A 115,343-nucleotide genomic window follows, 5' to 3' on the forward strand; every position below is an offset into this window, starting at 1 on the left:
TCGGGTAGTTGTGTCTTGTTGAACAACGCGGCGTTCGAGAAGGTGCGGGAGCCGGGCAAGAATCTGATCCGTCGGGCCCGCATCGAACGCGTGGGCTGACCCACCGGAGCCCGATCGGAGTATCGGAGTAGCTGAAGCCATGGCCGGGGCGCGGGCACAGCGTCCCGGCCATGGCACGCCGGGTACGGGGTGATCGCGCCGGGGTTGGCCGAGTGCCCGGCCGGCCGGTCCGAACACCGTGTCCCCGGCGATCCGGGGCCACTGTTCGCCGATGCTCTGGCTTCGGGACTCCCCGCGAACGATCGACTCCTGCTGTCGCCCCAAGGTGCAACCGCTCACCAGAGTGGCCACTGAGCGGTGTTGTTCGTCTGCGGCCGTGCTGGGCGATATACCTGCCGACCTTCCGGTACTACGGTGTGCTGATGAGTCTACGGACGTGGATCCGGTCGCAGTGGGGGACGCCGTGGCACTGGGCGATGGGGACGGTCGGGGTCGGTCTGGGTCTGCTCGCCGGCTGGGTGGTCAAGCTGATCACGGGCGATGCCTCACGGATGAGCCTCTACCTGGTAGGGCTGTCCACCCTGGTCTGCGTCTACTGGTGGGCCGACCGACGCTGGAGAGCCCGCCATTCCCCCTACGGCGAGGCCGCGCGCTCCCGGTCGAGTGAGGCCCCCTCGCACCGGGAACCGTTCGGCGACTGATGGGCGATCCGGCGGCACCGACGTCGTCGCGCTGGCTGGTGATCGCGCACGCCGATGGAGGCGAGGGGCGGGTTCCTCGGAGATGCGTGGAAGTCGCACACGAGAGTCCGCCAGTGCCAGTGCCAGTGCCCGGGTCGGAGATCGGGTGCCTTGACAGGGGAAGTGATTAGCCGCCATATTATCTGCATGACGGGGAATGACATCGACGGCGAGGCGCCCACCCTCGACCAGGCCAGGCGTCAGGTCGAGCACTACGGCCTGGAGGTCGATCCACAGGCGGTACTGGTCGCGGTACGGCTGATCTCGGCCGGCGCGAGGGTCGGCCGGATGGCCGAGGCGCACTTCGCCAAGTTCGGCCTGTCGACGGGGCGCTACCGTCTGCTCGCCGACCTGGAGGACCACGGAGGGGAGAAGTCCCCCTCGCGCCTCGCGGTCGACCTCGATGTCTCCCGGGCCACGGTCACCGGCCTGCTGGACGGTCTTGAGCGCGAGGGCCTGATCGCCCGCCGCCCGTCCGTGGAGGATGGTCGGGGCACGGTGGCCGTCCTGACCGCACGCGGCGCGCAGCGCCTGCGCGAGATGGCGCCCGATCACTTCGGGCGGCTCGAGGCGATGGTGGGCGGGCTTTCCGTCGAGGAGCGTGCGGTGTTCCTCGATCTGCTCGCCCGTGTCGTGCGCGGCAGTGCGGCCTTGGTCGCTGACTGACCGGCTTTCGGTCGGTTTGGCCCCGCCTTCGGGCAGGGCTCTTTTTTCGACGTAATAGTTAGCTGCCTAATTATATTGCGGAGGAGGCCTGGCGGAGGAGGCCTGGCGCCCCGACGCCCCTGGCTTCCCGTGCACGAACAGAAACCCGTACGCGAACAGGAAGAGGCCGGCATGCCCGTAACGAAGGACAGGACCAGCCGCAGCCGAGCGCCATCCCGGCCATCCCGGCCGTTCACCTTGTGGCGTGAGGTGCTGACCGCCTACGTCGCTCCCGCGCTGACGGCAGGTGCCGCCGGAGTCGTCACCGGGCAGCGGGACCTGGTCGTGGCCGCCTGCACCTCCATCGCGGGAACCTCCGCCGTGGTGGCGTTCCTGGTCGGCGCCTGGTTGCACCACGGTGGCCGGCCCCGGCGGTGGACCACCACCCTGCCGCGCACCGCCCTGACCATGGCACTCGTGATCATCGCCGTGGGTGCGGCGGGCGCGCTGGGATGGTTCACCGCCCAATGGCTACCCGCCCACACCCCGATCCCCTCCACCCAGTGGCTGGAGCGCCTGCGCATCGACCTGCCCGTCTCCGCAGCCCTCGCCACCACCATCGTCACCCTTCGCTGGCGCACCACCACGCCCCCGGCACAGCCCACCCCGGCACCAGGCCCACCCGCGCCGAGGCCCGGGGCGTGACCGAGCCCAAGCCCGACCGAGCCCAAGCCCGACCGAGCCCGCCCCGGCGGCCCTGGGCCGTCTCTTCCGGGTCTTGCCTGACCCGCGCCGCCCGGCACCGCACCTCGCCGCGTTGTCGAGGCATCCGAGGACGTCCCGTACTCGGGAGCCTCTGCGCCTTGCGATGCACGGCACCGGACGACGCGGGCCTGACCGGCACGATCCGAATGAGACGGCCTGACCGCCGGGAAGTCACCAAGAGATGAGCACACGATGATCGTTGTCATGGGAGCGACCGGAGCAACCGGGAACGCACTGCTCCGCAGCCTCCTCGCACTGGGCGCGCCCGTCCGCGCACTGACCCGCGCTCCGCACAGCCCGATCCCCGGCACGGCCGGCACGCATCAACCCGTCGACGTGCGGTACGCCGACGCCAACGACCCCCACTCCCTGCGCGCCGCGTTCAAGGGCGCCGACCAGCTCTTCCTCGCCATGGCCAACAGCCCCGCACAGGTCACACTCGAAACCCGCGTCATCGACATCGCCGCGCACGCCGGCATCGGACACATCGTCAAGATCTCCGCACCCGCCGCCGAATCCGACTCCCCGGTCGCCATCTCCCGCGGACACCACGCCGTCGAGGACCACCTGCGCGGCAGCGGACTCACCCACACCATCCTGCGCCCCTACGCGTTCATGCAGAACCTCCTGCGCCTGGCCCCCGCGGTCGCCCAGGGCGTCATCCTCGGCACGACGGGCGACGCGCCCTGCAACCACATCGACTGCCGCGACATCGGCGACGTCGCCGCCGCCGCCCTCACCAGGCCCCACATGGCCGGCGGCACCTACTCCCTGACCGGATCCGAAGCGGTCTCCTATCCCGAAATCGCCTCTCGGATAAGCACTCTGACCGGCGATCAAGTCCGCTACGTCAACCTCACCCCGGACGAACTGCGCGAGAACCTCGTCCACCACGCCCACATGCCCACCTGGCTCGCCGACCACGTGACGGAGATCCAGCAACTCGCCATCACCCGGCCCGAGACCCCCAACAGCACCGTCACCGAGATCCTCGGCCGCCCGCCCCGCACCCTCGACGCCTTCCTGCGCGAACACCGCGCGCACTTCAGGCGATAGGGCCCTGAACCACACGCCTTCACGAAGCCGCGAACCGTTCCGCCGTACAAGGCAGAGTTCGGCGCCGCTGCTGCGGCACCCCGACATGCGCGCGAGGCGGTCCGGATCGGGCTGCGGGCGGTGAGCCGGCCCGCAGCGGCGGGGATCGCGGGACGAGCCTGTCGGGTGGGCAGGGAACCGTCGGCCTGGTGTGCTTCGTGGAGGAGAGGAGAAGGCACGGCTGGTGGAGGGAGAGGCGATGCCAGGGACACCACGTCGCGAGGCGGGGCTGAGATGCGAGGACGCGCGGCTGATCGCCCGGGACGTCTTGTCCGCGCACCATGTGGGGACGGCTCTCGTGGACGACGTGCTGTTGGTGGTTTCGGAACTGGTCTCCAACGCGGTCCGTCACGCCGGCGGCGTGACGGACTTCCGCGTGCGGTGTCTCCCGGGTTCGGTTGCGGTCGAGGTGTCGGACGGGTCCACGGCCCACCCGTCCCCGCCTGGTACGCCGGTCGACGTACCAGGAGGGTTCGGTTGGCTCCTGGTCAACCGGATCGCCGACCGTACGGAGATTCGGCCCGAACACGGCGGAAAGACGATCACGGCGTTTCTCCCACTCACCCCCGTCGGCTGAACCGCCGGATTCGGTCCCTCCCGGCAGCCCGCCGGGGGTGGCCGCGCGCGATCGGTGACCCATCGGGGACGACCCACGTACGGGAGGGAGCCGTCGACCTCGCGGCAGACGCGCGCCCTGCCCCGAATCCACGCGGTGGGCCGTATGGAGGCTCGGGAGCGGCACAGGGTTTCGAACCGCCCGATCAAGGCTAGGCGGTGCGTATGGTGCGAATCGGATACACGATGATGACCGAGCAGGCCGGACCGCGCGAGCTGGTGTCCCATGTGGTCGGAGCGGAGCGGGCGGGGTTCGACTTCTCCGTCATCTCGGACCACTCGTTCCCGTGGCTGGAGTCCCAGGGGCACGCCCCCTACGCGTGGAGCGTCCTGGGAGCGGCCGCGCAAGCGACTTCCCGCATCCCGCTCATGACCTACGTGACCTGCCCGACCTTCCGCTATCACCCCGCCGTCATCGCACAGAAGGCGGTCACTCTTCAGATCCTCTCGGAAGGCCGGTTCCGCCTCGGGCTGGGCTCCGGCGAGAACCTCAACGAACACATCGTGGGTGCCGGCTGGCCCGCCGCCCACGTACGCCTGGAGATGCTGGAAGAGGCCGTCGACATCATCCGCCGCTTGTTCACCGGCGAATACGTGAGCCACCACGGCGCCCACTTCGACGTGGAGAACGCGAAGCTGTGGGACCTGCCCGATCAAGCGCCTCCCCTCGGCATCGCCGTCTCGGGTCCCCGCTCCTGCGCGCTCGCCGGCCGGTACGCGGACCTCGTCATCGCCACCGAACCGAAGCGCGACCTGCTGGAGGCCTTCGACACGCACGGCGGCGCCGGTAAACCGAAGGTCGGCCAGCTTCCCGTCTGCTACGACACCGACCGGGACGCGGCCGTCGCCCGGGCCCACGACCAGTTCCGCTGGGCGCTCGGCGGCTGGAAGGTGAACGCCGAACTCCCCGGACCGGCCGGTTTCGACCAGGCCGCCCAGCACACCCGGCCCGAGGACGTCGCCGAGGCCATCCCGTGCGGCAGTGACGTGGAGGCCTTCGTGGAGGCGGTACGCCCGTACGTCGAGGCGGGCTTCACCGAGGTCGCCCTCGTCCAGATCGGTGGCGAGCACCAGGAACCGTTCCTGGAGTGGGCGGAGGCGAAGCTGCTGCCCGCCCTGCGGAACCTGTGACGGGCGGCCGGACCATGAGCACGGACCGCGCCGCCCTCTTCGACGTCGACGGCACCCTCACGGACACCAACCACCTCCATGTCGTCTCCTGGTGGGAAGCGTTGCGCCAGGCCGGGCACCGGATGCCCGCACACGCCGTCCACCGGGCCCTCGGCCTGCCGGGAGAGGACCTGCTCGACCACCTCCTGGGCGATGGCCGCGACCGCTCCGGCGACGAAGGGCTCAGTGCCGCGCACGACACCCTCTACGCCACGTACTTCGAACGGATCCCGTCCTTCGACGCGGCCGCCGATCTGTTGCGCGCCCTGGCGGCGGACGGATGGAAGGTCCTGCTGGTCACCTCGGCCAAGGACAGGGAACTCGATGCCCTGCGCAAAGCCATCGACGCGGACGACGCCATCACCGACACCGCGACCTCCGAGGACGTCGACCGGGGCAAGCCCGCACCCGACCAGGTCCGGCACGCCCTCGGCCTGGCGGGAGTACCACCCGAGCGGGCGGTGTTCGTCGGCGATTCCGTCTGGGACATGCGGGCCGCCACCCGGGCCGGCGTGGCCGCCGTCGGCCTCCTGTGCGGAGGCATCGCGCGGGAGGACCTGGAGGCGGCCGGGGCGATCGCCGTCTACCGAGACCCGGCCGACCTTCTGGCCGGCCTCGAGGGGAGCCCGTTCCCGCGGGTACCCGCGACGCCCGGGCATGGTGACACGGCGCGGTAGCGGCACCGGAGCCCCGCCGAGGCCCCGCGTGCGGCGGGCGGGGGATTCCGGACGGTCCGACGCGCCGTGCGGCGTGCCGGCCGGGCGTCGCGCGGTGCGAGGCGTACACATGGGAAGCGGCGTCAGCCGTACAGCCTCTGTTGGATCCAGAGTTGATGGGGTGCGCGATGGTGACGTCGATCGAACCGGTCACGCCGGTCCCGGTTGCGGGTCGGACTCCAGGCCAGGTGATCGTGTCGTGGTTGACGACGACGGACCACAAGAAGATCGGACACCTCTATCTGATCGCGTCGTTCGGATTCTTCCTGGTCGGCGGCGTACTGGCGTTGCTGCTGCGCGCCGAACTGGCCCGACCGGGCATGCAGATCCTGTCGAACGAGCAGTACAACCAGATCTTCACCCTGCACGGCACCATCATGCTGCTGCTCTTCGCGACCCCGACCTTCGCCGGATTCGCCAACGCGATCATGCCGTTGCAGATCGGGGCTCCCGACGTGGCGTTCCCGCGTCTGAACATGCTGTCGTTCTGGCTGTTCCTCTTCGGCGGCCTGATCGTGCTGGGCAGCCTGCTCACTCCTCAGGGCGCCGCGGACTTCGGCTGGACCGCCTACACACCGCTGAGCAGTGTGGACCGCACCCCGTACATCGGCGGCGACATGTGGATCATGGGCCTGGCGCTGGCCGGCTTCGGCACGATCCTCGGGTCGGTCAACTTCGTCACCACGATCATCTGCATGCGCGGCCCGGGCATGACGATGTTCCGGATGCCGATCTTCACCTGGAACATCCTGCTGACCTCGGTTCTGGTGCTGTTCGCCTTCCCCGTCCTCGCGGCGGCCCTGCTCGTGTTGGAGGCGGACCGCAAGTTCGGTGCTCAGGTCTTCGACGCGTCCAACGGCGGCGCCCTGCTGTGGCAGCACCTGTTCTGGTTCTTCGGGCACCCCGAGGTCTACATCATCGCCCTGCCGTTCTTCGGGATCGTGACCGAGATCTTCCCCGTCTTCTCCCGCAAGCCCGTCTTCGGCTACCTCGGCCTGGTCGGCGCCACGATCGCGATCGCGGGACTCTCGCTCACGGTGTGGGCGCACCACATGTTCGCCACCGGCGCGGTCCTCCTGCCGTTCTTCTCGTTCATGACGTTCCTGATCGCGGTGCCCACGGGGGTGAAGTTCTTCAACTGGATCGGCACGATGTGGAAGGGCTCGATCTCCTTCGAGACACCGATGCTGTGGTCCATCGGCTTCCTGGTCACCTTCCTCTTCGGCGGGCTGACCGGCATCATCCTGGCCTCCCCGCCGATGGACTTCCAGGTCACCGACTCCTACTTCGTCGTCGCCCACTTCCACTACGTGGTCTTCGGAACCGTGGTCTTCGCCACGTTCGCCGGTTTCTACTACTGGTGGCCGAAGATGACCGGCACCATGCTCGACGAACGCCTCGGCAAGATCCACTTCTGGACCCTGTTCATCGGCTTCCACACCACGTTCCTCGTCCAACACTGGCTCGGCGCCGAAGGCATGCCCCGCCGCTACGCCGACTACCTGAACTCGGACGGCTTCACCGCCCTCAACACGTTCTCGACCATCGGCGCGTTCCTCCTGGGCCTGTCCACCCTGCCGTTCCTCTACAACGTGTGGAAGACGGCGACGACCGCTCCCAGGGTCACCGTCGACGACCCGTGGGGCTTCGGTCGCTCGTTGGAGTGGGCCACGTCCTGCCCACCGCCCCGGCACAACTTCGTCACCCTGCCGCGCATCCGCTCCGAATCCCCGGCCTTCGACCTGCACTACCCCGAGGTGGCCGCGCTGGACGCCGCGGGCGGTCAAGGCAAGCGCGACGCGCTGGACGATCCCGGCAACCGTGAGGCACCCGGATCCGACCGCGACATCGCGGCTCAGTAGGGGGTTCGGGCGTGATGAATCAGAACGAGGCGGCAGCGGGCCTGGCCGAACTGGAGGGCTACCTGATGAGCCGCGCCGCGCACCACACCGCGGCAGCGGAAGCGCACGCCTTCGCCGATGAACTTCCCTGGCTGGGAAGGGCGGAGCGCGAGGACGTCGTCCACCTCTACACGGCCCGCCACCTGGCGCGGACCCGCGACGCCCTGCACGAGATCGCCGGCCGCAGCCACGAGCTGAGGCAGGAGTACGCTCACCGCTACCAGCTCCTGCGCCGCCGTTTCGTGGCCCTCGCCCTCCTCGGTGGCACGACCGTCCTCGCCACCGCCCTGTCCATCCTGACGATCGGCCTGAAGCCGCGTTAGAGGGATGGGACGGCCCGAAGGCTGATCCGGGTGCCGCGGGGTCAGCCCACGAGATCCGGCGCCCGGAGCATGGCGGACGGGATGCCCCACGCGTCCACGAGGTCGACCGCGAGGGGGCGCACCTTGCGGCAGAGGTCGTTCACCTCGCGGCTGATGGCCTTGGACCGCTGAACGGTCAGCCGCCCGTGCTCCATGAACCAGGCACGGTCCGCCTCGATCGTCGACAGGGCGAACAGGTCGCACAGGAGGGCGAGCGCCGCCTTCTCGCCCCCTTCGGGCATCGCGCGCACCTTGTCGACGAAGGACTCCGTCACCAGCCGCTCGACGTGTGCGCGCGCGAGCGCGATGACGTGGTCCTGCACCCGCGAGAAAACGGTGCCGGGGTCGCGCTTCTCGTCGATCCCGCGCTTGATCCGCCGGGCCAGTCCGGCGAGCATGTGCTCCTCACGGAACCGGACCATGGCGAGCTGGTACTCGGAGTCGAGCAGGCCGGCTTCGCGGTCCCACTCGTCGCCGCCGGGCAGCAGGTCGCGCACCCGTTCGAGCAGCTTGTGGGCCGAGGTCCGTTCGATGACGGTCTCGACGGCGAGGTTGGTGACGTAGCGGACCATGCCGAGTTGGTCGAGGTCCTCGAACTCGCTCGCGTGATCGGTGAGCAGCCCCTTCGCCACGAGCTGCAGCAGGACGTGATTGTCGCCCTCGAAGGTGGTGAAGACGTCGCTGTCGCTCTTGAGGGCGGCGAACCGGTTGACGGCGAGATAGCCGGCGCCGCCGCACGCCTCGCGGCACTCCTGGACGACCCGGGTGGCGTGCCAGGTGCCGAGAGCCTTGATGCCCGCAGCCTGTGATTCGAGTCGGCGCCGCGCCTGCGCGTCGTCCTCGATGCCGGAGAAGACCTCGTGCAACTGTGTGCGCACGCCGTCCTGCGCGAGGTGCAAGGCGTACGTCCGGGCGATGAGCGGCAGCAGGCGGCGCTGATGCAGGCCGTAGTCGAGGAGTACCTGCTCCCCGGTGTCCGAGGCCGCCTGGAACTGCCGGCGCCGCACGGCGTACTTCGTGGCGATCGTCAGGGCGACCTTGGCGACGCTGATCCCGGCGCCGGCGACGCTGACCCGGCCCTGCACCAGGGTGCCGAGCATGGTGAAGAAGCGTCGGTTGGGGTTGTCGATCGCACTCTCGTAGACGCCCTCGGGGGTGACGTCGGCGAACCTGTTGAGGAGTGCCTCGCGCGGCACCCGCACGCCGTCGAACCAGAGGCGCCCGTTGTCCACACCGTTGAGGCCCATCTTGCGGCCGTCGTCCTCGATCCGGACGCCGGGCGCCGGCCGACCGCCGACCCGGAGGGGGACCACGAAGGCGTGTACGCCGCGGGACCGGCCGTCCACCTCCAACTGGGCGAAGACCACGCCCAGTTCGGCATGGCGAGCCGCATTGCCGATGTAGTCCTTGCGTGCCTGGTCGTCGGGGGTGGTGATGACGAACTCCCCGCTCGCCGCGTCGTACCTCGCGACGGTGCCGAGCGCCTGGACGTTGGAGCCGTGCCCGGTCTCGGTCATCGCGAAGCAGCCCATGAGCTCCCCGGTGATGAGGTCCGGGAGGTAGGCGTCGTGGTGGCGCTCGGTGCCCAGATGCAGGATCGCGCCGCCGAAGAGCCCGAACTGCACGCCGACCTTCACCAGGACCGACAGGTCGCCGAAGGCCAGCGTCTCGAACGCGGCGATCGAGGCCCCGACATCGCCGCCCCCGCCGTACTCGGCGGGAAAGCCCATGCCGGTCTGGCCCGTCGCGGCCATCTTGACGACGATCTCACGCACCCGCTCGCGGAACGCGTCGACGCCGAGCTCGTCGGCCTCTTCGAGGACGGAGGCGTATGTCGCGAGGTTGGTACGGACAAGGTCGCGGATGGCGGCGTACTCGCCGTCGAGCACCTCGGTCAGCGCGCAGACGTCGATCTCGGGCTGCACGTAACCGGTCGCGGAGGTGGAAGCGTTCTCGGTGGCCATGCCGCTCCGCTACCCCGCCGCGAGACGATCAACCGGGGGTCTCACGACGTCGTCCAGTGGAGGGCCCCCGGTCGTGCCGGGGGTGGGGGCGGCCTGGTACGGCCGCATCGTCACCTCGGCCGGTGACCTCGGGCTGGTCGGCGCCGCGCGCCGGATCGGGCCGCGCGGCGGGCAAGGGCGCGGGCGTGCGATTCGCCTGTCCGGGTGGTGGCCGTGTCGGCCGGAATGGCCGCAGCGCGTCCGAGGAGTCCGAGCGGGGCGCCGTTTCCCGCGAAGCTCGTCACTTCCGGCGTACGGCACATGGCAAAGGCAAGGAGATGTCTCTCCTTGCCTCTCCCAAGGTATAGCGCACCGGGGGGCTTGCGGCAAGACCCCGGTCACGGCGCAGAATCATCCGCCGAGGCCGCAACCTGCGGAAATGAGGGCAAGACGTGGGGGTGTTGTGGTCGACGTACGGCGGACGAGGCGACGTCGAGACAGTGGGGGACCGGCGGCGCACGTGTGGGCGCTCGGCGCGGGAGCGCGAGGGCGCCCGCCGCGCGGCCGGGCAGAGAAGCCGGGCAGAGAAGCCGGGCAGAGAAGCCGGGCGGAGAAGCCGGGCGGATCGGCGGAGGGAACGCAGCCAGGGATGCGGATGATCAGGATGATCGGGACGTGCCCGACGAGAAGTTCAACGGGGCCGGTGTCGCCGGTGACTCGGCGGGCCACCCGAGTGCGGCCGGCCATCCCCATGCAACAGGACACGACCGCCTCGGAGGCATCGCAGTGATCGAGCAGTACGTGTGTGATCTCCAGGAGATCGACGAGACGCAGGTAGCGGTTGTCGGAGGCAAGGGCGCGCACCTGGGCGGGCTGTCGCGGATCGAGGGCATCCGCGTGCCGGGTGGCTTCTGCGTGACGACGAACGCCTTCCGGCGGATCTTGGCGCAAGCGCCGTCGATCGACGATCGGCTGGATGAACTGTCGCGCGTGAACCCGGACGACCGGGAGGCGGTCCGCACGCTCAGTGCGCGGATTCGCCGAACCATCGAAGGGATCACCATCCCGGACGAGATCGCGAAGGCGATCACCCGCGAGCTCGGCCGGTTCGGCGAGCGAGCCGCCTACGCCGTCCGTTCCAGCGCGACGGCCGAGGACCTGCCGACGGCTTCCTTCGCCGGCCAGCAGGACACGTACCTGAACGTCGTGGGGCCCGCGGCGATCCTCCGGGACATCAGCCGGTGCTGGGCCTCGCTGTTCACCGAGCGGGCCGTGACCTATCGCCGGCGCCACGGCATCGACGACCGTGCGGTCCACATGGCCGTGGTCGTGCAGCGGATGGTCTTCCCGCATGCCTCCGGCATCCTGTTCACGGCCGACCCCGTCACGGGCAACCGGAAGGTCGCCACCGTGGACGCCGGCTTCGGCCTCGGCGAGGCCCTGGTCTCCGGCCTGGTGAACCCGGACGTCTTCACGGTTCGAGACGACGAAGTCGTCGCCAGGACGATCGCCGCCAAACGGCGTGCCGTTCACGCCCTCCCGACCGGCGGTACGCGGGAAGAGACGATCGACCCGCGGCAGCAGGAGCAGCCGGCGCTGACGGACGCACAGGTCGTGCGGCTGGTGCGGCTCGGGCGGCGGATCGAATCGCACTTCGGCCGCCCGCAGGACATCGAATGGTGCCTGGTCGACGACGGCTTCCGGATCGTTCAGAGCCGGCCGATCACGACGCTGTTCCCCATCCCCGAGACGGGTGACCAGGAGAATCACGTCTACGTCTCCGTCGGCCATCAGCAGATGATGACCGATCCCATGAAGGCCTTGGGGTTCTCCATGTGGCAGTTGACGGCCATGGTGCCGATGCACGAGGCGGGCGGGAGGCTGTTCGTCGACGTCACCGGGCGCCTGGCCTCGCCCGCGACTCGCGCGGGCCTCCTGGACGTCCTGGGGAAGGGCGATCCCCTGGTCAGGGATGCTCTGGAGACCGTCCTCGACCGCGACGATTTCGTCCCGTCGCTCCCGGACACGGTCCCCGGAGCGCCGCCGACCGGCCGTGCGTCCGCCCCGATCGAGAACCCTATCGAGACCGATCCGGCCATCGTCACCGCGTTGATCGAGCGCAGTCGGGTGTCCATCGCCGGCCTGGAACGCGACATCCGGACGAAGACCGGACCGGAGTTGTTCGACTTCCTGCTGGAGGCCTTCGAGGAGCACAAGCGGGTCCTCGGTGACCCGTTGAGCATGCAGGTGATCATGGCGGGCATGGAGGCCACGTGGTGGCTCAACGACATGTTGCAGGAGTGGCTGGGGGAGAAGAACGCGGCCGACACGCTGACCCTGTCCGCGCCCGACAACGTCACGTCTGAGATGGGACTGGCGCTGCTCGACGTCGCGGACGTGATCCGCCCGTATCCGGAGGTCGTGACCTTCCTGCAGGGCGTCGGGGACGAGGGCTTCCTGGACGGGATGGCGAAGCTCGCGGGCGGGAACGAGGCGCGCGAGGCCATCGAGCGCTACCTCGACCGGTACGGCATGCGCTGTGTCGCGGAGATCGACATCACGAGGCCGCGTTGGCACGAGCGCCCCTCGACGCTCGTGCCGGTGATCCTCGACAACGTCAGGAACTTCGAGTCGGGCGCCGCAGGGCTCCGCTTCGAGCAGGGCCGGCAGAAGGCGCTGAAGAAGGAACAGGACGTGCTGTCACGCTTGCGGGCCCTGCCGGACGGGGACCGGAAAGCCGACGAGACCAAGCGGATGATCGACCGGGTCAGAACCTTCATCGGGTACCGGGAGTACCCGAAGTACGGCATCATCAGCCGCTACTTCGTCTACAAGCAGGCCCTGATGGAGGAGGCCCGGCGCCTCGTGCGGGCGAACGTGCTTTCCGAGCAGGAGGACATCTTCCACCTCACGTTCCGGGAACTTCACGAGGTCGTGCGCTCGAACCGGGTGGACCGCCGGCTCATCCGGCAGCGCAAAGACGCGTTCCGCTCGTACCACGCGCTCACACCGCCCCGGGTCCTCACATCGGACGGAGAGGCCGTCACCGGGGCGTACCGGCGCGACGACGCGCCGGCCGGCGCCCTGATCGGTCTACCGGTCTCCGTCGGGACCATCGAGGGACGGGCCCGCGTCATCCTCGACATGGGGAAGGCCGATCTCGAAGCGGGTGACATCCTGGTCACGACCTTCACGGACCCCAGCTGGTCGCCGCTGTTCGTCGGCATCGCGGGCCTGGTCACCGAAGTGGGCGGCTTGATGACCCATGGCGCGGTGATCGCCCGGGAGTACGGTCTGCCGGCCGTCGTGGGTGTGGAGCAGGCCACCAGGAAGATCCGGGACGGTCAGCGGATCCGCGTACACGGAACCGACGGGTACATCGAGATCCTGCCGTGACCGACTCCGCCGGGACGCCCCGTCGGTGGCATCCGAGCGATCGACCCGGCCCGAGGTGAGGCGCGGGCTCCGCCGTGCCGCACGGCGGAGCCGGCCCGGTGACGATCAGTGTCCGGCCGGAGGGGTCTCGGCGGTCAGACTCTCGATCAGGCCCTCGACCAGGACTTTGATCTCGTCGCGGATCGGGCGGACCGCCTCGATGCCCTGACCTGCGGGGTCGTCGAGTTTCCAGTCGAGGTAGCGCTTGCCGGGGAAGACGGGGCAGGTGTCGCCGCAGCCCATGGTGATGACGACGTCGCAGGCTCGTACGGCGTCGACGGTCAGTACCTTCGGAGCCTGGGAGGAGATGTCGATGCCGGCCTCCGCCATCGCGGCGACGGCGGCCGGGTTCACGCCGGCGGCGGGTGCGGAGCCGGCGGAGCCGACCTCGATCCGGTCTCCCGCGAGGTGGGTGAGCCAGGCCGCGGCCATCTGCGAGCGGCCTGCGTTGTGGACGCACACGAACAGCACCGACGGCTTCGGGGCGGGGGTGTCAGACACGGGAGGGTCCTTTCCGGAGGGTGGCGGTCCGCTCGGCCGCCGGGGCGTCGGTGGGGAAGAAGCGGCGGGCGGCGAGCGCGACGTGGACCAGCCCGATGAGGACGGGTACCTCGATCAGCGGGCCGACGACGCCGGCGAGGGCCTGGCCGGAGGTGGCGCCGAAGGTGGCGATGGCGACCGCGATGGCGAGTTCGAAGTTGTTGCCGGCGGCGGTGAACGCCAGTGTCGTCGCTCGCGCGTGGTTCAGACCGACGGCGCGGCCCAGGGCCATCGACCCCACCCACATCAGTGCGAAGTACACCAGCAGCGGCAGCGCGATCCGGGCAGCGTCCAGCGGCTTCGAGGTGATGGCCTCGCCCTGCAGGGCGAAGAGCACCACGATGGTGAAGAGCAGGCCGTACAGGGCGAACGGCCCGATCCTGGGGATCAGCTCGTTCTCGTACCACGTACGGCCCTTGGCCTTCTCGCCCAGGCGGCGGGTGAGGAATCCCGCCAGCAGCGGGATGCCGAGGAAGATCAGTACGGAGCGGGCGATCTCCCACACGGACACGTCCAGGGCCGTCTGCTCCAGGTTGAGCAGGCCGGGCAGGACGGACAGGTGGAACCAGCCGAGCAGGCCGAACGCGAGCACCTGGAAGACGGTGTTGAGGGCAACGAGGACGGCGGCGGCCTCGCGGTCGCCGCAGGCAAGGTCGTTCCAGATGACGACCATGGCGATGCAGCGGGCGAGGCCGACGATGATCAGGCCGGTGCGGTACTCGGGCAGATCCGGCAGGAAGATCCACGCGAGGGCGAACATCAGCGTCGGGCCGACGACCCAGTTCAGCAGAAGCGAGGGCATCAGCAGGCGCCGGTCGCGGGTGACGGTGGAGAGACGGTCGTAACGGACCTTGGCCAGGACCGGGTACATCATCACCAGCAGGCCGAGGGCGATCGGCAGCGATACCCCGGTGACCGTCACCGCCGCGAGCGCGTCACCCAGGCCGGGTACGGCACGTCCCAGACCGAGGCCGGCGGCCATCGCGATCAGGATCCACCCCGCGAGGTGACGGTCCAGGAAGGACAGCCGGGCCGCGACCGGGCCGGCGGCGGGCCCGGTGTTCACGAAGTGGCCTCCGCCGTGTCGGATGTGGCGTCGATCGGCTCGGTGGAGCGGGTCAGAACGGCAGCGAGGCGGTCGGTGGTCTCGGGGATCAGCCGGTAGTAGACCCAGGTGCCGCGCCGCTCGGAGTCGATCAGCCCGGCCTGCTTCAGCAGCTTCAGGTGGTGGGAGATCGTCGGCTGGGACAGCTCGAAGGCAGGGGTCAGGTCACATACGCAGACCTCGCCGCCGGCCCGCGAGGCGATCATCGACAGGAGTCGGATGCGGACCGGATCGCCGAGGGCCTTGAACACCTTCGCCAGCTCGACGGCCTGGTCCTCGCCCATCGGGGCGGCCAGCAGGGTGGGGCGGCAACCGCCCCCGTCCCGGCCCAGTACGGCCAGCTCTTGTTTCGACATGCCTCTATGTTGACGAACTTCGATCCAAGGCGCAAGCTTGTATCGATGAATGTCAATGCAACCTGTTGAGGAGAGAGTCATGACGGATCAGACCGCAGACCTTCGCGAGATCGTCCGCCGGCGGTACGCCGCATCCGCCCTCAAGGTCACCGAGGGCGGTAGCGCGACCTGCAGCGGGGCCGAGCCGGTTGAGGTGAACGACGACTTCGGCGTCGCCCTCTACACGGCCGACGACCGAGATGCCCTCCCGGCCGAGGCCGCCGCCGCCTCCCTGGGTTGCGGCAACCCGACCGCCGTAGCCGATCTCCACGAAGGCGAGCGCGTCCTCGACCTCGGCTCCGGCGGCGGCATCGACGTCCTGCTGTCCGCCCGCCGCGTCGGCCCGACCGGGAAGGCGTACGGCCTGGACATGACCGAGGAGATGCTCGCCCTCGCCCTGGCCAACCAGAAGAGAGCCGGCGCCAAGAACGTCGAGTTCCTCAAGGGCGCCATCGAGGCCATCCCGCTGCCCGCAGGCACGATCGACGTCGTCATCTCCAACTGCGTGATCAACCTGTCCACCGACAAGCCGGCCGTCTTCGCCGAGATGTACCGCGTCCTGACGCCCGGCGGACGGATCGGCATCTCCGACATCGTCGCCGACGACGAACTCGCTCCGGCCCAGCGGGCGGAGCGGGGTGACCACGTCGGCTGCATCGCCGGCGCGCTCTCCTTCGCCGAGTACCACGACGGGCTGTCGGCGGCCGGCTTCACCGACATCGAGCTCACCGCGACCCACACCGTCGCCGACGGCATGCACTCCGCCATCGTGCGCGCCGTGAAGCAGGGGGCGAGCCGTCAAGCGGGGCCAGGCCTTCGCGGGTCGGGCGTGGACAGGTCTTCGGACATGTAGGCACTACGTCGTCCTGCATGGGCTTCGGACATGCGCGTACTGATCGGGAGGACGAGCCCTACCTGGCCGAAGCGGTCCGTGACGGCGGTCTCCTCGTCACGCTCCGGCTTCCCGCCACCTCGCAGGGATCCTCGCCTCGTTGACCGGACCGGGGGAGTGCCGCTCCGATCTCGATGGCCACGGTCATCGTCACCGGCCGCCGCATCTCGGAGCACCTCGCGGAACCTCGCCGCATCTCGCCGCATCTCGCCGCACGATCCGGTCGCGGGGCGCATGGAACGGCCGACGCCGGACACACGTATGCCAACCGCCAACCGGCCTGAGTACAAGAGAAGTCGGGCCGCCCGAACCTACGCGCACCGAGGAAGCGAGACGTCATGCCGCTGACATTCCGCAAGAGTTTCAGGATCCTGCCCGGCGTCCGACTCAACATCAACCGCAAGTCGTGGTCGATCACCACCGGCGGCGGCAAGCACGGCCCCCGCCACACCCACAGCAGCACCGGACGTCGTACCACCTCGGTGGACCTGCCCGGCCCCTTCGGCTGGCGCAAGACCACCCGCGGCTGATCCACGGGGTGCGCGCCGCGTCCAAGGAACCCCCGGCCGGGCAGGCCGGGGGTTCCTTCCGCTGGTCGAAGGCGCGCCGATGGGCTCGAAGCCCCCGCCGGGGCATCCGGTCCGTCAGTGGCGGTGCATGGTCCGCAGGGCCTCGACCAGCACCTTCGGGTCATGTCGACCCGTGTGGACGGGCGGGGGCTGCCTGTCGAGCTCGAGGAGGGTGGTCACGGCGGCCGGCGCCGCCCCCGTCCTGGGCACCTCCGATTCCAGTGGCGCCCGGCGCCTGTGGGAAAAGCTCGCGACCAAGCGGCAGGCCGGGGCCGACATGGCGGGCGGGGGCCTCGATCGCATGAAAGGTGTCCGATCCCACGCATGGCCGCAGAATTGGTGGTGTGCGCTCTACGCGGGATCGGAGACTTGCATGAACGACATCAAGTTTGAGCAGAAGCGCTCGCTGACACGGCTTGAGGCGGCGGACCAGCTCACGGCACTCGCGGCCGTGTTGAGGGAAGGCGGGGACGCCGAGCTCGAATTCGGCACCGGGACGGTGAGCCTGCGGGTTCCCGACGAACTCCGCGGCGAGCTGGAGATCGAGATGGACGAGGGATGGGTCGAACTGGAGATCGAGTTCCGGTGGCCGGTCGCATCGAGCCGAACGGCGCCCTCGCCGGCGGTGGCCACAGGCACGGAGAAGCCCGCGAGGCGGAAAGCCGCGCCCTCCAAGCCCGATCGGGGCGGGACGGGCGCCAGTGGCAGCAGAAGCGTGAAACGGTCCGCCGCGAAGAAAGCCTGAGTGGAACGGGCGCCCCGACCGCCACGCCTGCTCGGCGCGCGGCACGCCTTCGTATCGAGCTCGGGGAAGGGGGGGCTTGTCCGCGCGTCTTGTCGTGTGGATGCCGACCGGGGGCGCCGTGAAGTTCGGCGCCCCGAGCCGAAGCCCTGTTCCGGGTGGAGTTCTTCAGCGGCGGGGGCGCGGTGAACGGGTGTCGGGTGAGCGGGTGTCGGCGCGGGGGGTCTGCCGGGCGAGTGCGGCCGTGGCACGTTCGAGGAGTGCGCACAGGGTGGTGTGTTCGTCGGGGGTGAACGCGTCGGTGAGTGCGCGTTCGAGCACGCTCACCTCCTGGTATGCGCCGTCGAGCACGGCCTGACCCTGGGGCGTCAGGTGGGTGAGGAGGACCTTGGCGTGCGCGGGTGCCGGATGGCGCGTGACGAGCTGCTTCTTCTGCACGCCGCTCAGGACCGTGGCCATGGTCTGCTGGGTGACACCGCAGGCGCGGGCGAGCTGGGCGCCGGACATGCCGTCGTCCCGGGACAGGGTGAGCAGCACGGTGTACTGCGTCAGCGTGAGGTTGTAACCGCGCAGGACGGCCTCGTGGTGCGCCATCAGAGCCTGTTCGGCCCGCCGGATGCGGGTGCACAGGTACTCATCGGCCGTCATCTCGGTCGCGCGACCCTCCATCTTTCCCAGACCCCTTGGTTGACTCAGGTAGCTGATACTCGCAACTCTCGATATCAGCATACTGATACACCTTAGGGGGCAGTGACCATGAAGGCCGTCGTCCTCGACACCGATGACCGGTTTCGCCTCACCGACGACCGGTTCCGCCTCGCCGACATCGACCAGCCGGCCCCCGGCCCCGGCGAGGTCGCGATCGCGGTGCGGTACGCCGGCGTCGAGGCGGGGCGACGTACTCGTGCGCGGCGGACACTTCCCCGTGCCCCGGCCTTTCGTACCCGGCTTCCAAGCGGCAGGGCGCGCCATCGCGGTCGGCGACGGAGTCGACGCCACGGGCGTGGACCCGCGAACCGCCGCCGGACCGGGTTGGGCCGTCCCCACGACACGACTGTTGACGTGAGGGGGACGGGGCCGGCGCGTTGTGTGATGGATTGGTAACAGTGACGGGCGGCGGGCAACGAGGGGGGCGGCGGGCCGGTCTGGTTGGTCGGCGAGGCACCGGGTGAGTTCACGAAGGGGTTCTCGCCGCGCGGCTCAGGGGGGCCGGCAAGGCCACGAGGGCAACAAGCCGTGGCTGATGTCGCCTGCCTGCCTGTGCCTGCGAGAAAACGTTCCGGCTTGATGAACAGGACCTGAAGGAATGACCCTCTTGACCACTCGCTTACGACGAGGCGCCCACCGCCCGCGGACGATACTGGCGCTGATGGCGGCGCTGTTCGGGATCATCAGCGTCACCGCGCTCACCACGACCCCGGCGGCAGCGGCCGATCAACGCCAGGCGATCTATGCCATCGCGCATCGGGTCGACACCCTGGACGGCGTGGACATCGCGCTCAAGCACGGCGCCAACAGCATCGAGATCGATGTCTGTGCCTGGTGGAACCCGAACGAATGGCGCGCCTACCACGACTGTTCCTCGGCCGGCGACAACCGCCGGGGGCCCAGCGTGGACAGCATGATCGACCGCATCCTCTCCAACGCCAATTCCGGGCGCCGGCTGGCACTGGTCTGGCTGGACATCAAGGACCCGAACTACTGCGGAGAAGAGCCGAACCGCGGATGCAGCGTCGCCGGCCTCCGCGACAAGGCGCAGAGGCTGACGGCCGCCGGCATCCAGGTGCTCTACGGCTTCTACGAGTACCACGGTGGCAGCACCCCGGACGTCGGCGGCAGGGGCTGGAAGAGCCTGGAAGGCAGGCTCGGCAGCCTTGAGGGCATCACGACCACCGGGACCCGCGACCAGGTCGTGGGCGCCTTCAACCGTTCCGGTTCCGGATTCCCGAACGGTCGCCGGGTCATGGACTACGGCGACTCCGACATCACCAAGGGGTTCGGCAACTGCACCGAAGCCACCTGGAACACCTGCGCGGAGCTGAAGAAGGGCGCCGGGGACCGTGCCGCCGGGCGGCTGGCCGCCACACTGTCCTGGACGACCACCTACAACGACCCTTGGTATGTCGACAAACTGCTGGGTGACGCACGCGTGGACGGCATCATCGCCGGCTACGGGGCCTTCACGGGAGTTCGCGAGTACGACGACAGCTGGCAGTGCGCGAACTCCATCAACCTCATCCGTGACTGGGTGAACCGCCACGGTTCCACCCACCGCATGGCCACCAGCGCGGATCGCCTCTTCAGGTAGCGGCCGATCGGGGCCGGGGCCGTCATCGCCCCGAACCCCATCGATTTCATGGGCCCTTGAGACGGTCGGCCGGGAGCCCGGCCGACCGTCACCTGCACCGGCCTGACGCGGCGTCGCCCAGAGCCCATAGCCCATCGCCCGCAACGGGCCGACGCCCGGCTCGGCTGTCTCGCCGCCGCCAACGCGGCCTCACGTGCGCGCGCTCGCGAAATCCATGGGCGCCGATCCCGTCGAACTGGCACCGTGACCATTCCACCCGTGCGAGAGGCGAGGAAGATGATCGAGAACGTGATGCCGAACGAGACGACCATCCCGTTGATGCCGTGCGTGTCGGTGTCGGAGACCCTGGACTTCTACCGATGCCTCGGGTTCGAGGTCGTCCACGAGCAGACCCGGCCGTATGTCTACCTGGCCCTCTCCCACCGGGGCTTCCACCTTCATTTCGGCAAGGCCCCCGCTCACCTGGATCCGGTGAGGGAAGACGGTGGCGGCTGCCTGGTGATGGTCGACGAAGTCGCCCCCTACCACGCCGCTTTCACCGCCGCGATGCGTGCGACGCACGGCAAGGTCCTGACTTCCGGACTCCCGAGGATCACCCGCTACCGGGCGGGAGCGAGCCGGTTCACGCTGATCGACCCCTCGGGCAACTCCATCATCTTCATCCAGCGCGACGAGCCCGCCACTTTCGATTACGGCGGATCGAAATCCCTCCGAGGCCTGGCCCGGGCCGTGGACAACGCTCGCATCCTCATCGAGTTCAAGAACGACGACCACCTCGCCCACCGCGTCCTGAACACGGGCATGGACCGCCACGGCGAGAACGCCGACCCCCTCGACAAGGCCAAGGCCCTCGCGATGCTGATCGAAACGGCCACCGTCCTCGATCGCCCCGAGGAGACCGCCCCTTGGCGTGACCTGCTCGCCCGGATTCCCCTCGACGCCGAGCAGCGTGGCCAGGTAGAAGCGGTGTTGCGCAACGTCGCGCATGTCCCGCTGTCCGCCGGCCCGGAAGCCGAAGGGGAGGAGTCCGTCTCCTGAGGGTGCGGCCTTCCACCCGGCCATGCCGACGAGGAGGGGAGCGCCACGATGCCGGTACCGGGACGGCTGGTCCGACCGGTACGACATGGACCTGAGTGAGGGGAGCCGACTCCGGACCGGCAGCGGACGTTCCGGGGTGGGGGCGCACCTCACCCTTCGGGTCCGCGTCGCGGTCAGTCGCGGGTGACGGTGTAGCCGGTGTCGTTCAAGGCGGCGGTCCACACATCGCGGTCGAACCATTTGGCGATGTCGGGCTTCAGCGCCGTGATCCCGTCCATCCTCGCCTGCCAGTCGGTACCCGCCCGACCGCGCTTGTCCTGGCAGCCGGTACAGCCGTCCTCGCCGTGGATGTGTCCGGCCATCCACGCGTTGACCGCGACGCTGAGGACGACCAGGTAGAGGTCCCCGCCGTTCTCCTCCAGGGCGGTGGGGACACCCGCGAGGATGAGGGCCAGTTCCGGGTTGTCGACCGGCGGCGTCGGCGGCTGTCCGATCTCCGGCTCGGCGGTCCCGCCCTCCTCTGTCCTTCTCCGCTGTTCGGCGGTGCGGTCCGGGCGGCCGTCGACATCGAAGTGCTTCCGGGCGGAACGAGCATGGATGCCGAGCCGTTCGGCAACGAGACGCATGCCGTCCCCGACGGTGTCGGCGATCGTGCCACGGTGGAACGCAAAGCCCCGGCGGGCCAGTTCGGAGAGCGTCACGGCGACCGCGTCCTTGAACGCCTTCGTGTTCCTCATGGACGACATACTCCCGGATTCCCCAAGGACTCTGACCCGTTTCGCACCTGTTCGCTCAACCTTGTGTGTGCGCCGCGAGGGTGCGTCCGCGGCCTGGTGTCGGGTCCCACCGCGTGTGTGCCGTGCCGGACGAGGTCGAGGTGGGGTCATACGGCCTTCGGCACCGCCATCCGCGCGAGGTTGCGCTTGATGTTCCGCGCCGGTGCGGCCGATGCCGCCCCCCGCGCTTCGGTTTGGCATGACGAGCGAGGCACCGGAGGCCACTACCGTATCGGCAACCTCAGGGGTCCTTGCAACCATGGCCGAACAGAGATATTTCCCCTTCGTCATTTCGAGTCACTTTCGAGCGATCACTCACAACTGGTTCACCGTTGAACGTCTTTAGTGAGTACAGATCAGGGCGCTGATCGCGGCCTTGTCGTGATGTCGGATCATGCCGCTTCGCTGGTTGGGGTTTTGGCGGAATCAAACTCCTCATGGCGGCCCGATCCGAGAGGAGCTGTACGGGGGCAGTCCCGCGTTATAGCGTTCGCGTGGTCACGCAGCCACTCGCACTCAACCCGTCACTCGATCGAAATGAGGTGCCGGCCGATGATGAAGGTGAGGACGGCACTCATGGGCATCGAGCGCAAAGGGCCTGCTGGGGGACCCGCGGTCAGGATGTCGCCGCGGTCTTCCCGAATCCACGCCGCCAGACTCTCCGTGAAATTCGGAACGAACAACTCGGGTCGTCTTTCCCCCGAGCGCAGTCGGCCGTTTCATCGAACAGGCAGTGTATTTAAGACCCGTTAACGTCTGTGCGCCTCCATTCGCGCCGGACCACGCCATTCATCGTCGCAATACTCCTGTGCGCTCGCCGAACCAAGTGACGTTCATCGGGCGGACGTTGTACGTTTCTTACCGAAGGCATATTCCAACCAGCGGTTATCGCCGTTGAGAGGGACACGGATGACGAGCCACGCAACCGAAGTCGACCTCGAAAGCCTGCTCCGCCAGGCACTGCAGACCACAGGTACGGGCAAGCGTTGGACGACCGACGCGGACGAGATGTGGTGCCGCCTCACACACCACCGCGGCGTACGACGCCAACAGGGCTGGAAACTCCACGTGTCGGCGACGGCCGCCTCCGCACCGGAAGTCCTCGTGAAGGCCCTGGACGTGTTGCTGAGCGAGGAGGCGGCATTCAAATTCGTCCGGTCACTCGACCAGGTGAGCGCGCTCAACTCCCGTGCCACACCGCGGGGGAGCTCGGGCAAGTTCATCACCATCTACCCGCCGTCCGACGACGCCGCGGCCCGAATAGCGCTTGAGTTGCACAAGGCCACGGCGGGACTGGCCGGCCCCCGGATCCTGTCCGACCAGCCGTACGCCCCACACAGTCTCGTGCACTACCGCTACGGCGCCTTCGTCGGCCGGCGGCGGCTGTCGGAGCAGGGTCTGCTGGTGTGGTTCATCGAGGACCCCGACGGCAATCCCGTGGAGGACAAGCGCACCGGCCAGTACTCCCCGCCCTCTTGGGCGGTCAGCCCCTTCCCCGCCTCGGTACCACTGCCACCGCAGCAGGAGAAGGCGGCGAGCAACCCGGTGGTGCTCGGCGGCCGATTCTCGGTACGAGAGGCGATCCGGCACACCAACAAGGGCGGCGTCTACCGGGGAACGGACGTCACCACGGGCGCACCCGTGGTGATCAAGGAGGCCCGGCCGCACGTCGAGGGCGACTCGTCCGGCTCCGACGTACGCGACTGGCTGCGGGCCGAGGCCAGGACGCTGGAGAAGCTCAAGGGCACGGGACTGGCACCGGAACCGCTCGCGATGTTCGAAACCGGCGGGCACCTGTTCCTCGCCCAGGAGGAAGTGCCGGGTGTGCCCCTGCGCACCTGGGTCGCCGAGCGCTTCCGCGACGTGGGCGGCGAACGCTACCGAGCGGACGCACTCGCGCAGGTTCGACGTCTGGTGGACCTGGTCGCGGCTGCCCACGCCCACGGCTGTGTACTGAGGGACTTCACGCCCGGCAACGTCATGGTCCGCCCCGACGGCGAACTGCGCCTCATCGACCTGGAACTCGCCGTCCTGGAGGACGACGTCACACTCCCCACCCAAGTCGGAACTCCCGGCTTCAGCGCCCCCGAGCGCCTGATCGACGCTCCCGTCTCTCCGACCGCCGACTACTACAGCCTCGGCGCCACCGTCTGCTTCGTGCTCGGCGGGAAGGTACCGAACCTGCTGCCCGAGGAGCCGGCCACGAGACCCGCGGAGCAGCGGTTCGCCGAATGGCTCACCGCCTGCGCCGGAACACTGCGCATGCCGGACGGCCTGCCGGAGATGATCCTCGGGCTGATGAAGGACGATCCCGGCGAGCGATGGGACCCTGCCAGGGCGCGGGAGGCACTCCGCGAGACGAACCCGGAGCGCCGGCCCGCTCACCCCGCCACCGGACCGGTACGGACGGACGAACCACACGCCGTGACGCGGGTCGCGGTCAGCGGGATGGTGAACCACCTCATCGATTCGATGACCCCGGGCGACGACCGGCGGCTGTGGCCCGTGTCCACCCTGGCGGGGGAGACCGACCCCTGCACCGTGCAGCAAGGCGCGGCGGGTGCGCTGGCCGTACTGACGCGGTACTTCGAACTCACCGGCGACCCGCGCCTGCCCGACCTGATCGCCACCGCCGGCAACTGGATCGCCGCTCGAACCGACACCCGCTCCATCCGCCCGGGCCTGCACTTCGGCGGCCGCGGCATCGCCTGGGCGCTGTACGACGCCGGACGCGCCATCGAGGACCGCGCACTCACGGACCACGCGCTGGCCCTGGCATTGGCGCCGCTGGAGTCGACGCCCAGTCACGACATCACCCACGGCTCCGCGGGCAGCGGACTCGCGGCCGCCCACCTGTGGAACCGGACCGGTGACCCACGCCTGGCCGAGCAGGTCGCCGACGCGGCCGACCGGCTGGCCGCCGCCGCCCGACCCGAACCGTCCGGCGTGAGCTGGCCGATTCCCGCGGAGGCGGTTTCCACGGAGGCCGGCAAACGCTACCTCGGCTTCGCCCACGGAACGTCCGGCATCGGCTGCTTCCTCCTCACCGCCGCGGCCATCACCGACCGCTCCGAGCACCTGGAACTGGCCGTGGCGGCGGGAGAACACCTGGTGGCCAACGCCGTGATGGTCGGCGAGGCGGCCCAGTGGCCGGCCCAGGCCACGGACGTGCCCACGGCGCCGTACTGGTGCCACGGTTCGGCGGGCATCGGTTCCTTCCTGGTCCGACTCTGGCAGCGGACGGGGGACAAACGGTTCGGCGATCTCGCCCGCGGCGCCACACACGCCGTCATGGAGCGCGCCTCCCGCGCCGCTCTGGCCCAGTGCCACGGGCTGGCGGGGAACGGCGACTTCCTCCTCGACATGGCCGAGGCCACGGGGGATCCCGCCTACCGCGCGATGGCCGACGACCTGGCCCGTCTCCTCGTCTGCGAACGGGCCCACCGCGAAAGCCACGTCGTCTTCCCCAACGAGTACGGGGACGTCTCGACGAGTTGGAGTGACGGTTCCGCGGGAATTCTGGCCTTCCTCCTGCGAACCCACCACACAGACCCCCGGCACTGGATGATCCGGCAGCCGGGCTGAGCGACAGGGACCCCTGTCGCCACCGCACAGAGAAGGAGAATGTCATGGAGAACCAGGACCTCAACCTGCTCGCCCACCTGCACGCCCTTCCGGAGACCGACCCGGTCGGCGTCGACGGCGCGCCGTTCGCCGCGACCTGCGAGTGCGTCGGCCTGCTGACGCTTCTGAACACCATCTGTATCGGCATCAGCTGCGCCTAGCCGAGAACCTCCTTCCGGTGGCCGCCCCCTGGCGGCCACCGGACGGAGCCAAGGCCGCTGTGGCCGGCAGGCCCGCCGCAGACATCCCCGTGGACGAGGACCCGACCATGCAGCCACACGCCGCGGACGACGCTCGCATCCGAGCCGACCTCCCGCCCACCGCCCACACGCACCCGGACACTGCCCGGCCCACCGCCCCGCCGGCGTACGCCATCAGCACGCGCGGTCTGTTCAAGAGCTACGCGGGTCCGGACGGGACCACCACCCACGCCGTTCGCGGCCTGGACCTGGACGTGCTCCAAGGCGAGACCTACGCCTTCCTCGGTCCCAACGGCGCCGGCAAGTCCACCACCCTCGCCCTGCTGTGCGCCCTGGCCCGCCCCACCGCCGGACAGGCCACGGTGGCGGGCGTCGACGTACTGCGCCGACCGGAGCAGGTACGAAGACTCGTCGGGATGCTCTTCCAACACAGCGCCCTGGATCCGGACCTGACAGCCGAGCAGAACCTGCACATCCACGCACGCCTCTACGGACTGCGCCGCCGCCACGCCCGCCTGCGCGCCGCCGAGACGCTGGAGATGGTCGGATTGACCGACCGGCGACGTTCCCTGGTCCGCACCCTGTCCGGAGGAATGCGCCGCCGCCTGGAACTCGCCCGCGGGCTGCTCCACTCACCCCGGGTCCTGTTCCTCGACGAGCCGACCACCGGACTCGACCCGCACGCCCGCGTCCAGGTGTGGGAACACCTGCGCGCACTGCGCGACCAGCACGGCAGCACGCTCTTCGTCACCACCCACTACCTGGAAGAGGCGGAGAACTGCGACCGACTCGGCATCATCGACCACGGCCGACTCGTGACACAAGGCACGCCCCTCGCGCTGAAGACCGCGATCGGAGACGACCGGGTGGCGCTGCGCACCAGCGACGACGCGGCGGCACGACAGGTCGTGGGCCGCACCGCGCCGTCGGGCCTCGCCGTCACCCTGGACGCCGAAGGGGTGACCCTGAGGGTTCCCGACGGCAGCGCCTGGATTCCCCGCCTGTGCGCGGCACTCGAAGCCCACGGCATCGCGGTGCACGCCGCGTCCGCGACCCCGCCGACACTCGACGACGTCTTCTTCCACCACACCGGCCGCAGCATCCACGCCCCCCGGCCGACACCGGCCACCCCGAGCGCAACCACGCCGGCAACCGAGGATGCCCCATGACCGCACCCGCTCTCCCGGCCCCAGACGCCTCCCGCACCCCTGATGCCCCGGGCGCCTCCACCGACACCGGCCGGGAGTCGGGGGCTCCTCTGCGCCACGAACTGCGAGCGGTACACGCCCTGATCTACCGCGATCTGCTCCGCCTGTCCGCCCAACCCACCCACACCGCCCTGATGCTGCTCCAGCCGGTGCTCTACCTCTTCATCCTGGGAGGCGGTCTCGCCGCCCTGATCCCCAACTCCTCGCTGGGCGTGGGCTACCAGACCTACCTCTTCCCGGGCATGCTGATGATGACGGTACAGACGCCGGCCATCATGGTCGGCATCCGCCTGATCACCGACCGGCAGAGCGGCTACCTGCGCGAACTCCTGATGGCCCCGGTCCGCCGGTCCACCCTGCTCCTCGGGTGCTGCGCGGGCGGCACCATCGTCTCCACGGTCCAGGGCGCCGTCCTGCTCGCCCTGGCCGGAACCGTCGGCCTGCCCTACGACCCGCTCCTCATGGCGCTGCTCCTCGCCGGCATGATCCTCACCTCCTTCACCATCACGGCCCTGTCCCTGGCCCTGGCCGTGACCCTCAACCGGCCCGAGATCTTCCACATGCTGCTCGGCCTGGTGATGATGCCGTTGCTCTTCCTCTCCGGCGGCTTCTTCCCGATCGAGAACCTGCCGGGCTGGGCCCACACGCTGGCCGCCGTCAACCCGCTCGCCTACGGGGTGGACCTGCTCCGCCGCTGCATCGCGCTGCGGGTACCGGACCAGGCCGCCGCCGCGGGCATCGAATGGTCCGACTGGCAACCTCCCCTGCTCCTGGAAGGTTCGCTCCTGCTGGCCGGCGGAGTCCTGGCCCTGGTCTGGGCCGCCCACCGCTTCAGCCGCCCCGAATGACCCGCGGACGGGGGATTGGAACGAGCCCGGCTCCACGTCGCGCCCGAGCGCCGGCGGCGCACCCGGAGCGAGAACGTCCGCGAGGGCGGTCCGCTCGGGCGAAGCCCGGGCGCGCGGGGGCGCCTGGCCGGGACCGTCCCCGTCCTCAGCCCGAGAGCGCCTTGTCCCAGCCGCGGTTGACGGTCCGTCTCGCGTTCTCCGTCTGTGCCTCCGTCGGAAACGTAGGCGTGCCCTCGACCGTCGGCAGTTTCTCCGCGGCGGCCTTGTCGAGGGTGCCGTCCTTCCTCATCGCGTCCATGAGGACGGGGCGCGCATAGGCGCCGAGCCGGAGGTTCTGCCCTTCCGGGCTGAAGAGGTACTCCTGCCACAGACGTGCCGCCGCGGGGTGCGGGGCGTCCTTGTTGACCCCGTTCGCGTAGTACTGGGCGAAGCTTCCGTCGAAGGGGATGGCGGTCCTCCAGTCGACGTCCGCGCCCTTCCTCCGGAACTCGTCGGCATATCCGAGATTGAGGAAGTCCCAGTCGATGCTGATCGGGGTCAGGCCCTTCGCGATCGTGGCCACCGAGGACTCGACCGGGATGAAGTTCCCGTTCTTGCGGAGGTCGGCGAAGAAGTCGATGCCGGGCTGGATGTTGTCGAAGGAACCCCCGTTCGCCAGGGCCGCCGCGTACACCCCGGCGAAGGCGGAGCCGGACTTGGTGGGGTCGCCGTTGAGCGCGACCTTCCCCTTGTACTCGGGCTTGCGCAGATCGGCGAACGTCGAAGGGCAGGTCTTGACGCGCTTGGCGTCACAGCCGATCGAGACGTAGCCGCCGTAGTTGTTGTACCAGCGGGCTCGCGGGTCCTTCTGTTCCTCGGGGATCTGGTCGTACTCGGCGACCTCGTACGGGGCGAGCAGGCCCTGCCGGGCCGCGGACTGCGCGAACGAACCCCCCACGTCGATCACGTCGGGGGCGAGGCCCGCGCCCCTGTGCTCCTTCAGGGCGTCGATCTCGTCCTGGCTGGTCCCTTCCGGGTTCTCCACCGTGACCTTGATCCCGTACTTCTTCCGGAAGCCTTCGATCAGCGCACCGTAGTTGGCCCAGTCGCTCGGGAGCGCGATCGTGTTGAGCACCCCCTCCTTCTTCGCCGCCGCCGTCAGTGCCGCCATGCCGCCGGTGTCCGCGGCGGAGGTGGCCACCGCGGGGGCTCTCGGTGTGGCGGGCGGCTTGTCTCCACAGGCACCGAGGGGCGCCGCCGCGAGGGCCAGGCAGGCGGCGACGGAGGCTGTCCGGAGACGAGGTGCGGGCACTAAGGCTCCATAACGGGCGATCGTCCACTGATCGAGGCCAGCGTACGTTCGGAGGCCTCGACGCGCAGTCCCAGACGGTCCCGGTCGGTGGTGTCCGTCGCCTCCCCGAGCCTGCCGTACCGGCGGGTACTCAGAACCCTTCCTCGCCCCATCCGGCCAAGAGGGCTTCCGCGAGATCCATCGCGGGCGGCGCGGTCTCGTCCTGGAGGGTCTGCTCGCTCCAGATGATCTTGCCGCGCGCGGTGTAGCGGGTGCCCCAGCGCTCGGCGAACTGCGCCACGAGGAACAGACCGCGACCGCCCTCGTCGGTGTCCTCGGCCCGACGCAGGTGCGGGGACGTGCTGGACCCGTCGGAGACCTCGCAGACCAGGCTCCGGTCGTACAGCAGCCTCACCCGGATGGGCTCGGTGCCGTAGCGGATGGCGTTGGTCAACAGTTCGCTGAGGATGAGTTCCGTGGTGAAGGCGATGTCCTCCAGTCCCCAGTCCGCCAGTCTGCGGGCGCAGGCGTTGCGCACCGGGGACACCGCCGCGGGGTCGGGGGACACGTCCCACTCGGCGATCCGCGCGGGGTCCAGCCGGCGGGTGCGGGCCACCAGCAACGCGACGTCGTCGACGGGCCGGGTGGGCAGCATCGCGTCGATCACCGCCGTGCAGGTTTCCTCGGGATTGCGGGCAGGCCCTGCCAGGGCGGCGCGCAGCGCCGCGTGGCCGGCGTCCGGATCGCGGCCCCGGCTCTCGACCAGCCCGTTGGTGAACAGAGCCAGCCGGGAGCCCTCGGGCAGGGTGATCGTCATGGTCTCCATGGGGAGACCCGCGCCCAGGCCCAGCGGCGGGGAGACCGGAACATCCGGAAAGGAAACGGTTCCGTCAGGGTCGACCAGGGCGGGACCGGGATGACCGGCGGTGGCGGCCGTCACCTGCCCCGAGACGGGGTCGTAAATGGCACACAGACAGGTGGCCCCGGTGATTCCCTGCCACTCCTGCTCATCGGTGTCGATGTGGGCGACCAACTCGTCCAGGTGGCTCAGGAGCTCGTCCGGAGGCAGGTCGAGGGTGGAGAAGTTGTACACGGCGGTGCGCAGGCGACCCATGGTGGCGGCGGCGTGGAGACCGTGGCCGACCACGTCCCCGACCACCAGGGCCACTCGGGCGCCGGGCAGCGGGATGACATCGAACCAGTCCCCGCCCACCCCGGCGTGTGCGGCCAGATAGCGGTGAGCGACCTCGACGGCGGACTGCTCCGGCACGCGCCGGGGCAGCAGGCTGCGCTGCAGGGTGACGGCCATGGTGTGCTCGCGCGTATAGCGGCGGGCATTGTCGATGGACAGCGCCGCCCGGGCGGTCAGCTCCTCGGCGAAGGACACGTCCTCCTCGTCGAACGGCGGTGAGTCCTCGCTCCGCCAGTAGCCGGCCATGCCCAACACCATTCCCCGGGCCCGCAGGGGCACGGAGATCAGGGAGTGGATGCCGCGGTCCAGGATCTGCTGGGCATTCGCCTGGTGCTGGGCCCGCCAGCGCTGGGGGGCGGCGCGCAGGTCCGCCTCCAGGACCGCACGGCCGCCTGCCGACCCGGGGGCCAGGGGACCCGTGGGAGCGAACCGGATCAGCTCGCCGACGGGGGAGAGCGGGTGGTCGCCCTGGAGACCCACCACGGCGGTGCGGCGCATCTCGGTGCTCGCCTCGGGCGGCTCCTCGCCGCGCAGTACCGGGTCCAGCAGATCGACGGTGACGACGTCGGCGAACCGGGGGACCGCCGCTTCCGCCAGTTCCTCCGCGGTGCGCTCCAGGCTCAGTGTCGTTCCGACCTGCACCCCCGCGTCGTACAGCAGGTTCAGCCGCTCGCGGGCCATCTCCGCCCTGCCGGAGAGCGCCCGCAGTTCGGTGGTGTCCCGCAGCGTGACGACCGTCCCGGCCTTCCCGTAGGGCGCGGTGCGCCGGATGTTCACCGCCAGCAGTCGATCGGCCGCCACGTGCAGCTCGTCGGTCGCGGAACGACCCGAGGCGATCTGCTCGGCGATTCCCTCCTCCAGACCCAGATCCGTGACGGGGAGCCCTTCCGCGTGTGCCGGCAGGTCCAGGAGCCTGCGCGCCTCGTCATTGGCCAGCAGGAGCCGACCGTCACCGCCGACGATCAGCACGCCCTCTCGTACCGCGTGGAGCACCGCGTCGTGGTGCTCGTACATTCTCGTCATCTCGGCCGGTCCCAGGCCGTGTGTTCGCCGCAGCAGCCGGCGGCTCACCAGAGCCGTCCCACCCGCGGAAAGGATCAGCACCACGGCCGCACTGCCGAGGACGACCGGCAACTGCCGGTTGACCATGCTCTGTACGTTCTGGACCGTGACCGGGGAGGTGACGACGGCGATGACGCGACCGTCGGGGTCCTTGACGGGGACCACCGACACCACGGACCGGCCGAGGGACCCTTCGAACGTCTCGGTGAAGGACTTTCCGGCCGCCGCCTTGGAGAAGGGGCCGACGACGTGTTTGCCGATCTGCCGCGGATCGCTGTGGGTGAGCGTGACGCCGTCGAGCGAATACACGTTGATGCCGTCGACCTCGGCGATCTTCCGGGCCGCCTCCGCGCTCGGCTGCAGCACCGCGCTGGGATGGGCGCTGCGCAGAGCCGGGACGATTCCCGGAGATTCCGCGAACGTTCCGGCGGCGGCGAGCGTCCGGTGTCGGGCGTCCATCATGGCGGAGCTTCGAGCCTGCACCACGAGCGCCCCCACCGCGGCGGCGACGAGCAGCATCACGACGGCCAGCTGGAGGAGGAACACCTCACCGGCCACGCTGCGCACGCTCAGCAGCGAGGACAGGCGCTGCGGCCTGCGCACCCTGCCCTTGGGGGGCTGGGCGCGTTCCTGACGCATCGGGCGTGGTTCCGACCGGGGACGGCGCGGGGAAGCGGAAAAGCTCGCGGCCAAGCCGGACAGCCGGCGCCGGAGATCTCCCACGAAATCGCCCATACTCCAGTTTCTTACCTCTTCGGGCCGACGGCAGCGGGGAGCGACGGACGCCGAGCCGCGGCGGTCCTGGCGCCGCTCAGGGCGACGGTGTGGCGCACCGCGCGGGGCGCGGGTGGGATCCGGACCGCCGTCACGGCGGCGACCGGGCCCCACGGGGCCGGTGAACCGGAGTGGCGGCCAGGCGTCCGGGCAAGGCACGCTGTACTCATGAGAGCGCCCTTGCGCTCGCCCCCGGGACCGGGAGCCGGCGGCCACCACCAGGTCCTTTTCGCCCTCGCGCAGTGCCTGCCCTTCGCGCTCGCCCTGCTGGTGCTCCTCGTCGAGCTCACTCCCGCGCATGTCCTGTACACCGGACCCCTGCTGGTTGCGACCCCCGCCCTGGCGGCGGTGACGATGGGTCCCAAGGGCACGCTCGCGGCGACGGGAGTGGCCGTCGCGGTCAGCGTGGCCACCGCCACGCACAACCACGCCTGGGGTGGCCAACAGGTCTACACGAACTTCCTCGCCCTCTTCCTGGTCTCGGTGGCGAGCCTCATGACGAGCCGCACCGCGCGCACGCGCCGCGAGAACGAGCTCAACCAGGTCCGACGGATCGCCACGGCCGCCCAAGAGGTCCTGCTGCGGCCGGTGCCGGCCCGGCTGGGCACCGTGCGGGCGGCCAGCCTGTACCTGGCGGCCGAGAAGGGCGCGCAGATCGGCGGTGATCTGTACGAAGTGGTCCAGACCCGGTACGGGATCCGGATGATCGTCGGGGATGTCCGGGGCAAGGGACTGCCCGCCGTACGGGCCGCCGCGATCGTGCTGGGCGCGTTCCGGGAGTCCGTGCACTACGAGGAGGACCTGGTGGAGGTCGTCAACCACTGCGAAGCGGCCCTGCGGCGCGATGCCGCCGTCGCGGGCGCGGCCGGGGCCGAGGGTGACGACGTCCTTCTCGAGGGGTTCGTCACCGCTCTCGTGGCCCAGATCCCGGACGGCTTCCACGTCGAGGTGATCAACCGCGGACATCCGCCGCCGCTGGTGCTGCGCGACGGTACGGTCCGGTCCTTGATGCCCACCGCGCCCTTGCCGCCGTTGGGCCTCGCGGAGTTCATCGGCGGACCCCCCGGGCGAGTGGACAGCCATCCGTTCGCACCGGGGGACAGGCTGCTGTTGTACACCGACGGCGTGATCGAGGCCCGGGACCGGGACGGCACGTTCTTCGACCTCCCCGAGGCCATGGTGAGCATGCGCGACCGCCCCCGGCAGAAGTTCCTGGAGGGGCTGCGTCAGGCATTGCTCCGCCACACCCGGGACCGCCTCGCGGACGACGTGGCGGTCATCCTCGTCGACCGGCGAGAAGCAGAGGGACACGGGTAGGGGGCCGCGGTCTGCCGTACGTGCGTGTGACCGTGGCGGTGAGGTGTCCCGCCGCGGATCGGTGCCGGTGGTGCCGTGATCGGCCATCGGCGACATTCCCGGCCCGGGTCGACCCAACGGACCGGGAACCAGGCCCCGTTCGTGGACCGGCGGCAATCGCTCGCCGCGGCGATCACCAGGGGCCATGGTGATCGTCGCGCGCGTGCGACGAGCGCCTTCAAGCCGTTCGTCGCGCTCGACCGGCTCGCCGGACCTTCGACGTGCGGCAACGGTTCTCCAAGGCCACCCAGGCCGGCAGGCGCGGCCGATCGGGCTATCGTGCGCGTTCCCCGGCGGCCCGTGCCATCGGGGTGTCGTCGCCGGGGCGCGAGACGGCGACGCGCACGACCAGCACGGCGGCCGTGTCGTCGTCCAGTCCTTGAGCGCTGAACCGGTGCAGGTCGGCTGCGAGTCGAGGCAGCACCTCGCGGTCCGCCACCTCCCGCCAGGCCGATACCCGCTCGACGAGCGGGTAGAAGGACCCGGAGGCGTCGCGGGCCTCGCTGACGCCGTCGGTGTACATGAGGATGCGGTCGCCCACGTCGAAGGGCACTTCCTCGACGGTGTGGTCGTCCTCGACGCTGACCGGAAGGTGGACGGGCAGGGACGGCTGCGGGAAGTCGACGTACTGGGCCGCGTGGGTGCGACCCTGGCGGACGGGCGGCGGGTGACCGCAGCTGAGCAGCCTCATCACGGGACGGTCGGCGGGGATTTCGGCAAGGATCACCGTGGCGAAGCGGTCGGCGTCGTCGATGCCGACGCGTGACGCGTAGTTGCGCATGCTGGTTTCCAGCTTGCGCGCGATCGCGGCCAGGTCGGGTTCCGTGTACGCGGACTCCCTGAAGGAGCCGAGGAGCACAGCCGCGATCTCGACCGCCCCAAGCCCCTTGCCCTGCACGTCTCCGATCATCACCCGCACCGCGCCTTCCACCTGCAGCGCCTTGTAGAAGTCGCCGCCCAGGTGGGCGCCTGCCACCGACGTCTCGTACAAGAGGTGGAGGTCGACGCAGCCCAGGTGCTCGGGCAGCGGGTGTTGGACGGCGCGCTGTGCCACGTCCGCGACCTTCCGGACGTGCAGCAGTTCCTTCTCGCGCCGCTGCCGGACGCTGCTGGACCAGGCTGCCACCACACTGATCATCCCGACCAGGACGGTGAACGACAGGCCGGCCCGAACGACGGGCTCTCCGCGGTCCGCCTCCAGGACGGTCAGCACCACGATCGCGGCCGCCCCGAAGGCCATGGTCCCCCAGACCCCCCACCCCACGGCGGCCAGTCCGGGCACCACGTAGAGGAAGGCGCCGTAGTGATCCCTGCCGGGGCGTCGCGAAGTCGGTGACCGCCGCTGCCACGATCATGGCTCCAGGAAGCAGGCGGACCGCGCGATGCCGGGTTCTCGTGTTGCGAAGAGGCTCCACGATCTGATCTTGATCGACGCCGCGGGAGTGCGCCGCCCGCCACGCCGCCGAGCCGGAGGCGGGCTCGGCCGCGGGAAGCGGCCGGCGTGGCGTCGCCGCAGGCCGCCCACGAGGGCCCGCGTCCCGGGCTCGACCACCTGAACCCCTCACCGCTCCGGCGCACGACCAGGCCCCGCACCCCCCGCCGGCAGCGGGCCGTCCCAGACGAGACGCGGCGTACCGCGCTCGATCGCGAGTTCGATTCGGGCGGGAGTGGCGGACCGCCAGTGGCGGACCGCCCCACTTCCGCAAGCCGTATTCGTCAGAGCGCTATGCCCTCATTACGCGGATATTGTGGGAAACGTGACCGAATCTGGGCGGCCGTGGGTCCGCCGGCGCGACGGCCGGGGGTGGTTCGTGCGGCTGTCGCCGGTCATCATGACCGTGGTGATCGCCAGTCTGGCCTACGCCACTCCGCCGGAAATGGCCTTCAGTCGCCTCCTGCCCGCGGCGCCCGCCCTGGCTGCCGCCATGTGGCCGGTCCTGCCCACCGTCCTGCTCGGGACGGTCTGCCTCCTCCTGATGATCGGCCTCGGCCTCGTCTTCCCCGACCTGGGAACGTGGTGGACAGCCGCCGGGATCATCGCGGTCACCGTGGCCGCCGCGTACGGAAGCCACATGCGGCTCCAGCGCGAGCGCACCCTCTTCCAGGTGCGACTCGTCGCCGACGCGGCGCAACAAGTGGTGCTGAGCCCCATGCCACGCCGCATCGGGAACATGGAGATCGAGTCGCTGTACCTCGCGGCCGCGGCGGAGGCCCGCATCGGCGGGGACTTCTACGAGGTGGTCGACACGCCGTACGGGGTCAGGCTGCTCATCGGTGACGTGCGGGGCAAGGGCCTGCCGGCGGTGGGAGCGGCCGCGGCGATCGTCAACGCCTTCCGGGAGGCGGCCTTCGACGAGACCGACATGATCAACGTCGCACGCAGGCTGGACGCGAGCAGCACCCGTTACAACGCCGCCTTTCCACCCGAAGGGCCGATGGAGCGCTTCGCGACGGCCCTTCTCGTGGAGATCCCGCACGCGGGCAGACACATCGACATCCTCAACTGCGGACACCCCCCGCCACTGCTCCTGAGCCGGGGGAGTATCCGTGCCCTCGAATCCCCCACCCCCTCGCCACTGCTCAGCCTCGCGGAACTCATCGGCGAGCACTACAACGTCGACACCTTCGACTTCGCTCCCGGCGACCTGCTGCTCCTCTATACCGACGGGATCGCCGAGGCCCGCGCACGCGACGGCGAGTTCTTCCCGCTGGCAGCGTGGATGCGTCGACAACGCCCGACACCGCCCCGCGAACTGCTGACGGCTCTCCACCGCGACCTCCTGCGCTACAGCAGAGGCCGTTTGGACGACGACATCGCCGCACTCGCCGTACGCCTGCGCGAGTGAGGCGGGGGAGCGGGGCGTTCCGCGCGCCGGGGGCGATACGACCGGGGCGGTCGGCGACTCCGCCGCCCTTGCCCGCTCTCGCCACAGGGCAGGGCAGCGTTTCGCTGTCCGTCGGGGCACCCGCCCGGGGCTAGGCTCGGGACGATGGGACAGCCTGAGCAGCGCGCCGAAGGCGCGGGACCCTTCACCACCCGGCGCACCTGGCACCGCTCCGACGGGGGAACCGTCGTGTGGGAGTCGCGGGCCGCTCGCAGGCGTGGGGTGCTGTCGGTGCGGGGCCCGGGAGACACGGTCTCCGTGTCCGCGAGTGCCGATGCCGCGGCCCTCGGGCGCCTTCGGAGGCTGAACGCCCTTGCCTCGGGCGCATTCGTCATCGGAGGGGCGCTCTTCGCCCTCGGGGCCGCCGTGGCCCAGTTCGGATCGGGCGACGCGCTCGAGAGCGCCTCCATCTACTTCGCGGGCGGTCTGTTCTTCAATCTCGGGGGCTACACGTCTCTCCTGCAGACGCTGAACGCGCCTCGCCACTCCCAGGAGGGCGGTCGACTGGTCACCTCCGCCTGGAGGTGGTGGGGGTACGAGCCGATGCGCTTGGACTGGCTGAGCACGTTCGTGCTGTTCGTGGGGACGCTCGTGTTCGGCGTCAACCTTCTCGACTCCTTCCTCCAAGGACTCACCGCCCAGCAGACCAATCGGCTCATCTGGGCCCCTGACGTGGTCGGATGCGTACTCTTCCTGGTCTCGGGCCACCTCGCGTTCGTCGAGATCTGCCACAGGTCCCGGCCCTGTCTGCGTTCGCGCGGTCTGGGCTGGTGGATCGTCGCCGTGAACCAGTTGGGGTCGGTGCTCTTCATGCTCTCGGCACTGGCCGCGTTCACCCGGCCGGCCACAGGAAGCCTCGTCAACGCCGACATCGCGAACTGGGGGACGTTGTCCGGAGCCGCGTGCTTCTCGTTCGGCGGGATGCTCCAGACCTTCGAACGACCGTAGGAGACAGGTGCACGGCCGAGCCCCGTGTCCTCGGTGCACGGCGCGGATGCGCCGGAGACCTGCGCCGATCGCGCGAGGCGGGGCGCGAGGCCGCGGCCGCACTCGCGCACCGCGCGTGACCCGAGTGGACCCGGCCCGGTCGCGGCCGACGCCCGGGCCACTCACGCTGCCTGTACGCGCACGCCTCGGATCGGGTCGGTTTGCGGCCGTGTGCGTGCCGTGAGAGCGCCCGAGGGCGGTGCGGAGGATGAACGACACCGCGGTCCTCCACGCCCCGGCGGACCGGATCGTGACCTGGATGCGGTGTGATCCGCCCTCGCCCGGGCAGACGCGGTGCGCCTCCGGTGGATCCGCCACCGGAGCGGTACGTGACGAGTCGAGGAGTGGCCATGCCCCGCGGATCCAGCCCGAAGCGTGAACGTCAGTACGAGCACATCAAGGAGAGCGCCGAGCAGCGCGGCGAGAGCACCGGGCGCGCCAAGGAGATCGCCGCGCGCACGGTCAACAAGGAACGAGCCCGCTCCGGCGAATCGAAGACCGCGAGTCGCTCCTCCACACACGACATGTCCTCCTCGAAGCGCGGCGGGCAGCGCTCCCACAGCGGCTCGCAGGGCCCGACGAAGGAGCAGTTGTACAACGAGGCGAGGCGGCGGAACATCGAGGGCCGCTCCACGATGGACAAGGCCGAACTCAAGCGGGCCCTCGGCAAGTGAGCACGCGCGGGGGCCCAGGACCGTGGCGGGGGCTCCGCGTGCCCCGTACGGGTGCGCTGCGGCTGGTGAGCGTCGGGGGCCGGGTGTAGCGGATGGTGCCCGGCCGGTCGTGGCGCGGAAGCCGGCGAACACGGCCACGCCCGGCAGCACCGCCGGCGCCCTGGCACGGCCGCCGCTCCGCCGGACGCACGCCATCGCCGCCGCAGGCGTCCAGCGTCCCCGCAACCCGGACGTCCCGCCCTCCGGGACCCGACGCATCACCGACTCAGGTCACCGGCAGTACCCCGCCTGCAGGAAGCCGCGTTGGCCCGGAGTCCCCAGGTCCAGCGGGATGTCGACATGGCTCGGCAGGGCGGTGAATCGCGCGTTCGGCAGGATGAACTCACGGCCGGTGTACCTCTCCCGCACGCTCTGCCGGTCGGCGGGCCGACACACGAACGGATTGGCGTACGTGTTGTACCCCAGCCCCACACCCGTGTTGAGGAACCCGGCGTCCTGGCACTGGTACAGCGCGCCCCGCAGTGCCGAGGCGTCCCGGTCACCCCGGTAGCGCGTCTGGAAGTTCGCGAAGCACGTCCGGGAGTCGGCGCCGTCGTACGGGGACGGGCCGGCGGCCGCCAGTGCTCCGAGGAAGGAGCGGTCGCAACCGATCTCCGCCGAGGGGGCCTCACCCGCGAGCAGCGCGTCACGACGGCAGCCGGTGACGTCCTGGAACGCCCCGACCACGTCCTTGTCCCGTGTCAGTCGGGAGTACGCGACGACCAGGTCGCGCTGGGCGGCAAGCGGGTAGGCCCTCGTCGCACCGAACTCCTCGTCGAGCAGCCGGAACCAGGTCTCGAAGGCCGGCACCTGCGCACGGACGCCGGCCGGCAGGGTGTAGACCTCCAGATCGGTCGGCGTCGACCAGTCCTCCAGTCCCGGGTAGCCGACGTAGGACAGGACCCCGATTCCGACCTTGGCGGGCTCGTCGCCGTAGCGCGCACGCAGCTTCAGGTACTGCTCGAGGTTGGTGCTGGAGCCGGCCCAGGCATAGCGGAAACCGCTCGGGTACAGGGAGGTCTGGTCCCGGGCGTGCGTGGTCCCGAAGAGGGAGGGTGCCACGCACCGGACCTCGCGCGCCTCCCAAGCGGCCCGGTACTCGGCCGGGGTGGAGACGCAGGGGACGGAGGGGTCGCTCGCGCCGTCGCGGGGGAGCGAGAACGCGTTCGGCGCGCCCAGGAGGAGCAGCCCCGCCACGAGGGCGGCCAGCGACCGGGCGCGCGATCCGAGGGATCGTTGTCTCTTCATGGGACCCAGTCTCGAAACCGGCGGGCGGCTCCGCCGGCCAACTGCTCCACCCAGCCCACAGGGGGCCGTCAGGCGAACACGTTGACGGCGCGGGCCACGACGAGGCCGAGGATGAGCAGCGAGACCAGGGACTGGATGCCCATGGCGATCTTTGCCCAGGCGGCCAGCGGCATGACATCGGTGGGGCTGAAGGCAGTGGCGTTGGTGAGCCCGAGGTAGAGGTAGTCGACGTAGCGCGGTCGCCAGTGCGCGGCGTTCAGCTCGGGGCTGAGTTGCTGGGGGAAGGCGAGCTGGGGGGTGACCGGCATGCGGTGTGCGCGGGCAGCGGCACCGCCGCTGTCGAGCTCGAAATACAGCAGCGAGAACGCGAGAATCGTGCAGGCCCAGACCGTACCGCCCGCCTGCAGCAGGCTGGCCGCGGAACCGGTCTCCTTTCCACCGTGGATGAGGTCGTCGACCAGTCGGATCGTCGACCACACGGCACTGCACGCCAGCACGCCGACCAACGCGATCGAGGCAGCGCGCAGAGCGGTCGAGCGCCGGCTGATCCGACCGGGATCACCCGCGATCAGTGCCACCAGAAGCAACCCCTCGACCACGGGAAGCACCCAGCCCGGCGCGAGACGCAGGTCGTCGGGCAGCAACAACGTCAGCACGATCGCCGCCACGACGGCGCCGGCCATGGGCCAGCGGGACTCACCGACCACCACGTTGGTCTGCCGCTCCGCGTATGAACCACGAGCACCCTCTCGACTCACCTGGGGCGCTCCTGACGGCTACCTCGGTCCGGCGCGCGGAGCGCGACCGCGCCGCGCCCTCCCCGCGGGACCGGAAGCGGGACGGCTGGACGACGGACCGGTAGCGGACCGGAACGTCGGAGGTTTCGAGCGGCGAGCCACGGCATGGACAGATGGTCGCGCAGATCGCGCATCCGGCGGTGACGGCGCGCCCCTGCCCGCCCCCAGTCGAGGCAACTTCGCCACCTGCGGTCGGCCCCGGCGAGTGGCGCGACGTCACCCGTACGGCCCGGTTCGGGGCGTGAGGGCCGGGTAGGGGACGGCCCGTCCTTCCCCAGCGTCACAGACGGAGGCATCCGTGCCCGACATGAACGGCCCCTACAAGCCCGGCACCCCGTGCTGGATCGACCTGATGGTTCCCGACCAGCAGGCGGCCATCGACTTCTACCGCGATCTCTTCGGCTGGCAGGGCGAGGTCGGGCCCGCCGAGCAGGGCGGGTATGCCGTCTGCACCCTCAAGGGCAAGCCGGTCGCCGGGATCATGAAGGCCATGAACCCGGACGGCAGCGTCCCCGATCCGCTGCCGCCGACGGTGTGGACCACCTACCTGTCCACCGACGACATCGACGGCGCTCTGAAGTCCGTCAGCGACGCGGGCGGCACGGTCATGATGGGCCCGATGGGCGTCATGGACCTCGGCCGGATGGCCGTGATCGCCGACCCGACGGGCGCGGTCGTCGGCCTGTGGCAGCCGGGCAGCTTCGACGGCGCGGGCATCGTCAACGAGCACGGCGCGCTCATCTGGAACGAGCTGACCACCGCCGATCTCCCGGCCGCCTCCGCGTTCTACTCCTCCGTCCTGCCCGTCACCACGGCCCGCTCCGAGATGCCCGGCGCCGAGGGGTACATCGAGTTCAAGGTCGACGACCGCGCGGTCGGGGGAATGATGGACCTGACCAAGCTCCCGCCGGGCGTTCCCCCGCACTGGCAGCCGTACTTCCACGTGGACAGCGTCGACGAGGTCCAGGCCGCGGCCGTCCGCGCCGGCGGCAACGTCCTCGCCCCCGCCTTCGACATGGCGGCCGGTCGGATGGCCGTCCTCGCCGACCCGCAGGGCGGAGCCTTCTCGGTGATCACCGCGTCCACCCCCGACCAGCCCTGATCCTCGAAGGCATGCCGCCCCGTCGTGTCCCGGACCGTCGTCACGGCCCGGGACCGACGAGGCGGTGGCGGGCGAACGGATCTTCCGCCGCCGGCGCCGCGACCACGTGAGCGTGTCGTTGGGCCGACGCCGACGCCGACGCCGACGCCGACGCCGGCGGTGACGGTGACGGACGTGCCGGCCTTGCTACTCGCGATCGGCGGACCGTCCGGCCCCCGCTGCCGGTACCGCCTGCGCTGTCGGTACCACCGGCTTTGCCGGTACCGCCTTGCGCCTGCGCCGAAGGACCGCCACTCCGGTGGCGGACAGGAGCGCCAGGCATCCCGTGAAGAACCACGGCACTTCCAGGAAGCCGTCGGATCCGGAGCCGCGGGAGCCGTCCGCGGTCGCTGTCACGGTGACATCGCCCCAGCCCGCGAGGGGTGTGCCGGACCAGGACGCGGAGAGCCGCACCTTCTGTCCCGGGAGCAGTTCGGCGGGCACGTTCGTCAATCGACGTTCGGCGGGTCCTCCCAGGTAGACCCCGCCCACGTGGACGGAGACCCGGGGATCGAGGCTCACATTGCCCGTGTTGCGCAGGGTGTAGGAGACGGTGGACTCGGCGGTGCCGGTCCACGGTATCGAGGGGCTCCGCGCGGTGAACCGCACGTCCTCGACGGTGACGCCGGGTCGTTCCGGTCCGTCCACGCGCAGATGGATCCTGGCCCCGACGCCGCGCTGGACGCCGAGATGGGAGCCGGCTCCGGGCCGCACGCGGTCGTCCACGGCCACCAGGGCTCCCACGTGGTCGCCGGGCGAGGCGTCCTGGGGGACGCGCAACGTGATGCCGACCGTCACCGCCGAACGCGGCGGAACCGTGATGACCTCGCGTTCGGGCTTTCCCCAGGCGCCGACGTCCCGCTGGGGCTCCTCGATGCCGCGCACGGCCAGTCCGCCGTCGCGCTCCGTGTTGTGGGCGTCGGCGACGTACAGGCGGAACGTCAGGGGCCCGTCCGTGGTGTTGCTGACGACGGCACGGTCGGAGAGTGTCGTGCCGGGGCGTGCCGGGAGGCGGAACGCCGCTCGCGGCGTGATCGCGGAGTCGGCGGGCCTGACCGACCATTCGCCGTTGTCCGCAGCGCCGGCCGGTGCGGGGGAGAGGGCGTTCAGGGCAAGGAGGAGGAGAGCGACGGAGGCTGCGCGCATGGCTCTTCGGCTTTCTGGGCGTCGCGTGCCGGACGCGTGGCGTCCGGCACGCGGGCGCGGTCAGAGGAGGGTGAGGGTGAGAATGCCGGCGTACTCGCCGACGGGCGTGTACTTCGGGACGTTCAGGGACACGGCGGCGTCGGCGGTGAACTCTCCGCCGGTCACGTCACCGTCGGGCGAGGAAGCCAAGGTCGCACCGTCCTTTCCGACCGTTCCCGGACTTCCCGCCGTGCAGGTGCCGGGGCTGTCGGCTTTGGCGATGCACGTGGGCGTCCAGGTGAGCCGGTTGGCGTCGATCTTTCCGCGGGACCCGGTGAAGTCGGTGACCTTGCCGGTGAGTGACCAGCCGGCCTTGCCGCCGCGGAAGTCCTTGACGGCCACTGTGTTGAGGTGTCCGGTCGAGGTGCCTCCGGCGCCGAAGTCGACCGGGGGCAACCGGACGGGGTCCGCCGTGGTGGACATGGTGAGCATGCCGGCCTTGACCGAGGCGGTGAGTTGCTGGTCGGCCGTGTCGGGAGTCGAGGGTCGGGTCGGGTCCGTGGGGTCGGTCGGATTCGTGGCGGCGTTGACCTTCCACGCCTGATCCGCTGATCCGTCGCACTCCGACTGGACGACCTTCGCCCCGGTCGCTGTGGACCCGCCCCGGACGTCCAGGCACTTGCCGCTGTGCCGGGCGACGATGCGGACGTAGCCGTCGGGGAGGGTCTCGAAGCGCCAGCGCTGGTTGTCGTCCCACCCGCAGTCGTACTGCTTGACCTCGGCGCCGTCAGCGGTCGACTTGTCCGCGACGTCGAGGCACTTGCCGCTGTGCTGGGCGAGGACGCGGACGTGTCCGTTCTTGCTGTCCGTGAACCGCCACTGGCTGTTCAGGCCGCCGGCGCACTTCTCCCGGGTCACCGGCACCTGGTTGTCGGAAACGCTGCCGGGCACGGTCACACAGGCGCCGCTCTGCCTGCCGGTGATCGTGTACAGGGGGTCGCCCCCCGCGCCGGAGACGCGGCCCGTCTCCGTGTCGATCGCGACCTTGGGATACCAGGGAAGGGTCATGCTCGTGGCCGTCGGGAATTCCAACGGGAGCCACACGTAGGTCGAGTCGTTGACGCGCCTGGGGTCGGAGCCCACACCCGCCCACCGGTCTCCCATGTAGAGGAAGGAGGTGGTTTCGCTGCCTTCCACCGGCAGGACGAACGCCGTCTGCGAGTGGTGGCCGTCGTGGCTCCCGACGTCCCTCATCGGCGACCACGGTCCGGTGACGCTGGTCGCGGTGGCGTACCTCTGCTGGTTCGGATTCCAGTAGCTGGTTCCGGAGGTGAGCATGAAGTACACGTCCCCACGCTTGAACAGGGCGGGCGATTCCCGGTGTTGGCCGGGCCAGGGGTTCGCCACCAGCTCCTTCACCCGCGTGTAGTCGTCGGTGAGCTCGTAGATGTGCAGATCGGCGTTGTGGTTGGCGGCGGAGATCATGTAGGCCTTGCCGGCGGCCTTGTCCTCGTACACCGTGATGTCGCGGGACATGTGCTCGGCACCGGAGGCGTCCTTCGGGCGGAAGGAGCCCTTCCATTCGTACGGGCCTTCCACCGTGGAGGACACCGCCACCGCGGCCCGTGCCTCGGCGTAGGAGTCATCCGCCTCCTTGTGCACCCACATCACGTACTGCTTGGTCTTCTCGTTGTAGAGGACCTTGGGGCGCTCGATCACCGCCGAACGGACCTCGGGGTCGGCCTCCTGGGTCAGGGCGTGGCCGCGGGGTTCCCATGTCTTGAGGTCTTTGGAACGGTACGTCGACACGAAGCGGAACTTGTTGTCCTCGCCCCGGTCCTCGCCGAACCAGTAGTAGTGGTCGCCGACTTTGAGCACTCCACCGCCGTGTGCCTGCACCCCTGCCCCCGTGGTGTCCGGGAACTGGGCGCCGGATTCGTTGGTGACGGGTGCGGCCAACGCCGTGGGCGCTCCGCCCAGTACGGGGAGGAGCAGGCTCAGGCCCACGAGGAGGGATCTCACTCTTCGCATGCAGATCCTTGATGTCGCCGCGCGGTCATGGCACCTGTGTGAGTGGAAGGTCCCGCCCTCCACTCGCACAGGAACCAACATTTCTGCGCGTGAACCAACATTTATGCCCAGAGGGTGACCTGCTCATCGCCTGAATGTCAACAGCTCGTAAACACTGATGACGTCTCGTGCATGGCGTCGGAGCGGAGAGTCACCCTTCCCGGGCGTGCCGGCGTCCGCGCGCGCCGCTCGCCCAAGTCGCCCTGACTGTGGAGGGGTTCGCCGCCCGAGTGGTGCCGGTGGTCAGGTCTGCGGTGCTCGGGGAGGGAGATGCGCATGCGCGCCCGAAGGTTGCCCGCGGCCTGTGGACACCTCGTCAGATCCTGGTGGCCAGAGGGACGGAGATCTGCTTCATCCAGCACCCCGCCGCGAAGTCGCGGGCCCTGACGGCGACGCGGTCCCGGTGCACCTCGACCTGGAGACCCTGGTTGAAGACGCCGGGAACCGTGGTCTCACCGCCCTGCCCGTTGTCGGTGAAACCGGTCTGCACCGCCCCGGTGTTGAACACGGAGAACCCGTCCAGGTTCGCGGTGCCGGGCACCACCCGCCGTACGTGCCAGTCCGACAGGGCCAGGTTCCAGTGCGTGTGCCCGCTGAAGAGAAACACGTCCCGGTGGCGCCCCAACAGACCGAGCAGCGCGTCGGCCTGGAGGTGGTCGCTCATGTACAGCTTGTTGCGCGTACCCGAGACCGTGTTCGGCAGCGGGTGGTGGGAGATCACCATGACCGGCTTGCGGCGTCCGGACCAGTACCGCAGGCGCTCCTCCAGCCACAGCAACTGCGCCTCGCTCAGCCACACCTCGTCCCAGAGCTCGGGGTTGTGATAGCGCATGTAGCGCTCGGTTCCGATGCTGAGGACCGGTATGCCGCCGAACGTCGTCTCGTCGTACACCGTGCCGCGCCCGGCGAAGCGGTGGAAGCTGCGGAACAAGGAGTCCTCGGTGGCGCCGTTGGGCCAGGTCGCCAGGGCGAGCGTCTGTGGATCGGCGTACTTGGGGACGTAGAACTCGTGGTTGCCGATGGCCCAGGCGACCTTGCGCGGGCGTGGGCCGCGCTCCAACACCTGCCGCACCGCCGCGTACTCGAAGTCATAGCCGCGCGGGGTGATGTCGCCGGCGACGGCCAGTCCCGTGCTGTGCGGGGCGGTGGCCGCCATGTCCTTCAGGGCGACGGTCAAGTCGCCCAGATCCCCCTGGATGTCACTGATGACGTTGAAGGTGCTGAGGGGTGTGGCATCCCGGTCGGATGACCGCGCCTGCGCGGTCATCGGCGTCGACGCGCCGAGGGCGACGGCGCCGGCCGTCGCGGTGAGCAGAGACCTGCGCTTCATGGAGAGGGTCCTTCCGCTGTGGGAGGCACGGGCTCGGGTGAGACCCGCAGGTGGGTCCAGACCCGCTATGTTTACGCAAACAAGGAGGCCGTCAGGTGAATGCCGCGCAACGTCTTGTCCGATTGCGGCCGGAACCGACGTCGGGGTGGTTCGGGCCCGCGGCCGGGGGGCGATCGCCGCCCCCCGGCACCGACCGAGCGTCTCAGCCGCTCCGCACCCGCCGGTTCGCCTCGCGTCGCGCGGGTGGTGGGCGGTGTTCCGCGGGGAGGGTCCAGGACTGGTTGTCCCCCGTGGTGGGCCGGTGGACCCCGATCGGGGCACCGTCGTCCGTGGAGGCGCCGGTGACGTCCAGAAGGGCGCCGGTGACGCCGTTGATCAGCGTGATGTGCCCGTCCCCGGAGGTGGAGAGCATCCAGCGCTGCCCGGGGGACGGTCCCGGAGGGGCCAAGGTCAGCGTGTCGCCCGCGACGGCGAGGGCCTTGCCGTTCCCGACGTTCGTCACACGGTAGGTGGCCGTACTGCTCCAGTCGCCGGGCAGCGACCTGGTGAACACCCATTGCTGGGCGGTGTCGGGGCGATCGGGCGCGTGCTGCACGAGGGGACCGCCTCCTTCGGCCGGGGCGGCCGTGAGCGCCAATCCGCTGTGGTCGTTGACGAGGAGGCGGGGAGCCGCGGAGGGAACGGTCGTCGCCGCGGGATTCACGCCGGACGCGCCCGGGATGACGAGGGTGGTGACCGAGCCGGGGTCGAGGGTCACGGTCAGGTGGCTGCCCGCGGTGGAGACGTCCGGTTCCCGGTGGACGTTCCTGGACGCGTCCGTCGTGTAGCGCCGCACCGGTGACGGGGAGACGGTTCGGAAGCCGGAGAGGTCCAGGGTGATCGTGCGGGCGGAACCGGTGGCGTTGGTGTGGACCACGACCGCGCCCCGGCCGCCGGGCCGTATCGCGGCCAGGGTGTTGTCGTCATCGGTGGTGATGACGCGGGCGCCCGGCCGGATGAACCTGCTGTACTGGGCCATCGCCCAGTACTTCTTGTTCTTGCGCAGCGGCTCGCGCGCGGCGTCCGCCGGGGTGAAGTCGGTTTGGATCAGGCCCCAGTTGGAGTTCTCGTGGGCCGGGCTCATGTTCTCGTGGTCCTCCACCGCCTGCCACAGCACCCAGGCCCGCGGTTCGAGCCGCGTGAGGTCGTCGGTGATGCGATCGGCCAGGTCGAGGGCCGGTCTCATGTCCGTGAAGCTCTGCGGGACCGTGCCGCCGAGGTCCACCTCCGACATCCACAGCGGGGTGTGCGCACCCTTGGCGATGTCCCGTGCTCCACTGCGCCCGTTCGTCCCGTAGGTGTGGGTGTTGAGCCGTCCGACGGCGGCGCGCGCCGAGTCGCCGTAACGGTCCCAGTCGGCACGGAACATGTCCGGGTTCGTCTCGTCCATGGCCGCGACCCGCGTGCGCAGCCCGGTCCGGTCCAGCTCGGCCCGCAGCGCCGTGATCATGTGAGCCTGCGAGTCGGGTGCCCAGTGGGAGCCTTCCTGGCGCCCGCCGGCGCGCCAGTAGTCGGTGCCCGGCTCGTTGACGGGGGAGACGGAGTCGAAGGTGACGCCGGTGGCGTTCTGCACGCGCCGCAGCGCCCCGGCGAGGTAGGCGGCGAAGCGCTCGTACTGGTCGGAGCGGAGGTTGTCGTCCGCGGGGTTCGCCGCGCCCGAGACGAGTCCGCTGCGCGTCATGAAGTACGGAGGGGAGTTCGAGAACGCCTCGAAGGTGTCGGCGCCGCGGCTCTTGGCCGCCTTGAGCCACCAGCGCTGGTTGCCGTCGGCGTACGGGTCCCAGTGCTCCGGGTTCTCCGGGTCCCACCAGTCGGGTGTTTCGGGGCCGGGCCGCTTCCAGTGGCCGGGTACGGCCGCCCCCGCGCGCATGTAGGGCTCGGTCTCCGGGCTGTCGCCGCCGCCGATGTTGTAGCGGGCGACGGTGAAACCCAGTCCGTCGGCGCTGTAGAGGGCGTCGGCCAGCCGGTTGCGCCGGGCGTCGGGCCAGCCGCCCGTCACATGGGCGAACCAGGCGAGCGAGGTGCCCCAGCCCTCGAACGGCTGCTGCTGGTAGCCGGGGTCGAGGCGGATGGGGAGCGCCGCCGGCGCGGTGGCGCCGGTCGTGGCCGGAGGGGGCGCCGCGCCGCCGACGAGAAGCGCGGTGACGGCGGCGAGCGACGCCGCGAGGGTGGTGCGCCGTCGAGGTCGCCTCTCAAGGATCGTCCTGCTTCTGCGGATGGATCTGTTCCCGGTGCGGAGCAAGGGTGTTCTCCCGTCGTGCGGAGCGGATGCGGGGAGGAGCGCGATGCCGTGGTGGAGCCGGGGCGCCGCCGTCGGACTGGTCGGCATGGCTGTGTTTACGTAAACACTTCCTGGCTCGGGGTGAGTGTCGAAGCGGCGGGGGGTTGTGTCAAGGCAACCGGCAAGTAGCGGCGCGAGCCCGGTCACCGCTTGGGGTCCGCCCCACGCTGTCGACATCGTCCTCGGCTGAAACCCGGTGGCCTGCCCGTCCCCGGGTGGGTAGCGCTAACATCCGTACGGAGTGCACGCAGTTCTTTTGGAAGCCCCGGTTCGGAGGTCCGGTTCACATGCCGCGCGAAGTCGGATCACGATCACCCAGGTCCCGTCCGCTGCGTCAGTCGCCCTCCATGGCCGACGTGGCCGCCATGGCGGGAGTCTCCTCGCAGACGGTGTCCCGCGTGGCCAACAACCGGGAGAACGTGGACGCGTCCACCCGCGAGCGGGTGCTGGCCGCGATGAAGATGCTCGGCTACCGGCCCAACACGGCCGCGCGGGCGCTGGTCACCGGAAGATTCGGGACGCTGGGCGTCATCAGCTTCGACATCAGTGCCTACGGCAACGCCAGGACCTTCGCCGCCATCACCGACGCCGCTCGCGAAGCGGACCTGTTCGTGAACTTCATGGGAGCCCGGGCGCAGACCGGCGCCGCCGTGCGCCAGGCGTTCCAGCAGCTGATGGTGCAGTCGGTGGACGGCATCATCCTGATCGAGTCGCAGATCCTCGACACCCCCGAACTGCGACTGCCGTCCGCCGTCCCCGTGGTCTTCGCCGACGGGGACACCGGCCACCGCTACGCCAACGTCGACATCGACCAGGCCGAGGGTACCCGCGGCGTCGTGGCCCACCTGCTGGGTCTCGGCCACCGTACGGTCTGGCACGTCGCGGGACCGCGCGACTCCTACGCGGCACGCCGCCGGGCCGAGGCGTGGCACCGCTCGCTCAAGGACGCGGGCGCCGCCGCCCCGCCCCTCCTGTACGGGGACTGGTCCGCGGCCTCGGGGTACCGCGCCGGACGCGAACTCGCCGCCCGCCCGGAGGTGACGGCGATCTTCGCGGCGAACGATCAGATGGCCCTCGGCGTCATGCGGGCCCTGCACGAGGCCGGGCGGCGCGTGCCGGACGACGTCAGCGTGGCCGGATTCGACGACGTCCCCGAGGCCGCGTTCTTCCCCGCCCCTCTCACCACCGTCCGGCAGGACTTCGACGCCGTCGGCCGGCACTGCGTCGAGCTGCTCCTGGCGCAGATCGGCGGGGAGAGCGGCACTCCGCGCCAGGCTTCGGTGGCGCCCGTCCTGGTGGTGCGCGAGAGCACGGCGGCCCCGGCCGGCTGAGCCGGCCGGGCGCCGGTCCGCCTCAGGGCGTCCGCTCCCTCGCCGCCCTGGCGGCGCGGCGTCCTGCCGCCACGGTGCCGAAGGTCTCTCGGTCGTCGAGGAAGCCCTCCAGGGCGAAGGTGGCCGCACCCAGGGTCACGGGGTTGTCCGCGACGGTGCCGAGCCGGCAGGTGAGCGCCTGCAGCGTCGCCGGGAGGGCGTGTTCCGCGATGACGTCGCGGGTCTGCCGTAGCAGCGGCTCGCCGAGCCGCTCCGCCACCGGCCCGCCGAGCACCAGGGCCTGCGGGTTGAAGAGGTTGAGGAGATCGGCCGCGGCCGTCCCCAGGTAGTGGGCGGTCCGCGCCACGGTCTCGACGGCCACGGCGTCCCCCTCCGCCGAGGCGCGGGCGACCTTCGCGACGACGGCCTCCTCATCGGTGTCCTCGTCGGCGTCCAGCAGGGGGCTGCTCTCGTCCAGTTCCCGCACGGTCCGGGCGATGCCGCGCGTGCTGACGTAGGCCTCCACACATCCCCGCCGGCCGCACCGGCACTCCCGGCCGCCGGGCACCAGGCAGGTGTGACCCCATTCGCCGGCGCTGTTGGTCGTGCCCCGGTACAGCGCTCCGTCGATCGCGATGCCGGCGCCGACGCCGGTCCGGAGGGTCACCACGACGAGGTCGTCGACCTCGCGCCCGGCTCCGAACCACATCTCCGCGACGGTGCCGGCCTTGAGCGGGTTGTCCAGGTACAGGGGCATCGGGAGGCGCTCGGCGAGCAGCGAGCGCAGCGGTACGTCGCGCCAGGACCAGTACGGCGAGAAGACCGACACGCCGCCCTCGCGCTCCACGTGGCCGGGGACGCTCACACCCGCGCCGAGGATGCGCGCGGACGAGCCCGCGGTGTCCGTCAGGTCCTCCACCCCGGCCACGATGGCCTCGACCACGTCCTGCGGCCGTACATCGGCCTGCGGAAGGGGCAGTCGTACGCTCCGCAGCACCGTGAGTGCCAGGTCGAACAGCTCGACCTGTACGGACGTCTCCGCGACATCGATTCCGATCAGGGTCCCGCGCTCCGCGTTGACGGCCAGGCGCGCCCGCGGGCGCCCGCCCTTCGAGTCCTCGTGGCCGGCCTCCGCCAGGACGCCCGCCTCCAGCAACTCCGCGACGAGGTTGGCGACGGTCGCGAAGGACAGTCCGGTCGCCGCGGCGATCTCCTGCCGGCTCACCGGGCCGGCGGCGGCGAAGACGCACCGCAGTGCGTCGAACCGGTTGCGGCGGCGGATGTCCTGTGCGGTGCGTTTGGCCATGGGGCGCGTCCTCTCACTCTGCCGGCGGCAGAGACGGTTGTGCTGACGCCAGAGCTTATTCCAGACGTTGGACGATGACTATGTACATGGGTTAGAAGAAGTCCTAGAGTTTCGCCGGTCGGAAGTGAGGAGCGACATCATGCAACTGACCGCAACGCCGTGCGCACCCGTGCCCGGACAGTTGACCGAAGGACCGGTATGGCACGCCGGGCGCGGTGACGTGCTGTGGGTGGACATCACCGAGGGCCTCGTCCACCGGGCTCCGTTGGCTGCCCGCGACGACGACAGCGGCCTGCCGGACCTGGGGCCCGGAACCACCGTGAGCCTCGACCGGCCCGTCGGAGCGGTCGCCCTCCGCGCGTCCGGCGGGCTCCTCGTGGCGGCCGGTACGGCCTTCCTGTACGTCGACGACGCCGGGGTGGCCACGGAGTTCGCCGCTCCGCACGTACCCGACGACGGAACGCCGCGTCGGATGAACGACGCCAAGTGCGACCCCGGCGGGCGGCTGCTCGCCGGCACCATGTCCTACGACGCAACGCCCGGCGCGGGCAGCCTCTACCGCCTCGACCCCGACGGCACCGTGACGACCCTGCTCGACTCGGTCACCACCTCCAACGGCCTCGGCTGGAGCCCGGACGGCCGACTGCTCTACTACGCGGACAGCCCGACGCGCCGCGTCGACGTCTTCGACCACGACCCCGTCACCGGCGCGCTCACGGCCCGCCGCCCCTTCGCCGACACCGGCCCCGCCGGCGTACCGGACGGACTGGCCGTCGACACCGAGGGCAGGGTCTGGGTGGCGGTGTGGGGAGCCGGACAGGTCAGGGCGTACACCCCCGGCGGCACCCTCCACGCCGTCGTGACCGTCGCCGCGTCACAGGTCTCCAGTTGCGCCTTCGTCGGCGCCGACCTGGACCTCCTGGTGATCACCACCGCGGCCGAGGGACTGACCCCGCAGCAGCTCTCGGCGGAGCCGCTCGCCGGCCGGATCTTCATCTGCCGGCCCGGGGCCACCGGACTGCCCGTCCCGCCCTTCGCCGACGACCCGACGCGCCTCCCCGCGTCCACCACCACCCCTCACCACTCCCGAGGTTCCGCATCATGACCGATCTGGCCCCCGCACTCGCCGCCGCCCCCGCGATGGCGATCCTGCGCTCGCACTCCCCCCGCCACTTCGCCGCCACCGCCGACGCCCTCCACGACGCGGGCATCCGAGCCGTCGAGTTCACGCTCACCACACCGGGCGTCCTGGACGCGCTGCGCGAGTACGCCGGCTCCAAGCCCGCCGGACTGGCCCTCGGCGCGGGGACCGTCATGACACCCTCGGACGCCACGCGCGCCGTGGAAGCCGGCGCCACCTACCTCATCACCCCGGCCGTCTGCCTGGACGTCATCAGGGAGGCGCGCCGTCTGGCCGTCCCCGTGCTCCCCGGAGCCCTGACGCCGAGCGAGATCGTGGCCGCCTGGACGGAGGGCGCCACCATGGTCAAGCTCTTCCCCGCGTCCATGGGTGGTCCGGAGTACCTGCGGGCCATCCGCGCCCCGCTGCCGCACATCCCGCTCATCCCCACGGGTGGCATCGCGCTCGACCAGGCCCCCGCCTACCTGGCGGCAGGGGCGAGCGCCCTGGGGATGGGAAGTCCCCTGGTCGGAGACGCCTGTGAAGGCGGCGACCTGGACGCGCTGCGCGAACGGGCGGCCACGCTGCTGGACGGCATCCGCTCATGAGCGCGCTCGTCACACTCGGGGAGACCATGGCCGTCCTCGCCCCCGACCGGCCCGGCCCCCTCGCCACCGGCACCTCGCTCCGTCTGGGATTCGCCGGCGCGGAAGCCACGGTCGCCATCGGCGTCAGCCGCCTCGGACACCAGGCGTCCTGGACCGGCCGGGTCGGGGCCGACAGCGCCGGCACGATGATCCTCGACGGACTGCGCGGCGAGGCCGTGGACGTCACCCGCGCCCGCGTCGACCACACCGCACCCACCGGACTCATGCTGCGCGAACGCCGCACCCCGGACCACACCCGTGTCACCTACTACCGGCGCGGACTCGCCGGCTCCCGCCTCGCCCCCGAGGACATCGACCCCGAACTCGTCACCCGGGCCCGCGTACTGCACATCACCGGCATCACCCCCGCCCTCGGCGACGCCCCTCGCGCCGCGGTCCGGCGCGCCGTCGACCTTGCCCGCACCGCCGGCGTCACCGTCTCCCTGGACCTCAACTACCGGGCCCGGCTGTGGACCCGGCAGGAGGCCGCGGCCGAGCTCCGCGACCTCGTCACCCTCGCCGACATCGTCTTCGCCGGCCCCGACGAAGCCGCCCTGGTGGTCCCCGAGGCCGAGCCCGCCACCATGGCGCGCACCCTCCTCGGACTCGGCCCGCGCGAGGCCGTCCTGAAACTCGGCGCCCGAGGAGCCCTCGCGGCCACGGAGGACGGGGAGGCCGTCCAGGACATCGTGCCGGTCACCCTGGTGGACCCGATCGGCGCCGGGGACGCCTTCGTCGCCGGATACCTCACCGGGCTCCTCGACGGCGCACCCCTCTCCGACCGTCTCCGACTCGCCGCGACATGCGGGGCCTTCGCCGTGGCCGCGCACGGCGACTGGGAGGGCCTGCCCCGGCGCGCCGAACTGGACCTCCTCCACGGCGAAGACGTCACCCGCTGACCGGAGGTGCCCCGGCACCCCGGCCCACGAAAGCACAGGAAAGACAACCCATGAACCGATTCACGGGGCGAACCGTCGTCGTCACCGGCGCCTCGTCCGGCATCGGCGCGGCAAGCGCGGTACGCCTGGCCACCGAAGGGGCGGCCGTCGTCCTCGCCGACATCGCCGAGGAGGCGGGCACCGCACTCGCCCGGAGGATCCGCGCCGAAGGCGGTCGCGCCGAGTTCGTACGGTGCGACGTCTCCTCCGAGGAGCAGTGGAGCCACCTGAGGGACCGCACCCACACGCTGTTCGGCCCGGTGGCCGTCGTGCACAGCAACGCCTTCATCCACACCGACGCGCCCGCACACGAGCTGACCGCGAGCGGCTGGGACCGTGAGCTGGCCGTCAACCTCAAGGCGCCCTACCTGGCCGTGCGCACGTTCCTGGACGACCTGCGCGCCGCCCGCGGATCCTTCATCGCCACGTCCAGCGTGCACGCGCTGTGCAGCCTGCCGGGCCACCCGGCCTACGCGGCGGCCAAGGGCGGCATCTGCGCGCTCATCCGGCAACTCGCGGTCGAATACGGGCCCGAGGTGCGCTTCAACGCCGTGCTCCCCGGGCCCGTCCTCACCGAGAACTGGGCGGACGTGGACGAGGAGGGCCGCCTGCTCTCCGCCCGGGCCACGGCCCTCGGGCGGCTCGGCCACCCCGACGAAGTGGCCTCCGCCGTCGCCTTCCTGGCGTCCGACGACGCCTCGTACATCACCGGCACGAACCTGACCGTGGACGGCGGCTGGGCCGTGAAGAAGGAGTCCAAGTGAAGATCACATCCCTGCGCACCTACCTGGTGGCCCCCCGCTGGTGCTTCCTGCGCGTGGACACCGACGAGGGCATCACCGGCTGGGGCGAACCGGTCGTCGAGGGCCGCGCGCACACCGTCGCGGCAGCCGTCGAGGAACTCTCGGACCACCTCGTCGGCCAGGACCCGATGCGCATCGAGGACCACTGGCAGGTCCTCACCAAGGGCGGCTTCTACCGGGGCGGCCCCGTCCTGTCCAGCGCCGTCGCAGGCATCGACCAGGCGTTGTGGGACATCGCGGGCAAGGCACTGGGAGTGCCCGTGTGGCAGTTGCTCGGCGGCAACGTCCGGGACCGGGCCCGGGTGTACAGCTGGATCGGCGGCGACCGCCCGACCGATGTCGCGGAACAGGCCGCGGCCCGCAAGGCAGAGGGCTTCACTGCGGTCAAGATGAACGCCTCGCCCCAACTGGAACTCATCGACACGCCCCGGGCCGTGCGCGACATCGTCGAACGGGTGGAGAGCGTCCGTTCGGAGGTCGGCGACGGTTTCGACATCGCCGTGGACTTCCACGGACGGCTCACCCTCCCCATGGCACGTCGGGTGCTGCCGCTGCTGGAGCCGTACCTGCCGTTCTTCGTCGAGGAACCCGTGGTCCCCGAGATGAGCGCCCACATCGGCGAGGTCGTGCGTTCCACCTGCATTCCCATCGCCACCGGAGAACGGCTTTACTCCCGTTGGGACTTCAAGCCGGTACTCCAGCAGGGGATCGCCGTCGCCCAGCCCGACCTGTCGCATGCCGGCGGGATCTCCGAGGTGCGGCGCATAGCGGCGATGGCGGAGGCCCACGACGTCTCACTGGCCCCCCACTGCCCCCTCGGGCCGATCGCGCTGGCCGCCTGCCTCCAGGTCGGCTTCGCCACCCCCAATCTGCTGATCCAGGAGCAGAGCCTCGGGATCCACTACAACGCGGGATCGGACCTGTTGGACTACCTCACCGACCGGTCCGTGTTCCGGTACGAGGACGGTCACGTGGCCCTGCTCACCGCCCCCGGACTCGGCATCGACGTGGACGAGAAGGCCGTCGAGCGGGCCGCCGAGACCGGCCATCGCTGGCGCAACCCGGTGTGGCGACGGGCGGACGGCTCACTTGCCGAATGGTGACCTGAGCGGGAGCCGCCGAGGCGGCATCCGCCCCCGGATGCGCCTTGTCGGCCTTACGGGCCTTGCCGGCCTTACCGGTTGTCGGTCGCCCGTCGTCCTTCGTCCGGCGCTCGTCAGGACGTGAGGAACTCGAGCAGCCGTCGCGTGGCCGGGCCGTAGACCCCGGACGGGTCGCCGTGGACGCCGTGCCTCGCCTGGAAGTGCGCTACCTCGTCCTGTAGGCGGCGGTCGTAGCGACCACGCTGGGGCGTGTCCCACGACCCGATGCGGGCGAGGCGGCGCTGTAGATCCACGACCTCGGGCCCCGTGTCGTGGCGGCGCAGCGTCGGCCCCCCGACGGGAGTCACCGGCGCGCTGGAAGGCGGCGTCGTGCCCGGACCGTCGTCCGGCAGCGGCCCGTTGGACGTCGCGGAACTCGGGGCCGTGGTACCGGCCGTGGGTGCGGACGGCGCGATCGAGGGCGCGGTGGCCGGCAGCCCGTGCCCGGCTGCCGGAGCGTTCCGCTGCTCATCGCTCGGGAGCGGGGCGGGGGGCCCGGGCCGCTCGGGTGTCTCGGCAGGCGTTTCGTCCGGTGTCTCGTCCTCGTCGACCACGTCGAGCCTGCTCGCGGGAGGGGGCGCCGTCACGTCCCGCGTGTCGTGACCCCGCACGAGCGCGTACGTGCCCGCGATGGCCGCGGAGCCGATCAGGGTGGCGAGCGCCGCCGTGATGGGGAGCGGACGACGCCGCCGCGCGGGTTTCCGCGCCCGGTGGGCTCCCGTCCTGACCATGACCACGGGCGGGCCGAACCTCTCGCTGCCGGGAAGTGGTTCGCTCTCGTGGACCATCTGCGGTACGACCCACGACACCTTGGTCGCGGTCGGACCGTCACCTGGCGAGGGTTCGCGCAGGGAGAGGTACGGCCGCACCCACTCCTGCTCGAACCGTGCCGGAGCGCCGGCCCGGTCCGCGGCCGCGGTGTCGTGGGCCGCGACGCAGGCGCACCGCGGGAGGTCACCGCATCGAGGGTAGAAGGGGGTGCTCACGGGACTCCAGTCGGATTTCCGGGACATGCCGCACAGCCCCTCGGCGCGCGGCGCCGTGCAACTCGGGAATTGTCGGTCCGTCATCGGGACGGGCAATGTGACACCGCGTTCACCGCGGGAAGATGGTCAGGCGAGGGAGGGTGTGAACGGTGAACCTACTGTGTGTGAAGCGGGAAGATCCAGTCCAGTCGGGCCCCAGTTGATAACGATCCGCTCAACGCGCCGCAGGAGGTCGCCCGGGCCCCCTTCCGAGGAATTGCCTCTCCTTGTAAGCGGCGCGGGAGAGGAATTGCCGGCAAGGGGCAACAGGGCGGCCAGGGACCTGCGGTGACCCGCCATGACGTGTGCGCGGGGCAATGCCCCGGTGTCCTGAAGTGCTCGATCGGCCGATCGCACGTGGTCCGCCCGTGCGATCGGGCCGGAGGGCAGGAGGTCCCGGCGGGTCAACGCCTGGGGCTCCCTTACCCCTCGGGGACCGCGTTGCCGAGCCTGCGGGGCACGAGGCTCATGAGGCCATCGCGCAGAATCCATGGTGTTGACTTCCTTGCGTGTGTGTCTGATTCTGTTCGGTGTGAGGTCGCTGTCGAGTGGCCTCACATGCCCGGCCCGGGCATGCCCGAGCCTCCGGAAAGGGCAAGCCGTCGACTCCCCGAGACGCGGCGCGGCGCGGGACGCGTATGTGGTCTCGTTCCCCCGTTCCCTCATATCCGGCGGTGTCGGCATTATGTCCCGGCCGGCCCCGTGGAACCGGACCTCTCATCGAGGGGAATGCCGGCGATTCGCCCTGCGCATGAAGTGAATTCCGGCCGAATTCCCTTGGGGCTGACATCCCGAATCGGCACCTGAAAGAACTATCGGCGGTGGCGCCATGTCCTGAACAATGGGGCGACTTTCCACTCCCCACTCAGGACGTTCCCCACGTGTCGACGAATCATCACTCTGTTGTGAGCCGGATGACCGACCAGCAACTGTGCGACGCCATGCGCACCGCGGACCAGGTCGCTCCCTCGGCTGCTGACGATGGTGTCCCCCTCCGCTCCGGACGAAGAAGCCGGGCTGCCTGCCCGTGCACGGGCGGTGCTCTGGCACTCCGTGGTCGAGGAGGAGCCGGACGATCGCGTCGCGCTGATCGCCGGGGACCGCCCCGACCGCGTACCCGACCTGGCGCAACGGGCGTTGGCCGCATGCCGTGACGCCTTCCTGCGGGCCCACGTGGAGACGGGACCCGTCCCGCACGGCCCCGCCTACGCCCGCTGCGGCTCGGGGCGCGGAACCCCGAACGGGAAGAAGTAGTCGAACAGAGTCCAACATGAACCTGCGGATATCAACATGCGCTCGGCATCGATGCGCGGGATGCCGACGGGCGGCATTTTCGGCTTGGGCACCTGCCTATGGAGGCGTCAGGGGGCGTAAGTCCCAAGCGCGACAGGGCGGGGGATCGAGTGCGTCGTGAAAGGTCACGGGGGTGCATCGATCGGAAACCGCAGGTTCACACTGTTGACTTATGAAGGAAACAGCGCTTTTCTCTGTTGCATCAAGTTTGAAAGAGACCGACTGTGAAGGATTCCTCCGTGCGGGAGTCGGTCCCTCGATCGGTCCGTCGTCGAGCGAGGCCGGAACGGCTCTCCCTCGAACAGCCTTGCCCGGCCCACAACCTCGGGTGGCGAACGCGCTGACGACCGACCTCCATCCCCACCCCCTCGCACGTGCCCCACTGGCCGCTTCGATGCGACCCGTCCAAGCAAAGGGAACGACATGCTCACTCACCACCACCGCCGACCGGTAGCCGCACTGGCGCTGGGCCTGGCCTCGATGCTCGCCTTGTCCGCGTGTTCCAGCGGTCAGGAGGCGACGAGCGGGAGCACGGACGTGGGGAAGGTCGACGGGAAGATCTCCCTGACCTATCTGCAGAAGCAGGGCGACCAGGAGTACTTCATCGGTGAAGCCGCCGGCGCGAAGGCGAAGGCGAAGGAGCTCGGTATCGATCTGAAGGTGGTGAACCTGGGCAACGACGCGAACAAGACCGTGAGCGAGGCCCAGGCGGCCATCTCGCAGAAGAGCAACGGGTTGATCGTCGTCGTTCCCGACCCGGCCGTGGGGCCGCAGGTCGTGCAGTTGGCGAAGGATGCCAAGGCGGCGCTGCTGACGTCGGACGACCAGATCTGCGGCACCGGCCCCGACCCGGCCTCCTGCGGCGCCGACGCCCTGGTGCCCCGCATCGGCTTCAGTGGGCAACAGATGGGCGGCGAGGTCGGCAAGCGGGCGGCCGAGGAGTTCAAGAAGGCGGGATGGAACGCCGCGGAGACCCGGACGATCTCGGCCTGGAAGCAGGACGTCACCGTCTGCACCGACCGCGTCAACGCCTCGAAGAAGGCGTTCACCGAAGGTGCCGGCGCGCCGGTCCAGAACATCGACGTGCCGACGGACAACTCCCCGACCGGCGCTCAGGACAAGATCGCCGCGACGATCACCGCGAACCCGTCCGTGAAGCACTGGGTGGTGTGGGGCTGCAACGACGAGAACGTCCAGGGTGGAGTCACCGCGTTGGAGAACGCGGGCTTCAAGGCGGACAACGTGATCGGCGTGGGCCTCGGCGCCTACCTGGCCTGCAAGAACTGGAGCTCGGACAAGCCCTCCGGAATGAAGGCCGCGCTCTTCATCAACGGCAAGGACGTCGGCGCCCTGGCCGTGCAGACGATGTACGACAAGCTGAGGAACGGCAAGGACTTCCCCAAGGAGGCCTTCGCCCCGACCAAGATGGTCGACGCCTCCAACTGGAAGGACGCGGGAGTCACCTGCGGCTGAGCCCGCCCCGAGGCCAGGACGGGTACGGACCCGCCGCGGCGGCGCCGTACCCGCCACCCGTCCCGACCACCGCCGACCAGCGGCATCGCTGAGCCGGCACACGTTCCCCCAGCTTGTGAGGCCCCCATGACCACAGCCGGCACAGAACCACCGACCGCCGCCCCCTCCGCCCAGGACCTCGGCGAAGAGATCTCTGTGGAGGACATCACCAAACGCTTCGGCGCGGTACAGGCGCTCAGCGGCGTCACGCTCACCTTCCCCCGGGGCCAGGTGACCGCCCTCATGGGCGAGAACGGCGCGGGCAAGTCCACCCTGTTGAAGATCCTCACCGGTGACCACCAGCCCACCGAGGGAACCATCCTCTGGGACGGGCATCCGCGGACCCTGTCCTCACCGCACGACGCCCACAAGGCCGGGATCCGCATCATCCCGCAGGAACCCGAGATCATTCCGCACGTCTCGGTCGCCGAGAACGTGTACGCGGGCGCCCTGCCGCGCGGCGCGGGCCGCCGTCTCGACCGGGCCGAGCTGCGCCGCCGGATCACCGCCGACCTGGCCCGACTCGGCTTCGAGAAGGTCATCCATCCCGATCAGCCGGGATCCGAACTCACCGCCGCGCAACGCCAACTGGTGGAGATCCTGCGGGCGTTGACCGGCGACGCGAAGGTCATCGCCTTCGACGAGCCCACCTCCTCCCTCTCCGAGAACGAGGTCGAGGCCCTCTTCGCCCTGATCGGCCGACTCCGGGACCAGGGCATAGCCGTCATCTACGTCTCCCACCGCATGAAGGAGATCTTCCACCTCGCCGACCGCATAGCCGTCCTGCGCGACGGCGCGGTCGCCGGTGTGCTGGAGGCCCGCGACACGAACGAGGGCGAGGTCGTCCGCCTGATGGTCGGCCGTGACCTCTCCTCCCTCTTCGTGCGGCAGGACGTCGCCCGCGACGAGGTGGTGCTGCGACTGGAGGGCGTCACCACGGACGACGTCACCGACATCGACCTCCACGTGCGAGCCGGAGAGGTGGTCGCCCTGGCCGGCCTCATGGGTGCCGGACGCTCCGAACTCGCCCTCGCCCTCGCCGGCGACCAGCCCATCCGGTCGGGTCGTGTCTGCGTGAACGGCCGGCCCCTGCGCCTGCGCAGCCCCAAGGACGCGATCCGCGCGAGCATCGGACTCGCCCCCGAGGAGCGCAAGGCCCAGGCTCTGTTCCTCCACCGCTCCATACGGGACAACACGTCCTTGGTGAGCCTGGACCGGCTGCGCCGCTGGCGCTTCGTCCGGAGCCGACAGGAGAAGGCGGTGGCTCAGGACTTCTCCGACCGGCTGCGGGTGCGCACGCCCTCGATCGAGCACGAAGTGCGCAAACTGTCGGGCGGCAACCAGCAGAAGGTCGTCCTCGCCCGATGGCTGCTGCGCAAGCCCAAGGTCCTCATCCTCGACGAGCCCACGCGCGGCATCGACATCGGGGCCAAGGCGGAGATCTACCGCATCATCGCCGACCTCGCCCGGGAAGGGGTCGCCCTGCTGGTGATCTCCTCCGAACTACCTGAAGTCCTCGGGCTGGCCGACCGGATCGTCGTGATGCAGAACGGTCGCATCACCGGCGAACTCAACCGCTCGGAAGCCACCGAGGAAGCCATCCTCAACCTCGCCATGGCCGACGACCTGGCTCCCGTCGCATCCGACCGACCGCTCACGGACTCCGCCGATGGAGACGCTCGATGACCACCACCCAGACGCCGGTCACCACCGAGAACATCCCCGCTCCGGCGCGGAAGACCGGAGGAGTCCTGCTCTCCTCGCTCGGCGGTCAGAACCTCAGCCTGATCGGCGCCCTCGTACTCGTCCTCGCCCTGTTCGGGTTCCTCAACGACAACTACCTCAGCCTCTCCAACATCCAGGTCATCGGAGAAGCGGCGACGATCACAGGACTGCTCGCCATCGTGCAGACCGTCGTGATCATCTGCGGGGGGCTCGACATCTCCGTCGGCTCCCAAGCCGGCCTGGCCTCCGTCGTGAGCGCCATGGTCTTCACCTCCGCCGGATCCAATCCCTACCTCGGCATGGCCGCCGCGATCGGCGTCGGAGTCCTCGTCGGCGTGATCAACGGCGTCGCCATCGTCTACGGACGCGTCAACCCCACGATCGCCACGCTCGCCGGCCTGGCCGCCTACAAGGGCGTGGCACAGCTCGTCTCCGGCGGCCGCGCGCAGGGCTACGTCCTCAACGACCCCTTCTTCGTGTTCCTCGGCCGCGGCAAGATCGCCGGCATACCGGTGATGATCTGGATCCTGGTGGTCGTGGCGCTGGCCGTGCACGTCCTGCTCAAGTACACGGACATCGGTCGCAACATCTACGCGATCGGTGGCAACGACACCGCGGCGCGCCTGGCCGGCATCAACATCAACAAGTATCTGGTGGCCGTCTACGCGCTCATCGGTGTGATCGCCGCGGTCGCGGGGATCCTCCTGACCGCGCGGACCGGTTCCGGACAGCCTGTCTCCGGCAGTGAGGGGCTGGAACTCAAGGCCATCACCGCGGCGGCGTTGGGCGGGTGCGCGCTCAAGGGCGGCAAGGGCGGTATCGGCGGCACCCTGTTGGCCGTGGCACTGCTCGGTGCCCTGGAGAACGGCATGACGGTCGAGGGCATCAACACCTTCTGGCAGAACGTCGCCCAAGGCGCCCTCCTCGTCGCGGCCGTCGTCATCCAGCAGCACCGAAGCGGCGAACGCGCCGTCGGATTGCCCCACTGAAACGCATCACGACGAGGCCCGCTCCGAGAGGAGCCGGGCCTCCTCGTGCCACGCGCCGACGGATCGCGGCAGCGGCGGAGACAGAGGACGATCGACCATTTCGACCCGAAACGCATTCGACCGCCGGAGGCGTCGGACAGGGGCGGTCGTTGCATTTCGGCACGGGCACGTCTTTTCCTCGCCGTAAAGCACACGAGGTGGAACGAAAATGCCGGAACGTCCTCAGGAAGCCCCGCATGCGGCCCTGTTGAGGCAGCGGACTCGGACAGTCGGGCGAATGCGTCGAGCGGCTTGTCCGCCCTTCGGCGTGAAAGTTCTGCGCAGGCCATCCCCGAACCCCTTGCACCACCTTATTGGATGCAGTGTACAATTGATCTCTGTCTGGAATTCGCTAGAGATCATCGGGTGGGATTGTGACAGAGCCGGCACCGCTGGCGGCCCAGCGGAGAGAACTGATCCTCGACGCCGTGCGCCGCAAGGGAGCGGTGCGCGTCGCCGCACTCGTGGAGCAGCTCGGGGTGTCGGACATGACGATCCGCCGCGATCTGGACGTGCTCGCCAAGACGGGGTCGGTCGAGAAGGTGCACGGCGGGGCGGTGAGGACCTCAGGCACCACCTCCGACGAGCCCGGCTTCGAGACCAAGTTCACCCTCAAGTCCGCGGCCAAGGCGGCGGTCGCGGACGCGGCCGCCCAACTGGTGCGGCCCGGGAGTGTCGTGGCGATCTCCGGAGGGACGACGACGTACGCCGTCGCCCATCGGCTGCGCGACATCGCCGGTCTGACCGTGGTGACCAACTCCCTGCCCGTGGCCGACCTGTTGCGCCCCTCCGGGACCGACGACGGCTCCGCCGGCCCGACTCTGCTGGTCACGGGCGGGGCCCCCACGAAGTCCGCGTCGCTGGTCGGGCCGCTGGCGGATCAGGCGATCCGCTCCCTGCAGGTCGACCTCCTGATCGTGGGCGCTCACGGCGTCTCCGAACGCGCCGGGGTGACCACTCCGAACCTCGCGGAGGCGGAGACCAACCGCGCCCTGATCTCGGCCGCCACCCGACTGGCCGTCGTGGCCGATCACAGCAAGTGGGGCGTCATCGGCCTGAGCCGGTTCGCCGACCTGTCCGACATCGACTACTTCGTGTCCGACGACGGACTTGGCGAACAGGCCCGTACCGTCCTCGGTGAGCAGGTCGGACGTCTGATCCTGGCGGACACCCGGGGGGCGTGAGCGCGTCCCGCCGTACCGGGGGATCGCGGATGTCCGGGGCCAGGGGGCGGTGGTAGGGCGGCCGGTGGCGCGACACAGCGCGGACCGGATCCGCGGAACCGGGCGGTGATTCTCGATGTGGACCTGCGCATGGGCCGCCTTCGCCCGAATGCCACCGGCGCCGAGTACGCCGTCGCCCCGAAGCCGTTCAAGGACGAAAGCAGCATTTCTGTTCCCATGTGTCGGGGTGCTGTCAAGGCGGGGTGCTGTTGATTTGACCGTGCCCCAAGTGCGTGTCAAGCCATTCCCGGGACGGTGACACCGGTCTGAATGCCTTATGCCGCAAACGACTTGTCGTGGCAGGTGTGGTGCAATGCCCCTGCCGAAACATCTTGGCCACCCATACGAAGCGGATATGTCGTCGGAGTGGCCGTCGACCGAATCGAAACAGGGCACGGCGCCCGTGTCCGAACGAGGGCGGCGTGTGCGGGCGAGGTCGCCCGGATCGGCCTGACCGTGGTCGCCGCGCAACGCACAGTGCGCGCCGGCCCGCCGCCATACCGACCGGCGCCCGCTTCCCCGAAACAAACAACAGCATCCGACGTTGACTTACGTTGATTCATGTTTATTGTTGTTAACGTGTGGCTCCCAGGGCCGCCGTACTTCGAGAGACGGGCACGCTCCGTGAAGAGAACCACGACGAAGCTCGCGGACGGCCGCGAGCTGATCTACTACGACCGTGACGGCAGCGCCGTCCGCGACACGGTCGACCGGCGCCTGCTGGAGCCGGTCGACAGCCGGCCCGAGCTACGGCTGGACCTGGCGACCGGCGACTGGGTCACCATCGCCTCGCACCGTCAGGGGCGCGTCCACCATCCGCCCACCGACGCGTGCCCCCTGTGCCCCTCCTGGGACGGGCACCACAGCGAGATCCCGGCCGCGGACTACGACGTCGCCGTGTTCGAGAACCGCTTCCCCTCCCTGGCCGGCCGCGTGGGACGCTGCGAAGTCGTGTGCTTCACGCCCGAGCACGGGGCGAGCTTCGCCGATCTGACTGAGGACCGGGCCCGTCTCGTACTCGACGCCTGGACGGACCGCACCGAGAACCTGTCGTCCCTGCCCGGCGTCGAGCAGGTGTACTGCTTCGAGAACCGCGGCGCGGAGATCGGCGTCACCCTCGCGCATCCCCACGGGCAGGTCTACGCCTTCCCCTTCGTGCCGCCGCGCACCGCCAAGATGGTCGCCGTCGCGGACACGCACCGACGTGTCACCGGCGGAAACCTCTTCGAGGACCTGCTCGCCGAAGCCCGCACCGCCGTGTCGCGGGTGGTCCTGGCGGGGGAGCACTGGACGGCGTTCGTCCCGTACGCCGCCCGCTGGCCCTACGAGGTGCACCTCTACCCCCACCGCCGTGTCCCCGACCTCACCCACCTCACCGAGGTCGAGCGCGCGGAGTTCCCCGGCATCTACCTGGAACTGCTGCGCAGGTTCGACCGACTGTTCCACCGCGAGGATGCCGCGCCGGCGACCCCCACCCCGTACATCTCCGCCTGGCACCAGGCGCCGAAGACCGGGGGGCGGGAACTGGCCCTGCACCTGGAGCTGTTCACGGTGCGACGATCGGCGGGCAAGCTCAAGTTCCTCGCCGGGGTCGAATCCGGCATGGACTCCTTCGTCAACGACGTCGCCCCGGAAGCCGCGGCCCGGCGGCTGCGGGAGGTCGCGTCATGAGCAGGTACCTCGTCACCGGCGGCGCCGGCTACATCGGCAGTGTGGTCGCGGCCCGACTCCTCGCGGCCGGCCACCGCGTGACCGTGCTCGACGACCTGACCACCGGCATGTCGGAAGCCGTCCCCGAGGGCGCCGACTTCGTCCGGGGCGGGGTCGCACAGGCCGCCGCCCTGCTGGACACCGGCCATGCCGGGGTGTTGCACTTCGCCGCGTCCTCGCAGGTGGCCGAGTCCGTGCTCGACCCGGAGAAGTACTGGCGCAACAACGTCGCCGGCTCGCTGGAACTGATCACCACCATGCGCCGCGCCGGCGTACGCACCCTGGTCTTCTCCTCCACCGCGGCCGTCTACGGCGAACCCGAACAGGTACCCGTCGCCGAGGACGCCCGAACCGCACCGACGAGCCCCTACGGCGCCACCAAACTGGCCGTCGACCACCTGATCACCGGCGAGGCCGCCGCCCACGGGCTGGCCGCCGTGTCCCTGCGGTACTTCAACGTCGCGGGCGCCCACGCGGGCCACGGCGAACGTCACGAGCCCGAATCGCACCTCATCCCGCTCATCCTCCAAGTGGCCCTGGGACAACGCCCACACATCGACGTCCACGGCGACGACTACCCCACGCGCGACGGCACCTGCGTACGCGACTACATCCATGTCGCCGACCTCGCCGAGGCCCACCTCCTGGCCCTGGACGCCGCCCGCCCCGGCGAGCACCTGATCTGCAACCTGGGCAACGGCGAGGGCTTCACGGTCCGGGAGGTGATCGACTCCGTCCGACGGGTGACGGGCCGTACCATCCCGGAACTCGTCCGCCCCCGGCGACCCGGCGACCCGGCGGTGCTCGTCGCCTCCGCCGCCCGCGCGCACGACCGCCTCGGCTGGCGGCCGAGCCGCACCGACCTGGACTCCATCGTGGCCGACGCCTGGGCCTTCGCACAGGGGGCGACCGCGTGAAGGAGGCCTTTCGGCACATCTACGACGCCTCCCCGGACGGAGTCTGGGCAGCGCCGGGCCGCGTCAACCTGATCGGCGAGCACACCGACTACAACGACGGCCTCGCCCTGCCCATCGCCATCCCCCAGAACACGCTGATCGCGGCGCGCCGGCGCGAGGACGGACGCCTGCGACTGCACAGCGCCCAGGGCGACGGCCCGGTCATCGACCTCGACGTCGACGCCCTGGCCCCCGGGGCCGTCACCACGTGGGGCGCGTACCCGGCGGGAGTCGTGTGGGCGCTCCGCGAGGCGGGACACCGGGTCGGCGGCGCCGACCTCCACGTCGAGAGCACGGTGCCCACCGGCGCCGGCCTGTCGTCCTCCGCCGCGCTCGAATGCGCGGTCGCCTTCGCCTACGACGACCTGTACGAGCTCGGCCTCGGCGCACCCGCGCTCGCCCAGATCTCACAACGGGCCGAGAACGGCTTCGCCGGCGTCCCGTGCGGGGTCATGGACCAGATGGCCTCAGCCTGCTGCACCGCCGGCGCCGCCCTGCACCTGGACATCCGCGCCGGGACCCACGAGCAGGTGCCCTTCGCCCCGGAGTCGGAGGGGTTGTGCCTGCTCGTCATCGACACCCGCGTCAAACACGACCTCGGGGACGGCGCGTACGCCGCGCTGCGAGCCGGGTGCGAACAGGCCGCCCGGCTGCTCGGCGTCGCCGCGTTGCGGGACATCTCACCGGCGGACCTGCCCTCCGCCGGCAGGATGCTCCCCGCGCACCTGGTGCCCCTGGTCCAGCACATCGTGACCGAGAACGCGAGGGTCGCCGAATCGATCTCCCACCTGCGGGCGGGACGCGTCGCGGCGCTGGGACCGATCCTCTCGGCCGGACACGCCTCGCTGCGTGACGACTTCCGGATCTCCTGCGACGAGAGCGACCTCGTGGTGGACACGGCCCTGGCACACGGAGCGCTCGGGGCACGCATGACCGGTGGTGGTTTCGGCGGCTCCGTCATCGTCCTGGTGGACGAGGGACGGGCTCAGGCGCTGGGCGCCGCCGTCACCGCCGCGTTCCGATCCGCCGGGTACCCGGCTCCGCACCTGTTCCCCGTGTCCCCGGCCTCCGGCGCCCGGCGCATCGAATGAGAGGCCGGTGAGGTCGGGATCCGTCGACGTAGACTGTTCGTTGGTGAGGATGACCGTGTGTCTCCGACTCCACACACGGATGGCGCGCACAGGAGCGGGGACGACAACGTGACGGAAGCAGCACGCCTTGCACCCCAGCGCAGGGCCCTGATCCTCGACATCGTGCGCCGCGACGGTGCGGTGCGCGTCACCGAACTCGTGGAACAACTGGGCGTCTCCGACATGACGATCCGCCGCGACCTCGATGTCCTGGACCGCAGCGGCGCCCTGTCGAAGGTGCACGGCGGCGCCATCAGGTCTTCCGTCACGACCGGAGACGAACCGGCCTTCGAGACCAAGGCCGGCCTTGAGTCACAGGCCAAGGCGGCGGTCGCCGAGGCGGCCTCCGCCCTCGTGAAACCGGGCAGCGTCGTCGCCGTCTCCGGCGGGACGACGGCCTACGCGGTGGCCAGCCGGCTCCGAGACGTGCCCGGACTGACCGTGGTGACCAACTCCCTGCCGGTCGCCGAACTGCTGCGACCCACGGGGGCGGAGTTCGGCTCCCCGGAACGGACGCTGCTGCTGACGGGCGGTTCTCCCACGAAGTCGGCCTCCCTCGTCGGGCCCCTGGCGGACCAGGCGATCCGCTCCCTCCAGGTGGACCTGCTGATCATCGGCGCCCACGGCGTCTCCGAACGTGCGGGCGCGACCACCCCGAACCTCGCCGAAGCCCAGACCAACCGCGCGCTGATCGAATGCGCCACTCAGGTCGCCGTGGTCGCGGACCACACCAAATGGGGAGTCGTGGGCCTGAGTCGGTTCATCACCCTCCCGGAGATCGACTACTTCGTCTCGGACGACGGGCTCGATGCCCAGGCGCGCACCGTCCTGAGCGATTCGGTGGGCCGGCTGATCCTGGGAACCACCCAGCCGTAGCCCGGGCGGAAGCGCCTCCCGCAATCCCGACCGCCGCCCCCGCACCGGGCCGAGCGCCGTTATGCCCCTGTATGTCCCAGCCCCCGGGTTCCTCGTGCGGGCCGCTCCCGAGATCACGCGTGAAGGGACTTGTCACGCCCCTGATGTTTACGTAAACATACCGAGGTGGCGAGAGCCCCGAGGCGCGAGTCCCGCGCACCCGTTCAACCGAGGAGCACACGCATGTCTCTTCTGCGGATCGACGAGGACGGATTCCGGCTCGACGGAGGGCCCTTCCGCATCCTTTCGGGCGGACTGCACTACTTCCGTGTTCATCCCGATCATTGGCGTGATCGGCTGCGCAAGGCTCGTCTCATGGGGCTGAACACGGTGGAGACGTACGTACCGTGGAACCTCCACCAGCCGCGACCCGACGAGTTCCGGATGGAAGGCGGCCTCGACCTGCCGGCGTTCCTCGATCTGGCTGCCGCCGAGGGGCTGTACGTACTCCTGCGTCCCGGCCCCTACATCTGCGCCGAGTGGGAGGGTGGCGGCCTGCCGTCGTGGCTCCTGGCCGATCCCGACATCCGATTGCGCAGCCGGGATCCCCGGTTCCTGACCGCCGTCGACGACTACTTCCATCGGATCCTGCTCCCGCTGCGGAGTCGGCTCGCCACCCGGGGCGGCCCGGTCCTCGCGGTGCAGGTGGAGAACGAGTACGGGGCCTACGGCGACGACACCGCCTACCTCGAACACGTCGCGGGCTCCCTGCGCCGCTGCGGTGTCGACGTACCGCTCTTCACCTGTGATCAGCCCGCCGACCTTGAGCGGGGAGCGTTGCCGGGTGTTCTCGCGACCGCCAACTTCGGCAGCGGGTCCGCCCGGAACCTCTCCGCCCTGCGGGCGCTCCGGCCGTTCGGTCCGCTGCTCTGCACGGAGTTCTGGATCGGCTGGTTCGACCGATGGGGCGGCAACCATGTCGTGCGCGACGCCGAGCAGGCCGCGCGGGAGTTGGACGAACTGCTCGCGACCGGCGCCTCGGTCAACTTCTACATGTTCCACGGCGGTACGAACTTCGGCTTCATGAACGGCGCCAACGACAAGCACACCTACCGGCCCACCGTCACCTCCTACGACTACGACGCCCCCCTCGACGAAGCCGGCGACCCGACCGAGAAGTTCGCCGCCTTCCGCGAGGTCATCGCCAAGTACGCCCCGGTCCCGACGGAACTCCCTCCCGCGCGCGCGACCAGGTTCAGTCGGGAAGAGGTGGCGCTGACCGAGAGCATCGGTCTGCTGGACGGAGCGCCCGTCCTCGGGGACGCGGTCGCGTCGAGCCGACCCCTGACGATGGAGGAACTCGGACAGGACTACGGCTTCGTGCTGTACGAAACGGACCTCCCGGACGCCGGCCCCGCACTGCTCGAACTGGAGCAGGTGCGCGACCGGGCCCAGGTCTTCCTCGACGGCCAGCCGGTGGGGGTGTTGGAGCGCGAGTCCCACGAGCACTCCCTCACCTTCTCGGTGCCGCGCCCGGGCACCGTCCTGACCGTACTCGTGGAGAACCAGGGACGGGTGAACTACGGACCGGGCATCCACGACCGCAAGGGGCTGCTCGGCCGCGTTCTCCTCAACGGGCTTCCCCTCAACGACTGGACCAGCCGACCGCTGCCGCTCGCCACGCTGGAAGACCTCCCGTTCGCCACCGGGCCGGTCACCCCGACCGGCCCCGCCTTCCACCGCGGCACCTTCGAAACGGACAGGACAGCCGACACCTTCCTCCACCTCGACGGTTGGACGAAGGGCAACGCCTGGGTCAACGGCTTCGCCCTCGGCCGCTACTGGTCCCGAGGCCCCCAAAGATCGCTGTACGTACCCGGCCCGGTCCTGCGCACGGGAGCCAACGAGATCGTCGTACTCGAACTGCACGCTCCCGACCGCGCCCGGACGGTGGCCTTCCGGGAAACTCCCGACCTCGGCCCCGTCGAGGACTGACCGGCCCCGACGGACGCATGCGGCCGTGTCCCGCACCGGGGGCGGGACACGGCCGCACCCGTGGTGTCGGGAGCGGGGAGGTCAGACGGCCGAGCGGCGCCACTTCTGGTTGTCGCCGCCGTTGCACGTCCACTGGACGAGAGGCGCGCCATCCGTCCGGGCCTGGTTGGTGACGTCGAGACACTTGCCGCTGTGCAGGGCGACGAGCCGCATACCGCTCGGGCCGGCCTGGGCCGCCTTCCACCTCTGGCCGGGCGCGTCGCCGCACGTGGTCTGTACGACGGCCGCGCCGTCATCGGCGGACGCCTCCCGGACCGCGAGGCACTTGCCGCTGTGGCGGAGCATGATCCGTACCGTGCCGGCTCCCGCGCCCTGGAACCACATCTGCTGGTTGACGCTTCCTGCCGAGCAGGTCCACTGGACGAGGGGGGCGCCTTCCGCCACCGACCAGTCGGCGGCGTCGGCGCACTTGCCGCTGTGCGCGGCGGTCAGAGTGTCCCAGTCACCGGTGCCCCTGACGGTGCCGGCCTCCGCCGCGATGATGATCTGCGGGTAGTAGTCCATGGACAGGGTGGTCCTCGTCGGGAACTTCAACGGCAGCCAGATGTACTGGGAGTCGTTGACCGTACCGCCCGTCGCGTTGCCCCAGCGGTCGCCCATGTACAGGTATCCGGTGGCACCGGACACGCCCTCGAGGGGCAGCACGTAGGCCGTCTGGGAGCCGTAGGTCCTGGCGTCGCCCAGGTCCCGCAGCCCGCTCCAGGTGCCGGTGATGCTGTCCGCCGTGCCGTACTTCTGCTGGTTGGGGGACCAGCCGGTGGCGCCGGACGTCACCAGGAAGTAGACGCCGTCCCGCTTGAACAGCGCCGGAGCCTCGCGCCACTGACCGGCCCACAGCTTCTGCACCCGGCTCTCGACCGCGGTGTAGTCCGCGCTCAGCCGGTAGACGTGGAGGTCCGCGTTCTCGTTGGCGGCGGAGATCATGTAACCGGTTCCGTCGGTGTCGACGAAGGTGGTGATGTCCCGGGACATGTGCCCCAACGGTCTGAAGCTCCCGCGCCATGAGTAGTCGCCGTCGACCGTGGAGGAGACGGCCACCGCGGCCCTTGCCTCGCTGTAGTCGGTGGCGCTGCCCTCCTTGTGCATCCACATGACGAACTGCCCGGTGACACGGTTGTACACGACCTTGGGACGTTCGATGTTGGCCGTGGCCAGCTCCGGATCGGTGGCCCGGGACAGGACGTGGTGGCGGAACTCCCAGGTCCTGAGGCCGGTGGAGCGGTACGCGGACACGTACCGGAAGCTGTTGTCGGCATTGCGGTTCTCGCCGAACCAGTAGTAGTACTCGTCCACCTTGACGACCCCTCCACCGTGGGCGTGGACCGGGCTGCCGGCGGGATCGGTGAACTGCGTCGCGTTGGTGACGACGACGGGGGCCGGTGAGGCCGCGGCATTGCCGTGACCGCCGAGGAAGCTCGCGATCAGGGCTGCCATGAGGGTGAACAGGGCTGCCGCGTATGGGGATTGACGTCGCATGGGTACCTCTCGCTGACCGGCGGGTGGGGGAGGTGTTGCGGTGCGCGTTGAGTCCCGCGGGCCGGCGGGCCGACAGCGGGTGCTTGTGAAGCCGATGTGCCGCTGCTGTTATGTTTACGTAAACACTTGGCGGCTGGCTGTGAGTCTGGAAGCCGCACCGGGGCCTGTCAAGCGTTCGCGCGCGAATCGACACTCGGGGGCCGCGCAGGGAAGTTGGTGCCGCGATCGCCGGTTTCAGCCACCGACCCTCGCGATGCTTGACGCTCCACGGCGGGAAGTGTCACCATCTCGCTACCGATGATTACGTAAACATTTCTCATCAGGTCCTGCCCCATGCGGCCGTTTCCGGCCCGGAGGCCGTCTCTTCCCTCCGATCGCGGACCTGTCGGTCACCGACGCAAGGACCCACCATGACGCTCCTGCCGTCAGCGGCGAAAGCAGTCTCCCCACCCCGTTCTCGACCCCGTGTGCGCGCACGCGGGAACGCCCTCGTCGGCTGGGGGTTCGCCGGCCCGTTCGCAGCGGTGTTCGTGCTCGTGTTCCTGGCCCCCATCGGTTACGCCTTCCAGCTCAGCCTGATGCGCGACCGGCTCATCGGCGGCACCGACTTCGTGGGCGCGGACAACTACCTCCAGGCGCTGACCGATCCGCGGTTCTGGGAGGGATCCGCCCGGGTCGGGTCGTTCCTGGTCGTCCAGGTGCCGATCATGTTGGGGATCGCGTTGCTGGTCGCACTCGCCATCGACAGCGGCCGGTTGTACGGCAAGGCGTTCTTTCGTGTGGCGGTCTTCCTGCCCTACGCGGTCCCGGCCGTGGTGGCCGGTCTGATGTGGGGATTCATCTACGGACCCAGATTCGGCCTGGTGGGCAACCTCAACGAGGCGTTGGGCCTCTCCCTCCCGGATCCACTCTCCCCCTCACTGATACTCGCCTCCATCGGCAACGTCGTGACGTGGGAGTTCGTCGGCTACAACACCTTGATCTTCTACTCCGCCCTGAAGGTGGTCCCGCGCTCCCTCTACGAAGCGGCCGCGATCGACGGCGCCGGAGAGTGGCGCGTCGTCACCGCGATCAAGTTGCCCGCCATCCGCGGCGCGTTGGTCATCGCGACGATCTTCTCGATCATCGGCAGCTTCCAGCTCTTCAACGAGCCCAGCATCATGCGGAACCTCGCCCCCAACGCGATCACGACCAGCTACACCCCGAACCTCTACACCTACTCCCTGGCCTTCTCCGGACAGCAGCACAACTACGCGGCGACCGTCGCCATCGTGATGGGTGTCCTCACCGCGATCATCGCCTACGCGGTCCAGCTCCGCGGCATGCGGAAGGGCTGAACACATGATCACGAATCCCGCCGAGGCCCCCTCGGACACGGTGGAACGCGCCGTCCGCCCCCGTGCGACATCGGACGCCGCCGCAGAACCCGGACGGACCCCTGTGGACCGGCCCCGTCGCCCCAAGCGCCCCCACACACCCCTCAACCCCAGACCGAGCATCCCGCTGACCCTGGTGACCGGGCTGGTCCTCGTCTACGCCCTCCTTCCCCTCGTGTGGCTGGTCATCAACGCGACCAAGGACCAACAGGACCTCTTCGACTCCTTCGGCCTGTGGCTCGGCAAGGACTTCCGACTCTGGGACAACATCTCCCGCACGCTGACCTACGACGACGGCGCCTTCGTCCGCTGGACGCTGAACACCCTGCTGTACGTGGCCACCGGCGCGGGCGGGGCGACACTGCTCGCCGTCCTCGGCGGATACGCCCTGGCCGTATACGAGTTCCCCGGCCGGCGCACCGTGTTCGCCGTGGTCATCGGAGCCGTGGCCGTCCCCGGCACGGCACTGGCCGTGCCCACGTTCCTGATGTTCAGCGGCATGGGACTGGCCGACACCCCCTGGGCCGTGATCATCCCGTCCCTCGTCTCACCGTTCGGGCTGTACCTGATGTGGGTGTTCGCCGCCGAGGCGGTACCTTCCGAACTGCTCGAAGCCGCCCGTATCGACGGGGCCGGCGAACTGCGCATCTTCTTCACGATCGCCCTGCCCCTGCTGCGGCCCGGCACCGTGACGGTGCTGCTCTTCTCCATGGTCGCGACCTGGAACAACTACTTCCTGCCGCTGATCATGATCAAGGATCCGGACTGGTATCCGCTCACCCTGGGTCTCAACGCGTGGAGCGCCCAGGCCCGGACCGCGGGCGGCGAGCCCGTCTTCGACCTCATCATCACCGGATCCCTGCTCACCGTCGTGCCGATCGTCGTGCTCTTCCTCCTGCTCCAGCGCCACTGGCAGTCGGGCCTGGCCGCGGGCAGCGTCAAGGAGTGACGCGCCCGGCATGGCCGTTCGTGCCGATCCTCATGGCCCTTCGTACCGACCTCCTCTTCCGCACACCGAATCAGGAGCACCACCGATGAGAACGAACAGCCGCCGCCGGATCGTCGCCGCCGTCGCCGCGACGTGCGCCCTGGCCCTCGCCACCACCGCCTGCGGGTCCTCGGACCCGGCGGACGAGAGCGCCGTCAAGGACGTGGCGTCCGCGCTCGAAGCCGGAGGCAAGGTGACGGTGTGGGCGTGGGAACCCACGCTGAAGAAGGTGGCTGCCGACTTCGAGAAGAAGTATCCGAAGGTGGACGTCGAACTCGTCAACGCGGGCACGGGAGACAAGCAGTACACCGCGCTGCAGAACGCCGTCGCCGCAGGCTCCGGAGCCCCCGACGTGGCCCAGGTCGAGTACTACGCCGTCGGCCAGTTCGCCATCGGCAAGGCCCTGGAGAACCTCGCCCCCTACGGCGCGTCCTCCCACGACCAGACCTTCACCACCGGGCCCTGGAGCGCGGTGCGTTACGACAAGGGGATCTACGCCCTCCCCATGGACTCGGGGCCCATGGCGCTGTTCTACAACAAGAAGGTCTTCGACCGGCACGGCGTCGCCGTCCCCGCCACCTGGGACGAGTACGTCGAGGCGGCGCGCGCCCTGCACAAGGCGGATCCGAAGCTGTACATCACGAACGACACCGGGGACGCCGGCGCCACGACCAGCCTGATCTGGCAGGCGGGTGGGCGCCCCTACAAGGTGGAGGGCACCGAGGTGGGCATCGACTTCGGCGACGCCGGCACCACGCGGTACGCGCGCACCTGGCAGAAGCTGCTCGACGAGAGACTGCTCGCACCGGTCACCTCCTGGAGCGACGAGTGGTACAAGGGTCTGTCCGACGGCAGCATCGCGACGCTGTCCACAGGCGCCTGGATGCCCGCCAACTTCGCCTCGGGTGCTCCCGCCGCCTCGGGGGACTGGCGCGTGGCGCCCCTTCCGCAGTGGACGCGGGGCGCCAAGGCGGCCGCGGAGAACGGCGGCAGCTCCCTCGCCGTTCCCAAGGCAGCCAAGAACAAGGCACTGGCCTACGCCTTCATCGAGTACGCGACCACGGGGGCCGGCGCCACGGCCCGGGTCTCCGAAGGCGCCTTCCCCGCCACCCGGGCAGACCTCGAATCCAAGGCCTTCCTGGCGACGGCCTTCCCCTACTTCGGAGGCCAGCAGGCCAACCAGGTGCTGGCGGACGCGGCCCGGAACGTCGGAACGGGTTGGTCGTACCTGCCCTACCAGGTGTACGCGAACTCCATCTTCAACGACAGCGTCGGCAAGGCGTACATCTCGTCGACGACCCTCGCTCAGGGGCTGGACGCGTGGCGGAAGGCGAGTGCCAAGTACGGTGCCGAGCAGGGGTTCAGCGTCGGGAAGTAGCCGGGATCGGCAGGGTGGGGGCCCTTCCGCCCGCTCGGGAAGGGCGCGCCCACGTGCTCGGCCGCTTGGGTCACCCCGGCAGGTTCGCCGCCGGCCGTGCCCGGGATCCGTCAGTCGCTGTCCGCCGCGGGGTGACTTCCGTTGAGGAGGGTGGCGAGCATGTCAACAGCGCTGCCGTCGTGGTCGCTTCCCGCGGTGCCGCTGCCGCTTTGGAGGTTGGCACTGCGGTCGACTTCCAGGACGGAGTCGGAGTGGGAGTTGTCGATGACCGTGACGAGGCTTCCCTCGGCCGCGGCGGGCGGGCCGGCGGCGCCGAGTACCGCGACGGCGAGGTAGGCGGCGGCCCGCATTCGGGCGCGGGTCATACGATCACGTCCGCGCTGTTCCGTGTGGACGGCAGGGTGTGGTGGCGGCCGATGTTCTTGGCCACGAGGCGGGTGGACTCGGCGACCCCGATCTCCTGGCCGTCCTGGTTGGCGGGCAGGCGTCCGTCGGCGAGACGGAGTTCGGCGAGGGCGGTGTCCATCGCCCGGTGGGCGGCGAACAGGCAGGGGGTGCTGTAGATCGCGACGTCGACGCCGAGGTCGGTGAGTTCGGTGAGGGAGAGGCGGGGCGACTTGCCGCCGGCGATCTGGTTGAACAGCAGCGGCTTGCCGCCGACCACCTCGCGGATCCGTTCGATCCATTCGATGCTGCGCACCCCGTCCACCAGGACGACGTCGGCGTCGGTGGCGGCCAGCACCTCCGCGCGGTGGAGGATGTCGGCCTCCTCGGTGGCGTCGGTGCGGGCGACGACGACCAGGTTCTTGCGGGTGGCGAGGACCATGGCGAGTTTTTCGAGGTACTCGTCGAGCGGCAGGACCTGCTTGCCGTCGGCATGCCCGCACCGGCGGGGCCGCTTCTGGTCCTCGAGGATGACGCCGGAGGCGCCGGCCCGCTCCAGGCCCTCGACGACGTGACAGGCCACCTCGGGGTCCACGTACCCGTCGTCGATGTCGACCAGCAGGTGGTGGTGGGGGAAGGCGCCGCGGAGCCGTTGGACGAAGGCCATCATGTCGGGCCAGGCGATGAACCCGATGTCGGGCAGGCCGTAGTAGGAGGCCGCGAATCCGAACCCGGAGACGAACATCCCGTCGTAGTGCCCGGCGGCGACGGACGCCGAGTACATGTCGTACACGCCGATCAGCGGCGTCGTGCCCGGCTTCGCGATCTCTTCCCGCAGGATGTTCCCGTAACTCATGGTCAGACTCCTTCAAGGAGGGCTATGGGCATCGAGGGGTGCAAGCGGCCGCGACATGGCGACGCTTTACCCAATGCAGATCATTTCCTGACCAATTCCTGGGGAACGGTTACTGCGCCGAGCACCTCACGCCAACGGCGTAGTGCGTTCATCACAGAAAGGTCCCTGCAGCAGGTCGGCTTGACAGTCGGCAGACGGCGGCCCGTGTGCTGTTTCGGCTCCTGCGGGTTCCGCGGTCAGGCGGGGGCGGGGCCCCCGGCGCTGCCCGGCCTCCGTGTCACGAGTCCGAAGTGCCTGCCTGCTCCCGAGCCGGTGGCCGGCTCGTCGGCCGCGATCGCCCCCCTTGCCCCCGTCCATCCGGGCGAGGGTGTTGAGTTCTGTTCGAACCGGGATGCCTCGCCGGACTCCGACAGGGCGGCCGGATGCCTGATTCGGTCGCGGGAACAGGCCGGTGACGCGTCATCATTCAGCCGGTGCTTCCGGTGCTTCCGGTGCTTCCGGTGCTTCCGGTGCTTCCGGTGCTTCCGGTGCTTCCGGTGCTTCCGGCGCTACCGATGCTTCCGGGACATGGCGGGGCCGCCTCAGACCCCGGCGAGCCGGAGGTCACGACGTACGCGTCGCCGAAACCGGGCGCGAGGGCGGCGCCGCACCGGGACACCCCGGCGTACGCAGTCCCCGTACCGCCCGCGCACCTGTCGTGGTCGGAACCCGACCCGCGCGCGCCGCCGACTTGGTTCTCCTCGTGCTCCCGAGGCCCTACTCGGGAGTGCTGCCGCGCCGACGAGATGTCCCCGCGGGCCGCGTCGGCCGCGTCATCGGCGCACGGCGGCGCCGTCCGCCCCGGCCAGTGCGTCGATCAAGGACTGTCGTGGGAACCCTTGTCGAGAAGGTCTCCGGCCCTGCGTTCGAGGAGGACCGGCAGGTAGGTGCGCACCCGTGCGTACCGGAGCTCGTCGTAAGCCGTCTCCACGGCGCGGTGGACAGCTCCGGCGTCGAGGCAGGGATGAGCCCGCAACAGGCGCTCGGCGACGTGGTGAACGATGAGGGCGTCCTCGGTTTCCATCATTCGGCCCTTCTATCCCGGATTCCGGTTTCTCATGGCCGCCTGATCACACACGGCCTGGACCGTCCCATACATGGCCAGTTGGCAGTCGTCCTGGACACGGGAGGGGGCGGCGGAGGTGGAGCGGGCTGGTCGGCTACCCGCACCTGCGGATGACATGCGTCGGCAGCGGGTCGAGCCGGACGTCGGCGGGTCGCGCAGCGGCGTGGATCGCAAGGCCCACGGCTGCGAGGCCTACCGGTGCGCGGTCTCCAAGTATGAGCAGGCGCATTTCGTGAGCGCGCCCCGGAAGCCGCACGGGGAGGGCTTGGCCGCTGGTACGAAGGCTTGCACAGGCGCGGCGGCAGGGTCAGACGCGCCCCGCGCCTCGGGTGCGACGGGTCCCCGGGGGCCACATCCGGCTTGGCGGCGGAGGTGCGTGAACAGGCCGGGCGTCAGACGGTGATCACCTCAATACCCGCCTCGGTGAGACGCGCGGCCATCTCGGGAGCGATGCCTGAGTCGGTGACCATCACGTCGATCCGGTCCAGGCCGCAGATCCTGGCGAAGGCGCGCTTGCCCATTTTCGAGGAGTCCGTCGCGAGGATCACCTTCCGGGCGCGCTCCGTGAAGAGCCTGCTGATGCCGGCCTCGTCCTCGTGGTGTGTCATGACACCGAGCTGCGGGTCCACGCCGTCGACGCCGAGCACGACGACGTCGAGCACCACCTGGTTCAAGACCCCCTCCGTCAACGGGCCCACCAACTCGTAGGTCTGGGGGCGCGCGACGCCGCCGGTCAGTACGATCTTGAACTGCGGACGCACGGCCAGTTCACCCGCGATGTTCAGTGCGTTGGTGACGACCGTGTAGCTCGGCCCCGAGGAGCTGTCCCCCCGCTCGGCCGTCGATCCGCCGGCCCGGAGCACCAAAGCCCGGGCCACCTCCGTGGTGGTGGTGCCGCCGTTGAAGCCGACGACGTCACCCTCGCTCAGCAGGTCTGCCACGGCGGTTGCGATGCGCTGCTTCTCGGTGACCCGTCGTGAGGACTTGTAGCGCAGCGGAAGCTCGTAGGAGACGCCGTGTGCGATCGCCCCTCCACGGGTGCGGACGAGCAGCTTCTGCTCGGCCAGCTCGTCGAGGTCACGCCGGATGGTCGCCGGTGACACCGCCACCGAGGCGGCCGCCTCCTCCACGTCCAGCTTGCCGTCGACGGCGAGCAGTTCCATCAGCTTGCTCCACCGCTCCTGCTTCGACATGCGTCGCATCCCCTCCGTGCCTTGGAACCACGAGTCGCGCGCACCGAGGGCAAGGGCCGCCGGAGCGGTCTGTCGGTCCCCAGCGGGTATGCGCGAAGTTGATCGTAACGCCGCGGCCCCGCGCACCATGTGGCGTGAGAGATTCGCGCAGGCGGGGGAGGGTCGGGGGGACGCGTCGTCGGGTAGGGGCGTGGGCCGGGCCTCGACGTCGGACTCGAACCGGGTTCGCTCGCCTGACGATCGCGTGACAACTCGCCTGACGAGTCGCCGGACGTGCGGGCGGGCCCTCACCTGATCATGGGCTCCGACATCCGTCGTGTCGTGTTCGCCCAGCGGAGCCCGCAGGCGATTCCCGGACGGGTGAACTCGGGAATCCGGCCGCTCCCGGATCCCGGTGGGGCCGTTGAGCTGGACGGATAGCCGGATGATCCCTCTTCCGGTCGTCCCCTGCCCATTCCTGTGCACGTGCTTGAGGAGAAGTCCCCTTGACTACCGCTGAGCTTCCCGGTCCTGATTCGCTGCTGCGCCGCACGCTGGGGGAGTGGCGGATCGGGTTGGTGGCGTGGCGGCTGCTGGTTCTGCAGACCGCGGATCCGGCGGTCGCCGCCGGCATGACCAACTTCTCCACCTACCGCGCGCATCCGTGGCGGCGTATCGAACACACGATGGACAGCGGGAAGCGGCTGTTCTTCTCCGACCGTGAAGGGCTGCGCCGTGAGGTCGCCCGCCTGGAGCGCACGCACCGCCGGCTGGCCGGGACCGACGAGCAGGGCAGGCCGTTCACGGCGGCGGACCCTGCGGTGCGGGTGTGGGTGCTGGTCACCTTGTACGAGTGCATGACGGCGATGCGGGAACTGTCGGGACGTCCGCTGACGCCGCCTGAACTGGAGCGGATGTACGGAGAGTTCCGAGCCGTGTGTTCCGAGTTCGCCCTGCCCGACGACTTGTTCCCGGCCACGGCCGCCGATGTGCCCGCGTACATGGACCGCACGATCCGTGAGCGCCTCGAATACGGCGAACCCGTGCACTACCTGCTGTTCGACATGCTCCGTGAAGCCCCCGCACCCCGCCGCCTCGGGCGGCTGAAGCCGGCCTGGCCGGTTGTTCGCACCGTGGCCGCCCACGTGATCGGTGCGCTGACCGTCGCGGACCTGCCGGAAGCCTTCCGCGAGCGCTTCGGCCTGCCCCGCACCCGCCGAGCGGCCCTGCTGTCCTTCACCCTGCACCGCGGTATGCGCGTCCTGATGAACGCGCTGCCCGAGCACCGCCGCTACCGCTCCCCGCTGGCCGGAATCCCCTCGACTCCGCAGCCCCCCGCCGCCACGACCGCTCCCGCCGATCGTCCTTCCGCGCCGGAGGCCCGCCCCGGCCGGCTCCCCGCACCACGCCGCCGCAAGGGTGCCGATTCACGCCCGGCGCGCCTGCGGACCTTCTTCCGGCAGGTCCTGGACCAGACCGGCGACGGCCGCATCACCTCGGTCGATCTACAGGCCATGGCGCACAACGTGTGCTGGCCGCTCGAACTCGCCCCTGAACGCGAAGCCCCCGTCTACGCCGCCTTCGAGACCTGGTGGCAGCAACTGCGGTCCGGCATGGACGCCGATGAGGACGGACAGGTGACCTGCGAGGAGTTCGTCACCGCCATGCTCACCGGGATCGACGCCGAGCCGTCCTACCTTGAGCAGGGCCTGCACGTCGCGGTGCGGGCGGTCTTCCACGCGGTGGACGTCGACGGCAGCGGACACCTGTGCGCCGACGAGTACCGCACGATCTTCGGCGGCTCCCGGGTCCACCCCGCCGAACTCAACCACGGCTTCCGCCTGCTCGACCACGACGGCGACGGCCGCATCACCGAAGAGGAGTTCGTCCAGGCCTTCACCGACTACTTCACCGCCCGCACCGACAACACGGCCGGCAGCCAACTCCTCGGACGCCCATAGCGGGGGCCTGCCGGGGCGACCGCTGCGCCCGTGCCCACCGTGACCAGGCCCTGCGTGATGGTCCCGTTGCCGTACGCCGTAGTTGCCGTAGGGCTACTTGCCGAACCTGCGCTCGCGCCCACCGTAGGACCGAAGCGCGCGCAGGAAGTCCACCCGGCGGAAGGCCGGCCAGTAGCAGTCGACCCAGTGCATCTCGGCGTAGGCGGACTGCCAGAGCAGGAAGCCGGACAGCCGCTGCTCGCCCGAGGTGCGGATGATGAAGTCGGTGTGGGCGGCGGTGGGCGAGTACAGATGACGGGAGATGTCCTCGAGGTCGAACCGCTCGGCCAGTTCGGCCGGGTCACCACCAGCGGCGATGTGCTGCTCGAAGGCGCTCCGCACAGCGTCGACGATCTCCCGGCGGCCGCCGTAGCCTACGGCGACGTCCACCTTGAGGCCGCCGTTGCCGACTGTCGCGGCGGTGGTCTCTTTCAGAACCCGGGCACTGTCGCCGGGCAGCAGGTCGAGGGAGCCGATCACCTGCACCTCCCACGGCCGGCCCTCGGAGGCGATGTCCCGGACGGTCTCCTCGATGATTTCGATCAGCGGGCCGAGCTGTTCGGCAGGTCGCCTGAGATTGTCGTCGGAGAGCATGAAGAGGGTGACACGCCCGACACCGGTGGCCGCGCACCAGCCCAGGAACTCGGCGACCTTCGCACCACCCGCCCGGTAACCCTCCCGCACATCCGAGTGCCCGGCCTCTCGGGCCCAACGTCGGTTTCCGTCCAGCATGATCCCGATGTGCTGCGGGCGCGGAAGGTCCACCAGGGTGCTCACCAGTCGACGCTCGTATACCGCTTCCATCGGCCGGCGCAGAAAAAGTGGGAGCAGCTTCATGAACCCTCTCCATCGGGTCGTACACGTCGGGCGTTCATCCCGGACGTGGACACGGCGACATGTCGCCCGGGCAAGTGTAGTTGATGTCATGTAGAGCGTGCCGGCGTGCGGCATGGGGCGGCATCCTCCGATCCGGGGGGCGTCGGCGCACGGTGCCGGAGCGGTGAATCGTCGGGTGATGTCGCCACCACCTTGGCCGAGCGGCAACTGAGTACCGGTCATCGCCCAACCACAGCACGGCAGGAAGCGCCCCGGACGCGACTCGCGCCGACGCGGACTCGTGGCGCCGCCCCGTGGTGGCCCGTGCCGAAGGAGCGCCGGCGCCGCCGGCCCGCCGGTCGCCGTGCCTCGCCCGGGGCTCTCGCGTCACCGACGGCGCCAAGCCGCCATGTGCGCGGTGATGTGCGACGGGATGACTGGTTCTCGTCATTTGTCCGCTGTGGGCAGCTCGCTGAGTCCGTTCCTGCCGCACGAACCCCACGTGCCTTTCCCTGCGTCAACAGGGGGCGTCGCACCTCCAAACCCCTCCCCATAAACGCGTGCAGAATGACCGGATCGTTGCGGCAAAGTCATGGTGACTATTCCCGCGCTGCTACAGTTTTCCTCCCGTACATCTTTCGGCTCCCGACTCGGGAGCCGAAAGATGTACGGGAGGTGGCGAAAGGGGGCCGTGTTGTCGGGGGCGGGCCGGCTTTCGTGTGTCGTGTGGCACTTTCACCGCCGGGAAGGGCTCCCCCATCCGATGTCTCTGCACGTGCAATAGGTGGGACCGGGGAGTTCGCGCGCCCGCCGGTGCATGCGCCGGGGCGTCCCGTACCCCCTCCACCAGGCCCTCACGGAGGTGTCCTTGTCCGTTCAGCACACTCGTTCGATGCTCGCGCGCGGCCTGAGCGTACTGCGTTGCTTTCGGCCGGGCGAACCAGAACTTCAGCTGTCTGAAATAGCGCGCAGAGCCGATATGCCCAAGGCGACCGCTCACCGGATCATCTCGGAACTCGTTGAGGAGGGAATGCTGGAGCGAGGTGAGAGGGGATTACGGCTGGGTGTCGCTCTTTTCACGCTGGGCGCGCGCGTTCCCCGGCAGCTCACGCTGCGCAGCCTGGCATTTCCGTATGCGGAACAGCTTCATCATGTCACTCGTGGGAGCGCGTTCATTTTCATTTCCGACGCGTCCGGCCCGGACGCGGCGTTGGTGGACGCGGTACGCCGCGCCCATGGCGCGGGCGCCGAGCTCGGAGTCGAGGAGGAGGCCCGTGCGTCGATGCAGGCCGCGACCCGGATCTTTCAAGCGTTCGCTGCCGGGCCGTCCCTGCCCTTCTCGGCAGCGTGGGAGGAAGGGGAAGGGGAAGCCGGACGGGTGCGGCACCAGGGGTTCGTGGCCGTGCGCGGAGCGAGCGGAGCCGTCGGCATCGCGGCTCCCGTGCTCACGGCGTCCAGCACGGCGGTGGGCGCCCTGGCCGTCACCGGTCCACAGGGGCGGCTCCAGGTCGTCGGGGCGGTCTCGCACCTGAGGGCGGCGTGCGCCGCTGTCTCCCGCGCGCTCCAACGGACCCCCGACATGGCGCCGGCCCACTGACGACATGGCGCCGGCCCGCTGAAGGCCAGATGGCGGCCCGCTCAAGGCCCGCTGCGGCGAGCCCTGTCGTACCCGTGCGGGCCCCCTCGTCGCGCGGGTACGGGAGGCCGCGCCGGACCGCCGCCCCCGGGGGCCGGCCATGTCGTCGCGGAGGTCCTGCCCGGGAATCGGGAGAGGGAGCCCCACGTCAAGCCCGTCGGGCCGTGATCAGCGCCGGGGACAGCCGCGCCGCCAGGAACTCGGTCCGAGCCGCGTCCAGGGTGTCGCGGATGAGGTCGGCCGACGCGGCCCCGTAGATGCCGGCCACACTGCCCCGAAAGACGCGCACGACCTTCAGACGGTCGGTGAGCCACGCCACCGCCCACCGCGTCACGTCGTCGTGGACGACATCCGTGAAGCCCGCGCGCTCCAGGTCCCGCAACCGGTCGGCGAGCGGGGTCGTGAAGAACACCCCGCGCGGGTGAGTGACACGGAACGCCTCCGAGGGCTCTTCGCCACCGGGCGTCAGGCTCACCTCCTCGGTCAGGACGAGCAGGCCGCCGGGACGCAGCAGCCGTCCGGCCTCGCGCAGCACCTCGCCGGGCGCGGGGAAGTGCGGCATCGATCCCGTGACCCACACCACGTCCAGCGAGGCCCCGGGGAGGGGGACGGCGGTCGCGGACGCGCAGATGTCGCTCACCTCGGCGCGTCCCTGCGCGCGGTTGATGCTCCGGCTGACCGCGCAGTGCTCGGGGACGAGGTCCACGCCGTGTGCGCGTCGTACGCGGAGCCCGCCGGCGGTGATCCTGTCCACCGTGTACCGGAGCGCCCCGCCGAAACCGCTGCCCAACTCGCACACGTCCAGTGGGCCCGCGCCGTGGGCGATCACCGCTTCGGCGACCAGGTCGCAGCCCTGCGGCCCGAAGTGGCCCATCTGGTCGAGGCCCAGCAGACCGCCGTCGCCGGGACTGGCAGGGCCCTCCTCGCTGGTGAACTCGACGATGGAGCGTTCGGTGCGCTCCCAGTCGTGCAGTGCGGGGAACAGCTCCCGGTGGTAGTGGTACTGGACCCCCCGCTGTCCGGCCGGCGAGCCGGCTGCGCCCGTCGCCCCCGGTGCCGGCCCGGGCCCCGGTCCGGTGTCGTGTCCCGCGGCGTGCGGGCCGGTGTGCGGCATGGTGACGCTCCTCGGCGGGTCCGTACGGTGGTCGCCGCGCGGAGCGGGGCGACGGGGGATCGATCCTGGCCGCGGCCCGGCCGGCCGCCACAAGGATCCTGAGGTGCCACGGGGCCCGGGCCGGTGCCTGCCGATCCTGTCGGGACAGCCCTCAGCGCGGCTCCGGGGGCCGGAACTCGGCGGGCACGGTGGTGCAGACGGAGTCCAGGATCGCGAGGGCCTCCTCGGCCTCGTCGTCCGAGGCGACCAGCGGCGGGAGCAGCCGGAGCACCTCAGGACGACCCAGGCACGGCGAGACCACCAGCCCCTTGCGGCCGAGCTCCATCAGTACGTCCCCGGCCGCCGCGGGAGTGGCGAACTCCACGCCCCACATGAGCCCCCGGCCCCGCACCCGCGTCACCAGTCCGGGGTGCCGGTCGGCGATCCGCGCCAAGCCGTCGGCGAGCAGACGCTCCAGTACGGCTCCGCGCGGGGCGAGTTCCTCCACGGCCGTGAGGGCCGCGAGGCCGGCGGCCGCACCGAGCGGATGGCCGGAGAAGGTCGTGGTGTGGGCGAACGGGTCGGCCGTCAGCGGGGCGTACAGCTCCGGCGTGGCCAGCACGGCGGACAGCGGCTGCACCCCGCCGCCGAGCGCCTTGCCGAGGAGTACCGCGTCGGGACGCATTCCGGCGTCGGTGCTGACCAGTCGCGGTCCGCACCGGCGCAGCCCCGTCTGGATCTCATCCGCGATGACGAAGGCGCCGTGCGCGTGCGCCGCGTCGGCGAGTGCCCGCAGGAAGCCGGGCTCCAACGGCCGCACCCCTCCCTCGCCCTGTACCGGCTCGACGAGGACGGCCGCCACCCCGCCCTCCGCGAAGGCCGCGGGTATCGCCGCCGCGTCGGCCGCGATGTGGGTCACGCCGCCCAGCAGGGGTTCCAGATCGCGCCGGTAGCGCCTGTTCCAGGTCGCGGCCAGCGCTCCGAGGGACTTGCCGTGGTAGGCGCCCTCGATCGCGAGCACCCGGGTGCGGCCCGTGGCGAGACGGGCCAGCTTCAGGGCCGCCTCGACCGCGTCGCAGCCGTTGAGCCCCAGCCACACCTTGGTCAACTGTCCCGGATCACCCCAAGCCGCCAGCCGTCGGGCCAGTTCGGCGGTCGTACGGTTGGCCAGGACTCGGGTCGACACCGGCATCGCGTCCAACTCGCGGCGCACGGCGGCCAGGACGGCCGGGTGGCGCTGCCCCAGCAGGGTCACGGCGTAGCTCCCGAAGTCCAGGGCGCCCCGGCCGTCGGAGAGCAGCAGGCGGGCACCCTCGCCGCGCATCTCGATCGCTCCGGAACCGTTCATCCCGTACATCAGGGCCAGTTGCGGGGACTGGTGGCTGCGCGTCGCGTCGAGCGCGCCCCGGGCGGCCCCGTGTCCGTCGCTCGCGGTCATCGGTTCCGTCCTCTCCTCGCCCGGCCTCGACCGGTCCGACGCGGGCGTGATGGGAATCCGTCCAGGGACGGTTCTATCGCTCCGCCGCGCCGCTGAGAAGTCGCGTTCCGGCTGCCGGAACGTTCGTTGCCGGGACCGCGGACCCCTGAAAGGCTGGGGGCGGCCGAGGGAGTTCCGATTCCACACCCGATGTGACCGGGAAATCCGGGAACACCCTCCGAATCGCTTCCGGGGGATCGTCCGGAGACATACCGATGACCTGTCGGCAGCCGCATCGGAAAGGTGCACCGAACTCCATGGAGACCACTTCGGCACGTGCCGACGCATTTCCCGATCCGGGAATCCTGAAAGACCGAATGGCCGCCTTCCTGGACGAGCGCGGAATCACCTGGGACGCGGTGCGGCGGGAGACGGACCAGGGCGTGGGCAGTCCGGCGCTCGCGGTCGCCGCCGGATCCGTGCTCGCCGGCTTCGGCAACCACCGCAGCGACCTCGACCTCTTCGTCCTGGTGGAGAACGACCGGCTCACCCGCTTCCCCATCCAGTCGCACGAGCACGGCACGGTGATCGACGTCAACGTCCGCCGGGCGAGCGCCGTCCGGGACACGACGGCCACCCTGCGGGGCCGGCCCTGGCCCCGGTTCGCCTCGGTCGGAGAATCCGGCTGGAACCACCGGCGGCGCGCCATCAACACCGCGAACCGGCTCGCCCTCGGGCTGCCGCTCGTCGCCACGCCGCCCTGGGACGCCTGGCAAGCGGCCCTGCGCGGCCCCTGGCTCGCCGACGTGGTGGAACAGTGGTGGACGGTGGAGGCGCACCGGCTCGCCCAGGCCGCCCGCTGGCTGCACGGCGCCAAGCCCATGGCGGCGGCGGCCCGCGCGCGGGAGGCGGTGGTCGCCGCGCTCAACGCCCGTGCGGCGGCCGGCGGGCAGGTCTACTTCCCCGCCAAGTGGGTGGGGGAGAAGCTCAAGGCGCTCGACGACGCCGAGGGCCTGGCCGTCCTCGCCGACGCGCTGGCCCCACCCCTCGACCCCCGGGAGAGGGTCCCGCACTGCCTCGGCCTCGTCGACCGCCTGGCCGGCGAAGCCGCCCCGCTGCACGCGGTACTGCGCTGGTCCACCGGTGTCGGAACGACCGTCCTGGACGACCGCACGGTCGTGGACCGATGGCAGTTGCGCGCGCTGGAGGTGCTCCGGTCGGACCTGCCGCACGAGGACAGCGACGCGGTCGTCTGGTCGGGTCCCGCCGGCTCCGCGCTCCCCGACGACCTGCTGCCCCTGTTCGCAGGCGACATGCTGTGGCTGGGAGTGGCCCACCCCGGCCCGGAGGTACCCGCGTGACGCCCCTCGGCACCACCGCCCCGACCGGCCCGGCGCCGGGCGAAGCCGTCCCGACCGACCTGCGCCGGCTCCTCGCGTTCCGGGCCCACGGCGCCGCCCGCCTGCTGCTCGGCTGCCGTGCTCGCATGGAGGACATCGAGGGCGCCGCCGCCGCCGGTCAGACCGAGGCCGCCGTGCTCATGGCCTACGAACTCGTACAACTGTCGCTGTCCGTACGGGGACTGCGCACCGAGGGCGAACTGAGCTACGGGCGCGACGAAGCCGCCTCCGACCCCTTCGCCGGCGTCCCGGCCGACGAGGTCGAGACCGGACTGCTCCTCGCCGCGCAGGGCAGGGAAGCCGCGACCGGCGACCCCGGGCGGGGCGAGGAATGGCTGGACCGGCTCCGGGACCACCTGCGGGACACCGAGGCCCTGCTCGGATACCGCGAGCCGCTGCCCGACGTGCGCTCCGGCACCGGGCTCATGAAGGGCTTCAAGCTGGCCCGAACCTGGCAGCCCCACCTCCAGCGCGTCGGCCTCCCCGACCTCCTTCCGGAAGCGTGGACGCGCCGTGTCGACTGACCCCGTCCCCGCGACCACCCCGGGCGGCGCGCCCCCGCCACTGGTCCTGCGCGGCGTCCGCAAGCGGTACGGCTCCACGACCGCCCTGGACGACGTCGGCCTGCACATCGCCGAAGGCGAGATCGTCGGCCTGCTCGGACACAACGGCGCGGGCAAGACCACGCTGATGTCCCTGGTGGCCGGGCTGCTGCGGCCCGACGCCGGGGAGATCGAGGTACTGGGCGTCTCCACGGCCCGCGAACCGCGACGGGCACGTCTGCGCCTCGGTCTGGCCCCCCAGGAACTCGGCGTGTACCCGCCGCTGACCGTACGACAGAACCTCCGATTCTTCGCGGAACTCGCCGGGCTGCGCCGCCGGGAGGCGGACCGGCGCATCGAGGAGGCCGCCGAACCCCTGGGCCTCGCGGACCTGCTCGAACGCCGCGTCGGCCGGCTCTCCGGAGGCGAACAGCGGCGCGTACACACCGCGATGGCCCTGCTCCACCGGCCGAAGCTGCTCCTGCTCGACGAACCGACGGCCGGAGTGGACGTGGAGACCCGGGCCCGCCTCATCGCGCACGTCCGCGACCTGGCCGCCGCCGGTACCGCCGTCTGCTACTCCACCCACTACCTCGGCGAGGTCGAGGACCTCGACGCGAACGTCGCCGTCCTCGACCACGGCCGCCTGGTCGCCCGCGGAACCGTCACCGACCTGGTGCGCGACCACGGCGACGGGGCGGTGGAACTCACCTTCTCAGGCACCCCGCCGTCCCTGCGCGTCCCCTGGCCGGTGACCCGCGTCGGCGAGATGCTGCGCGTGCACGCCCGGGAGCCGCACCTCGTGGCACCCGAGGTGCTCGCGGCGCTCGGCGACTCGCTCCCGCGGCTGGTCAATCTGCGCGTACTGCGGCCCAGCCTGGAGACCGTCTTCCTGGCCCTGACGGGACGGCGGCCCGAATCCGCCGGCGATCCCGGTGCTCCGGGTGCCGCGACGGCCGCCGCCCCTCCGGGTCCGGCAACCGGTGAGGAAAACGGGGGGAGCGGGGGCGGCCCGAAGCCGCCGGCCGGCAGGACCGTGGAGGCGGGGCGCCATGGGTGACGGGTCACCGGGCCGGATCGCCGCACTGGTCCGGCAGGACGTCAGACTCCTCGTGCGCGACCCGGCGCCGCTCGTCGTCCGCACGGTCATGCCCCTGCTGATCATAGGCTTCATGCAGCCGCTGTTCCGGGTGGCGCTGCGGGCCGGCGACGTCGAGGACGCCACCGGGGCCGAACAGGGCGTGCCCGGCATGGCGGTGATGTTCCTCTTCTTCCTCGTCACCGTCGTGGGCTTCGCGATGTTCCGGGAGCACGGCTGGAACACCTGGGACCGGCTCCGGGCGGGCCCCGCGCGACCGTTCGAGCTGGTCGCCGGACGGATCGTCGTACCCCTCGCGGTCGCGGTGGTGCAACTGGCCGTGGTCTTCGCGGCGGGCGGCCTGCTGTTCGGCCTGCGGGTACGCGGTCCCTGGACCGCACTCGTCGTGGTGGGAGTGCCCCTCGCGCTGTGCGTGGTCCTGGCCGGCATGGCACTGGTGGCGCTCTGCCGCACCATCGCGCAGCTCAGCGTCTTCGCCAACCTCCTCGCCCTGCTCTTCGCCGGTCTCGGCGGCGCCCTGACCCCGCTGTCCGCGCTGCCGCAGTGGGCCCGCCCGCTCGCCCCGGGCGTGCCCAGCTACTGGGCGATGCGCGGCTTCTCCACCGTCATCATCGACGGCGGTGGCGTGCGCGCCGTGCTGCTCCCGGCCGGCGTGCTGTGCGCGTTCGCGGCCGGCCTGACCGTCGTGACCCTGCTCTTCTTCCGGGTCGACCACCGCAAGCTCTCGTGGTCGTGAGGCCGTGCCGCCGACGCCGCCCACTCCCGCGACATCCGAGAGGAACCCCATGCCCGCCGTCGTGGTCTTCGACTGTTTCGACACCCTCGTCCTGTCCCGCCCGCTCCCGGGCGCGGACCATTTCGCCGCCTGCCTCACCGACGTGCTCGCCCTGGACCGGCGGCGGGCGGAGGCCGTGGTGCGGACGGTCTTCGAAGCCATCCTCACGGCGATGACCGACCCGTGCGCGCCCCAGCCGCCGACCCTCGCGCTGCTGGACACGGCCCTGCGGGAGCGGGGCGAACCACGGGAGATCGCCGATCTGGAGGAGGTGCTGTGGCAGGCGCTCGGCTGCGCCGACCCGGACCAGTACACCCTGTGCACGCCGATGGCGGACGCGATGTCCCGCGCCGCCGCCGCCGGCCACACCGTCCGCCTGATGTCCAACTGCTACCTGCCGGGCCCCCTCATGCGAAGGCTCCTGCACGGCCTGACGGTGCCCGAGGTGTACGACCGGGCCCTGTTCACGGCGGACGGCGGCCCGAAGAAACCGGACCCCCGCGCGTTCCGGCTCATCGGGGAGGGCGTGTTCGAACGGCGCGTGATGGTAGGGGATTCCGCGGAACTCGACATCGAGCCCGCCCGCGCACTCGGCTGGGACACGGTGCACGTGAATCCCGATCACCCAGATCCGGCTCGGCTCCTGGCCCTCCTGGAACTCTGAGAAGCGTTTCTTTCCGCCGCGCTTTCCGCTGCCCATTCCGACGCCGCCGAGAAAGCGGTCGGGTTCGTGTTCCGCACAAAGAAACACTTGCTGATAAGACGGCCGCCGTCTGATTGTGTTCATCCCGTACCGATCGACGATCGTACGAAACCGAATCCGAGGGGAGAGGCATGAACAAACCCGCCGCGGACGCGACGGAACGGGCCGGCCACGGCGACGCCGCCCACCTGGCCCTTCTGAACGCCGGTTGGAGCACGGCCTGGACGCCGGACCCGCCCCGCGAGGGCGCCTCCGGCGCCGACCGCATCCGGGACCTCTGCGCGAACGGCTACGCGGCCCTGCCGATCCCCCGGGAGTTCGGCGGCGCGGGCGCGAGCCTCGTCGAAGTGGCTTCCGCCCAACGCGCGTTGGGGATGGTCGACCCGTCGGCCGCGATCGCGCTCAACATGCACGCCTTCACCGTCGGGCTGATGGCCGACTACTGGCGGCGCCACCGGGACTCCAGCTGGATGCTGCTGGAGGGCATCGCCCGGACCGGCGCCCTCGTCGCGTCCGCGTTCGCCGAGCCCGGAGGCAGCCCCAACTTCATGAGCAGCCGCTCCGAGGCGGTCCCGACGGCCAAGGGGTACCGGGTCTCGGGGACGAAGTTCCCCTGCTCGCTCGCGACGACGGCCACCCTCGTGTGCCTGACGGCCAGGGTCACCGGGACCGACGACACGATCCTCGCACTGTGCCCCCGCTCGTCCCCGGGCCTGACCGTCGAGGGGGAGTGGTCCTCGCTCGGCATGACCGATTCGGACACGGCCGGGTTGGTCCTGCGCGACGTGGAACTGGACGACCGGCTCGTCTTCCACCGGGGCCCCGCCGACGTCATCGACGACAACGTGATCTCCGGGATGGTCTGGTTCGCGGTCCTGCTGAGCGCCACCTACCACGGCGTCCTCAGCGGGCTGCTGGACGTGGCGTACCGCCAGGTGATCCGGGCGCGGACCCACGGCCCGAGGACCGCGCTCCTCGGCCGCGCCACCCGGGAACTGCTGACCCTCGGCGGAGCCTGCCGCCAGCTCGCCGCGGACGTCGCCTCCGGCGCGGTCGCGGGGCGGGCCGCGCTGGCCGCCGCCGTCGGTCTTCGGGCCACGCTCAGCGACACCCGCGACCGGGTGCTCGCCGCCGTGACGCCCGTCGTCGGCAGCCGCCTGTACGGGAAGGGGCAGGCGGCGGCCTCCCTCCTCGTCGACTCGCTCGCCGTCCACCACCATCCGCCGTCCCTGCTGACGTGCGACGAGGTGGTCGGAGCCTTCTGTACGGGACGTGAGATCAGCTTCGATCCGGCCGCCTGAGCCGCCCGGCCCCCCTGCCCGAAGGAGACACGCAGCCATGCCCCACGTCGAGGTCAACCTGCCCATCAAGGCTCCGGCCGGCGACGCCTGGCGTGCCGTCACCCGCCTCGAGGACTACGCCGACTACATGGAGAACGTCGAATCGGTGACCGTGCTCGGCGCATCGGAGAGCGGCGCCCGCACCAGCGCGTGGTCGGTGCTGCTGAAGGGCTCCGTCCTCGAATGGGTGGAGGAGGACGAACTCGACGAGGCGAACCGCGTGATGTCGTTCTCCCAGGTATCGGGCGACCTGGACGAGTTCACCGGATACTGGCGCGTCGACGACCGGGGCGACGGCACCTCGGTGGTCGTCTTCTCGGTCGACTTCGAGATCGGCATTCCGCTGCTGGCCGACATGCTGAACCCGGTCGCCGCCAAGGCCCTGCGCGAGAACTCCGAGCACATGCTCCGCGCCATCGAGCGGCGGATCACGGTCTCGTGACCGGCTCCGTACGCGTCCTGGTCACCGGTGCCACCGGTGCCGTCGGCGGCGCCGTGATGCGCGCGCTCACCGCCGCGGGGCACCGGCCCCACGGTGTCAGCCGCCGCGGGGGAGTCGGACCCCGGCAGCACGTCTGGGATGCCGGCCGGGACGCGCCTCCGCCCGCACTGCGCGGCCCGTGGGACGCGGTGGTGCACTGCGCCGCCGACACCCGCTGGAACCTGCCCTTCGAAGACGCCGAACAGGCCAACGTCGCCCCGCTGCGGGCGGTGCTGGGCCTGACCACTGCGCGCACCCACCTCGTCCACCTGTCCTCCGCCTACGCCACCGGCCTCGCCGGGGACATCACCTCGCCCTCCCCGGAGGCGTACCGCAACTCGTACGAGTGGTCCAAGGCCGCGACCGAACGGCTGGTCCACGCCGAACGGGAGGGCGCCGACATCGTCCGCTTCCCCGTGGTGATGGGCGCCCGCGCCGACGGACTCCTGGACCGGTACAGCGGCTTCTTCTGGCTGCCCACGTCCCTGTGCAGTGGCGCCGTCCCGGCGATGGTGGCCGAGGAGAAGGCACTGCTGGACATCGTCAGCACCGACGACGTGGCCGAACACGTCACACGGCTCGTCGCCGGCGGCCCCCCGGCGGCCACGAGACTGTCGATCCTCGGCCGCGGCGACCGGGCCCAGCCGGTGGCCGAGGCCTTCGAAACGGTCCGGGCCGCCCTCAACACCTGGCGCGCCCAGCACGGAGTGGCCCCGCTGGAGCGCCTCCCGTCCATGACGCCCCGACAGTGGAACCGCTTCTACCTGCCCTTCGCCGAGGAACACCTGGACCGGGCGCAACTGCTCCGGGTCACCGCGTTCCGCGCCTACCAGGGCTACCTGTCGGTCACGGAACCGTTCGAGGTCACCCACCGGGTGCCCGACACCGCCCTGGTGCTCCACCGCTCCATACGCCGCTGGGCGCAGACCCACGCGAGCGCCGCCCGCCGGATCCCCCGGCCGTGGCGGACCTGACCGGTACGCACCGCGGACACGACGCCGCGGTGACCGTCCGAAGGAGCAGGCAGGCCCGCCGGGGCCGGAGAGTCGCCGTTCGCCCAGGAAGGAAGAAACCGCCATGAGGAACATACGTGTCGCACTCGCCGGCGCAGGCAACTGCGCGTGGAGCTTCGCCCAGTTCGTCGCTCAGGCCCAAGCCGAACCGGACACCAGGCTGCCGGGACTGATGTGCCACACCCTGGGCGGCTACCGGCTCGCCGACGTCCGGATCGTCGCGGCGTTCGACGTGGACGCGGCGAAGGTCGGACTGCCCCTCGCGCAGGCGTTCACCGCCCCCGCCATCTCCGCCACCGGCTTCACCGCGCTCGGCGCCGACCGTGACGCCCCCGTCCTCCCGGCGCCCGTGCTCGACGGCCTCACGGGCCCGCTCGGCGCGGTGATCCCGATCGCCTCCGCCGCACGTGACGCCACCCCCGAGGACGTGGCCAAGGCCCTCGTCGAGCACGAGGCCGACGTCCTGGTCATCGCCCTGCCCACGGGCGGCTCCCAGGCCATCCGGATGTTCGCCCAGGCCGCGCTCACCGCCGGGACCGCCGTCGTCAACTGCACCCCGGAAGAGCTGGCACGGGACGCGAACGTCAGCCGCAGGTTCGCGGACGCGGGGGTCGTCCTGCTCGGCGACGACCTGCGCAGCCACCTCGGAGCCACCTGCCTGCACACCGCCCTCATCGAACTGCTCCTCAGCCGAGGGCTGGAGTTGGAGAGCACCTACCAGCTCAACGTCGGCGGGAACACGGACTTCCTGAACCTCGCGGACACCTCCCGCTCCGCCTCCAAGTTCACCTCGAAGGCCAACGCGCTGCGCGCGGCCGGAATGACCGATGTCGACCGGGTCGCGGGTCCCTCCGGGTTCATCGGGCACCTCGCCGACACGAAGCTGTGCTTCGCCAACGTCACGGCGAAGTCCGTGCTCGGCTCGCAGGTGAGCATCGACATCAAACTCCGGGTCGAGGACAGCCCTAACGCCGCCGGCGTCATCGCCAACGCCGTACGCGCCGCGAAGACCGCCGGCGACCGGGGCCTGTCCGGCGCGGTGGACGGCCCCTCCCCGCTGCTCTTCAAGAGCCCCCCGCACGGTCTGCCCGAATCCGAGGCCAGGACCGCGTTCCTGGACTTCGCCTCCTGAGCCGCCCGAGCTTCCCGAGCCGCCCCCGGTCACCGAACAGAGAGACGGTCCATGCTGTCCATACAACGCGACTCCCGCTCGGTCGAGGACCTGCCCTACGAACTGGTCGAGCGCAAGGGAGTGGGTCACCCCGACACCATGTGCGACGCCATCGCGGAGCGCATGTCCCGCTTCTACTCCCTCCACTGCCTCAAGGAGTTCGGCGGGGTCGCCCACCACTGGTTCGACAAGGTCACGCTCTACGGCGGTGGGGCGGACACCGACTACGGCCGGGGCGAACTCACCTCGCCGTACCGGGTGATGGTCTTCGGGAAGGCCGCCTTCCGGGTGGGAGCCGTCGAGATCCCCGTCCAGGAACTCGTCTTCCGCGCGGCCGCGGAAGTCCTGGCGGAAGTCACCACCGGCTTCGACGCCGCCCGCCACCTGGTCGTCGAACTCGGCGTCGTCGACCACCAGGGCTCGGGCCGCGGCCGCTCCCGCTACCAGCCCGCCTCGCCGAGGGACCTCGTACCCCTGCGCTCCGGCGGACTGGTGTCCAACGACACCAACCTGCTCCACGGCTACGCCCCGCTGTCCCGGCTGGAGAGCGTGGTGCTGGGGCTGGAACAACTCGTCAACGGCGCCCCCTTCAAGCAGCGGCACCCGGACTCCGGCTGGGACGTCAAAGTGTTCGGCAGCAGGCGCCGGGACGCCTTCAGCCTCGTCGTCAACATGCCCTTCCTGGCGGCCCACATCGAGTCGATGGACCACTACCTGGCGCGCAAGGCCGTCGTGCGGGAGGAACTGGAGAAGTACATCGCCTCCCTGGGCATCCACGATGTCCGCCTCCTGGTGAACGCCACCGACCGCAACGGCCGCCCCTACCTCACCGCCCTCGGGTCGGTGGCGGACACGGGCGACGTGGGCGTCGTCGGCAGGGGGAACCGGGTCAACGGCCTCATCACCCCCATGCGTCCCATGAGCATCGAGGCGCCGGCCGGCAAGAACCCCCTCGACCACACCGGGAAGATCTACAACGTCATGGCCATGCGGCTGGCCCAACAGGTCCACGAGGAGTTCGGCGGACCCGCGCAGGTGCACATCTTCACCTCCAAGGAGGCCCCGCTGGAGCACCCCGACGAGGTCGTCGTGACCACCCCCGACGCGGACGAGCCGGCCCTGCGCGCCCTGGTGGAGGCCACCGTCGCGAGCTCCGCCGACCTGACGGTCGAGCTGATCGAGAAGGGCATCACGCTGTGGTGACCGCCCGACAGGCCCGCGACCTCGTCACGCGGGCGCGCGCCGCCGGAGCGCGTACGGACACCGGACCGGCCCCGACCGCCCCGCCCGCGACCGGCAGCCACTTCGTAGTCCTGGTCAAGCCGGAGGTCATGACCCCGTCCGCGGCACCCGAGGCGGCCGCCGAAGCGGTACGGGTGCTCGGCGAGGCGGAGGTGGACGTCCGTCGCGCGGCCGTCGTCCCGGCGGGGGAGTTCGCGCGGCGCGGGTACCTGCTCCTGCACTACCCGCGCCTGCACCGGCTGGCCGCCGACGGGCCCTCGGTGCTCACCTCCGGTGCCCGGCGGGAACTGCGCTCGCTGATGGGCACGACGGGTACCGGCGAGGTCTTCGGGGCCCACGAGGCGATGACCCGGGAGGCCGACCTCACCCCGCGGGCCCTGGACGAGCGCTGCCGGGACGCGGGCATCCACAAGCTGGGCTCCGGCTCGTACGCCTCGGCGACCGAGCTGAACGGCCGCCCGGTGATCGTCCTGAACGGCTTCCTGCCGGCCCTCGCCGAGGGCTACACCGTGGCCGGAGCACTCGTCGGACTCCTGGAATGCCATAGCCGGCGCGAGATGGAGGCGTTGCGCGGGGAGGTCCTGGGAGCCCTCCATCCGGGGCGGGCGGCCCCGGGTTCCCTGCGGGGCGCACTGGGAACCCTGGCCCGCGGCCAGGGCATCGCCGTCTCCGAGGGACGCAACGCCGTCCACCTGTCGGCAGGCCACCTGGAGGGCATGTTCCAGGCCTGGCGGTACTTCGAGGCGGCCGACGGACGGGGCATCGAGAGCACCGCCTTCGGCGCGAGCCTGACCGAGCGGGGCGTCCCGGCGGCGTCGGTGACGGAGCTCGCCGACGACCGCAACCTCACCGAGGACTCCGGGGAGACCTTCTCGCCGCACGGCGCCACCGAGGGGCTGCCCCGCGAGGACGCGCTCGACCACGTACGCGCATGGGCCACCGGAAAGGGGCTGGGGACGACATGAACACCCTCGAACGGGGGCTCGCGGGGCGCACCGCCGTGGTGACCGGCGGCGCCCAGGGCATCGGAGCCGCGGTGGTCGGGAGACTGTGCGCGGAGGGATGCCGTGTCCTGGTCCTCGACAAGAGCGCCGAGCACGGCCGCGCCGCGGTCAAGGAGTGGCGCGAGCGCGGTCACGAGGTGAGTCTGGCCGTGGGCGACGTGGTCGACGAGGCGGCCGTACGGGCGGCCTTCGCCGGCCTCCCGGCCGGCTGGTCGGCGCCCACCCTGCTGGTCAACCTCGCCGCGGGCTTCGTCTTCAAGGGCCTGGACGCGACCCCGCAGGAGTGGCACGCCGCACTCGACCCCACCATCGTCGGACTGTCCCTGGTCACCCGGGAGTTCGTCGCCGGACTGCCGCAGGACGCGGCCGGGGCCGCGATCGTCAACATGGCCTCGATCTCCGCGCACATCGCGCAGAGCGGATACCTGACCTACAACACCGGCAAGTCGGCGGTGCTGGGCTTCACCCGCTGCGCGGCCCAGGAACTGGCCCCCCGGGGCGTCCGGGTCAACTCGGTGAGCCCCGGGACGGTGTGGAACGCCAACAACGAGCGCCACCACCGCGAGGCCCTCGGCCTCGACCGCGCGTCGGCCGAGGCGGCCCCGGAACACGGCGGGAAGTTCCTGCTGGGACGGTTCGCCGACCCCGAGGAGATCGCGGCGCCGATCGCGTTCCTGCTGTCCGCCGAGGCAGGCTTCATCACCGGCACCGACCTGCCGGTCGACGGCGGATACCTGGCGGTGTGAGCGGTGATAGACCTGCACACCCACCACCAGCGCTGCGGGCACGCCACGGGATCGCTGCGGGACTACGTCACGGCGGCGCTCGACCGGGGCGTCAAGGTCCTCGGACTCTCCGACCACACCCCGATGTTCGCGGAGGAGGTGGACCAGGCACTGCCCCGCGTGGCGATGCCGAAGTCGCAGTTCCCCGCCTACATCGCCGAGGCCCTCGCCCTCAAGGAGGAGTTCGCGGGCAGCATCGAGATCCTCGTCTCCACCGAAGCCGACTTCTTCCGCGGGCGGACGGACGCGTACACGAAGGAGCTGAGCGCGTACCCCCTGGACTACGTCATCGGCTCGGTCCACATGTTCGAGGGCCGCGACATCTTCGACGTCACCCGCTGGGAGAGCGTGCAGGAGGACGACCTCGGCGCGATCAAGTCGCGCTACTTCCGGGAGATCGCCGCCTGCGCCCGCTCCGGCCTGTTCCACGTCATGGGCCACGTGGACGCGCTGAAGGGCAACCACCCGCGGCTGGGCGCCGTTCCCGCGCCCGCCGCTTCCGACGAGATGCTCCGCGCGATCCGGGACTCCGGCGCCGTCATGGAGATCAACACCTCCGGCGGCACCAAGATGTGCGGCGGGTGGTATCCCGAGTTCGACCTGCTCGAACGAGCCCACCACTTCCGGGTCCCGATCACCTTCGGCTCCGACGCCCACGTCCCCGAACGGGTCGCCGACCAGTACCCGGAGGTGGCCAAGGTGCTCGGCGAGATCGGGTTCAGGACCTGGACCGTGTTCCGCCGAGGCGCCCCCGTGACCCGCCCGCTGTTCTGACCGCTGCCGGGGTGGCGGCCGTTCGGCCGGCCACCGCGACACCCCCGCAGGAAGTTCCCGACCCTTCCCCGTGGAGTCCCCATGTTCGTCAGTGACCTCGTATCCCGTGACCCGGACGGGGCGACCACCCGGTTCCTGCGCGTCCGGGACCAGACGTTGAAGATCGTCACCAACTCGCCCGAGGCCGCCGGCCTGGTCTCGGAGACCTTCTGCCCGCCGGGCATGCTCGGCGTCGCCGAGACCGACCGGGACGGGGATCCGGACCTCGTGATCGCCGACGTGGCCCGGGACCCCTCCGCCGTGGCCGAGCTGCTCCAGTGGTCGGCCGAGACGGCCGTACGGGGCGTGTACGAACTCACCCGCCACTACCGACAGCCCCGCTTCGACGGCGAGGGCCACACCGTCTTCGTGCTCCGGGACCAGAACTCCGACGAGGTGGCCGCCCTCATCCGCACCGAGGGGCGCATGACCCTCGTGCGCCCCCGGTCCGGACTGGGGGACCGGTGGCTCACCCGGATCATCCGCGACGTGGCCACCAGGATCGCCAAGGCAGAGGGCTCGCTGGTCCTGCACTCCTCCGCCTTCGTCTACGACGACGGCGCCCACCTGGTGATCGGTGACTCCGGGGCCGGCAAGTCGACGACGGCCATCGCGCTGGCCCGGCTGCTGCCCTCGGCCGGCTGGATGGGCAACGACCGCATGCACCTCGACCGGCGCGGACAGGGCTACCAGGTGACGGCCTGCCCGCTGCCGCTCGCCGTCAACAAGGGCTCCCTCGACGTCATGGGCGTCACCGACTTCGGATCCTGGTCCGTGCGGGCGGGCTTCCCGCAGGCCGGATCGGACTGGGACCGGTTCCAGGGCGAGGACAAGCTGAAACTGAGCTCACAGGAGGTCGGCCGGTACCTCGACGTCCGGGTCGTGCCCAACGCCCCGCTGGCGGGCGTCATCCTGCCCCGCGTGGACCGCGAGGCGGGCTACTCCCTCGCCCCCGCGAGCGCCGCCCACGCCGCCGAGGTGATCACCCGGAACTGCTTCTCCCTCGACGACAACCTGTACGGCGAGGACTGGTTGGACGTCCCCGTCCGACGGCGGGCGGAGCCCCCCTCCCTCGACGCCTTCCTGGAACACCTGGCGAAACTGCCCGTGTTGCGCTGCTCCGTGGGCAGCGCGGCCGACGTGGCCAGGCTCGCGGCCGACTTCGAGGACCGCGTACGCAGGTGAGGGCGCCCGCCGGGACCCGGTTCAGGGCCCGCCCGCCTCCAACTCCGCGGCCGTCCTGGTGACCAGGTCCAGATTCCCGCGAAAGCGCCTCCAGAAGCGCAGGACCCAGCCGAGGTACCAACTGCCCAGGCCCGCGTCACGTTGCCCCAGCAGGGTGACGTGGTCGTGCCTGGGCAGGAACCACAGGGCGCCGAGGCGGGCCAGATCGCGGGCGTCGGAGTACGCGATGCCCAGGCGGGTGTGCAGCCGGCCGAGGAAGAGGCCCGTCGCCTCGGGATCCAGCGCGAAGTCCCCCCGCCCGAGGCGGCAGGAGAGCCACAGCGCCTTGCCCGCGTCGGCGGGCCGACGGGAGAACCCGGCCTCGTCCCAGTCGATCACCGTCAACCGGCCGGGGCCCTGCGCTATGAGGTTGCGGCCGTGCAGGTCGCCGTGGTGCACCCGCAGGCCGTCCGCGCTCGTCAACCGTTGTGCGCCGCGCCGCAGTTCGCCGAGGTGCCTGTCCATGGCGCGGCCCAGCCCCCGCCACTCACCGGTCAGCAGCGGGTCCACGAGTGAGCGCTCCGACCGGGCCCCGTCCAGCCACGGCGAGGCGTAGTCCCCGACCAGCGTCTCCTCGGCCCGCACCCCCTCCGCACGCGCCACCAGGTCGGCCAGGACGTCCACGACCCCGCCGATGTGCCGCCGCGCGTCGTCCGCCGGCGATCCGGGCGCGTACGGACGCACCACCACCAGCCGGGGTCGCTCCGCCCCGTGGAAACCCAGGTCGAGCACCGGCGGGTACCAGGGCGTGCCGCGCAGGGCGGAGTCGACGCGCCCGATCCGCCGGAACTCCGCGGCGGAGGAGCGCTCCGCACAGTGCACCTTCACCGACAGCGCCCGGCCGCCCCAGGCCACCCGGTGGGAGGCGTTGAGGCCCCGGCCGTCGAGGAGTTCGGCCTGCCCCGCGGCGATGAGCTCGACGACCCCGGCGACGGTGGGCGGCCCGGCTCCCGTCACCAGGGCCGGCCCGCCGCACCGCCCTCGAACCAGTCGGTCACCGCCGCGACCAGCTTGTCCAGCGGCAGGGCGCTGTCCAGCCGCAGCACCGGACACGTGAGTCCCGCCAGCCAGCGCTCGTCCTTGGACCGGCGGCCCGGCACGTCGGTGTCCTCGTAGCCCCTCGCCCAGTCCATGAAGTCGTGATGGGCCGTCTCCAGCTCCCCGCCGGAGCCGATGTCGTCGCCGTACCGGACGACCTCGCGGCGCATCAGCCGGTCCATCCGGACCTTCGGGTCGATGGTCAGGAACACCACGCCGTCGACGCGCGCGATGACCTCGTCGCCCCAACCCCGCAGCGTCCCGGACAGCACCCAGGCGGCGCGCGGCACGAACAGCGCGTCCATCAGCGCCAGACGTGCCTCGACGGGACGTTTGTCGGTGTAGGGCGGAATGGTCGGCAGCCACAGGTAGTCGTCCACGTCGGCGTGAGCCGCCGCCCACAGGGTCGCGAGCGCGCGGCCGAGCGTGGTACTGCCCGCCCCACTCGGCCCCGTGACGAGCAGTCGGTGCGTGTGCATCCGACGCCTCCCCTTCCTCGGATGTCCCTTGATCGGGCGCACCAGACTAACCGGCCGACCCGCCGTGCGACACGGCGCACGGCAAGACGGGCCGCGTCGCGCCGGCCCGAACCCGGGGCCCGCGGTACGGACAGAACCCCGTGCGGCGGCTACGCTCGCCGCCATGCCGAATGCACTCGTGTCCGGTGTCTCCCGGGGCCTGGGGGTCCACCTGTGCCGCGCGCTCCGCGCGGCCGGCTACCGCGTCCTCGGCGTGGGCCTGTCGCCCTCGCCGGGCGGCGACCACGTCGACGACTACCGGGTCCTCGACCTGCGCGAACCCATCGCCGAGGACCTCTTCGCCACCGAGGACGTCGACGTGCTCGTCGGCAACGCGGGCGTCTACCTGGACGATCCCCGGGGCGGCTACGGCGACCTCTTCTCGCTCACCCTCGACGACCTGCGCGACACCTACGAGGTCAACCTGTTCGGCACCGCGCGACTGGTCCTGCGGTACGCCCCCCGGATGCTCGCGCGGGGCTCGGGCCGGATCGTCTGCGTCTCCTCGGGCATGGGACGCCTCCAGGACGCGGACGGGGCCTCCTTCGCCTACCGGTCGTCCAAGCTGGCGGCCAACTCCCTGGTCCTCTCGGTGGCCCGGCACTTCGCCGCGACCCCCGGCGACCTGGCCTCCTTCGCGTACTGCCCCGGCTGGATCCGTACCGACATGGGGACGCCGGAGGCCCCGAACGAGCCCGCTCCGGCCGCCGACGACCTGGTGCGACTACTGGGCGTGCCCGCCGCACGGTCCAACGGCCGGTTCTTCCGGGGGCTCGACGAACTGGGCTGGGACACCCGCGGGCCGATGGTCTCGGAACCCGACTGAATCCCACGTCCGTTCCGCTCTGCGGAATCGCCCGGGACAGGCCCCGCCGTCCTTGTCATGATCGGCCGTGAAGACCGGGACCCGGCACGACGCGGGACCCCACCCAGACACGGGGGTGATATGCGGCATGGCATCGAGCGCACCCACGCACCGGTACACCGTCCGTTCACACGTCGAGAACACCGGCCTGACGTGCTCGCCGTCCGTGGCGCGGCACATCGACCGCCTCGCACGTCCCTACCTGTCCCTCGAACCGGGCCCCTGCCCGCCCGGGGCCTGGGAGGTCGTCGCCGACACCGAACCACCGGCGAGCGCCAGGCCGGAAACGGTCACCGCGCAGGGTGAGACGAGCGTCCGGTACGCCGTCGATCGAGCCCGCAAGACCCTCTACCACCTGGCCCCCCGGGGCGAGGCGTGGGTGACCCAGTCACTCCTGCGGGCGACCCGGGCGATCCACCGCTCGACGGCGAGCCGACAGGGCATGCTCTTCCTGCACGCCGGGCTCGTGGAACTGGACGGACTGGGCGTCGCCCTCGTCGGCGGCAGCCGGGCCGGCAAGACCACCTTCGTCATGGCGAGCGTGCTGCACGGCGCGGGCGTGATGGTGTGCAACGACGACGTGAGCCTCACGGCGGAACCGGACGGGAGCGGCGTCCGCGGCGTCGGGTGGCCGAGATCCGTCTCGGTACGGCTGGACACCCTGGACCTGTTGTTCGGGCGGGAGGCGGCAAGGGCGGCGCGCTCCTCGCTGACGCATCCCGCCAACCAGACGCTGGGGAGCCTGCGCGAGTCGGGCGTCGAGGAGCACGGGACGGCCCTCATCTACCCATGGGAGTACGCCAACCTGCTGGACACCCGCATCGGCCGGTCGGCCGCGGTCGACGCGATCGTCCACCTCGGCCTCGCCGACGCCCCGTCGGAGACCGGCGCGACGGACGTACCGCTGACCGAGCGCGCCGGACTGCTGGAGCGCCACGTCCTGGGCCTGCCCAACAAACACCTCAACATCTTCGGCCACGCACCGGACGACGCCGCTGCCGGCCGGACCCGCGACGCCCTCGCCGCCCTGCCCACCTTCCGCTTCCGGTACGCGTTCGAGGACGCGAGCCGGGAGGTCGCGCGACTCGCCGGCCACCTCCGCGCCCGGGTGCCGGCACGCTCCCCGGAACAACGCCCCACCGACCCAGCCACACCGGCCGGCCCGGGACGCCACCGGTGAGCGGTCGTTGACGACCGTCGTCCCCCCTTCCACCCGGCCGGTCGGCGGCCGGGACACCGCACCCCGAACAGAGAGGGGCAGGGCAGCCGTGCTCTCCTTCCGTACCCACGTCGCCGCGGTCTCCGGCATGGACGACTTCGACGAGGAGGCAGTCCTCGCGAAGATCCACCTCGCCGACGACGACATCCTGATGCTGTCCGGTTCGCTCGTGGACGGTTCGGGCACCCCGTCCTCGGACTTCGACTTCTGCGTCATCGCCCGGTCGAAGGACGAGAGGTTCCACCGGGACACCTTCCCCCGCGAGCAGCACATGCGGTACTACACCAGCGGCGACCGGGTGAAGGCGAGTTTCGACTACCTGCCCCACAGCCTGCTCGGCGTGGACGTCGAGTACTGGACGGTTCAAGAGGTCGCCGCCATGCTCACCTCGCACGCGCGGCTCTACGCCCAGATGCGGACCCGAGCCCGCAAGTCCTCCGGCTTCGCGGCGTCGGCCGTCGACTTCCGGGTCCTGTCGCGGCTCACGTACGGGATCCCGCTCACCCACGCCGCCGCGTTCCGTGAACTCACCGCCGAGGTACGCCCCGGGGAGGTCGCCTACACGGCCTTCCGCGCGGCCGTCGGCAGCTACCCCGACTTCCGCGACCTGGCCGGCATGTGGGCGCAAGGAGACCACGCGTCGGCGCTGATCGCGGCGCGCAAGCTGGGCGTCGACACCTTCCGGGGCCTGACGCACGTCCACGGCAACACCAACCGCAACCCGAAGTACCTGGCCCGCTTCCTCGCCCGCCTCCCTCTCCCGGCCGAACTGTCGGACCGGTTCGATGAGTTGAACGCTCTCGGCGTCGGGCCACAGGCCGATGTCGCCGATGCCGTCCTGGAATGGCTCGACCTCATCGACCTCGCCTTCGCCGAGATCCGGGCCGGCCGCGAGAAGGCGGAGGCGTTCGTGGGCCGCGCGGACTTCCTCGGCCTGCTGAAGGAAGAACTGCACGAGAGCATGACCTGGAACGCCGAGATCTCCAACGAGTACTGCTTCCGCGCCCGCGAGGCCGAGCCCGGCCTGCCCTCCCTGCGCGAGCTGCTCTCCGCCATGACCGCCCGCGGCGCGGCTCCGCACCACCTGCCGCTCCAGGAGTGGGCGAAGGGCCGCACGGCCCCCGTCGGGGAGAACAACAAGTCCGCCTGAGAGGCCCGCCGGGCCTTCGTCGACCACCCGGGGAGACCCCCTTGTGCCGGATCTACGGCTACTTCGGATCCGATCGCGACGTGCGCGCGATGGAGGCCGCGCGCGACGCACAACTGCCCGGCGGCCCCGACCGGCAGGCCCACGTCCGGGGGGAGGACTGGGGCCTGGGCTGCAACCGCCTCGCGATCCAGGACCCGTCGCACGGCCGCCAGCCGTTCACGAACGCCGACGGCTCGCTGCACGCCGTGTTCAACGGCGAGATCTACAACTTCCGCGCCATCAGGCGGGAACTCGCCGCGCACGGGGTGCACGTCGACGGCGACTGCGACGGCTCCGTCCTCCTTCCCTACTACGAGCTCCACGGCGACCGCTTCGTGGACCGGCTCGAAGGCATGTACGCCATCGCCCTGGTGGACCTGCGCTCGGGACGGAGGTTGAAACTGTGGAGCGACCCGCTGGCCGTCAAGAGCCTGTACTACGAGGCCACCGCGCACGGCGTCACCTTCGCATCCGAACCGGACGGACTCACCGCCCTGCGGACGGGCCGCCCCGACGTGGATCCGTACGCCGTCGACCACTACCTGAACTGGCAGTGCCTGCCGCCCGGTTCATCGCTGCACGCGGGCGTCTCCACCCTCCGGGCAGGCGAACACCTGCTCCACGACGGCCACGCGACCGTCGTCCGAGCACCGCGGCGCACCGAGACGCCCCCGCCCGACGACACCTGTACCCCCGCCCGCCTCGGCTCCCTCCTGACCGGGGAGGTGGAGCGGATGTCACTCCAGTCCGCGCCCGCGGCCGTACAGCTTTCCGGAGGTCTCGACTCCGCCGTCCTGGCGACCCTGCTGGGCCGCCGCCGCACCGACGTCACCGCCTTCCACGTGACGCACGAGGGCACTCACCCGTCCGACGAGGAGACCTACGCGCGGGACGCCGCCGCGCACGCCGGCATCCCGCTCGAAGTGGTCGAGATCCGCGAGGCGGAGCTGCCCGAACTGATCCCGCCCATGGTGGCGGCGCTGGGCTCTCCCAACGCGACGCCCCACGCGCTGAGCGCCTACGTCCTCTTCCGGGAGATCGCCGAGCGCTCCTTCCGCGTGTGCTTCGTGGGCGACGGCGCTGACGAACAGTTCGGCGGCTACCGCCGCTACGGCACCGCCCTCGCCGCCACCGACGACACGTGGCGCGAGCACTACCTGGACCGGCTCTCACTGGTCCCACACGCGCGCTACCGACGGCTCTACACGCCCGAGTACCGGGCGCTGCTCGACTCCGGCGGGAGCAGCCGCGCCCGCGCGCGGGAACTGCTCGGACCACCGGCCCCCGGGCGCCTGGAGCAACTGCTGACCTTCGACCGGCTGTACAAACTCCCCGGCCTCAACCTCCGCAAGCTCGACCACCTCTCCATGGCCCACGGGATCGAGGGCCGGGTGCCCTACTGCCAGCCGGCCGTCACCGACTTCGCGCGGCGCACCCCCGACCCCCTGAAGGCCACGGCGGTCCGGCGCAAAGGGATCCTCTGGGACGCAGGCGCCCCGCTCGTCCCGGAGTCGGTGCGCACACGGCAGAAACAACCCTTCACCTTCCCCGTCGACGCGTTCCTGGCACCCGGCACCAAGCTCTGGGAGTTCGCGACCGACGTGCTGGCCCGGCCCCGCCTGCGCACCGACGGATTCCTGAGCGGCGCCGCCGTCCGCGAGGTCCTGGACACGCACGCCGCCCGCCGCGACCAGGCTCGACTGGTGTGGGGCCTGATGATCCTGGAACTGTCCCTTCCGTGAGACCCCGTCACCCGGGTGGCGCGCACGCGGTAACGTCCCGGATCAAGGCAGGAACCCTTCAAGAGAAAGGTGCGCCGGTGCGCAGCATCCACGTCGTCACCCACCCGGAGGCGAGCCACCACGTCGAGGGCCTGGTCGGCGGATGGCACGATTCCACGCTGACCCCCGAAGGAGTGCGGGAGGCGGCCGCGATCGCCCGCGCCCTGCGGGCCGAGATCCCCGAGGACGCCGAAGTCGAACTGATCTCCTCGGACCTCCGGCGGACCCGGCGCACCGCACAGGAGATCGGAGGTCTGCTCGGTGTGGAGGCGTCCCTGGACCGCCGGCTGCGGGAGAAGTCGTACGGAGAGGCCGAGGGCAGGCCCCAGGAGTGGCTGGACAAGAGGTTCGTCCCCCCGCCCGCGACCGGCGACCGGATGGGTCACGACGAGGGCATCGAGGGAGCGGAGACGCGGGCCGATTTCGCCGGACGGATCTACGAAGCCATGGACGGGATCCTGACCCACCCGTACGAGCACCAGGTGATCGTGACGCACGGCTTCGCGCTGACCTTCGTGGTGGCCGCCTGGATCGGCATGCCGATCGAATCCCTCGGGCACGTCAACTTCCGGGTCGCCTCGGGCAGCATCACCCATCTCCGCGAGGACGACTTCTTCCACAATCGTCAGCTCGTCCGTCTCGGAGACACCCGCCACCTCGAAGGCTGACGACGCACGGGGGAGGGCCGTACGCGCCGAGCCGACGCCCTGCGCGGGGTCGGTGGTGCTGTCGGCCTAGCGGGGCGGCTCGCACCGCCGGGGGAGCGTCACGGTCCCGGGGCGGTGCTCGAAGGTGTCCATGACCAGCCACTCGTCGAGCTCGGGGTCGTAGAGGTTCTGGATACCGAACTGCAGGACCTGCCAGAAGGTTCCCCGGTTGTTCTCGTCGACATAGATGTCGCCCAGTGCGAGCGGCAGACGGGCATGGTTCCCGGGGGGCAGCTTCGGGAGGACCACGCCCACCCTCCAGTGGTTCACGTGCCGCTGGGAGTGGGGGTGTCGCAGGGTCTCCCGACCGACGAACCGGGCGCCTTCGAACCCTTGGTTCAGTGCCTCCAGGTTGAAGCCCGGGATGCGTGAGCAGGGATGCTCGGTCAGACCGGGCCACTTGTACGTGAGCGTGTAGAGCGTGTCGTGGTAGATCAGGTTGGTGAACCAGATCGGGTACTGCGGGCCACCCGCCGTCATCTGGCTGTCGCCGTCCCTCCCCTCCCAGGTGAACGGCACCGTGATGTCCAGGTCCCGGACGATCCACTTGCCCTTGCCGCGGAAGTCGCGGGGGAGGCGGGGCGTAGGCGGCGTCGGGGAAGTGTCCTGTCGTACGGCCACCGTCTCGAACGACGGCGCGGTCCCGGTCCGGGGTTCGCTGTCGGCTGGGGGAGGACCTGCCAGGACGAGGGCGACCACTCCGGCAAGAGCGGCCGACGTGGCCGTCTTGCGTGTGCCTTTCCAACCCATGGTCTTCCTCGGTTGTCGCGTCAGGCGCCGTCATGGCGCGGGGTACGGTCACGGCGATGCTGGGACACCGTCCCCGGAATTGAAGATTCCGAAACCGGCGGCTTCGGGTGGCCGTCAGCCGTTCCGGTCCCGACCCGAATCACCGCCCGTCTCGGCGAAGCCCGGCGGCGGCACCTCACCGGGCGCGAGCCGCGGCGCGGCGAGCCGGCGAGATCGGCCACCTGGTGGTGCGCGCGGGGTGCAGGTCGAGCGCCAGGCCATGCTCGACTTCGGCTGACCGCTCGGCAGCGGGCCCCGCCACCACCATGCCGCCGTCCGCCCGAGTGCCGTTTTCTACAAGACCCGCCCCGGGGCGCTCCGTCAGACTCATGCCGAGTTCCGCTCCATCAGGCGCTTTCCTCCTCCGGCCCGCACTCTCGTGGACTGGCCGGTCGAGGCTGGGGCGCACCTACGCGTCAAGGAGACAAAGGCATGCGTATGACGAGGAAACTCGCAGGACTTGTCGGCGGTATCGCGCTGACCGGCGGTCTACTGATCGGGGGCGCGGGCACCGCCGGCGCGGCGGCCTCGGACTGCCCCTCGGGCTACTTCTGTGTCTGGTCCGGACAGAACTACACCGGCCAGAGGCAGCAGATCGCCGGGAGCAACTCCAACCTGACCCAGTACGCGGTATTCCAGAACTTCAGGTCCTGGTACAACCACGGTGCTTCCTGTGAACTCAGGTGGTACTCGGGAACCAACTACACCGGCTCCAGCGGAATCGTCCCGAAGGGGACCAAGCAGTCCGACAGCGTGGGCCACTACATGAAGTCCAACAACTGGGTCAATTGCAGCTGACAGAACCATGCCCGAGGGCGGTGCTCGCCAGGAGCGCCGCCCTCGGCACGTCCCCCTCCGGGTACGGGAGAGGGGACCGCGGCGCACCCTCACCGGGGGCGCGGGGGCCTCTGAAGTCGTCGCTGCTCCCGGCTCCGGTGGGCCCCTGGCCGGAGCTGCACGGTCACGGGCGGGGAAGTCCGGTCGCCGTCAGGACGGCTGGTCGGGCGCGTTCCAGCTCCGGTGGTACTCGGCCCAGTCCGGCTGTGGTCCTGGCAGCGGGGTGTGGGCGGTACGCAGTCCGTCGAGGGCCAGGGTCAGCATCCTGCGGCGTGCGTGGTCATCCTGCTCGGTGCGGCGGGGGTGCCGGCTGAACATCTCCATGAGGTGCGTGATGTCGAGCGTCGTGACGTCACCGCGTACGGTCCCGTCGTCGTGACCGCGTCGCAGCAGTCGTTCGGCCAGTGTTCTGGCCTGCTCGTTCGCGGCGGACACCTCTTCGGGCAGGCTGAACGTCCCGGCCAGGGCCGCGAAGGCGCCGGCCCTGGCGTCGACCGCGGCAGCCATGTATCGCGCCAGGGCCTCCCAGCCGCTGCCTTCCGCCTCCAGGGCCGCCTCCAGTTCGGCGATCGTCTGGGCGATACCGATCGCGCACAGGTGCTGGAGGAGCTGCTCCTTGCTCCCGTAGCGGCGGTAGAGGGTGCCGATTCCCACTCCGGCCAAGGTGGCGATGTCCGCGACGGGGGCGTCGGCGCCCTGTTCCGCGAACACGGCGCGGGCCGCGTTCAGCACCAGGAGGTCGTTGCGTTCCGCCTCGGCCTGGCGTCCGAACCGGCCTCCCGCGCGCGGTCGGCCGAGATCTGTCCTTTTCATGGCGTCCAACCTATTGCCTGTCGGAGTGCTGCGCTCCGATACTGCCTATCGGAGCACATCGCTCCGATAGGAGGTTCCGATGGATAACACGTCCCTGTTGGCCCTGTCCGCACCCCTCTTCGTGCTCCTGGTCGTCATCGAGATGATCTACTACCGGCTCCACCCCGACGAGAACGCCAGCGGCTACGGAGTCCGGGACACCGCGGCCAGCTTCGCCGTCGGCGCGGGCGCCGCCGTCGTGGACGTCTTCTACAAGACGATCGCGGTCGCCGTCTTCGTCGGCCTGTACGAACTGACCCCGCTGCGGGTCGAGGTCACATGGGTGACGTTCCCGCTGATCCTGCTGGCCCAGGACTTCTGTTACTACTGGATGCACCGCGAGCACCATCTGGTGCGCGTGCTGTGGGCCAGCCATGTGGTGCACCACTCCAGCCTCAAATACAACTTCTCCACGTCGGTCCGCCAGCCCTGGACAGGCCTCACCTCCCAGATCTTCTACATACCGCTGGCCTTGGCCGGCGTGCCGCCCTGGGCGATCCTCCTGTGCGGCGCGATCAACATGCTCACCCAGTTCTGGCTGCACACCGACCGCATCGGCAAACTGCCCCGCTACATCGAGAGGGTCATCAACACCCCCTCCAGCCACCGGGTGCACCACGCCTCACAAGGCGGATACCTGGACCGCAACTTCGGCGGCATCCTCATGATCTGGGACCAGATGTTCGGAACCTGGGCCGAGGAGACGGAACGTCCTGCCTACGGCCTCACCAAGAACATCGACACCCACAACCCCCTGCGCATCGTCTCCCACGAGTACGCCGCCATCGGACGCGACCTGGCACGCGCCACGCGATGGCAGGACCGGGCACGCCACCTGCTTGGCCGCCCCGGATGGCAACCCGAACACGCGACCCTCCCCTCCGTCCCACACCACAAGCCCACGGAGCGGCCGACCACCAGCCTCCGCAGCGCATGCTGCCCCGACTCCGACTCCGACTCCGACTCCGACTCCGCCACCGGCGCCCGGTGCACCTGCCGGCCCACCGGCGCGGACATCAGCCGTTGACGGAGAGCCGGGCGCCACACCTCGGAGGTGACCACGTGGACAAACCGGGCCCCGCCCACACCCGCACCCGCACCCGCACCCGCACACGGGAACTCAGGGAATCCGTCATCATCGCGGCGCCACCCGAAGAGGTGTACGCCTCGATCAGCGACGTGAAGCGCATGCCCCTGTGGAGTCCGGAATGCGTCAAGGTCCTTCTCCTCCCGAGAAGGAGCGAGTCCCGCCCCTCCTTCATCGGATTCAACCGCAACGGACTTCGCCACTGGTTCACCCTCTGTCAGGTGACCACCGCCGACGCCCCCGGAGAGTTCGCCTTCCGCGTCTCCGTCGCGGGTCTGCCCATAGCCATCTGGGGCTTCCGACTCCGCCACCACGTTCCCCCTCACACAGCCGCCGCCACCGGCTCCACCCATGTCACCCAGTACTGGCACGACCTGCGCCAAGGCCCCTTCGGGGCAGTCGCCGACCTCCTGGGCCGCGCGGTCGCGGGCACCTCTCCGGCGGCACGCGTCCGCGTCAACCGGGCAGGCATGATCACCACGCTCCACCGACTCAAGCACTCCGTGGAGGACGCCGCGGGGGGTACGACACCCCAGTGAATTCCGGCACGGATGACGCTGCTCCGCGGGTCGCACCCGTTGATCGCAGAAGGTTGCAGAAGGATCCATGACCCCCAGAACCGTCTCCCCGATCACCAAGACCGCGGCCGATGCACGCCGCCTCTTCGACTCCGGCAAGACCCGCCCCATGGCAGCACGCGTCACCCGCCTGCGCGCGCTGCGCGCCATGCTCGCCGAGAATCAGCCGGCATTCGAAGCCGCACTGTGGAATGACCTGCACAAGAGTGCGGGCGAGGCGCAGTTGACCGAGATCAACGTGACCTTTGCGGAGATCACCCACATGCTGCGCCACCTTCGGCGATGGGCCAGGCCCAGACGCGCTCCGGTACCGGCGGCTCTGTGGCCGGCGCGGGCCCGATTGGTGTCCGAGCCGCTGGGCGTGGTGCTGGTGATCGCCCCGTGGAACTATCCCGTGCAGCTTCTGCTCAACCCCCTGGTCGGCGTACTGGCCGCGGGGAACGTGGCCGTACTCAAACCGAGCGAGCTCGCACCGGCGACCTCGGCACTGATCGCTCGGCTCGTGCCGAGGTACTTTGCCGACGGCGCCGTGCGCGTCGTGGAGGGAGGCGTCCCGGAGACGACCGACCTCTTGGCCCAGCGGTTCGACCACATCGTGTTCACCGGCAGCGGGACGGTGGGTCGCGTCGTGATGAGGGCGGCGGCCGAGCACCTGACGCCGGTGACGCTGGAGCTGGGTGGCAAGTCACCGGTCTGGTTCGACGACGATGCCCAACTGCACCGGGCGGCGCGGCGCCTGGCATGGGCGAAGTTCACCAACGCGGGCCAGACGTGCGTCGCCCCGGACTACGTGATGACCACCCCCGACCGGATCCCGGCGCTCGTGGACGCGCTCCACGATGCGATCACGGACATGTGGGGGGTCGACCCCCAAGAGAGCGGGGACTACGGCCGCATCGTCAACGAGCGGCAGTTCGACCGCCTCGCAGCACTGCTGCACGGCGCGGAGGTGGCTGTCGGCGGCGAGCACGACCGGGCCGAACGCTACATCGCTCCCACGGTGGTGACCGTCCCCACCCTCGACCGTACGGCCGTCGGCCCGGAGGCAGCCCACCCCCTGCTACGGGAAGAGATCTTCGGTCCGATCCTGCCCATCCTCCCCGTCGACTCCGCCGAGCAGGCCGCCCATGTGATCAATGGCTGGGACAAGCCGCTCGCCGTGTATGTCTTCACCTCCTCCGCCCGTACCCGCCGCCTGTTCGAGCAGTACACCTCATCCGGCGCCGTGGTACACGACGCCGGCCTCATCCACGTTGCCGCCGCGGGACTTCCGTTCGGCGGCGTGGGTGCCAGTGGCATCGGCGCCCAACACGGCGTGTACTCCTGGCGAGCCTTCTCCCATCTCAAGCCCGTCCTGCGCAAGCCGCACACGATGGACACTCTCCGCCTGGCGCAGCCACCGTTCACCCGCCGTGGGCTGCGCTTCGTCAAACGCCTGATGTGATGCGGACAGAGCGCAAGCCTTGCCCCGGCCCACTGCCCCCGCCGACCTCCCGCCGCCAACCGGTGGCGGCAGGCCGGTGGCATGCCCCCGCCGATGCGTCAGCCTCAGGACGGGCGCGCCTGGGGTCAGTGCGGCGCTGCCTCGGGTGGCGCGTCCCGCACGAAGATCCGCCGGCCCGTGACCCGTTCCGGCGTGAGGGAAACCCACAGGTCTCTCTCGCCGCCGGCCCAGGGCAAGGAGTACGCCTGCTTCGTGAGCGCGCGAACGGTCTCAGGATCCGTGACCGCCTGCGCCCTGCCGACCAGCAGAACGCTCCAGCCCCGGCTGAACGCGTCGTCGATACGGTCCACCTCGAAAGGGACCACGCTCGCCACGGCTTGGGCCGGAAGGGCCTCGCTGGACGTCCTGAAGAGTACGTTGCGCTCCCTGACGAGGTAGTTGACCGGCAGAATGGCGGGCCCTTCGTCCGAGGCCACCCCCACCCGCCCCACCCCGTGGGTGTCGAGCAGGGCCCAGCATTCTTCATGATCGAGTTCGAGCAGTCCGGGGTGGTAGGCCGCCTGTCCGGTACCGGGCGGCAGGTCGACATGAGCCCCGGACAGTTCGTCCAGCGTCGTCGAAAGGGCCTCGGCCAGTTGCAGCAGGAATCCGATGCCAGGGGTTGCCGTCTGCTCCTCCACGTAGCGGATGTACCCGGGGGCCGATCCGGCCCGTTCGGCCACCTCCTCCCGGGACAGTCCCAACTGCTCGCGACGCGCCGCCACGCGTCGGCCGAAGTCGCCGGGCAAGGGTTTCGGCTCGGGGGCGGCGGATCCTGGCTGCGGGTGCTCGGACATGACGTCGACCTTTCCTCGTCCGCGTTCGCCGGCAGTCAGGCAGCCAGTAGCGGCCACGGAAACGGGCGCCGGCGAGTGGTGCACTACAGCCTGGGCCACGGCTCCGCCCTGTGCCCCGAGCCGCGCCGAGCGTTGTACCCGCACCCGACCGTGTTTCGGTCGGGCGACGGAAACACGACGCCGGCGCGGTACCAGGGCCGGTGGATGGTGTGGCAGTTCCCTCGGAGCCCTGGTGGCACAGGCACCAGGGCTCCACCACGTGTGCCGCGGAGGGGCGTGACGACGGCAGGAACTCCGACCGGCCCGCTCGGTGGGCACCCGGACGACGAACGGGATGGAGCGGCTCGCCCGTGCCCGCCCCGGGTTACCCCCTCGGGCTGTCAGCCCGGCTACGAGCCGCACCGCTCCGCCTTGCGACGCACCGCACCAGACGCCGCGGGCCACGCCCTGCGGGCGCGGGCGCTACTTTGCGGACACCCCCTGGCTGTTCAGGTGGGCGAGGAGAAGGTTGGGGTCCTTGGCCGTGACGTACGCGGCGCTCAGGACGTAGGCGGTATCACCGCGCAGGGCGATGGAGGTGGGGTTCTGTAGCCCGTCGGCGGCGGTCAAGACGGTGGAGTGGGAGCCGTCGGGCTGGATGAGGGCGACTTCACCGGGGCCGTTGAGGGCGGCCAGGATCTGGTCGCCGTGGCCGGTGAAGGCGAAATCGTCGATCCCTGCCATGCCGGTGGCTCGGGTCTGCACGGCGCCGGGGCGTCCGTTGCGCAGGATGGGGATGCGCAGGACGGTGCCCCGGTCGAGGTTGGTGGCCCACAGAGCCCCGTTGTGGATCTTCAGTCCGTTGGCGCCGAGGAACCCGGTGGAGGCCAGTTCGGGGGCGGACGACCAGGTGCGGGGGGTACCGCCGGCGGTGGGCACGCTCGTGATGGTGCCGAGGACGGAGTCGGTGACGTAGAGGGTATGGGTGCGCGGATCCAGGGCCAGGCCGTTGGGCAGCCCGGCGGCGGGCAGGGCGGCGATGCGCTGCGGTTCACCGTCGGGGCTCAGCCGCCACAGACCGGTCAGATCGGCGGTGCCGGTGGCGTACAGGAAGTACAGGGTGCCGTCCTGCGCGCGGACGATTCCGGTGGTCAGGGCGAAACCCAGGACCGGGGTGTGCCTGCCGCCGTCGGCTGGTGCGGGCAGGGTGGCCAGGATCCGGGTGGTTCCCCGGGGGGTGATTCGGGCGACCTGTCGGGCGGCGGCGAAGGTGACGTACGCGCTTCCGTCGGGAGCCAGGGCGATGTTCTCGGGCATCTGCTGCCGGGCCAGGTCGAAGTGCGCGGCGATGTGCGCACAGCTCAGCGGGGCGGAGACGGTCGACGCGGCGGCGGGGCCGGTCGCGGCGACGACGGCCGCGGCCAGCACGGCGGCTGACACGGCGGTCTTGGACAACCTGTGCTTGAACATGGTTCCTCCACTGTTTTCGGGCATGCGCCGGCGGTACGCCGACGCGCGGGGGTTGGGGGACGGTCCTTCGGCCGGGGCGCCGTGCGCCCGTGGGCTGTTCCGGGCAGCGGCCGGTGATCACCCGTGCTCGGGTGGGTGAGTGGGTGAGCGGATGGATGGATGGGCGTTCGCCGTACGTCGTCCGGCGCTCGGTGGCGTCGGGTCAGCCGGCGTCGGCCAGAGCAACAGGTCTCACAGGGTCAACTCCTCGCGCCGAAGCCCCGGCACACGCCGGCGTTCCCCGTAGGTGGGCACCCCGAGATCCTCCGGCCGCACCTGGGAGCGCCCCGTCCGGAGGAAGTTCCCGAGCTGCACTGCCGCGTTCATGGATCCGAGTATGGGCCGAGCCCGACCGAACAGCCTGACCCTGGCGGGGATGGGCACCAGCGGGTGTGGCTCCCCCGCCAGGACTGGTGAGCGAACCGGGACCACCGACGTCGGAACACAGTCGGCAGGTAGCCCGACATCGTCGCGGCGGCCTCGCGACAGCGATACGGATATCGTCGTACAACGCCATGGACCCTCATGACCTCGCGGTTCGCATCCGTCCTCGCGGTCCTTCAGTAACTGCAAGGCTTGATCGAGGTGACGAGCTGCTGGGCCGTCTCTTCCGGATCTTGCCTGACCCGCGCCGCCCGGCACCGCACCTCGCCGCGTTGTCGAGGCACCCGAGGACGTCCGGTACTCGGGAGCCTCTCCGCCGTGCGATGCACGGCACCGGACGACGCGGGCTCGACCGGCACGATCCGAAAGAGACGGCCCAGGTGTTGGAGGCTCAGGTGCCAAACCCGGGGGACCTTGACAATCGCTACGCGGCGGACATGGCACAGGTCGTGGCGTTGCGCGTGGCCGGCATCCGGGCTTCTGGAGCCACTGTGACGTGGCAGGCGAAACGCTGTTGGCCCCTGGCGGTAGCGCGCGCATCGTGACCAACCCGCGGAACGTCAAGCTCCTGTGGTTCGCGCCGGCCCGGACCATCGGTCTCGAACGGGTCGCCCGCTGGTACCGATTCTGCACGCTGGTGGCGGCGGCAGGCTTGTGTCTCGCCTTCGTCCCCGTCGTCTACGCATCCCGAATAGACCCCGGCAACGATCTCCTCATCACCATCAAATGGGTCGGAGCCGGTACGTTCATGGTTGCCATTGC

General features: G+C 70.6%; 101 protein-coding genes (1 of these 101 cut by a window edge). 69 read left to right on the plus strand and 32 right to left on the minus strand.

Annotation, left to right across the window (positions count from 1 at the left end):
• The first annotated feature begins 422 nt into the window (after positions 1-422).
• The 9 genes from ACFYW3_RS23540 (at position 423) to ACFYW3_RS23580 (ending at position 7,970) form a co-directional block, all read left to right on the plus strand.
• Positions 423-701: a hypothetical protein gene (locus tag ACFYW3_RS23540; protein ID WP_389387212.1), complete on the plus strand. Its 279-nt coding sequence runs from the start codon at positions 423-425 to the stop codon at positions 699-701.
• Positions 702-887: 186 nt separating this feature from the next.
• The gene (locus ACFYW3_RS23545) at positions 888-1,406 is read left to right on the plus strand and encodes a MarR family transcriptional regulator (protein ID WP_351758237.1); all 519 of its coding nucleotides are present in this window, start codon (positions 888-890) and stop codon (positions 1,404-1,406) included.
• 249 nt (positions 1,407-1,655) lie between these two features.
• A complete protein-coding gene (locus ACFYW3_RS23550; protein ID WP_389387214.1) occupies positions 1,656-2,090 on the plus strand; it encodes a hypothetical protein in 435 nt (144 codons plus the stop codon).
• A 264-nt stretch (positions 2,091-2,354) separates the two neighbouring features.
• On the plus strand, positions 2,355-3,206 hold the full coding sequence (locus ACFYW3_RS23555) for an NmrA family NAD(P)-binding protein (RefSeq protein ID WP_389387215.1): 852 nt from the start codon (positions 2,355-2,357) through the stop codon (positions 3,204-3,206).
• A gap of 238 nt (positions 3,207-3,444) precedes the next feature.
• A complete protein-coding gene (locus ACFYW3_RS23560; RefSeq protein WP_389387216.1) occupies positions 3,445-3,822 on the plus strand; it encodes an ATP-binding protein in 378 nt (125 codons plus the stop codon).
• A 203-nt stretch (positions 3,823-4,025) separates the two neighbouring features.
• A complete protein-coding gene (locus ACFYW3_RS23565) occupies positions 4,026-4,991 on the plus strand; it encodes an LLM class F420-dependent oxidoreductase (protein ID WP_389387217.1) in 966 nt (321 codons plus the stop codon).
• 14 nt (positions 4,992-5,005) lie between these two features.
• Complete coding sequence (locus ACFYW3_RS23570; protein WP_351758224.1) at positions 5,006-5,707, plus strand: HAD family hydrolase; 702 nt, start codon at positions 5,006-5,008, stop codon at positions 5,705-5,707.
• A gap of 167 nt (positions 5,708-5,874) precedes the next feature.
• Positions 5,875-7,608 carry a cytochrome c oxidase subunit I gene (gene ctaD / locus ACFYW3_RS23575; protein WP_351758221.1) on the plus strand — a complete coding sequence of 578 codons (1,734 nt, stop codon included), beginning with the start codon at positions 5,875-5,877 and terminating at the stop codon, positions 7,606-7,608.
• Between the two features lie 14 nt (positions 7,609-7,622).
• A complete protein-coding gene (locus ACFYW3_RS23580) occupies positions 7,623-7,970 on the plus strand; it encodes a hypothetical protein (protein ID WP_351758219.1) in 348 nt (115 codons plus the stop codon).
• A 41-nt stretch (positions 7,971-8,011) separates the two neighbouring features.
• Here the strand turns inward: ACFYW3_RS23580 and ACFYW3_RS23585 are convergent, their stop codons facing one another.
• The gene (locus ACFYW3_RS23585; protein ID WP_389387218.1) at positions 8,012-9,973 is read right to left on the minus strand and encodes an acyl-CoA dehydrogenase; all 1,962 of its coding nucleotides are present in this window, start codon (positions 9,971-9,973) and stop codon (positions 8,012-8,014) included.
• Positions 9,974-10,738: 765 nt separating this feature from the next.
• Between ACFYW3_RS23585 and rph the strand changes: the two genes are divergently transcribed.
• Entirely contained in the window at positions 10,739-13,348 is a 2,610-nt protein-coding gene (rph, locus tag ACFYW3_RS23590; protein ID WP_389387318.1) for a rifamycin-inactivating phosphotransferase, read from the plus strand.
• Positions 13,349-13,453: 105 nt separating this feature from the next.
• Here rph and ACFYW3_RS23595 read toward each other — a convergent pair whose 3' ends face one another.
• Genes ACFYW3_RS23595 through ACFYW3_RS23605 form a run of 3 tightly spaced genes read right to left on the minus strand, consistent with a single transcriptional unit; the run spans position 13,454 to position 15,388 of the window.
• Positions 13,454-13,888, minus strand: a complete 435-nt coding sequence (locus ACFYW3_RS23595; RefSeq protein ID WP_389387219.1) for an arsenate reductase ArsC — start codon at positions 13,886-13,888, stop codon at positions 13,454-13,456.
• Positions 13,881-14,993 carry an ACR3 family arsenite efflux transporter gene (gene arsB / locus ACFYW3_RS23600; protein WP_389387220.1) on the minus strand — a complete coding sequence of 371 codons (1,113 nt, stop codon included), beginning with the start codon at positions 14,991-14,993 and terminating at the stop codon, positions 13,881-13,883. Before arsB ends, ACFYW3_RS23595 begins: the two co-directional genes overlap by 8 nt.
• Entirely contained in the window at positions 14,990-15,388 is a 399-nt protein-coding gene (locus ACFYW3_RS23605; RefSeq protein WP_351758211.1) for a metalloregulator ArsR/SmtB family transcription factor, read from the minus strand. The genes arsB and ACFYW3_RS23605 overlap by 4 nt, the downstream gene beginning before the upstream one ends.
• Before the next feature lie 79 nt (positions 15,389-15,467).
• Here ACFYW3_RS23605 and arsM point away from each other — a divergent pair, with 79 nt between their 5' ends.
• From arsM to ACFYW3_RS23620, 3 genes are all read left to right on the plus strand, one after another.
• The gene (gene arsM, locus ACFYW3_RS23610) at positions 15,468-16,280 is read left to right on the plus strand and encodes an arsenite methyltransferase (protein WP_389387221.1); all 813 of its coding nucleotides are present in this window, start codon (positions 15,468-15,470) and stop codon (positions 16,278-16,280) included.
• 377 nt (positions 16,281-16,657) lie between these two features.
• Positions 16,658-16,849 (plus strand): DUF4236 domain-containing protein, encoded by a 192-nt coding sequence (locus ACFYW3_RS23615; protein WP_150521392.1) that lies wholly within the window; start codon positions 16,658-16,660, stop codon positions 16,847-16,849.
• Positions 16,850-17,261: 412 nt separating this feature from the next.
• Positions 17,262-17,633: an amphi-Trp domain-containing protein gene (locus tag ACFYW3_RS23620; RefSeq protein WP_351758203.1), complete on the plus strand. Its 372-nt coding sequence runs from the start codon at positions 17,262-17,264 to the stop codon at positions 17,631-17,633.
• Between the two features lie 165 nt (positions 17,634-17,798).
• Here ACFYW3_RS23620 and ACFYW3_RS23625 read toward each other — a convergent pair whose 3' ends face one another.
• Positions 17,799-18,299: a MarR family winged helix-turn-helix transcriptional regulator gene (locus ACFYW3_RS23625; protein ID WP_389387222.1), complete on the minus strand. Its 501-nt coding sequence runs from the start codon at positions 18,297-18,299 to the stop codon at positions 17,799-17,801.
• A 637-nt stretch (positions 18,300-18,936) separates the two neighbouring features.
• Between ACFYW3_RS23625 and ACFYW3_RS23630 the strand changes: the two genes are divergently transcribed.
• Positions 18,937-19,938, plus strand: coding sequence for a phospholipase (locus ACFYW3_RS23630; protein ID WP_389387223.1), 1,002 nt, complete (start codon positions 18,937-18,939; stop codon positions 19,936-19,938).
• A 258-nt stretch (positions 19,939-20,196) separates the two neighbouring features.
• Entirely contained in the window at positions 20,197-20,976 is a 780-nt protein-coding gene (locus tag ACFYW3_RS23635; RefSeq protein ID WP_351758194.1) for a glyoxalase, read from the plus strand.
• Between the two features lie 173 nt (positions 20,977-21,149).
• Here the strand turns inward: ACFYW3_RS23635 and ACFYW3_RS23640 are convergent, their stop codons facing one another.
• Positions 21,150-21,713: a hypothetical protein gene (locus ACFYW3_RS23640; protein ID WP_389387224.1), complete on the minus strand. Its 564-nt coding sequence runs from the start codon at positions 21,711-21,713 to the stop codon at positions 21,150-21,152.
• Positions 21,714-22,661: 948 nt separating this feature from the next.
• On the opposite strand from ACFYW3_RS23640, the gene lanL reads away from it, so the two are divergent.
• From lanL to ACFYW3_RS23660, 4 genes are all read left to right on the plus strand, one after another.
• A complete protein-coding gene (gene lanL, locus ACFYW3_RS23645; protein WP_351758188.1) occupies positions 22,662-25,337 on the plus strand; it encodes a class IV lanthionine synthetase LanL in 2,676 nt (891 codons plus the stop codon).
• 44 nt (positions 25,338-25,381) lie between these two features.
• Positions 25,382-25,537: a VenA family class IV lanthipeptide gene (locus ACFYW3_RS23650; protein WP_351758186.1), complete on the plus strand. Its 156-nt coding sequence runs from the start codon at positions 25,382-25,384 to the stop codon at positions 25,535-25,537.
• A gap of 107 nt (positions 25,538-25,644) precedes the next feature.
• Complete coding sequence (locus tag ACFYW3_RS23655) at positions 25,645-26,745, plus strand: ATP-binding cassette domain-containing protein (protein ID WP_389387225.1); 1,101 nt, start codon at positions 25,645-25,647, stop codon at positions 26,743-26,745.
• Positions 26,742-27,632, plus strand: coding sequence for an ABC transporter permease (locus ACFYW3_RS23660; protein WP_351758180.1), 891 nt, complete (start codon positions 26,742-26,744; stop codon positions 27,630-27,632). Before ACFYW3_RS23655 ends, ACFYW3_RS23660 begins: the two co-directional genes overlap by 4 nt.
• 145 nt (positions 27,633-27,777) lie before the next feature.
• Here ACFYW3_RS23660 and ACFYW3_RS23665 read toward each other — a convergent pair whose 3' ends face one another.
• Together ACFYW3_RS23665 and ACFYW3_RS23670 are read right to left on the minus strand one after the other, a co-directional pair.
• Positions 27,778-28,923, minus strand: coding sequence for an extracellular solute-binding protein (locus ACFYW3_RS23665; protein WP_351758177.1), 1,146 nt, complete (start codon positions 28,921-28,923; stop codon positions 27,778-27,780).
• A 130-nt stretch (positions 28,924-29,053) separates the two neighbouring features.
• Entirely contained in the window at positions 29,054-31,795 is a 2,742-nt protein-coding gene (locus ACFYW3_RS23670) for a SpoIIE family protein phosphatase (protein ID WP_389387226.1), read from the minus strand.
• A gap of 303 nt (positions 31,796-32,098) precedes the next feature.
• Here ACFYW3_RS23670 and ACFYW3_RS23675 point away from each other — a divergent pair, with 303 nt between their 5' ends.
• Entirely contained in the window at positions 32,099-33,247 is a 1,149-nt protein-coding gene (locus ACFYW3_RS23675) for a PP2C family protein-serine/threonine phosphatase (protein ID WP_351758171.1), read from the plus strand.
• 313 nt (positions 33,248-33,560) lie between these two features.
• Here the strand turns inward: ACFYW3_RS23675 and ACFYW3_RS23680 are convergent, their stop codons facing one another.
• Positions 33,561-34,568 carry a PP2C family protein-serine/threonine phosphatase gene (locus tag ACFYW3_RS23680; protein WP_389387227.1) on the minus strand — a complete coding sequence of 336 codons (1,008 nt, stop codon included), beginning with the start codon at positions 34,566-34,568 and terminating at the stop codon, positions 33,561-33,563.
• 550 nt (positions 34,569-35,118) lie between these two features.
• On the opposite strand from ACFYW3_RS23680, the gene ACFYW3_RS23685 reads away from it, so the two are divergent.
• From ACFYW3_RS23685 to ACFYW3_RS23695, 3 genes are all read left to right on the plus strand, one after another.
• Positions 35,119-36,132, plus strand: coding sequence for a PP2C family protein-serine/threonine phosphatase (locus ACFYW3_RS23685; RefSeq protein ID WP_351758279.1), 1,014 nt, complete (start codon positions 35,119-35,121; stop codon positions 36,130-36,132).
• A gap of 144 nt (positions 36,133-36,276) precedes the next feature.
• Positions 36,277-37,119: a hypothetical protein gene (locus ACFYW3_RS23690; RefSeq protein ID WP_351758165.1), complete on the plus strand. Its 843-nt coding sequence runs from the start codon at positions 36,277-36,279 to the stop codon at positions 37,117-37,119.
• Positions 37,120-37,508: 389 nt separating this feature from the next.
• Entirely contained in the window at positions 37,509-37,832 is a 324-nt protein-coding gene (locus ACFYW3_RS23695) for a plasmid stabilization protein (RefSeq protein ID WP_351758163.1), read from the plus strand.
• A gap of 270 nt (positions 37,833-38,102) precedes the next feature.
• On the opposite strand, the gene ACFYW3_RS23700 is transcribed toward ACFYW3_RS23695, so the two are convergent.
• Both ACFYW3_RS23700 and ACFYW3_RS23705 read right to left on the minus strand, forming a co-directional pair.
• Positions 38,103-39,119, minus strand: a complete 1,017-nt coding sequence (locus ACFYW3_RS23700) for a hypothetical protein (protein WP_389387228.1) — start codon at positions 39,117-39,119, stop codon at positions 38,103-38,105.
• Between the two features lie 68 nt (positions 39,120-39,187).
• Positions 39,188-39,877: a hypothetical protein gene (locus ACFYW3_RS23705; RefSeq protein ID WP_389387229.1), complete on the minus strand. Its 690-nt coding sequence runs from the start codon at positions 39,875-39,877 to the stop codon at positions 39,188-39,190.
• Between the two features lie 346 nt (positions 39,878-40,223).
• On the opposite strand from ACFYW3_RS23705, the gene ACFYW3_RS23710 reads away from it, so the two are divergent.
• On the plus strand, positions 40,224-41,018 hold the full coding sequence (locus tag ACFYW3_RS23710) for a VOC family protein (protein ID WP_351758276.1): 795 nt from the start codon (positions 40,224-40,226) through the stop codon (positions 41,016-41,018).
• A gap of 186 nt (positions 41,019-41,204) precedes the next feature.
• On the opposite strand, the gene ACFYW3_RS23715 is transcribed toward ACFYW3_RS23710, so the two are convergent.
• The 4 genes from ACFYW3_RS23715 to ACFYW3_RS23730 form a co-directional block, all read right to left on the minus strand.
• The gene (locus ACFYW3_RS23715; protein ID WP_389387230.1) at positions 41,205-42,203 is read right to left on the minus strand and encodes a DUF916 domain-containing protein; all 999 of its coding nucleotides are present in this window, start codon (positions 42,201-42,203) and stop codon (positions 41,205-41,207) included.
• A 60-nt stretch (positions 42,204-42,263) separates the two neighbouring features.
• Positions 42,264-44,213, minus strand: a complete 1,950-nt coding sequence (locus ACFYW3_RS23720; protein WP_389387231.1) for an RICIN domain-containing protein — start codon at positions 44,211-44,213, stop codon at positions 42,264-42,266.
• A gap of 355 nt (positions 44,214-44,568) precedes the next feature.
• Entirely contained in the window at positions 44,569-45,582 is a 1,014-nt protein-coding gene (locus tag ACFYW3_RS23725) for a metallophosphoesterase family protein (RefSeq protein WP_389387232.1), read from the minus strand.
• A 202-nt stretch (positions 45,583-45,784) separates the two neighbouring features.
• Complete coding sequence (locus ACFYW3_RS23730) at positions 45,785-47,950, minus strand: glycoside hydrolase (protein ID WP_389387233.1); 2,166 nt, start codon at positions 47,948-47,950, stop codon at positions 45,785-45,787.
• A gap of 299 nt (positions 47,951-48,249) precedes the next feature.
• Between ACFYW3_RS23730 and ACFYW3_RS23735 the strand changes: the two genes are divergently transcribed.
• Positions 48,250-49,233, plus strand: coding sequence for a LacI family DNA-binding transcriptional regulator (locus ACFYW3_RS23735; protein WP_351750958.1), 984 nt, complete (start codon positions 48,250-48,252; stop codon positions 49,231-49,233).
• 22 nt (positions 49,234-49,255) lie between these two features.
• On the opposite strand, the gene ACFYW3_RS23740 is transcribed toward ACFYW3_RS23735, so the two are convergent.
• Positions 49,256-50,518, minus strand: a complete 1,263-nt coding sequence (locus ACFYW3_RS23740; RefSeq protein ID WP_389387234.1) for an ROK family protein — start codon at positions 50,516-50,518, stop codon at positions 49,256-49,258.
• Between the two features lie 139 nt (positions 50,519-50,657).
• On the opposite strand from ACFYW3_RS23740, the gene ACFYW3_RS23745 reads away from it, so the two are divergent.
• From ACFYW3_RS23745 to dgoD, 5 genes are read left to right on the plus strand one after another with little or no spacing between them, the layout of a single operon-like run.
• On the plus strand, positions 50,658-51,623 hold the full coding sequence (locus ACFYW3_RS23745) for an SMP-30/gluconolactonase/LRE family protein (protein WP_389387235.1): 966 nt from the start codon (positions 50,658-50,660) through the stop codon (positions 51,621-51,623).
• Entirely contained in the window at positions 51,620-52,246 is a 627-nt protein-coding gene (locus ACFYW3_RS23750; protein WP_389387236.1) for a bifunctional 4-hydroxy-2-oxoglutarate aldolase/2-dehydro-3-deoxy-phosphogluconate aldolase, read from the plus strand. Before ACFYW3_RS23745 ends, ACFYW3_RS23750 begins: the two co-directional genes overlap by 4 nt.
• Positions 52,243-53,184 carry a sugar kinase gene (locus ACFYW3_RS23755; RefSeq protein WP_389387237.1) on the plus strand — a complete coding sequence of 314 codons (942 nt, stop codon included), beginning with the start codon at positions 52,243-52,245 and terminating at the stop codon, positions 53,182-53,184. The genes ACFYW3_RS23750 and ACFYW3_RS23755 overlap by 4 nt, the downstream gene beginning before the upstream one ends.
• A 50-nt stretch (positions 53,185-53,234) precedes the next feature.
• On the plus strand, positions 53,235-53,987 hold the full coding sequence (locus ACFYW3_RS23760; protein WP_389387238.1) for an SDR family NAD(P)-dependent oxidoreductase: 753 nt from the start codon (positions 53,235-53,237) through the stop codon (positions 53,985-53,987).
• The gene (dgoD, locus tag ACFYW3_RS23765) at positions 53,984-55,129 is read left to right on the plus strand and encodes a galactonate dehydratase (protein WP_351750949.1); all 1,146 of its coding nucleotides are present in this window, start codon (positions 53,984-53,986) and stop codon (positions 55,127-55,129) included. Before ACFYW3_RS23760 ends, dgoD begins: the two co-directional genes overlap by 4 nt.
• A 113-nt stretch (positions 55,130-55,242) precedes the next feature.
• Here the strand turns inward: dgoD and ACFYW3_RS23770 are convergent, their stop codons facing one another.
• On the minus strand, positions 55,243-56,154 hold the full coding sequence (locus ACFYW3_RS23770) for a peptidoglycan-binding protein (protein ID WP_389387239.1): 912 nt from the start codon (positions 56,152-56,154) through the stop codon (positions 55,243-55,245).
• A gap of 1,020 nt (positions 56,155-57,174) precedes the next feature.
• Between ACFYW3_RS23770 and ACFYW3_RS23775 the strand changes: the two genes are divergently transcribed.
• The 10 genes from ACFYW3_RS23775 to ACFYW3_RS23820 all read left to right on the plus strand — a co-directional run bounded on the left by ACFYW3_RS23775 (position 57,175) and on the right by ACFYW3_RS23820 (position 69,620).
• On the plus strand, positions 57,175-57,447 hold the full coding sequence (locus tag ACFYW3_RS23775; protein ID WP_351750945.1) for a hypothetical protein: 273 nt from the start codon (positions 57,175-57,177) through the stop codon (positions 57,445-57,447).
• 462 nt (positions 57,448-57,909) lie between these two features.
• The gene (locus tag ACFYW3_RS23780; protein WP_351750943.1) at positions 57,910-58,959 is read left to right on the plus strand and encodes a substrate-binding domain-containing protein; all 1,050 of its coding nucleotides are present in this window, start codon (positions 57,910-57,912) and stop codon (positions 58,957-58,959) included.
• A 126-nt stretch (positions 58,960-59,085) separates the two neighbouring features.
• Positions 59,086-60,684 (plus strand): sugar ABC transporter ATP-binding protein, encoded by a 1,599-nt coding sequence (locus ACFYW3_RS23785; protein WP_389387240.1) that lies wholly within the window; start codon positions 59,086-59,088, stop codon positions 60,682-60,684.
• A complete protein-coding gene (locus ACFYW3_RS23790; RefSeq protein WP_389387241.1) occupies positions 60,681-61,712 on the plus strand; it encodes an ABC transporter permease in 1,032 nt (343 codons plus the stop codon). The genes ACFYW3_RS23785 and ACFYW3_RS23790 overlap by 4 nt, the downstream gene beginning before the upstream one ends.
• A gap of 413 nt (positions 61,713-62,125) precedes the next feature.
• On the plus strand, positions 62,126-62,935 hold the full coding sequence (locus ACFYW3_RS23795; RefSeq protein WP_351750938.1) for a DeoR/GlpR family DNA-binding transcription regulator: 810 nt from the start codon (positions 62,126-62,128) through the stop codon (positions 62,933-62,935).
• 663 nt (positions 62,936-63,598) lie between these two features.
• Positions 63,599-64,645 carry a galactose-1-phosphate uridylyltransferase gene (gene galT, locus ACFYW3_RS23800; RefSeq protein ID WP_351750937.1) on the plus strand — a complete coding sequence of 349 codons (1,047 nt, stop codon included), beginning with the start codon at positions 63,599-63,601 and terminating at the stop codon, positions 64,643-64,645.
• The gene (gene galE / locus ACFYW3_RS23805; protein ID WP_351750935.1) at positions 64,642-65,601 is read left to right on the plus strand and encodes a UDP-glucose 4-epimerase GalE; all 960 of its coding nucleotides are present in this window, start codon (positions 64,642-64,644) and stop codon (positions 65,599-65,601) included. Before galT ends, galE begins: the two co-directional genes overlap by 4 nt.
• Entirely contained in the window at positions 65,598-66,731 is a 1,134-nt protein-coding gene (gene galK, locus ACFYW3_RS23810; protein ID WP_389387242.1) for a galactokinase, read from the plus strand. The genes galE and galK overlap by 4 nt, the downstream gene beginning before the upstream one ends.
• A gap of 108 nt (positions 66,732-66,839) precedes the next feature.
• Positions 66,840-67,646 (plus strand): DeoR/GlpR family DNA-binding transcription regulator, encoded by an 807-nt coding sequence (locus ACFYW3_RS23815; RefSeq protein ID WP_351750932.1) that lies wholly within the window; start codon positions 66,840-66,842, stop codon positions 67,644-67,646.
• 222 nt (positions 67,647-67,868) lie between these two features.
• A complete protein-coding gene (locus ACFYW3_RS23820) occupies positions 67,869-69,620 on the plus strand; it encodes a beta-galactosidase family protein (protein WP_389387243.1) in 1,752 nt (583 codons plus the stop codon).
• 81 nt (positions 69,621-69,701) lie between these two features.
• Here the strand turns inward: ACFYW3_RS23820 and ACFYW3_RS23825 are convergent, their stop codons facing one another.
• Positions 69,702-71,156: an RICIN domain-containing protein gene (locus ACFYW3_RS23825; protein WP_389387244.1), complete on the minus strand. Its 1,455-nt coding sequence runs from the start codon at positions 71,154-71,156 to the stop codon at positions 69,702-69,704.
• A gap of 410 nt (positions 71,157-71,566) precedes the next feature.
• Here ACFYW3_RS23825 and ACFYW3_RS23830 point away from each other — a divergent pair, with 410 nt between their 5' ends.
• From ACFYW3_RS23830 to ACFYW3_RS23840, 3 genes are all read left to right on the plus strand, one after another.
• Positions 71,567-72,493 carry a carbohydrate ABC transporter permease gene (locus tag ACFYW3_RS23830; protein WP_389387245.1) on the plus strand — a complete coding sequence of 309 codons (927 nt, stop codon included), beginning with the start codon at positions 71,567-71,569 and terminating at the stop codon, positions 72,491-72,493.
• 7 nt (positions 72,494-72,500) lie between these two features.
• Entirely contained in the window at positions 72,501-73,481 is a 981-nt protein-coding gene (locus tag ACFYW3_RS23835) for a carbohydrate ABC transporter permease (RefSeq protein WP_389387319.1), read from the plus strand.
• 85 nt (positions 73,482-73,566) lie between these two features.
• Complete coding sequence (locus ACFYW3_RS23840) at positions 73,567-74,898, plus strand: ABC transporter substrate-binding protein (RefSeq protein WP_389387246.1); 1,332 nt, start codon at positions 73,567-73,569, stop codon at positions 74,896-74,898.
• A gap of 110 nt (positions 74,899-75,008) precedes the next feature.
• Here the strand turns inward: ACFYW3_RS23840 and ACFYW3_RS23845 are convergent, their stop codons facing one another.
• The 4 genes from ACFYW3_RS23845 to ACFYW3_RS23860 form a co-directional block, all read right to left on the minus strand.
• Complete coding sequence (locus ACFYW3_RS23845; RefSeq protein WP_389387247.1) at positions 75,009-75,263, minus strand: hypothetical protein; 255 nt, start codon at positions 75,261-75,263, stop codon at positions 75,009-75,011.
• Positions 75,260-76,138: an isocitrate lyase/PEP mutase family protein gene (locus tag ACFYW3_RS23850; RefSeq protein ID WP_351750919.1), complete on the minus strand. Its 879-nt coding sequence runs from the start codon at positions 76,136-76,138 to the stop codon at positions 75,260-75,262. The genes ACFYW3_RS23845 and ACFYW3_RS23850 overlap by 4 nt, the downstream gene beginning before the upstream one ends.
• 856 nt (positions 76,139-76,994) lie before the next feature.
• Positions 76,995-77,204 (minus strand): three-helix bundle dimerization domain-containing protein, encoded by a 210-nt coding sequence (locus ACFYW3_RS23855; protein ID WP_351750917.1) that lies wholly within the window; start codon positions 77,202-77,204, stop codon positions 76,995-76,997.
• A gap of 431 nt (positions 77,205-77,635) precedes the next feature.
• Entirely contained in the window at positions 77,636-78,436 is an 801-nt protein-coding gene (locus ACFYW3_RS23860; protein WP_351750916.1) for a DeoR/GlpR family DNA-binding transcription regulator, read from the minus strand.
• A gap of 485 nt (positions 78,437-78,921) precedes the next feature.
• Here ACFYW3_RS23860 and ACFYW3_RS23865 point away from each other — a divergent pair, with 485 nt between their 5' ends.
• Positions 78,922-80,376, plus strand: coding sequence for an oxygenase MpaB family protein (locus ACFYW3_RS23865; RefSeq protein WP_389387248.1), 1,455 nt, complete (start codon positions 78,922-78,924; stop codon positions 80,374-80,376).
• Positions 80,377-80,469: 93 nt separating this feature from the next.
• Here ACFYW3_RS23865 and ACFYW3_RS23870 read toward each other — a convergent pair whose 3' ends face one another.
• On the minus strand, positions 80,470-81,252 hold the full coding sequence (locus ACFYW3_RS23870) for an isoprenyl transferase (RefSeq protein WP_351750914.1): 783 nt from the start codon (positions 81,250-81,252) through the stop codon (positions 80,470-80,472).
• An 871-nt stretch (positions 81,253-82,123) separates the two neighbouring features.
• Here ACFYW3_RS23870 and ACFYW3_RS23875 point away from each other — a divergent pair.
• On the plus strand, positions 82,124-82,828 hold the full coding sequence (locus ACFYW3_RS23875; RefSeq protein ID WP_389387249.1) for an IclR family transcriptional regulator: 705 nt from the start codon (positions 82,124-82,126) through the stop codon (positions 82,826-82,828).
• A 187-nt stretch (positions 82,829-83,015) separates the two neighbouring features.
• Here ACFYW3_RS23875 and ACFYW3_RS23880 read toward each other — a convergent pair whose 3' ends face one another.
• Complete coding sequence (locus ACFYW3_RS23880) at positions 83,016-83,981, minus strand: class I SAM-dependent methyltransferase (RefSeq protein ID WP_389387250.1); 966 nt, start codon at positions 83,979-83,981, stop codon at positions 83,016-83,018.
• Between the two features lie 151 nt (positions 83,982-84,132).
• A complete protein-coding gene (locus ACFYW3_RS23885; RefSeq protein WP_351750912.1) occupies positions 84,133-85,398 on the minus strand; it encodes an aspartate aminotransferase family protein in 1,266 nt (421 codons plus the stop codon).
• Positions 85,399-85,694: 296 nt separating this feature from the next.
• On the opposite strand from ACFYW3_RS23885, the gene ACFYW3_RS23890 reads away from it, so the two are divergent.
• From ACFYW3_RS23890 to ACFYW3_RS23955, 14 genes are all read left to right on the plus strand, one after another.
• Positions 85,695-86,738 (plus strand): hypothetical protein, encoded by a 1,044-nt coding sequence (locus ACFYW3_RS23890; RefSeq protein WP_351750910.1) that lies wholly within the window; start codon positions 85,695-85,697, stop codon positions 86,736-86,738.
• Positions 86,735-87,301: a hypothetical protein gene (locus ACFYW3_RS23895; RefSeq protein WP_351750909.1), complete on the plus strand. Its 567-nt coding sequence runs from the start codon at positions 86,735-86,737 to the stop codon at positions 87,299-87,301. Before ACFYW3_RS23890 ends, ACFYW3_RS23895 begins: the two co-directional genes overlap by 4 nt.
• Positions 87,291-88,379, plus strand: a complete 1,089-nt coding sequence (locus ACFYW3_RS23900; protein ID WP_389387251.1) for an ABC transporter ATP-binding protein — start codon at positions 87,291-87,293, stop codon at positions 88,377-88,379. The genes ACFYW3_RS23895 and ACFYW3_RS23900 overlap by 11 nt, the downstream gene beginning before the upstream one ends.
• The gene (locus tag ACFYW3_RS23905; protein WP_389387252.1) at positions 88,372-89,154 is read left to right on the plus strand and encodes an ABC transporter permease; all 783 of its coding nucleotides are present in this window, start codon (positions 88,372-88,374) and stop codon (positions 89,152-89,154) included. Before ACFYW3_RS23900 ends, ACFYW3_RS23905 begins: the two co-directional genes overlap by 8 nt.
• 49 nt (positions 89,155-89,203) lie before the next feature.
• On the plus strand, positions 89,204-89,857 hold the full coding sequence (locus ACFYW3_RS23910) for an HAD family hydrolase (protein WP_389387253.1): 654 nt from the start codon (positions 89,204-89,206) through the stop codon (positions 89,855-89,857).
• 170 nt (positions 89,858-90,027) lie between these two features.
• The gene (locus tag ACFYW3_RS23915) at positions 90,028-91,197 is read left to right on the plus strand and encodes an acyl-CoA dehydrogenase family protein (protein ID WP_351750902.1); all 1,170 of its coding nucleotides are present in this window, start codon (positions 90,028-90,030) and stop codon (positions 91,195-91,197) included.
• Positions 91,198-91,234: 37 nt separating this feature from the next.
• Positions 91,235-91,678, plus strand: coding sequence for an SRPBCC family protein (locus ACFYW3_RS23920; protein WP_351750900.1), 444 nt, complete (start codon positions 91,235-91,237; stop codon positions 91,676-91,678).
• A complete protein-coding gene (locus ACFYW3_RS23925; protein WP_389387254.1) occupies positions 91,675-92,691 on the plus strand; it encodes an NAD-dependent epimerase/dehydratase family protein in 1,017 nt (338 codons plus the stop codon). Before ACFYW3_RS23920 ends, ACFYW3_RS23925 begins: the two co-directional genes overlap by 4 nt.
• A gap of 103 nt (positions 92,692-92,794) precedes the next feature.
• Complete coding sequence (locus ACFYW3_RS23930) at positions 92,795-93,862, plus strand: inositol-3-phosphate synthase (RefSeq protein WP_351750897.1); 1,068 nt, start codon at positions 92,795-92,797, stop codon at positions 93,860-93,862.
• Positions 93,863-93,913: 51 nt separating this feature from the next.
• Positions 93,914-95,104 (plus strand): methionine adenosyltransferase, encoded by a 1,191-nt coding sequence (locus ACFYW3_RS23935; protein ID WP_351750896.1) that lies wholly within the window; start codon positions 93,914-93,916, stop codon positions 95,102-95,104.
• The gene (locus ACFYW3_RS23940) at positions 95,101-96,108 is read left to right on the plus strand and encodes a hypothetical protein (RefSeq protein WP_351750895.1); all 1,008 of its coding nucleotides are present in this window, start codon (positions 95,101-95,103) and stop codon (positions 96,106-96,108) included. Before ACFYW3_RS23935 ends, ACFYW3_RS23940 begins: the two co-directional genes overlap by 4 nt.
• Positions 96,105-96,893 (plus strand): SDR family oxidoreductase, encoded by a 789-nt coding sequence (locus tag ACFYW3_RS23945; protein ID WP_351750893.1) that lies wholly within the window; start codon positions 96,105-96,107, stop codon positions 96,891-96,893. Before ACFYW3_RS23940 ends, ACFYW3_RS23945 begins: the two co-directional genes overlap by 4 nt.
• 3 nt (positions 96,894-96,896) lie before the next feature.
• A complete protein-coding gene (locus ACFYW3_RS23950; RefSeq protein WP_351750891.1) occupies positions 96,897-97,706 on the plus strand; it encodes a histidinol-phosphatase in 810 nt (269 codons plus the stop codon).
• An 81-nt stretch (positions 97,707-97,787) separates the two neighbouring features.
• Positions 97,788-98,930 (plus strand): hypothetical protein, encoded by a 1,143-nt coding sequence (locus ACFYW3_RS23955; protein WP_389387255.1) that lies wholly within the window; start codon positions 97,788-97,790, stop codon positions 98,928-98,930.
• A 21-nt stretch (positions 98,931-98,951) separates the two neighbouring features.
• Here ACFYW3_RS23955 and ACFYW3_RS23960 read toward each other — a convergent pair whose 3' ends face one another.
• Complete coding sequence (locus ACFYW3_RS23960; protein WP_389387256.1) at positions 98,952-99,926, minus strand: phosphotransferase; 975 nt, start codon at positions 99,924-99,926, stop codon at positions 98,952-98,954.
• Positions 99,923-100,486, minus strand: a complete 564-nt coding sequence (locus tag ACFYW3_RS23965; protein WP_351750888.1) for a hypothetical protein — start codon at positions 100,484-100,486, stop codon at positions 99,923-99,925. Before ACFYW3_RS23965 ends, ACFYW3_RS23960 begins: the two co-directional genes overlap by 4 nt.
• Positions 100,487-100,649: 163 nt before the next feature.
• Here ACFYW3_RS23965 and ACFYW3_RS23970 point away from each other — a divergent pair, with 163 nt between their 5' ends.
• The 5 genes from ACFYW3_RS23970 to ACFYW3_RS23990 all read left to right on the plus strand — a co-directional run bounded on the left by ACFYW3_RS23970 (position 100,650) and on the right by ACFYW3_RS23990 (position 106,247).
• On the plus strand, positions 100,650-101,351 hold the full coding sequence (locus ACFYW3_RS23970; RefSeq protein ID WP_351750886.1) for an SDR family NAD(P)-dependent oxidoreductase: 702 nt from the start codon (positions 100,650-100,652) through the stop codon (positions 101,349-101,351).
• A gap of 127 nt (positions 101,352-101,478) precedes the next feature.
• Entirely contained in the window at positions 101,479-102,570 is a 1,092-nt protein-coding gene (locus tag ACFYW3_RS23975; protein ID WP_389387257.1) for a hypothetical protein, read from the plus strand.
• Between the two features lie 88 nt (positions 102,571-102,658).
• Entirely contained in the window at positions 102,659-103,759 is a 1,101-nt protein-coding gene (locus tag ACFYW3_RS23980) for a hypothetical protein (RefSeq protein ID WP_389387258.1), read from the plus strand.
• Positions 103,760-103,800: 41 nt separating this feature from the next.
• Positions 103,801-105,540 (plus strand): asparagine synthase (glutamine-hydrolyzing), encoded by a 1,740-nt coding sequence (gene asnB / locus ACFYW3_RS23985; RefSeq protein ID WP_389387259.1) that lies wholly within the window; start codon positions 103,801-103,803, stop codon positions 105,538-105,540.
• A gap of 77 nt (positions 105,541-105,617) precedes the next feature.
• A complete protein-coding gene (locus ACFYW3_RS23990; RefSeq protein ID WP_351750879.1) occupies positions 105,618-106,247 on the plus strand; it encodes a histidine phosphatase family protein in 630 nt (209 codons plus the stop codon).
• A 66-nt stretch (positions 106,248-106,313) separates the two neighbouring features.
• Here the strand turns inward: ACFYW3_RS23990 and ACFYW3_RS23995 are convergent, their stop codons facing one another.
• Complete coding sequence (locus ACFYW3_RS23995; RefSeq protein ID WP_389387260.1) at positions 106,314-107,036, minus strand: hypothetical protein; 723 nt, start codon at positions 107,034-107,036, stop codon at positions 106,314-106,316.
• Positions 107,037-107,507: 471 nt separating this feature from the next.
• Between ACFYW3_RS23995 and ACFYW3_RS24000 the strand changes: the two genes are divergently transcribed.
• Complete coding sequence (locus ACFYW3_RS24000; RefSeq protein WP_351750876.1) at positions 107,508-107,873, plus strand: peptidase inhibitor family I36 protein; 366 nt, start codon at positions 107,508-107,510, stop codon at positions 107,871-107,873.
• Between the two features lie 189 nt (positions 107,874-108,062).
• Here ACFYW3_RS24000 and ACFYW3_RS24005 read toward each other — a convergent pair whose 3' ends face one another.
• Complete coding sequence (locus tag ACFYW3_RS24005; protein ID WP_351750874.1) at positions 108,063-108,725, minus strand: helix-turn-helix domain-containing protein; 663 nt, start codon at positions 108,723-108,725, stop codon at positions 108,063-108,065.
• 79 nt (positions 108,726-108,804) lie between these two features.
• Here ACFYW3_RS24005 and ACFYW3_RS24010 point away from each other — a divergent pair, with 79 nt between their 5' ends.
• The 3 genes from ACFYW3_RS24010 to ACFYW3_RS24020 all read left to right on the plus strand — a co-directional run bounded on the left by ACFYW3_RS24010 (position 108,805) and on the right by ACFYW3_RS24020 (position 111,873).
• A complete protein-coding gene (locus ACFYW3_RS24010; RefSeq protein ID WP_389387261.1) occupies positions 108,805-109,791 on the plus strand; it encodes a sterol desaturase family protein in 987 nt (328 codons plus the stop codon).
• 35 nt (positions 109,792-109,826) lie between these two features.
• A complete protein-coding gene (locus ACFYW3_RS24015) occupies positions 109,827-110,390 on the plus strand; it encodes an SRPBCC family protein (RefSeq protein ID WP_389387262.1) in 564 nt (187 codons plus the stop codon).
• A gap of 67 nt (positions 110,391-110,457) precedes the next feature.
• Complete coding sequence (locus ACFYW3_RS24020; RefSeq protein ID WP_389387263.1) at positions 110,458-111,873, plus strand: aldehyde dehydrogenase family protein; 1,416 nt, start codon at positions 110,458-110,460, stop codon at positions 111,871-111,873.
• 125 nt (positions 111,874-111,998) lie between these two features.
• Here ACFYW3_RS24020 and ACFYW3_RS24025 read toward each other — a convergent pair whose 3' ends face one another.
• The 3 genes from ACFYW3_RS24025 to ACFYW3_RS24035 all read right to left on the minus strand — a co-directional run bounded on the left by ACFYW3_RS24025 (position 111,999) and on the right by ACFYW3_RS24035 (position 114,524).
• Positions 111,999-112,709 carry a pyridoxamine 5'-phosphate oxidase family protein gene (locus tag ACFYW3_RS24025; protein WP_351750868.1) on the minus strand — a complete coding sequence of 237 codons (711 nt, stop codon included), beginning with the start codon at positions 112,707-112,709 and terminating at the stop codon, positions 111,999-112,001.
• A gap of 462 nt (positions 112,710-113,171) precedes the next feature.
• Positions 113,172-114,158 (minus strand): SMP-30/gluconolactonase/LRE family protein, encoded by a 987-nt coding sequence (locus tag ACFYW3_RS24030; protein ID WP_389387264.1) that lies wholly within the window; start codon positions 114,156-114,158, stop codon positions 113,172-113,174.
• Positions 114,159-114,389: 231 nt separating this feature from the next.
• Positions 114,390-114,524, minus strand: coding sequence for a hypothetical protein (locus ACFYW3_RS24035; protein WP_389387265.1), 135 nt, complete (start codon positions 114,522-114,524; stop codon positions 114,390-114,392).
• Positions 114,525-115,077: 553 nt separating this feature from the next.
• On the opposite strand from ACFYW3_RS24035, the gene ACFYW3_RS24040 reads away from it, so the two are divergent.
• A protein-coding gene (locus ACFYW3_RS24040) for a hypothetical protein (RefSeq protein ID WP_351750864.1) crosses the window boundary here: on the plus strand, positions 115,078-115,343 show its 5' portion. The gene runs 268 nt beyond the window's last position; 266 of the gene's 534 nt are visible here — the first part of the coding sequence; the start codon lies at positions 115,078-115,080; the stop codon falls past the right edge of the window.

Source organism: Streptomyces sp. NPDC002602, from assembly GCF_042889445.1.
In the GTDB taxonomy this organism is placed as follows: Bacteria; Actinomycetota; Actinomycetes; order Streptomycetales; family Streptomycetaceae; genus Streptomyces.

Bases quoted from the DNA above. Each gene is read 5' to 3' on its own strand.
- ACFYW3_RS23540 (WP_389387212.1), top strand. From the start codon at position 423: ATGAGTCTACGGACGTGGATCCGGTCGCAGTGGGGGACGCCGTGGCAC.
- ACFYW3_RS23545 (WP_351758237.1), top strand. From the start codon at position 888: ATGACGGGGAATGACATCGACGGCGAGGCGCCCACCCTCGACCAGGCC.
- ACFYW3_RS23555 (WP_389387215.1), top strand. From the start codon at position 2,355: ATGGGAGCGACCGGAGCAACCGGGAACGCACTGCTCCGCAGCCTCCTC.
- ACFYW3_RS23560 (WP_389387216.1), top strand. From the start codon at position 3,445: ATGCCAGGGACACCACGTCGCGAGGCGGGGCTGAGATGCGAGGACGCG.
- ACFYW3_RS23565 (WP_389387217.1), top strand. From the start codon at position 4,026: ATGGTGCGAATCGGATACACGATGATGACCGAGCAGGCCGGACCGCGC.
- ACFYW3_RS23570 (WP_351758224.1), top strand. From the start codon at position 5,006: ATGAGCACGGACCGCGCCGCCCTCTTCGACGTCGACGGCACCCTCACG.
- ctaD (WP_351758221.1), top strand. From the start codon at position 5,875: ATGGTGACGTCGATCGAACCGGTCACGCCGGTCCCGGTTGCGGGTCGG.
- ACFYW3_RS23580 (WP_351758219.1), top strand. From the start codon at position 7,623: ATGAATCAGAACGAGGCGGCAGCGGGCCTGGCCGAACTGGAGGGCTAC.
- ACFYW3_RS23585 (WP_389387218.1), bottom strand. From the start codon at position 9,973: ATGGCCACCGAGAACGCTTCCACCTCCGCGACCGGTTACGTGCAGCCC.
- ACFYW3_RS23605 (WP_351758211.1), bottom strand. From the start codon at position 15,388: ATGTCGAAACAAGAGCTGGCCGTACTGGGCCGGGACGGGGGCGGTTGC.
- arsM (WP_389387221.1), top strand. From the start codon at position 15,468: ATGACGGATCAGACCGCAGACCTTCGCGAGATCGTCCGCCGGCGGTAC.
- ACFYW3_RS23615 (WP_150521392.1), top strand. From the start codon at position 16,658: ATGCCGCTGACATTCCGCAAGAGTTTCAGGATCCTGCCCGGCGTCCGA.
- ACFYW3_RS23620 (WP_351758203.1), top strand. From the start codon at position 17,262: ATGAACGACATCAAGTTTGAGCAGAAGCGCTCGCTGACACGGCTTGAG.
- ACFYW3_RS23625 (WP_389387222.1), bottom strand. From the start codon at position 18,299: ATGGAGGGTCGCGCGACCGAGATGACGGCCGATGAGTACCTGTGCACC.
- ACFYW3_RS23630 (WP_389387223.1), top strand. From the start codon at position 18,937: ATGACCCTCTTGACCACTCGCTTACGACGAGGCGCCCACCGCCCGCGG.
- ACFYW3_RS23640 (WP_389387224.1), bottom strand. From the start codon at position 21,713: ATGAGGAACACGAAGGCGTTCAAGGACGCGGTCGCCGTGACGCTCTCC.
- lanL (WP_351758188.1), top strand. From the start codon at position 22,662: ATGACGAGCCACGCAACCGAAGTCGACCTCGAAAGCCTGCTCCGCCAG.
- ACFYW3_RS23650 (WP_351758186.1), top strand. From the start codon at position 25,382: ATGGAGAACCAGGACCTCAACCTGCTCGCCCACCTGCACGCCCTTCCG.
- ACFYW3_RS23655 (WP_389387225.1), top strand. From the start codon at position 25,645: ATGCAGCCACACGCCGCGGACGACGCTCGCATCCGAGCCGACCTCCCG.
- ACFYW3_RS23660 (WP_351758180.1), top strand. From the start codon at position 26,742: ATGACCGCACCCGCTCTCCCGGCCCCAGACGCCTCCCGCACCCCTGAT.
- ACFYW3_RS23670 (WP_389387226.1), bottom strand. From the start codon at position 31,795: ATGCGTCAGGAACGCGCCCAGCCCCCCAAGGGCAGGGTGCGCAGGCCG.
- ACFYW3_RS23675 (WP_351758171.1), top strand. From the start codon at position 32,099: ATGAGAGCGCCCTTGCGCTCGCCCCCGGGACCGGGAGCCGGCGGCCAC.
- ACFYW3_RS23685 (WP_351758279.1), top strand. From the start codon at position 35,119: ATGACCGTGGTGATCGCCAGTCTGGCCTACGCCACTCCGCCGGAAATG.
- ACFYW3_RS23690 (WP_351758165.1), top strand. From the start codon at position 36,277: ATGGGACAGCCTGAGCAGCGCGCCGAAGGCGCGGGACCCTTCACCACC.
- ACFYW3_RS23695 (WP_351758163.1), top strand. From the start codon at position 37,509: ATGCCCCGCGGATCCAGCCCGAAGCGTGAACGTCAGTACGAGCACATC.
- ACFYW3_RS23700 (WP_389387228.1), bottom strand. From the start codon at position 39,119: ATGAAGAGACAACGATCCCTCGGATCGCGCGCCCGGTCGCTGGCCGCC.
- ACFYW3_RS23710 (WP_351758276.1), top strand. From the start codon at position 40,224: ATGAACGGCCCCTACAAGCCCGGCACCCCGTGCTGGATCGACCTGATG.
- ACFYW3_RS23715 (WP_389387230.1), bottom strand. From the start codon at position 42,203: ATGCGCGCAGCCTCCGTCGCTCTCCTCCTCCTTGCCCTGAACGCCCTC.
- ACFYW3_RS23720 (WP_389387231.1), bottom strand. From the start codon at position 44,213: ATGCGAAGAGTGAGATCCCTCCTCGTGGGCCTGAGCCTGCTCCTCCCC.
- ACFYW3_RS23725 (WP_389387232.1), bottom strand. From the start codon at position 45,582: ATGAAGCGCAGGTCTCTGCTCACCGCGACGGCCGGCGCCGTCGCCCTC.
- ACFYW3_RS23730 (WP_389387233.1), bottom strand. From the start codon at position 47,950: ATGCCGACCAGTCCGACGGCGGCGCCCCGGCTCCACCACGGCATCGCG.
- ACFYW3_RS23735 (WP_351750958.1), top strand. From the start codon at position 48,250: ATGGCCGACGTGGCCGCCATGGCGGGAGTCTCCTCGCAGACGGTGTCC.
- ACFYW3_RS23740 (WP_389387234.1), bottom strand. From the start codon at position 50,518: ATGGCCAAACGCACCGCACAGGACATCCGCCGCCGCAACCGGTTCGAC.
- ACFYW3_RS23745 (WP_389387235.1), top strand. From the start codon at position 50,658: ATGCAACTGACCGCAACGCCGTGCGCACCCGTGCCCGGACAGTTGACC.
- ACFYW3_RS23750 (WP_389387236.1), top strand. From the start codon at position 51,620: ATGACCGATCTGGCCCCCGCACTCGCCGCCGCCCCCGCGATGGCGATC.
- ACFYW3_RS23755 (WP_389387237.1), top strand. From the start codon at position 52,243: ATGAGCGCGCTCGTCACACTCGGGGAGACCATGGCCGTCCTCGCCCCC.
- ACFYW3_RS23760 (WP_389387238.1), top strand. From the start codon at position 53,235: ATGAACCGATTCACGGGGCGAACCGTCGTCGTCACCGGCGCCTCGTCC.
- ACFYW3_RS23775 (WP_351750945.1), top strand. From the start codon at position 57,175: ATGGTGTCCCCCTCCGCTCCGGACGAAGAAGCCGGGCTGCCTGCCCGT.
- ACFYW3_RS23780 (WP_351750943.1), top strand. From the start codon at position 57,910: ATGCTCACTCACCACCACCGCCGACCGGTAGCCGCACTGGCGCTGGGC.
- ACFYW3_RS23785 (WP_389387240.1), top strand. From the start codon at position 59,086: ATGACCACAGCCGGCACAGAACCACCGACCGCCGCCCCCTCCGCCCAG.
- ACFYW3_RS23790 (WP_389387241.1), top strand. From the start codon at position 60,681: ATGACCACCACCCAGACGCCGGTCACCACCGAGAACATCCCCGCTCCG.
- galE (WP_351750935.1), top strand. From the start codon at position 64,642: ATGAGCAGGTACCTCGTCACCGGCGGCGCCGGCTACATCGGCAGTGTG.
- ACFYW3_RS23820 (WP_389387243.1), top strand. From the start codon at position 67,869: ATGTCTCTTCTGCGGATCGACGAGGACGGATTCCGGCTCGACGGAGGG.
- ACFYW3_RS23825 (WP_389387244.1), bottom strand. From the start codon at position 71,156: ATGCGACGTCAATCCCCATACGCGGCAGCCCTGTTCACCCTCATGGCA.
- ACFYW3_RS23830 (WP_389387245.1), top strand. From the start codon at position 71,567: ATGACGCTCCTGCCGTCAGCGGCGAAAGCAGTCTCCCCACCCCGTTCT.
- ACFYW3_RS23840 (WP_389387246.1), top strand. From the start codon at position 73,567: ATGAGAACGAACAGCCGCCGCCGGATCGTCGCCGCCGTCGCCGCGACG.
- ACFYW3_RS23845 (WP_389387247.1), bottom strand. From the start codon at position 75,263: ATGACCCGCGCCCGAATGCGGGCCGCCGCCTACCTCGCCGTCGCGGTA.
- ACFYW3_RS23850 (WP_351750919.1), bottom strand. From the start codon at position 76,138: ATGAGTTACGGGAACATCCTGCGGGAAGAGATCGCGAAGCCGGGCACG.
- ACFYW3_RS23855 (WP_351750917.1), bottom strand. From the start codon at position 77,204: ATGATGGAAACCGAGGACGCCCTCATCGTTCACCACGTCGCCGAGCGC.
- ACFYW3_RS23860 (WP_351750916.1), bottom strand. From the start codon at position 78,436: ATGTCGAAGCAGGAGCGGTGGAGCAAGCTGATGGAACTGCTCGCCGTC.
- ACFYW3_RS23870 (WP_351750914.1), bottom strand. From the start codon at position 81,252: ATGAAGCTGCTCCCACTTTTTCTGCGCCGGCCGATGGAAGCGGTATAC.
- ACFYW3_RS23875 (WP_389387249.1), top strand. From the start codon at position 82,124: ATGCTCGCGCGCGGCCTGAGCGTACTGCGTTGCTTTCGGCCGGGCGAA.
- ACFYW3_RS23880 (WP_389387250.1), bottom strand. From the start codon at position 83,981: ATGCCGCACACCGGCCCGCACGCCGCGGGACACGACACCGGACCGGGG.
- ACFYW3_RS23885 (WP_351750912.1), bottom strand. From the start codon at position 85,398: ATGACCGCGAGCGACGGACACGGGGCCGCCCGGGGCGCGCTCGACGCG.
- ACFYW3_RS23890 (WP_351750910.1), top strand. From the start codon at position 85,695: ATGGAGACCACTTCGGCACGTGCCGACGCATTTCCCGATCCGGGAATC.
- ACFYW3_RS23905 (WP_389387252.1), top strand. From the start codon at position 88,372: ATGGGTGACGGGTCACCGGGCCGGATCGCCGCACTGGTCCGGCAGGAC.
- ACFYW3_RS23910 (WP_389387253.1), top strand. From the start codon at position 89,204: ATGCCCGCCGTCGTGGTCTTCGACTGTTTCGACACCCTCGTCCTGTCC.
- ACFYW3_RS23915 (WP_351750902.1), top strand. From the start codon at position 90,028: ATGAACAAACCCGCCGCGGACGCGACGGAACGGGCCGGCCACGGCGAC.
- ACFYW3_RS23920 (WP_351750900.1), top strand. From the start codon at position 91,235: ATGCCCCACGTCGAGGTCAACCTGCCCATCAAGGCTCCGGCCGGCGAC.
- ACFYW3_RS23930 (WP_351750897.1), top strand. From the start codon at position 92,795: ATGAGGAACATACGTGTCGCACTCGCCGGCGCAGGCAACTGCGCGTGG.
- ACFYW3_RS23935 (WP_351750896.1), top strand. From the start codon at position 93,914: ATGCTGTCCATACAACGCGACTCCCGCTCGGTCGAGGACCTGCCCTAC.
- ACFYW3_RS23945 (WP_351750893.1), top strand. From the start codon at position 96,105: ATGAACACCCTCGAACGGGGGCTCGCGGGGCGCACCGCCGTGGTGACC.
- ACFYW3_RS23955 (WP_389387255.1), top strand. From the start codon at position 97,788: ATGTTCGTCAGTGACCTCGTATCCCGTGACCCGGACGGGGCGACCACC.
- ACFYW3_RS23965 (WP_351750888.1), bottom strand. From the start codon at position 100,486: ATGCACACGCACCGACTGCTCGTCACGGGGCCGAGTGGGGCGGGCAGT.
- ACFYW3_RS23970 (WP_351750886.1), top strand. From the start codon at position 100,650: ATGCCGAATGCACTCGTGTCCGGTGTCTCCCGGGGCCTGGGGGTCCAC.
- ACFYW3_RS23975 (WP_389387257.1), top strand. From the start codon at position 101,479: ATGGCATCGAGCGCACCCACGCACCGGTACACCGTCCGTTCACACGTC.
- ACFYW3_RS23995 (WP_389387260.1), bottom strand. From the start codon at position 107,036: ATGGGTTGGAAAGGCACACGCAAGACGGCCACGTCGGCCGCTCTTGCC.
- ACFYW3_RS24000 (WP_351750876.1), top strand. From the start codon at position 107,508: ATGCGTATGACGAGGAAACTCGCAGGACTTGTCGGCGGTATCGCGCTG.
- ACFYW3_RS24005 (WP_351750874.1), bottom strand. From the start codon at position 108,725: ATGAAAAGGACAGATCTCGGCCGACCGCGCGCGGGAGGCCGGTTCGGA.
- ACFYW3_RS24010 (WP_389387261.1), top strand. From the start codon at position 108,805: ATGGATAACACGTCCCTGTTGGCCCTGTCCGCACCCCTCTTCGTGCTC.
- ACFYW3_RS24020 (WP_389387263.1), top strand. From the start codon at position 110,458: ATGACCCCCAGAACCGTCTCCCCGATCACCAAGACCGCGGCCGATGCA.
- ACFYW3_RS24025 (WP_351750868.1), bottom strand. From the start codon at position 112,709: ATGTCCGAGCACCCGCAGCCAGGATCCGCCGCCCCCGAGCCGAAACCC.
- ACFYW3_RS24030 (WP_389387264.1), bottom strand. From the start codon at position 114,158: ATGTTCAAGCACAGGTTGTCCAAGACCGCCGTGTCAGCCGCCGTGCTG.
- ACFYW3_RS24035 (WP_389387265.1), bottom strand. From the start codon at position 114,524: ATGAACGCGGCAGTGCAGCTCGGGAACTTCCTCCGGACGGGGCGCTCC.